Origin of the sequence: Antrihabitans stalagmiti (assembly GCF_016482825.1) — a bacterium.
Classification (GTDB): Bacteria; Actinomycetota; Actinomycetes; order Mycobacteriales; family Mycobacteriaceae; genus Antrihabitans; species Antrihabitans stalagmiti.
Map to the genome: position 1 here is coordinate 734921 of NZ_JAEMNV010000003.1, position 113828 is coordinate 848748.

Here is a 113828-nt window from a genome sequence, read left to right on the forward strand (position 1 = left end):
ATTGCGCGAACATACGCCCCACACGGGCACTCGAGGAATGATCGTGATCATGACCTCTCTCAGCGACAAGGCAACGTCATTCCTCCAACTGCACAAGCCGGGCGATCCGGTGATCCTGCCGACCGTGTGGGACGCCTGGTCGGCCAACCTGGCTGCCGCAGCAGGATTTGCCGGTCTCACGGTCGGCAGTCATCCCGTTGCGGACTCGATCGGCCGGGCCGACAACGAGGGCATGACCTTCGCCGAGCTGCTCACCCGCGTCCGGCAGATCACCGACGCCGTCTCGCTGCCCGTCTCGGTCGACATCGAATCGGGCTACGGTCTGGAGCCGACGCAACTGATCGAGGGACTCCTCGACGTGGGAGCGGTCGGGTTCAACATCGAAGACACGGTCCACAGCGAAGGCGGTCGGTTGCGTGACCCCCAAGAGCATGCCGACCTCGTCGGCAAGCTGCGTGACGTCACAGGCGCTGCGGGCGTCCACGTTGTCATCAACGCACGGACCGACTACATCATCAAGAAGCACGGCGACGAGTCGACCCGAGTCGATCAGGCGATCGCCCGCCTGAAGTTGTGCGCAGAAGCAGGTGCGGACGTTCTCTATCCGGTCGGGCTGCACGACGACGCTTCACAGCGCAGGCTGACTTCCGAACTGCCGTTGCCGGTGAACATGATCGGCGTACCAGGCAAGAGTGTCAAAGCTGAGCTGGCCGATCAGGGTGTCGCGCGAGTAAGTTTCGGCCCGCTGCTGCAGATGGCCCTTGCGGAACAGGCGAACACACTGTTCGAGCGCTGGAAGTGATTCAGCCGGAACGGTTTTCGGCGTAGGTAGCGAGGGCGGCTACCTGCACCGGATCGAGCGATGGCCGGACAGCTTTGCGTGCTGCGGCGACATCGGCTGCCGTCACATCGGCGGCGTCGATGCTTCGCCGCATCGCGGCAAGTGCTGATTCTCGCAGCAGCGCAGCGCAATCCGCAGCGGAATAGCCGTCGAGATCGTCGGCGAGCGCATCGAGATCGACATCGTCGGCCAGTGGCACCGATCGCCCCGTCGTCCGCAGAATGTCGCGCCGCGCCTCGGCGTTCGGCGGAGGCACAAAGACCAGTCGTTCCAACCGGCCTGGACGCAACAATGCGGGATCGATGAGCTCCGGCCGGTTGGTGGCGCCGAGGACAACGACGTCGCGGAGCGGCTCGATGCCGTCGAGTTCGGTCAGCAGGGCGGCGACGACACGATCGCCGACGCCGGAATCCGAGCTCTGTCCGCGACGCGGCGCAAGAGCGTCGACCTCGTCGAGGAATACCAGCGAGGGTGCCGAATCCCTTGCACGCTGGAACAATTCACGTACGGCCTTCTCCGATGCGCCGACCCACTTGTCCATCAGTTCGGCACCTTTGACTGCGTGCACGCTCAACTGACCGCTGCTCGCGAGTGCTCTGACGAGGAAGGTCTTACCGCAACCGGGCGGACCGTAGAGCAGGACCCCGCGCGGCGGATCGACACCGAGTCGCGCGAACGAATCGGGGTGGCGTAGCGGCCACAGCACGGCTTCGGTGAGCGCCTGTTTGGTCTCGACCATGTCGCCGACGTCGTCGAGGGTGAGGCTGCCGATCGCGAGTTCCTCTGTGCCGGAACGCGACAGCGGGCGGATGACCTCGAGAGCACCGAGCAGGTCGGCCTGCTCGAGTACGGGTTCCTCGTGTGCCTTACTGGCGCGGGAGGCGGCGCGCAACGCGGCCTCGCGACAGAGTGCCGTGAGATCTGCGATAACGAAACCGGGTGTCCGTGACGCGATCTCGTCGAGCTTCAATTCTCCGGTCGGAACCTTGCGAAGCAGCAACTCCAGCAGAGCTTTTCGGACCGAGCCATCCGGAAGGCTCAGCGCCAGTTCACGATCGCACAGGTCGGGTCCGCGGAGCCTTTCGTCGACTGCGTCCGGATGTGCGGTGGTCGCCACGAACGCGACACCAGGCGTGCGGAGCGCTGCGCGAATCTGGTCGAGTATCAGCGTCGCAACCGGCTCGGGTTCGTTCGGCAGCAATGCGTCGATGTCGGTGATCAGCAAAACTCCGCCCGTCGCCACCGCGGCGACCCCTTCGCTGACTTCCCGCAATCGCGAGCCGATGTCGGTCGCGCCGACGGTCGGACCGTCGAGCTCTACGACGTTGCGTGCAGCGAGCACCGACCGGGCGAGCGTCGCTTTGCCGACCCCGGCCGGACCGGTGATGAGCACGCCGAGATGTGGGGACGCGCGCAGCGTGCGTAGCAACTCTGGTTCGTCGAGGGCGAGTCCGAGCCATTCGGTGAGCTTTGCAGCCTGGACCTGCGCACCGACAAGATCCTCCACTGCCACGGTGGGCATGGCGGGAGCCGACGCAGGGGTGATCGAGGTACCGCTCGCACCGACGGCCGTTCTGATCTCACCCGATCCCCAGACCACCGCCGTGTTGGGTTGCACGCTGACCGGACCCGTCGACGGATCGAGTGCGGTGACGGTCAGCAGTTCCGAGGTCCATGCGACGCCGAAGGTACGCGAAAGTGCTTGTGTGGCAGCGGCGGTGCTCGTGCCGGGACCGAGATCGCGGGGCAACAGCGACACGGTGTCGCCGACGGTGACGACCTTGCCGAGCAGCGCCTGTCGCAATGTGGCAGCCGAGATCGAGTGGGTCGCCAACGCGGACCCGCTCACCGAAACTCGCTTGGCGCCGAAGACCGTCGCGGGCGCGATGACGACGGACGCATCTTCCTTGATGCCCGCGTTGGACAGGGTTACGTCGTCGAGGAGGGCGGTTCCGGTGGGCGTACCTGCCGGTGCGATCCCGGCGACCGCGGCGGTGCGGCGGGACCCGACAAGCGAGATCCCGTCCCATTCCCTCAGGCCGAGTGCGGTGAGCACTTCGGGATGAAGGCGTACGACGCCGCGGCGGGTGTCGGCGGCCGAGTTGTTGAGGCGGGCGGTCAGCGCGAGTTCGGGCACGTGCCGCTACTCGCCGCTCGGCCTGCGAAGCCGCAGTCGTGCGGACGATCGACGGATCTGACCAGGCGAGGACCGTCGGATCGCGCGGCGCTCGGCGCGTCGTTCTGCAGGTTTGCGATCCCAGGTCTCGGGTCGTGCTGCGACCCAGCGCTGCGACCTGACCGCAAACGGTATGTGCACGAGGTAGATGCCGACAAGCGCCATCAGCAGGATCAGGGGATAGACGACGAGTGCTGCCGCAGCGATGGCGACGAAAACCAGAAGCACGGCCGCGAGTTGAGGCGGCACCGACACCGATTTCATTGCCAGCGTTGGGATTCGGCTCACGATCAAGGCGGCGGAGAAGATCGTCCAGATCGCGACCAGGTAGAAGTTGGCCCACCAGCCGTCGCCGAACTCGGCGAACATGGCAATCGGCAACAGCGCGATCAAGGCACCCGCCGGAGCGGGCACTCCGACGAAGTATTCCCTCGCGTAACTCGGTCGGGTGTCGTCGTCGTTGAGGGTGTTGAAACGCGCGAGTCGTAGCACGATACTGACGGCGAAGATCAACGCAATGATCCAGCCGCCGTTGGCGTTCCGTTCCAGCAGTGCGGTGTAGAGGATGAGTGCGGGTGCGACGCCGAAGGACACAGCGTCCGACAGCGAGTCGAGTTCGGCGCCCATCTTGGAAGTGGCGTCGAGCAGGCGGGCGATACGTCCATCGAGGGTGTCGAGCACGGCAGCGGCACCGATCATCGCCAGCGCAATGCGGAGATCGTGGTCGAGTGCGAACTTCACCGCGGAGAGCCCAGCGCACAGCGCCATGACGGTGATGACGCTCGGCAGCAGTCGCACCGGTCTTATCTGGCGCGCTCGACCCTTGATGGACTTTGCGCTCATGGGAGCTCGGCCAGCACCGTCTCGGCGCCGATGGCACGTTGACCGCGCTCGACCTGCAGGCGCGTCCCCACGGGAAAGTAGGTATCGACGCGCGACCCGAAGCGGATGAGTCCGTACGTCTCGCCGAGGGCAAGGGTGTCACCGACGTTGGCGTTGCAGACGATCCGGCGGGCGATCAAACCGGCGATTTGGACGACGGCGATCTCGTGTCCGTCGACCGTCTCGAGCAGCATGCTGTTGCGCTCGTTCACTTCGCTGGCTTCGGCGAGGTCCGCGGACAGGAATTGACCGCTCTGGTGCGTGATCGATTTGACGGTGCCTGCAACAGGGGTCCGTTGCACGTGGACGTCGAGCACGGAAAGGAAGATGCTCACCCGCGGACGCGGAGTGTCGCCGAGATTCAGTTCTGCAGGCGGAACTGCGGTGTCCACGAGTGCGACCTCGCCGTCGGCCGGAGCAACGGCAATGCCGGGACGGCTCGGCGGGACGCGGCTCGGGTGGCGGAAGAATGCGGCGCATGCGCCTGCTGTTACGAGACCTGCATTGCGAACCCACCTGTGCTTGCGACCGAGGCCGGCGACCGCGAGGGGTCCGACGACAAAGGGCAGGCCAGCGGGGTGCAGCGGAGGAATTGTCGAGCGAATCAGTTCGACGAAGTGGTTGATCCCCGTTTCCGGGGGAGTGCCGATCGGCGTTGGGCGGCGGGCCACGGGCTCCTCTAACGTCGTTGAACAAGGGTTGCCGTGTTGTCGAAGGAACAAGGTGCAATCCAAACAACACAGGCCGCCCACACTTTACGTGAGCGGCCCGGTCGGTGGTGCAGGTGCGCAGAGTGCGAAGCAGACTCAGACGCGCCTGCTGCCCTTACTCGCTACGAAACGCTCGTAGCCCACGATCAGTACCGCGGCGACGATCACGCCGAGGATCAGGGCGATCCAGTCGATGCCCTTCGTGTCGTCCTTGCCGCTGATCGCGCTGAAGATGAACGATCCGGCGAATGCCCCGACTACGCCGAGCCCGATCGTGATCGGGATCGAGATGTTCTGCTTACCCGGCAGCACCAGGCGAGCGAGAACTCCGATAATTGCGCCCAAGATGATGGCGCCGATAATTGTTCCAATCATGGAAAACCCAACCCCTTCCGAACATGCGATGGGCGTCATTGCCCAACTGAGATAACGATATTCGACGGCCGAGCCGACTGCACGCATTCTCCACTTGTGAGCATGGCCGTGTCCGACGAGTCCGCATACCCCAGGCAAACGATGCGCAAACTCTCCACGGCAATCGATCCTCGGATGGTGCTCTTCCCTACCGCCGGGTAGAATGTGAGGGAGCCTCACTTTTTGCTGGGAGAACCTGCTAGGAGAACCAATGCCGGCCTCAATCGCTGCCATCTCGGGTGCCAAGCACACCGCGATCCTCGGACTTGGCGTGTATCGACCCTCTCGAATCGTCACCAACGACGAGGTCGCTGGACCGATCGACTCGAGCGACGAATGGATTCGGACGCGGTCGGGGATCAAGACCCGGCGGTTCTGCGGCCCCGATGAAACGGTGGTCTCGATGAGTGTCGACGCTTCGCGCATCGCCATCGAATCGGCAGGCATTGCTCCCGATCAGGTCGACTGCGTCGTCGTTGCCACCTCGACCTGGATGTTGCTGACGCCGGCTGCCGGCCCGCAGATCGCAACGGAACTGGGTATGAACACAACGGCCGCGTTCGACGTCTCCGCGGGTTGCGCGGGTTTCTGTCACGGTCTCAGCCTCGCTGCCGACATGGTCAAGTCGGGCACCGCTCGCCACGTACTCGTTGTCGGTGTCGAAAAGCTCAGCGACACAATCGATATGACTGATCGCACGACGGCGTTCCTCTTCGGTGATGGCGCCGGAGCGGTCGTCGTCGGACCGTCGGAGGTCAACGGCATCGGCCCGACCGTGTGGGGATCGGAGGGCGACAAGTCCGACGCCATCCGACAGACCAAGGATTGGGTCGAGTTCTTCAAAGAGATCGAAGACCTCGGCCTCGACGCGCGTCGGCCCTACCTGACGATGGAAGGCACCACCGTCTTCCGCTGGGCGGCGCACTCGCTGGAGAAGGTCTGCCGGGAATCGTTGGATCGAGCAGGGGTAGCGGTCGAGCAACTCGACGCGCTCATCCCGCATCAGGCCAACGGCCGAATCACCGAAGTGATGGCACGGATCCTGAAGCTGCCCGACAACTGCGCCGTCGCGAACGACATCGAAGAAATGGGCAACACCTCGGCAGCCTCGATCCCGTTGGCGATGGACACGATGCTGCGCAAAGGCGAAGCCAAGCCAGGTGACACCGCGCTACTCATCGCATTCGGCGCCGGACTCTCCTACGCGTCACAGGTCGTCTCTCTGCCCGGTGTGCCTGTCTGACCTGCTCAGCTCGCGCGCGGCGTAACTCGCAACACCTTGTCGTCCGAACCGTTGTCGGTCGTCAGCAGCAACGACCCGTCCGGCTGCGCGGCGACAGACCTGATTCTGCCGACCGTGCCGTCCAATTCGGTGGGCGAGACCTCGTCGGCGACGCTGTTGCCATCGTCGGACAGTCGAAGCAGCAGTAGTTCCTGGCCTTTCAGCACACCGACCGCCAAGGCACCGTTCCAGTCGCCCCAGGCGTCGCCGTCGACGAAGGTGCCGCCTGCTGTCGCGATGGTCGACGGACCCGACGACCACACCGCACCGATCGCGCCCGGCACCCGTTCGGGGTCGGTCATAGGAACGGACTCGTCGTACCGGTCGGGATTTCGGTCGGGCTTCCATCCGTAGTTGCCGCCGCTGCGCAGCAGATTCACCTCGTCGTCGCGCGAGCTGCCCTGCTCGACCGCGAAGATGCTCTCGGTGCCCGGACGTAGGGCCAACCCCTGCACGTTGCGGTGCCCGAGGGTGAAAATCGGACTGTCGGGGAACGGATTGCCTGCCGCCGGGCGTCCGGTGTTCGCGTCGATCCGCAGCACTTTGCCGCCGAGCGAGCCGAGATCCTGCGGCACCGTCGGTCGTGCGGAATCGCCGACACCGATGTACATGGTGCCGTCGTCCATCGTTAGCAGACGACAACCGCCATGCCGACCGGAGTTGATCGGGAAGCCGTCGATCAGCGTGCCCGTTCGAGTGAGGTTGGTCCACGCGTCGTCGACGGTCCAGGTCTGCACTCGGACGTCCTTGGTGTCGCCCGACTGAAAACCCTGACAGGTGAACAGCTTTCGTGAGCTGTCGAAGTCGTTCGCCAGGGCGATCGACATCAGGCCGGTCTCGCCCGACGCGAACAGATCGGTCTGATCGGCGGCGACGTCGGTCGGCTGCCCGCCGGGCCGCAACGCGACGAACCGCCCGCTGCGTTCGCCGGTGAGCAGTGTCCCGTCCGGTGCGGTCACCACATCCCACGGATGATCGAGTCCCGCCATGACGGTTTCCACGTCGAGAGCAGGGAACGACGACGGCGGGGCGGCCGACGCCCTCACGGGCTGATCGGTGCCGCACGCAGTGGCACAGGCGAGCGCGAAAATTCCGGTCAGTGCCAACTGCGGTGCACGCATGAAATCCAATCTAGTCGAGTGACCATTTGACGGTGACCTGGAAGCTCACCGTCTGCTGCCCCGGTTCGAGCGCGAAAGAGGCGCTGCCTTCGAGGGTGTCGCGTTGTACTTGCGGTTGTGGGATCGCAGTATCGCCGCGAACCTCGGTGATCGTGATGACGTCACCGAGCGATTCACCGGAGAGCTCGGCATATTGCTCGGCTCGGGCCTTCGCGTCGTTGAAAGCACGCTCGCGCGCGTCCGCGAGCAGTTGGGTGTTGTCGTCGATGTCGAACGAGACGCCGTCGAGGCGGGCGTTGTCGCCACCAGCCTTGACCGCCTTGTCCAGCACTTCCGAGGCCTTCGAGAGGTCCCGCACGACTATGCGCACCGAGTTCGTGACGCGATAGCCGGTGATGGTGTTGGTGCCGCCTGTCGGAAGGTTGTTGTACTCCGGCGAGACCGACAGTTGATTGGTCTGGATATCTTCCTTCGCGACGCCGCTGCCCGAGAGCGCGTCGATCATGGCGTTCGCCCGCTCGTTCGCGGTCGAGACGGCTCCGGCGACGTCGGGGGCGCTGACCTCGATCCCGACCGTCGCATTGAGGATGTCCGGCGTACCGCGGACCTCACCGTTGCCGACGACGGTGACGTCCCCGCCATCGCCCGAGTCGGAGTTTGTGCAACCACTCAATCCGAGCACCGCGACAGCGGCCGCCGCCACCCCGATTGCGGCCTTCGTTCTACGAGTGTGTGTCGTGCGAGTTTTCATTACGCCTGCCCCTCATTCCGTCGAAGCCGCGATTCGGCCGTCGTCCCGGACCCGACCTCGAGTGTAGAGAAATCGTGTGCCGGATTTGTGAGGGTGCAGCACAGGCGAAATGCTCGAACGGGCCACCAGTGCTCGTTTCAGCGTCGAGTTGCGACACTGATGGCCCGTTCGCGATGGCGGATCAGACGTTGTTGCCGCGGTGCACGTCGGTACCGGTCTGAGTTGTGTAGGTCGGAGCATCGGTGCGGTTGTGGACAGTCATAAATTCTCCTGAGTGAATAGGGCGGATGATGACCGTGCTTCGGGCATCACCCTGTGTTTTGCCGACTCGATCGAGGCGGCAAGAATGTGGGAGTCCCGATCGGCGCTACGAGATGCTGATGGCGTCCTTGGCGATCGTGGCGAAGTGCGTCTGGGCTGCCGAAACGACGGCGGACCGGTTCTTGTTGGTCTCCTCGAAAGACACCACTGCGCGAATGGCAGCCGGGTCTTCGAGTGTGCGAATTGCGGCGACTGCGTCTGGGGCGGTCAAGTCTTCGTAACCGTCGATCGCTAGTTCCTCTACGTCGACGACCTTCGAATCGCTCGGTCGGACCAGTTCGCGTACGCGAGCCGGCAACTGCTTCGCCGCAGCGGCAAGGTTGTCGCCCGCTCGCGCAATCCAGCTACCTGGCGACCATCAGCCGTTCGGCGAGATCGGTCACTTCGGGATGATTCTTCTGTGTGGCGAGCGCCTTGAGATACGTTGCGCGACGTAGTAATTGGTATTCGAGCAGGAGATCGCCCAGTACGGCCTCATCGAGTGGTTGGGGCTGCTCGATCATCGTCTTGACCAAGGCTGCGCCACGACCGAGCGCCGGACCGCGACGGCGGGAAGATCTCGGTGTTGGTCAGCCTTGCGAGCGCTCGCAGCTGCGTGAGTATCGCGTTCTTGGGCGTAGTTGTTGGCACTGTGTTTGTCCTGACGTTGGCAGAATTGCCGAGATCGACTCGGTAGCAGAAGAATTGGAATAAATCCGGAACGACGCCAGCGGGCTCGAGCGTCTCTGCATGGACTACCCGAGTGAGGTCCTGTCAAACGCAGGGCAACGCGACATCTCCCACACCGGGTCGATGTTCAGTGGACGACTTTCTCGCACTACTACTTTTGTAGTGTTTCCACTACTATTGTAGTGACGACGACGCTCCGCAGCCGCCACAACTGGGGTCGCCACGGATGCGACGTTGCCTGGGATTCGCAAATGCTGTGCCAAGGGTGACGAATGTTGCCCGCTCACGATCGGAGCCGTCATGGACATCGCAGCCGGACTCGAGCTGGTCGCATCGGCCGTTTCAGCGCCGCTGCTGCTCGCCGTCATCGCCGCGATTCTTGTCGTGGAATCGGGATCCGTTGTGGGAGTGCTGCTTCCAGGTTCCAGTATCGTGCTCAGTCTGGGCGTGCTCGTCGGAACCGGAACGGTGCCGATGCTTCCGGCAGTATGTGTCGTCGCGATCGCAACGACGGTCGGCACTCAGTATTCGTTCCTGAGGGCGCGCGAACAGGTGGCCACCTTCGAAGTCTCGCGAGGGCTCGACGAATTGACCGGAGGCAGACTTTCTCGTGCGGTCGCTGCGACACAGCGGATGTCGGACCGATCCCCGCGCGCGGTGTCCTTCGGGGCGCCGCTGTTCGGCGGTATCCGCACATTGGCACCGAGATTTCTTGCACAGTCGCCGATCCGCTACCAACAATTCGCTGGATTGAGTGCGCTGTCGGCATGGGTCTGGTCCGTAGTTCTCGTATCCGTCGGAGCTGTTGCAGGTGCCGGCGACCGGATCGGCACTGTGATCGGACTCGTCGGAATCCCTGCGTTTGCGACCTTCGTCGTCATTCGGAGGTGGCGGCGTCGGTGTGACCCGCGTCGCTTCTCAGCAGCAATATCGAATCGGTGAGCGAGGTGTGACCTCCTGTTCAACGTTTCGGAAACCTTGTGGAAACGTCAGCGCGTCACGATGGCCGGTGTGACCATCGACGACATCGAACGGACGAGGACCGCGTGCTCGTACTGCGGCGTCGGCTGTGGCATCGTCGTCGACACTCAGAAGGACCCGAAGAGCGGCGCCAAGTTCATCGCTAAGGTGTCCGGCGACAAGCTGCATCCGACGAACTTCGGGCGACTGTGCACCAAAGGTGCGACGCATGCCGACATGATGCGGGCAACCGGTCGGATGGAAACCGCCCTCGTGCGAGGCACGCGTGGTGGTGAACCGGAGGCCGTCGACGTCGACGACGCGATCCGTGACGCCGCCGAGCGCTTACGGCGAATCGTCGACGAGCACGGACCCGATGCTGTCGCGCTGTACGTGTCCGGGCAGATGTCGATCGAGGCGCAGTATCTCGCCAACAAGCTGGCCAAAGGTTTCCTGCGCACCGTTCATATCGAATCTAATTCACGATTGTGCATGGCGAGCGCCGGTACGGGCTACAAACAGTCGCTCGGCGCGGACGGCCCACCGGGTTCATACACCGACTTCGAATCGAGCGACCTCTTCTTCGTCATCGGTGCCAACATGGCCGACTGCCATCCAATTCTCTTCCTGCGGATGTCGGAGCGGCTGAAAGAGGGCGCGAAGCTGATCGTCGTTGATCCGCGCCGCACGACCACTGCGGACAGGGCTGACCTGTTCTTGCAGATCGCGCCGGGCACAGACTTGGCGCTGCTCAACGGGATACTGCATCTGCTTGTCGAAAACGGTTGGATAGACGAAGATTTCATCGCCGCACACACCGATGGCTGGGCAGGTATGCCGGAGTTTCTCGCCGACTACACACCGGAGCGCGTCGCCGACATCACCGGTCTTTCCGTCGAAGACATCCGCACCGCCGCCGAGCTGATCGGCGCGGCAGGGGAGTGGATGACCTGCTGGACAATGGGTTTGAACCAGAGCACCCATGGCACGTGGAACACCAACGCGATCTGCAACCTGCACTTGGCAACCGGCGCCATCTGCCGACCAGGCAGCGGACCGCTGTCGCTCACCGGTCAGCCCAATGCGATGGGCGGTCGCGAAATGGGTTACATGGGGCCTGGTCTGCCGGGCCAGCGGTCGTCGGTAGCGGCGGACGACCGTGCATTCGTCGAAGATAAGTGGGGTCTCGAGCCCGGGACGATCCGAACGGACATCGGGCCGGGCACGATCGACATGTTCACCCAACTGGCTGCGGACAAGATCAAGGCCTGCTGGATCATCTGCACGAATCCCGTTGCAACGGTGGCAAACCGAAAGACGGTGATCGCAGGCCTCGAGACGGCCGAGTTGGTGATCACCCAGGACGCGTACGTCGATACGGCGACCAATGCGTATGCCGACATCATCCTGCCGGCGACGCTGTGGGCGGAATCGGACGCGGTGATGGTGAACTCCGAGCGCAATATGACGTTGCTGCCGAAGTCGATCGAGGCGACCGGCGACGCCCGACCCGACTGGCAACTCATCGCACAGGTCGCCGCCGCGATGGGATTCGAGAAGGACTTCACCTACGCGAGTAGCGAAGAGATCTTCGACGAAATCAAGCTCTTCTCGAATCCGAAGACTGGCTACGACCTTCGCGGCGTCAGCTACGAACGTCTGCGGACGACACCGCTGCAGTGGCCGTGTCCACCCGACGACGACAACGATCGCCACCCGATTCGTTACCTCAACGACGGCGTCAGTCAGACCCTGTTCGTCGACGCTGACGGAACACAACCTCGACTCGCCTTTGCGACGCCGACCCGACGTGCCAACTTCTTTGCGCGACCACACATGCCTGCCAAGGAGATGCCGGACGACGAGTATCCGTGGGTCCTCAATACCGGCCGCCTGCAACATCAGTGGCACACGATGACCAAAACCGGCAGGGTCGCCAAGTTGAACAAGTTGAACCCGGGACCGTTCGTCGAGATCCACCCGATCGACGCGGAAGCGCTCGGTATAGAACCGAAAGACCAGGTGGAGATCGCGTCCCGCCGCGGTCGCGCCGTCCTTCCCGCCGTGGTGAGCGATCGCGTCCGGCAGGGCAATTGTTTTGCGCCCTTTCACTGGAACGACGAACACGGCGAGTACCTCACGATCAACGCCGTCACCAACGACGCAGTCGACGCCGACTCTTTGCAGCCCGAATTCAAGGCCTGCGCAGTGACGTTGCGTCGAGTGACCCCTGTTGCCGTTCCTGCAGCCACCGAGCCGCAGGTCGTGGTTGCCGACAACCCGATCGCGACCGCGCTCGGAATCGGCAGTATCGCACCGCCCGCGCTGTCGGAGTCCGAGAAGCTCTACCTCGCAGGCTTTCTCAACGGACTTCAGGCTGCGCCGCCGACTTCGGTACCGGTACTTCCGAGCGGTGCACCGATTTCCGAGCCGATCAGGCTGTGGGTCGACGGCATGTTGGCGGGCACCTATTCGCGGACCGCCGCGGCGGGCGCTGCATCGCCAGCCGTGGCACCGACTGATGTGCCCAGATCCGTTGTGGTGCTGTGGGCATCCCAAACAGGTAATGCCGAAGAGTGTGCGACCCAATGCGCGGATCGTCTCGAGTCGTTGGGTCTCTCGGCGCGACTTGTCGACATGGATACCTGCGAGCTCAGCGAACTGGCCCGTGTGCAAGACCTTTTCGTCATCACGAGCACGTTCGGCGACGGCGGCCCGCCCGACAATGGTGCCGACTTCTGGAGCAGGCTCAGTGCCGACGACGCCCCAGCTATGAAAGGTGTTCGGTACGCGGTCTTTGCGATGGGCGACTCGTCCTACGACGACTTCTGTGGCCACGGTCGAGCCGTCGACACCAGGCTGAGTGCGCTCGGCGCGATACCGCTGCTGCCGCGCGTCGATTCCGAACCCGACTACGAAGAACCATTCCGGCAATGGTTGGCCAAGGTTGTGACGGCTTTGGCTGCTGGCGCTACCGAAACGACCCCCGACGCACCTGCGCACTCGATCTCACCGGCGCGAGCGGTAGTGCCGAGAGGTGGCGTGATCACCCGCCCCCGGATCCGGCCGGCCGTCGGCGCGCCGAAGCCGTTCTTCACCAGGTCCGAACCGATTTATGCGCCACTCGTACGCAATTCGCGGCTCACCGTCGAGTCGTCCGGAAAAGAGGTGCGCCAGTTCGGTTTCGACATCTCCGAGTTCGATGTCACCTACGACGCGGGCGACGCGCTCGGGATCTTCCCGGTCAACGACGAAGCAGTGGTGGCAAGTTGGCTGCAGGTGACCGGTGTCGACGGCGACCGCGTTATGGAGATCGACGGTGACCAGACTCCGTTGCGCACTGCGCTCCAGTCGAGTTTGGACATCTGCAAGGTCACCCCGGATTTGCTTCGGTTCATTGGGGAGCGCAACCCGGACCCCAAGCTTGCGAAGCTGCTTCGACGCGACAACAAAAACGAGCTCGACAAGTTTCTGTGGAGTCGCCATGCCGTCGACGTCATCCGAGCGTTCCCGGTCGCCGCGTCAGCGAGCGACTGGTTGTCGGTACTGAAACCGATTCAGCCGCGCCAGTATTCGATCTCGTCGAGTCCGCTGGTGAGTCCGAAGGAAATTCAGTTGACGACGTCGGTGGTGCGCTTCGGGCGCGAGGACGACCCGCGTCGCGGTGGCGTCTGCTCGACGTTCCTTGCCGATCGAGCGGAGAACACGAAGGTCCCGATCTTTCTGCAGCGGTCACCCAACTTCCGGCCACCGACGGAACCTGCAACGCCGATGATCATGATCGGCCCCGGCACCGGTATAGCGCCGTTCCGTGGGTTCCTGCAGGAGCGCAGGGCACTTGGCTGCTCTGGTAAGAACTGGTTGTTCTTCGGCGATCAGCACAAGGCGACCAATTTCTACTATCGGTCCGAGTTGGAAGAGCTGTTCCGCGCGGGCTTCCTGAACAGACTCGACCTGGCCTTCTCACGTGATCAGCGTGAACGGATCTACGTGCAGGACCGCATGATCGAGCACGGTGCCGAGCTGTGGCGGTGGGTGGAGGCCGGTGCCCACATCTACGTATGCGGCGACGCGACGCGGATGGCGAAAGACGTCGACGACGCGCTGCTGCGCATCGCTCAGATCCACGGCAACCTGTCCGACGAGGGCGCCCTGTCGCTGAAGAAGAAGCTGGTCGCCGACAAGCGTTATGTGCGAGACGTGTACTGATCGCAGACAGTCACACGGCGAGGTACACCCAAGCCCGCGTGCCGGAGTCGAGCACAACCTCGACGCGGGTGTAGTCGTCGACTTCGTAGGTGTCGGCGCTGTGCAATTCGTCGGGCGTGATCTCGAATACCGTCCCGTACACACAGTCGGCTGGATCGTCGCTTGCAACGACGATCGGATGTTCGGCAGCGCCACTGAGTGCGAGGACGTCGGGGTCGGTGATGGTCAGCATGCGAGTTGCGTAGCCGGCCAGTCGATCGTTCGTTCCGGTCAGCAGCCTGCCGAACGTCTCGACCTGAACGGTCGGATCCTGCAGCGTCCCATAGGAGAACAGCCGGACCGTCGTCGGTGACGACGCGGACCAATCCGATTCGATGCGGTTGTCGACCATCGGTAGACGATATCGCTAGGGCGCGTTCTCGCTGACGATTGGTTCGCCGACGGACTTCGGACCGACGTAGGTGTAGGTGGCAGCGCCGACTGCCAGTGTGAGCGCGACGAAAAGTGGTGCTGCCCAGAGCATCCACCAACCACCTGTCCCGCTCGGGTCGTAGATCTCCGGTCGCGGCCACGCGAGGTTGACGACCATTGCGCCACCCCAGACGACGGCGAGCAGGTTGATCGGGAGTCCGAATTTGCCTAGTGAGAACAACTTTTCGCCGTCGGCGGATTCCTCTGCGGGCCAACCGGTCAGGCGCCGACGGAGCAGCGGGACGGTCACCAGCAGGTAGGCGAGGTACAGCGTGGTGATGCAGACACTGGCGAGGGTCGTGAAGATTGCGGCGTTGCCAAGGTTGACTGCGAGCAGACCGATGCCGAGAGCGCCGATCACGATGGAAGGCAGCATCGGTGTCCCGAAGCGCGGGTGAACTGTCGAAAGTGCCTTCGCGAAAGGAAGTTTCCCGTCGCGCGCCATCGAGAACATCAAGCGCGATCCGGCGGTCTGAATCGCGAGGGTGCACACCGTGATCGCAACAGCGACGACGCAGAGCAGAAGTGTGCCGGCGGGACTGCTCAGCTTGGAGGTGATCACGTATGCCAAACCACCACTGGCGAGTTCGCCGTCGTCGAGGCTCGGTGCTGCCATCAGCGCGCCGATAAGCATAAGTCCGCCGCCGATGGCGGAGACGGTCAATGCAGTGAGAATGGTCCGAGGTGCCACCCGACGCGGGTTCTTGGTTTCCTCGGAAAGCTCACCTGCGGAATCGAATCCGACCATCACGTACGCGGCCATCAGACCGGAGACGAGAAAGGCTGCCAGGTAGCCGCCGGGTGCTGCCTGGTCCGTCTCGAATACGACGTCGGGGCCACGTTCGGCGCCTGTGAGGAAGATGGCGACAACTGCGGCGACACCGACGATTTCGAGCGTGACACCGATCGAATTGATCCGCGACATCAGGTCGATGCCGATGCAGTTGATCGTCGTCGTCACGATCAGCAGGATCGAGCCGAGCACGACGGCGTTGGCTGCGCCCGACGTCGAGGTGAGTGATGTGTCGTCGCCGATCATCTGGAAGCCGCCCCAGATCGTCGGCAGGACCACCTGCAGCGCAATCGCGGCAGCGGCGGCGGTGACGATTTGCGCGATGATCATGAACCAGCCGGCGAACCAACCGACCGCATCGCCTGCGAGGCGTCGCGACCACTGATAGATGCAGCCCGAGATCGGGTAGCGCGCTGCGAGTTCCGCGAAGTTGAGAGCAACCAGCAGTTGGCCCGCGAACACAAGCGGCCACGTCCAGAAGAAGGCTGCGCCGCCGAACGAGTAGCCGAAACCGAAGAACTGAAAGATCGTCGTCAGGATGGAAACGAACGAGAATCCGGCTGCGAACGACGCGTAGCGGCCGAGCTTGCGGTGAAGCTGCTGCTCGTATCCGAACTGTTCGAGATCTGCGTCGTCCGTAGTGGTCGGGAGAGCCAACGGTGGTGCGCTCACGATGGATCCTTTGTTCCGAGAACCTTTACCTATCAGATGGCAGTTTTGCCTACGCGCGCTCCCGACCGGTGACGGCTACGTAACGACTTTGTTGCCCGTGTACCGGATCTGCGGGAACGTGCGCTCGCTGGGTGCCTGCTGACAGGTAGTGCCAGAATGGGGCACGTGGTGAACCCTGGTCCCGGCCGTCCGCGACTCGAGCAGCGTCGGCGTCCAGGCGGCACCCCCCGCGCGGAAATACTCGACGCAGCCGCGGAGTTGTTCACCAACCGCGGTTACGCCAACACCTCGACCAGGCGGATCGCCGATGCTGTCGGCATACGGCAGGCGTCGCTCTATCACCACTTCGGCACCAAGGACGACATTCTCGACGCGCTACTCGAAAAGACCATCGCCGAACCGCTTGCGCTCGCAGCGCAGTTGATCGCCGAACCGGGTGATCCCGCGCCGAAGCTCTACGCCCTCGCGCTGTACGACACACGGCAGCTGTGCGCAAACCGGTGGAACCTGGGTTCGCTGTATCTGCTGCCGGAACTGCGCACCGAGCGTTTCGAGTCGTTTCGAGTGCGGCGGGACGAATTGCGGAAGCTGTACGCGGTCGTGTCCCGTCAGGTGATCGCCGACACTCGCCCCGCCGCGAATGGAACAGACACGTTGAACGGTGTCGAGTACCTACCGTTCCGACTTGTGGAGACGGTGATCAACATGCGGTCCGACGACGGCGTCTCGCCCGAGCACGCGCCCGCCCTGATACCGGAGGCGGCGGTGCGCGTGCTCGGCTGGACCGGTGATTCGCTGCGCCTTCGCGAAACTGCGGAGGCGCTGCTCGATCGTGCGATCAGCCCTGTTCAACCGCCTGCTTGATCTTCGCCAGCGTCGAATTCATACCGTCGACGAGCTCGTCCTCGAAACTGTCGTTACCGCCGAGCACCTTGTCGACACCGAGCTGCGAAATCTTGGAGGTGCCGTTCGGTACGTCGCGACGTTGGGTGAGCTTTGTACCGCCTGCGGTCGGTTCGAGTTCGAACGACCAGATCGTGCGATTCTCGACGATGCGGAAAGCTACTTCTTTGTTCGGCTCGAAACGGACAACTTTGGCGGTCGTCGGCCAGAACTTCCAGCCTTGCCGATTGACGTTGATCGTTCGAGTGCCTTCGCGGACCGTGCCGAGCGGCTGCATGACGCGGCACTGCGGGCTCCACTCGGGCATCCGCTTGAGGTCGGCCACGACCGTCCACACCTGCTCGGGTGTGGCGGCTACGTCGATCGAGGATTGCAGGTTCTTCGGCACGCGATGACTCCGTTGTCTCGTTGTACAGATGCGTTGCATCAGGGGTGAACCTGATACTCGCAGTAACATACTCCCAACCCGTCGACTTCGGATATGGGCGGGACGCCGACATCTCCCACGCGGTTCGCAATGCACTTGCCGCGCGATCGGCGACTCGAGCAGCTATGGCCGGAGTTGCTGGATCATGATCGACGTAGGCTCGGCAGCCACCAGTTCCGATGCCCGAACAGTCGCATGAACGCAGGCACGAGCATCATTCGAACGATGATCGCATCGATCGCGACCGCGACCGCAAGCGCCAGCCCGAGTTGCTTGAGTTCCAGCACGCTCGCGGTCACGAAGCTGCCGAATACGACGACCATGATGGCGGCGGCCGCGGTGATCGGGCGGCCGGTGATGGCAAGCCCTTCGGCGACAGCAACGCGATTTCCCTCGTCGGACTTGTCGGCGTTTGCGTCCCAACGTTCCTTCATTCGACGAATCAGGAAGACCTCGTAGTCCATAGATAGGCCGAACAACACGACGAAGACGATGGTCGGCAGGAAGACCTGGAGAAATCCGACGCTGTGGAAGCCGAGCACCGATTCCCCGTACCCCCATTGGAAGATCGCCACGGTGAGTCCGAGGGCTGCTCCGGTGGCCAGCAGATTCATGAGGATCGCCTTCACCGGCAACAGAATGCTGCGGAACACGACGACGAGGAACGCGAACGAAACGATAAGCACGAATCCGATGACCGCAGGAAGTTTGGCGTTGATCTCGTCGGAGAGGTCGAGAAATTCTGCGGCGGGCCCGCCGACGGCGTAGTCGGAGCCGGCCTGGCGGCGTAGTTGTGCGACGAGTTCGGACGTTTCGGGACTGTCGGTGGCGGTCTCGGAAATGACGACGATCAGAGCTTGCCCGTCTGCACGTTGGACGAAGGAACTCGCAACCCTGTCGTCTCGAGCGATCTGTGCCGCGAGTTGGTCGACGTTTCGGGCGCCGTCGGTCGAGACGACGGTCAGCGGCGCGAGCGCGCCCGGGGCAAACTTGGTCGACACCGTCTGCGCAGCGGCACCCGACGGCGTCTTGTCGAGGTACGCCATTCCCATGTCGATACCGAGCGACATCGACGTGAGCGGCGCAGCGCCGACCAACAGCACGAGCGTCGCACCCACACCGAACAGCACCGGCCGAGCCATGACCAGATGAGCCCACCGCGCCCACCTGCTGGTTTCCGTCGTGTTGGTGACTTCGGCAGGCCGGAAGCGTGCGGGTAGCGCCCAACGATTCACCTTCGGCCCGAGGACGGCGAGCAGTGCGGGCAGGAAGGTCAGTGCGACAAGCATGGTCGACACGATCGAGATCCCGACGCCGAGGGCGATACCGCGAAAGATCGGCGCGTCGATGACGACGAGCGAGCCGAGCGCGATGGTCACGATGAGCCCGGACGCGACGACGGTCTTGCCTGTCGTACTCATCGCGATGCCGATTGCTTCGGTCACCCCCTTGCCGCGTGCGAGTTCCTCACGGAACCTGCTCACGATGAACATCGCGTAATCGATCCCGATCCCGATGCCGATCATCGATGCGATCGACACTGTCAGCACGTTGATCGAGGTGACTCCGGAGAGCAGGAACAGGAGTCCCGTCGTCAGCGCGAGACCCGCAAGGCCGACCCCGATCGGAAGCGCTGCTGCGACGACGGCGCCGAGCGCGAACACGAGGATGAGCAGGGCGACGGGGATGCCGATCGCCTCGGCCTTGGTGATGTCGCCGATTTCGATGTCGACGAGATCGTTCTGCAGCGCGGCGATTCCGGTGAGTCCAACCGTCATATCCGGGTGGTTCGTGGCGGTCAGTTCGTCTTGCAACTTTCGCGCGGTGATTGCGCGCTCCGACGGGGTACCAGTCAGAGCAACGACGGCCAACGCTGCATGCCGGTCGTCGGAAATCTGTCCGCCGAGTGCGTCGAATGGCCCGACGACGTTGCCAACGCCTTGGGTGGAGCGGGCTTGTTCGACGGCGTCGGTGACCGCCGAACGGAACTCCGGTGAGTCTGCCGACAACGTCGGCGAGTCGAAGACGATGACACCCTGGCCGTCGCCCAACTGGGGAAAGTGCTTGGTGGTGAGCTCGCTCGCCCGAGCCGAGTCGGCATTGTGCACGGTGAAGTCGGGGGATTGGAGTGCCGAGTTGAGCAGTGGCGTGGACAGCCCGCCGAGCACGATGAGGACGATCCAGGCGCCGAGCACGGCCCAGCGGCGTCGTGCGACGAATCCGCCCCATCGGTAGCCGATAGCGGGCCGCTCTTCGAGTTGGAGCGTCATCGAATTCCCCAATTCTGAAAGTGACTGTCTGGTACGGACTCTAGGGTCAGTTCGCCCAACCTGCAAGTGACTGTCAGAAATTGGCGTAGGCTAGGAGCATGGCCGGACCGTCTGCCTGGGAGCGCAGGAAGCTCCAGGCAATGCGCGACATCCAGACCGCGGCCTTGGCGTTGTTCGACGAACATGGCTACACGGCCGTTACCGTGGAACGCGTCGCCGGGGCGGCCGCGGTGTCTGCGAGTTCGATCTACAGGTATTTCGGCACCAAGGAAATGTTGGTGCTCTGGGATGAGTACGACCCGCAGATTTTCGAGGTCGTTCGGATGGCTGGTGGCGAGCGGCGAATTACTGTAGGCGACCTGTGCGACACCGTCGTCACGGCGGCGCCGTTGCTGATCGGTGAGATTTTCGCGGACCCGGCCGAGGTCGAGCGGATCAGACGGCGGATGAGTTACGTCGTCAGCGAACCCGACGTCCGGATGGGACAACTACGGCTTCTGGTCGACATCGAGCAGCAGGTGTGCGACATCCTCCGCGACCGTCTCGAAGACGTCGGCGAGCTACAGGTCAAGATTATTGCTGCCCAGTCGGTGTGGGGCGTCCATGCGGCAATTCGGCACTGGATCGCCTCGGACGAGCAGCCCATCCAGGTCATCCTGAATCGTGCTGTCAGCCAGATTGCCGAGGGCGTGCGGGCTATCCGAGGATGACGAACCAGACCGCGGTGTATTGGCACAAAGCCAGCGCCGCACTGACTGCAAACTGCATTCGCAAAAGTGGAATTGATTAACATTCTTCCCGCGTGTCTCACGCGTAACACGTAATACCCGGAGCAATATCAGCGATGGATATGTGAATGCACCAACCAGTTACACATCTTTGAACCGCACATCGCCAAACCCGCTACATATGGAGTATCGGTCGTGAAAATACATTCGATTCTGCGCCGCCACGAAGTCCAATCCATACCGCTGCTGGAGTCCGCTCGCATGCAGGGCAGTCCCAAGAAGTGGCCGAGCGAAAAGCTCGAGCGTCTGCTGACCGCTCGCGAACTCGATCAGGTCCTGCACCACCGCGTCTGAGCTGCAGGTTCGGTAGCGACGTATTGTTCGATTCCGCTGTGAGCATGACAACTAGCTGCGACGTGCGCTGGTCGGCATACTCGTAGGGTGACGGCACCTCGCGACCGTAATGATTCACCTGCAGCAGTCAAACCAGCAATCTTGAGCGTCGACGACGATCCGGGAGTCTCCCGTGCGGTCGTGCGCGACCTCCGCCGCCGCTACGGCGAAAAATATCGCATTGTCCGTGCGCAATCGGGCCCCGACGCCTTGGATGCGCTTCGAGAAATGAAGCTGCGCGGGCAACCCGTCGCAATCCTGGTTGCCGACTATCGCATGCCGGGAATGGACGGTATCCAGTTTCTCGAGCAGGCCATGGATCTCCATCCATACGCTCGGCGGGTCCTGCTGACGGCCTACGCCGATACCGACGCCGCCATCGACGCGATCAACGTGGTCGACCTCGATCACTACTTGCTCAAGCCGTGGGATCCGCCGGAGGAGAAGCTCTATCCGGTCATCGATGCTCAGCTGGAAGCGTGGCTGTGCACAGAGCATCGACCGATCACCGAGACCAAGATCGTCGGGCATCGATGGTCTGCCCGATCGTCGGAGGTCAGAGAATTTCTCGCCCGCAATCAGCTGCCCTACCGCTGGTACATGTCGGACGAACCGGAGGGTGCGCGCTTACTCGAAGCCGCAGGCACCGACGCCGATCACTGTCCCGTCGTGATCACTGCCGAGGGCGAGGCGCTGATCGAACCGACCGACGCCGAGCTCGCGGCGCGAGTCGGCTTGAACACAACTCCGTCCAAGGACTTCTACGACCTCATCGTCATCGGCGGCGGACCCGCTGGTCTCGGAGCGGCCGTCTACGGCGCGTCGGAGGGCTTGCGGACGGTCCTCGTCGAGCGGACCGCAACCGGCGGTCAGGCCGGACAGAGTTCGCGTATCGAGAATTACCTCGGCTTCCCCGATGGGGTGTCCGGTTCCCAGCTGGCCGACCGTGCCCGCAGGCAGGCGTCGAAGTTCGGTGCCGAAGTCATCACGACCCGAGACGTCGTCGGGCTCGAAGTCCGCGGGGCCGCACGGACGGTCCGGTTCGCAGACGGCGACTCCCTCGATGCCCACACGGTGATCGTTGCGACCGGCGTGATGTACCGGCGGCACCCGGCGCCTGGCATCGACGACTACACGGGTCGGGGTGTGTATTACGGGTCCGCCATGACCGAGGCCGCGCGCTGCGCCAACGAAGACGTCTACATCGTCGGCGGGGCGAACTCGGCAGGCCAAGCGGCTGTGTACCTTGCGCGAACGTCGCGATCGGTGACGATCGTCGTCCGCGCACCGTCGCTCGAAAAGTCGATGTCGCACTACCTGATTCAACAGATCGAGAACATCGAGAACATCACGGTTCGATCGTGCTCGGAAGTGACGAGCGTCGCGGGCGACGATCACCTCGAACGAATCACGCTGCGAAACAACGCAACCGATACCGAGGAGACGGTCGACGCGCAGTGGCTGTTTCTGTTCATCGGTGCTGCGCCGGGGACCGAATGGCTCGACGGTGTGGTCGTCCGCGACGACCGCGGCTATGTCGTCGCCGGTCCCGATCTCGCCATCGACGGTGGTAGACCACGCGGTTGGCCGCTGGAACGACCGCCACATCATTTGGAGACAAGTGTTCCCGGCGTCTTCGTCGCCGGAGATGTTCATGCCGATTCGGCGAAGCGCGTCGCGTCGGCCGTCGGAGAAGGAGCCATGGCAGTGATGCTCGTACACAGATACCTGGCGAAACCATGAGTACCGAAACCGTATGTGATCCAGAGGAACTGCGGACACTGTTTCTCTTCGAGAAGCTCGACGACGAGCAACTGGCCTGGTTGTGCCGTGACGGTCACATCGAGGTCATCGAACCGGGGCCGGTGTATCGCGAAGGCGATCCCGCGACCTGCTTCTACGTGATGATCAGCGGCGAGATCGCGTTGACGAAGCTGTCCGGTGGCCAAGAGATCGAGACCGTGCGCTCCGACCACGCGGGCGCCTACGCCGGTGCTTGGGGTGCCTACCTCGGCGATCGGGTCGAGCAGACCTACGGCGGTTCGATGTACGTGCGGAAGACAGCGCGCTTCTTCGTGCTCGACGCAGGCACGTTCGCGCGGATGATGCAGGAATGGTTTCCGATGGCCGTGCACCTACTGGAGGGTGTGTTCCTCGGAAACCGCAACTCGCGCATGATCATCGATCAGCGGGAACGGTTGTTGGCCCTCGGTTCACTGTCGGCCGGCTTGACGCACGAACTGAACAACCCCGCGGCGGCCGCGGTGCGGGCGACCTCGTTGCTACGCGAGCGGGTGGCGGGCATGCGGCACAAACTCGGAATGATCGCGAAGGGCAAGTTCTCGCCCGCGACGATGGAAGCGTTGATCACGCTGCAGGAGCAGGCGGCCGAGCAGGTCGCAAAGGCGCCGATTCTCACGCCGATGGAAGAGTCCGACCGCGAGGACGCCCTCGGTGAGTGGTTCGAGGAGCACAACATCAGCGGCGGTTGGGATCTTGCGCCGACCTTCGTGCAGGCCGGCATCGACACCGATTGGCTGGATCGGGTCGAGGCGACGCTAGCCGATACGCAGGACTTCGTGTTCGAGGGTTCTATCCGCTGGCTGAACTACACGATCGAAACCGAATTGCTGATGAACGAAATCGGCGATTCGACCACTCGCATCACGTCGCTGGTCAATGCCGCCAAGCAGTATTCGCAGATGGATCGGGCGCCGTTCCAGGTGGTCGACGTGCACGAGTTGCTCGACAGCACGCTGGTGATGCTTGCCAGAAAGATCGGCGATTCGATAGAGGTCGTCAAGGATTACGACCGCAGTCTGCCTCCCGTCCCCTGTTACGCAGCGGAATTGAATCAGGTGTGGACCAATTTGATCGACAACGCGGTCGGTGCGATGGCGGACACAGACGGTGGCACCTTGACGATTCGCACGTACCTCGAAAACGACTGCGCAGCAATCGAGATCGGTGATACTGGAACCGGAGTTCCGGACGAGATCAAGAGTCGAATCTTCGAGCCGTTCTTCACCACGAAACCCGTCGGTGAGGGCACCGGCCTCGGCCTTGATATCTCGTTTCGAATAGTCGTCAACAAACATCACGGCGACATCCGAGTCGAGTCGGAGCCGGGCAACACACGGTTCATCGTTCGGCTGCCGTTGACCGCACCAGAAAGAGAGCGTGACGATGACGAAGGGAATTGATCCCGCCGTGCCGCCGAGCGGCCCAGGGTGTGTCGAATGCGGTGCTGGTGGTGGCTGGTGGTTCCACCTGCGTCGATGTGCGCAGTGCGGGCACATCGGTTGCTGTGACTCCTCGCCCGCTCAGCACGCGACGAAGCACGCAGGCGAGACCGGTCATCCCTTTATGCAGAGCTTCGAGCCCGGCGAGGACTGGTACTGGAACTTCGAGACCAAGCAGTCCTACGACGGTCCGGAGTTGGCCGGACCGACGCACCATCCGCTCGATCAGCCTGCCCCCGGACCCGAAGGTCGAGTTCCTGCGAATTGGCAACGCCTACTGCACTGAACGACGGGTAACGCGTCAGGCGCGCAGGAGGCCGAGCGTGTTGCGCCACAGTCCGTCCAGCATGGCTGGATCGTTGCTGAGTTTTGCGAACATGACGAGGCCTTCGAGTTGCGCGACCACCCCGCGCGCGGTCTCGACGGTTGCGTTCGACTCGGGAATGGTGCCCTGTGCGGCGGCTTCGGCGAGTACGGCAGCGACGAGAGCGATCTGATCGGCAAATACTTCTTGCAACTTCGTTGCAACGCTGCCGTCCTGATTACTGAGTTCGAGTGCCAGGTTGCCGAGGAGGCAGCCGTCGATGTGGCCGTCTGTGTCGTGTGCGGTTCGTTGGGCTGCAATCTGCAGTCGCAGCAGGGATTCCAGACGCTGTAGCGGCTCGTCGTCGGTGCTGAGCGTTGCGATCCACGTGGCGCGCTGTTGCTGCCAGTGCAGGTCTACGACCTCGAGCGTCAGAGCTTGTTTCGACTCGAAGTAGTGGTAGAAGCTGCCTTTCCGCACGTCGGCCTTCGTGCAGATTTCGGCGACACCGATCCCGACGTAGCCGCGGGTGTGGATGAGGGTGCACGCGGCATCGAGTATCCGCTCGCGCGCATCACTTGTCCGTCCCATGAGGCGAGTATACGACCGGTCAACTATTCTTGCAAAATAGTTGACCGGTCGTCTACTATCGCAAACGTCGGATCGAACAGTCGAAGAAAGGGGCAGCAATGTCCGAGCCAGTGAGTGAGCACAACCGAACATCGATCTCGGTCGTCGTCGCCTACCACAGCGGTTACGGCCACACGGCAAGGCAGGCCCGTGCGGTCGCCGACGGCGTCGCATCGGTTGCAGGAGCCCGAGTCGAACTGCGAAACGTCGCGGAACTTACCGAATCGCTATGGGATGCACTCGATTCCGCGGACGCGATCGTCTTCGGCTCACCGACCTACATGGGGAGCCAGTCGTCGACGTTCCAAGCATTCGCCGAAGCGAGCGCGGGCGTGTGGGCCAAGCAGGGCTGGCGAGACAAGCTTGCCGCTGGTTTCACCACGTCGGCAGGCGCGAACGGCGACAAACTGCACACCCTCTCGTCGATGGTTCTGTTCGCCGCTCAACACGGCATGACCTGGGTGAACCTCGACCTTGCGCCGGGCTGGATCTACACCTCGACGGGCACAGCCGACAGCCTGAACCGGCTCGGCGGATTCGTCGGAGCCATGGCGCAGGCACCATCCGACGCGCCACCGGACGTCGCGCCACCGTCCGCCGACCTTCGCACCGCAGAACATCTCGGGCGACGGGTTGCATTGCTCGCGCGGCAGTTCGCGATCGGCAAACGCTCGATCGACGGCAACATACCCGCCGTTGCGGTGTCGGCATGACCGGGACGTGGGCGGGGCGACTCGGCGACGTGCTCGGCCTCGAACACCCGATCGTCCAGGGGCCTTTCGGTGGCGGTCTCTCGAGTGTGGAACTGCTTGCTGCCGTGTCGAACGCAGGCGGACTCGGGTCCTTCGGCGCACACATCTTCTCGCCGGGCGAAATCGGTGACATCGTCGCGTCGGCGAGGGCTGTCACCGACAAACCGTTCGCAATCAACCTGTGGGTCCCACACGTCGACGATGCGCCACGGCCGACCATCGACGAACTCGCGCAACATATCGACAGGCTGCGTCCGTACTACGAACAATTCGGCGTCGATCCGCCCGACCCCGACACCATGTCGTTGGGTCAAAACTACCCAGAGCAGATCGAGGCGCTACTCGAATTCGAGCCGCCCGCAATAAGTTTCGTGATGGGTATCCCCGATGCACACGTGGTTGCCGAGGCGCGCCGCCGCGGCATCGTCACGATCGCGACAGCAACGACCGTCGCCGAAGCCGTAGCTGTCGAAACCGCTGGTATCGACGTGGTCGTCGCCTCCGGTAGTGATGCGGGCGGGCATCGCGGCGCGTTCCTTAGCCCGCTTCGCGAATCGTTGGTCGGGACCTTCTCGTTGGTCCCCGCAGTCGCCGATGCCGTCGGGATTCCGGTTGTTGCTGCCGGCGGAATCGCGGATGGTCGTGGTGTCGCAGCCGCGCTGACCCTCGGTGCCGACGCCGTGCAGATCGGTACGGGCTTTCTCACGACCACCGAATCGGGCACACACCCCGTGCACAAGGCTGCACTACTCGGCCCCGACGCCGGGACAACCGTCCTGACACGGCTGTTTTCCGGACGGCACGCGCGAGGAATTCCGAACGGATTCGTCCGTGACCTTGCGGCGCTGGAGGACGAGGTGCCTGCATATCCGATCCAGAACGCACTGATGCAACCGATCCGCAAAGAGGCAGGCCGCCAGGGCAATCCGGACTTCGTCAATCTATGGGCGGGGCAGGCGGCAACCCTCTCGCGCGGCGGCTCCGCGGCGGCGTACGTCGATCGATTGGTCACGACGGCGCAGGCAGTCCTCGGCCGCTGATGGTTCGGCCGCTGATGGTTCGGCCGTTATTGGTTCGGCGCTGCGTGACCCGGGCACGCCGGATACCCTTCCGGCGTGCCCGTCTATGCATCCGCGATTGCCTTCGCACTCGTCGCCGCGCTGTGCATCGCCGTCGGCGCGGTCGTGCGCCAACGCGCTGCCGCGCAGATCCCCGACGACCAACTCGGCGCGCTCGGCGCCGTCGGATCGCTGACCAAGACACCGATCTGGTGGATCGGCACCATCGTGGGAGCGGGTGGCTATGTCTTCCAGGCCGCAGCGCTCGGCAAGGGTTCGATTCTGCTCGTCCAGCCGCTACTGGTGACGTCGTTGCTCTTCGCTCTTCCGCTCGGTGCGTTCTTCGCGTCACGTTCGATCAAACCGAGCGAATGGGCGTGGGCGTTTCTGCTGACGATTGCGGTAGCAGTGCTCATCGTTATCGGCGATCCCCGCCCGGGCAGTCCGCACGCTGAGGGCAAACACTGGGCCGTCATTGCGGCTATCGGACTACCCGTTCTCGCACTGTGTCTCGTCGGTGCCCGTCGTTCTCCTGGACCGCGACGCGCACTGTTGCTCGGCATAGCTGCGGGCGCCATGTTCGGAATCGCTGCCGTACTCACCAAAGGTGTTGTCGCACATGCAGGTGATGGGATAGGCGCACTGCTGAGCGCGCCCGAGACCTATGTGCTCGTCGTGGTCGGGCTGACCGCGACGATCCTGCAGCAGAACGCCTATCAGGCGGGGGCGCTGCAAGCCTCGCTGCCCGCATCGACCGTCTGCGAACCCGTCGTCGCCACCGCACTCGGATTTCTTGTACTCGGCGAGTACCTCGATACCGATCGTGAGATGTCGGCGATCCTCGCGATCGCTCTGATCGTCATGGTTACCTCGACGATCGCTCTCGCCCGCGATACGCCGGAAGCAGTTCCGGCTCGCGCATAGGCTTTCTCGGGTGAGCGCACACCCAGAGATCCGGCCGTATCGAATCGAGATCGCACAAGCCGAACTCGACGACCTCGCCGCCCGCCTCGATGCAACCCGCTGGCCCGAGGATCCCGTCGGCGCCGATTGGAGTTACGGCATTCCGGTCGGCTACCTGCGCGAGCTGGCTGGATACTGGCGCCACGTTTACGACTGGCGTGCAGCGGAAGCCAAGCTGAACTCGGTACCGCAATTTCTCACCGAGATCGACGGCTTCGATGTGCATTTCATTCACGTGCGCTCGCCCGAACCGGAGGCGTTGCCGTTGGTCCTCACCCACGGCTGGCCGGGCTCGATAGTCGAATTCCTCGACCTCATCGGGCCACTCACCGATCCGCGTGCGCACGGTGGCGATCCCACCGAGGCATTTCACGTCGTCGTTCCGACGATTCCTGGATTCGGGTTTCCCGGTCCGACGGCGACCGTCGGATGGTCGGTGCCACGGGTCGCCGCGGTGTGGGCGGAGTTGATGCACCGACTCGGCTACGCCCGTTACGCGGCGCACGGCGGTGACTACGGCTCGGCAATCTCGCGTTGGCTCGGCCTGATCGATCAGGAACATCTTGTCGCGCTGCACCTCACCGCGGTTTTCTCTGCCAGTGCCCGGCCCAAGTCCGCCGATCCGACCGATCCGGAACAGCTCCGCAGCCTCGAAGCGGGCGCACGCTATCGCAACGAACTACGCGGCTACTCGATGCTGCAGAGCACCAGACCCCAATCGATTGCCTATGGTCTGACGGATTCACCGGTGGGTCAGTTGGCCTGGATCGCAGAACGTTTCAAGGACTGGACAGATTCGACCGACACGCCTGACGACGCAGTCGACCGCGACGAGTTGCTGACAAACGTGATGATCTATTGGCTCAACCGCACCGCGGGTTCATCGGCGCGGTTCTACAAGGAATCCTGGACGACGTTGCGCGCGCTCGAATACTCGCCTGTCCCGACCGCGGTCGCAGTGTTCCCTCGTGACATCGCGCTACCGGTACGAGCGTTGGCCGAACAATCACACAACATCGTGCGATGGACGTCCTACGACCGTGGTGGCCATTTCGCCGGGCTGGAGGTACCGGACCTGCTCCTGAAAGATTTGCGCGAATCGCTACGCGACTTTCGCCGACACGCAGCCGAGAATGACGCCTAAGCTACGGGTTGCCGGGGTAGCAGGTGGTCCGCCCGTCGATCGCAGGCGCCTAGACGGGTCGTGAAGTGTGTAGTGACTGGACAAAGGATCTCGCGAGTGACCGGCATGACGAGCGATCGATCGATGCGACGACGCCGCATCTGGTCGTGGGGCACCGCAGGTGCAGGTGTTGTCGTCGTCCCGGTACTTGCCGCATTGCAACACATCGGAAGTGTCGACGGCATGCTGGCGGTCGTCGGAACGGTTGCCCTCGGGTCGGTGGTCGTCATGACCGTCGGGATCGCCGTGAACAAGCCGGCAGATGGGCGACCGTGGCGTCTCGTCGTTGCATCCAACGCTGTCAGCTGTGTCGTCGTGGCCCTGTGGTCGACCGACATCGAACTCCTTCGCACGGTCGTGGCGCCGGCACTGGGTTTCGTCCCGATGATCCTGACGTCGTGGGCCGCGCTGCACTGGCTGCGACGGGAGACCGGTTCGAAGGCCCTTCGGGTGTCACTCGACGCGCTGCTCGTTGCTTTCGGTACCGCGATGTCGGTGTGGGTCGCTTTCGTCACCACGGTCATCGAGCGAACGGGTGATCCCTTCGACGCGTCGTTGTTGCGAGTGCTGTGTCTCGTCGTCGACGCGGCTGTGCTCACCGTGCTCGTGCATCTGTGCATTGCGCGCGGCCGCGCGAACCGCGCCTATCCATTGCTGACGATCGGCATGGCCTGCGTCACCGTCGCGCATGCCCTGATCGCAATCCAACCCGCGTACCCAGGTCTGACGCCGACGACAGCGTGTCTGTATCCGCTGACGATCGGGTTCGGGTTCATGATCGCGGCCACACTGCACCCCACGATGGCGGACAAGCCCCCTCGGCGGCCACGACGAGGCGACAACTTTCGGCAGCGCTTCGTCGTCGTCCTTGCGGTGCTGACCGTGTCGGTGGTGATGACGGTCCTCTACCCGCCGGTCGGGCAGACGGACCGACTGGTGCGGCTCGCCCTGTTCGCGTTGCTCTTCTGCGCTGTGCTGATTCGAAGCGAGATCGCCGTCGGGCAGAGTGAGAAAGAGGAGGATCGGGCGCGGCATCGCGCGACGCACGACGATCTGACCAATCTGCCGAACCGATCCGCGCTGTACGACGACCTTGCCGCGGGCGGTCCACAGGCGAACATGGGCTGCTGCCTGCACTTCATGGACCTCAACGACTTCAAACTCGTCAACGACAGCTTCGGCCACAGAATCGGTGACGAGCTGATTTCACTCGTCGCAACGCGCGTCGTCGCTGCCGTCGGCGATCTCGGCGTTGTCTACCGCTACGGCGGCGACGAATTCGTCGTTGCTTCTTGGAGTTTCGACGATTGTCCCTGCGTCGCAGCGAAGGAGCAGCGCACCGAGACACCGGCGGCAGATCCAACGATCGCCGACCGCATCCTCGCAGCGATGCGGCAGCCTTTCGAATTGAGTGTCGGCAGGGTGTTCGTCTCGACGTCGATCGGGGTGTCCTTCTCGGCCCCGAGCGCCGGCCCACTGAATGCCGACGACCTCATCCGGGAAGCGGACTCGGCGATGTACCACGTGAAGGCCACCAAGCCGAGTGGTGCCGCAATATTCGACGACCGGTTGCGCTCGATCGCGTTATCGGAACTCGAGCTGACCAACGCGATGCGTGAGGCCGTCGGCAGAGACCAGTTCGAGCTGTACTACCAGCCGATCGTCGAACTGCACACCAACGAGGTGATTGCCTACGAGGCATTGTTGCGCTGGCATCTGCAGGGCAGGATGGTCAGTCCTGCCGAGTTCATCGGCCTTGCCGAATCGACCGACCTGATCGTCGAGATCGGGGAATGGGTCCTCGATTCGGCGTGCGCGCAACTTGCCCGGTGGCGTCGGCAGCAGTCGACGTTGCGGATAGCGGTCAACGTCTCCGGTAGACAGTTGCGCGGCGGTGGGTTGCTCGACACGGTGAAGGCGGCACTGGAGCGCAACGATCTGCCGGGATCGGCGTTGTGGCTCGAACTCACCGAGACTGCCCTTATCGAAGACCATCTTTCCGCGCGCGAGGTGTTGCGCGAATTGGTTGCACTGGGCGTGACGATCTGTATCGACGACTTCGGGACCGGCTATTCGGCGCTCGGCAATTTTCAGAAGTTTCCGATCGAAATCGTCAAGATCGACAAGTCGTTCATCGACGCAATCGATCGCGACGCGCACAAGGTCGTCTTGACCTCGGCGATCGAGGCACTGTCGCGGGCACTCGGATTGGCGACCGTAGCCGAGGGTGTCGAGACCACCGAACAGGAAGCTCAGGTGCGTGCGATCGGGTGCCGGTACGCGCAGGGTTGGTACTTCGGCCGGCCGGTGCCCGCAGCTGCAGTCGTCGGCGGCCTTGCACTCGCCACCCCCGAGTGCTAAAAAGGCAGTTGGCACTCGCGAACCGTGAGTGCCAGGTCGGGACGGTGAGACCGGAACCCAATTGACACTCCGGTCGTCCGTCGCGGGCACCGAGCCTGGCCAGCAGCGTTGGATGAGACGACCCAAGTGGTCGTCCACATGTGTCAGCCTCAATATCCCGGAGGATCACTTCGCAATGGCCAAGATCATCGCGTTCGACGAAGAGGCCCGCCGCGGCCTCGAGCGGGGCCTGAACGCCCTCGCCGACGCAGTCAAGGTGACGTTGGGCCCCAAGGGTCGCAACGTCGTTCTGGAAAAGAAGTGGGGCGCTCCCACGATCACCAACGATGGTGTTTCCATCGCCAAGGAGATCGAGCTGGACGACCCTTACGAGAAGATCGGCGCCGAGCTGGTCAAGGAAGTTGCCAAGAAGACGGACGACGTCGCTGGCGACGGCACCACCACCGCAACCGTGCTCGCTCAGGCACTCGTTCGTGAAGGCCTGCGGAACGTCGCAGCCGGCGCGAACCCGCTCGGCCTCAAGCGTGGCATCGAGAAGGCCGTCGAGGCCGTCACGAAGCGCCTCCTCGAGAACGCCAAGGAGGTCGAGACCAAGGAGCAGATCGCTGCCACCGCTGGTATCTCGGCCGGCGACCCGTCCATCGGCGAGCTCATCGCCGAAGCCATGGACAAGGTCGGCAAAGAGGGCGTCATCACGGTCGAAGAGTCCAACACCTTCGGCCTGCAGCTCGAGCTCACCGAAGGCATGCGCTTCGACAAGGGCTACATCTCGGGCTACTTCGCGACCGACGCCGAGCGTCAGGAAGCGGTCCTCGAGGACGCGTACGTCCTGCTGGTCAGCTCCAAGATCTCGACCGTGAAGGACCTGCTGCCGCTGCTGGAGAAGGTTATCCAGTCCGGCAAGCCGCTCGCGATCATCGCCGAGGACGTCGAGGGCGAAGCCCTTTCCACCCTCGTCGTGAACAAGATCCGTGGCACCTTCAAGTCGGTTGCCATCAAGGCCCCCGGCTTCGGTGACCGTCGCAAGGCACAGCTCGCCGACATCGCCATCCTCACCGGTGGCGAGGTCATCAGCGAAGAGGTCGGCCTCTCCCTGGAGACCGCAGGCCTCGAGCTGCTCGGCCGCGCACGCAAGGTCGTCGTGACCAAGGACGAGACCACCATCGTCGAAGGTGCCGGCGACGCCGATGCCATCGCCGGTCGCGTGAGCCAGATCCGCGCGGAGATCGAGAACAGCGACTCCGACTACGACCGCGAGAAGCTGCAGGAGCGCCTGGCCAAGCTGGCCGGTGGCGTTGCAGTCATCAAGGCCGGAGCTGCGACCGAGGTCGAGCTCAAGGAGCGCAAGCACCGCATCGAAGATGCCGTGCGCAACGCAAAGGCAGCTGTCGAAGAGGGCATCGTCGCCGGTGGTGGCGTTGCACTTCTGCAGGCATCCCCGGTTCTCGACGACCTCAAGCTCGAGGGCGACGAGGCCACCGGCGCGAACATCGTGCGCGTTGCGCTCGAAGCTCCGCTGAAGCAGATCGCCTTCAACGCAGGCCTCGAGCCCGGCGTTGTGGCCGAGAAGGTCCGCAACCTGCCCGACGGCAGTGGCCTCAACGCCGAGACCGGCGTCTACGAGGACCTGCTCGCGGCCGGCATCAACGACCCGGTCAAGGTCACCCGCTCGGCACTGCAGAACGCAGCGTCCATCGCGGCTCTGTTCCTGACGACCGAAGCCGTTGTCGCCGACAAGCCGGAGAAGGCCGGAGCGCCCGCGGGCGATCCGACCGGCGGCATGGGTGGCATGGACTTCTAGAGTCTGTTCTTTCCAAGTACGGCAAAAGGCCGGCTCACCTTCGGGTGGGCCGGCCTTTCGGTTTGCAGCTATTGCTGCGGTGGTGGCGGGTTGTAAGGACCTGGCTGCTGCGGCGGCTGGGGTGGATAGCCGCCTGGCTGTTGCGGGTTGTATCCGCCCGGCTGCTGCGGGAACGGGGTCGGGTTGTAACCGCCGTAACCGGCGGAGCCGGGAGGCGCCTGGGTGTATCCACCAGCTGGTGGGGGACCGTAGCCGCTCTGCGGCGGGTTCTTCGACTTGTTGCGCTTCTTGAGCAACAACACGAGCGCGAGAAGAACCAGAAGGACGCCGGCGACGATCGCTGCGACGAGGATGACGATCTTGGTGATGTTGGCGTCGCTACCGCTTTCGATTGCACTCGCGGTTGCCTGAATGTCGGCTTTGCCCTCGTCGTTGGGTGTGAACGTGACAGTCCGGTCGTTGTTGCTCTTCACACCCGTCGTAGATTCGACCTTTCCTGGAAAGGTGAATTTGAATTCGACTTCGGCGTCTTTCAGCGCTTCGGAGAAGTCGGGTTCGCTCGGATCGACCGGCGCGCCACCCGATGCCTCTTCGGTCAGGTCGAGGGTGCCTTTCAGGATGAATTTGTCGCCTTCCCGCGTGAGTGTGAGGTCTTCGGTATCGGAACCTTCCTCACCGCTCATACCGTTGAAATCGGCAAGCGGGACTTTGTCGAAGGTGCATTTGACGCCGGTGAAGCCAGCCTCTTCGTAGGGTTCTACTTCAGCACCGGGGATGTCGCAGCCATCGGCGGAGATTTCCTTTCGAAACTCCTCCGAGCCGCCGGGAAGGATCGAGATGTACTCGTCCTTGAGGGCGAACTCGACCGTTCCCGAGACGGTGTCGTCGCTCGACACCGTTGCATCGATGGTCGCGTGGATGCAACCGGACAAGACGAATGCCATGGCGAGGAAGGAAAGCAATAGGGGCAGTCGCCGTGCCCTAGACCTGACGTGATTCATCGCAAGATTTTCGCACCTGCTTGCCCCCGAACTGGGCAGATTGGACATGCGGCGCACCGGCCGACCTGCCGTCCGGCACGCCTCGCTGAATGCGTATCCGGTAACGGGCCACAAAACCGACTGACAGCCTGTTTAAGAGTGGACTTTTGTCACATAGATACCTCTAGTCACACTAGTAACAGCGATGGTCAGCTGTTGAGGCTGGTTAGCCGGTCGTTCGTGAGGTAAGGCAAAGGCAGCAGGCGGCCTTCGGCTGTTAGCTGGGACCCAGCTGGAGGGCGTGCCGGTTATGGCAGCTACTACCGACCGCCACGGTCGAAACGATGCACAAATGTGGCACGGGTCACGTTCTTTCGGACAGTAAAAGTCTCGAAGAATATTGGATATCTATAGCTTTCGTGACCGCTGATTAATAGCGTTGGGCACGCGGCAATTGCCGTTCGAAAGAAAAGTATCGACACCCCTCGAAGAATGGAGCCCAACTGTGGGTAGCATCGAAGACCTTGACGTCCTCACCACTCTCCTCGAATTCTTGCAGGCGCTCGGCGGCTCGGGATCTGCTTCCTCGTAACGGAATACGAATTCCCTCCAGAGTCACGCACCGATAGCAGTTTCGGGGTCGGGGCACAATGTGTGCTCGCCGAATTGCTGTATGAACGAGGAGTGAACATTTAGTTCAGGCCGTGCATTCGGATATTTCGTTTTGTAGCGTCTAGGCGTCCGCAAACGGCGGATCGTGGTCTCGGGACTCGTTCCGCGACTCGGACGAAACGGAGATATTCGGATGGATTTCGGCTTCCTTACCACCCTGCTCAGCCTGCTTGCGTCGGGCTCGGCGGCATAGGGTCCGCGTTCTGCTGGAGGATCTCTGGCGAACTTCGACAGGCCGATCACCTACTGGTGATCGGCCTGTTGCATGTTCGGACCAGGACTAGCGTTCGGCCGGGAACGTGCTACGAGTTCGGTATGGCGTTGGTAACCCGACGTTCGGTATCATCTCGAGGCAATGTCACAGGAAACAGTGGGCCGGACTTACCGCGGCCAAGCCATCGAAGACCGGCAGCGCGAGCGGCGCGCCCGCTTCGTGAACTCCGGTCTGACCTTGTTTGCTCGTGATGGCTACGCCAACAGCTCTGTAGGTGCCATCTGCAAGGACGCCGGTTTGTCGTCCCGCCAGTTCTACGAAGAGTTCTCCAGCCGAGAAGCGCTGCTGATGGAACTGTTCGACGACATAGAAGGGGCATCACGGGACGCGGTCGCCTGCGCCCTCGCAGCTACGCTCGACGCCGGCGTCGCCCAGATGATCGAAGCTGCAGTCCGCGCGTACATCGAATCCGTTGGTGCTGATCCGCGTCGCGCGAAGGTTGCAATCGTCGAGTCCGTCGGCGCAAGCCCTCGGATGGAGCAATACCGGCTACAGCAGCGCAAGGTGTGGGGCACGATGCTTGCCGGCGTCGCGGAAGAGGCCGCGACACACGGCGAGATCCCGGCCGGTGACTACGCGATGCGGGTGAGCGCCTTGCTCGGAGCAGTCAACTACGTCATCTACGACTGGAGTATCTCCGAGCCCCGGCCCGCCCTCGACGACGTGATCAGAGTTCTCACGCGGACCCTGACGGGCGCAATCGGGGCTGCCGGAGTCGGTTCCTAGCTGTCGATCAGGCCTGTGGCATCAGCATCCACGCGGCGATGTAGACAAGTGCGACGGTGCCGAACGAAATGAGCGCACCGACGACGGTGAGTGCGCGGACCAGGTTGACGTCGAGGTTGGAGTACTCGGCGACGCCGGCGCACACGCCGGCAACCATCTTGTTCTCACTCGAGCGGACGAAGGGGCGGGTGGGCTGGGATTCGAATGTCATGACACCGAGTTTGCGGGACAGGCCAGCTCAGCCACATCGGGACTTCCCCCGATTTCGACCCTGAACTCACCCCGCTGCGAGTGGGAAACCGAAGTCCACCGTTCACCGGCTCGTCACCGATCGGTCGTGTGCAAACGCTAACTTCTTCAACCGTGACCGCCCTCGATGGACCTGATCAACTGTCCGAACGTCGCTATGTGAGCGCGGTCGGGGATCTGCGTACAGCCGTCGATCTGTCGAACACCAGTGGGTTCGTGGTCAACGACGATGACGACGACGATCCGATCCTCCTCACGCACCCGGAAGGCGCGATCGTCGACACGTGGCGCGAGGACTACCCGTACGACGAGCGGATGTCGCGCCAGGAGTACGAGATGACGAAGCGGTTGCTGCAGATCGAGTTGCTCAAGTTGCAGAACTGGACGAAGGCAACCGGTCGGCGTCTGGTGTTCGTGTTCGAAGGACGTGACGCGGCCGGCAAGGGCGGCACGATCAAGCGCTTCATGGAACATCTCAACCCTCGCGGAGCACAGGTCGTCGCATTGGAGAAGCCGTCGGCGCGCGAGTCGTCGCAGTGGTACTTCCAGCGGTATGTCGATCACCTTCCCGCGGCAGGGGAGATGGTCTTCTTCGATCGGTCTTGGTACAACCGCGCCGGTGTCGAACGGGTGATGGGCTTCTGCACCGACGAACAGCACGCACGTTTCGTCCGACAGACGCCACTGTTCGAGCAGATGCTCGTCGACGACGGCATAGATCTAGTGAAGTTCTGGTTCTCGGTGTCGCAACTGGAGCAGCGCACCCGTTTCGCGATCCGTCAGGTCGACCCCGTTCGGCAGTGGAAACTGTCGCCGATGGACCTTGCGTCACTCGACAAGTGGGAGCAATACACGGCGGCCAAGGAAGAGAGCTTCCGCTACACCGACACCGATTTCGCACCATGGACCGTGGTGAAGAGCAACGACAAGAAGCGCGCGCGGGTCAATGCGATGCGGCACGTACTCGGCAAGTTCGACTACGAGAACAAGGACGAAGAGGTCGTCGGAACGGCCGATCCGCTGATCGTCGGTCGTGCGAAGGACGTTCTCGGGGAGTAGGCGGCTCCGCCGCTCGTGCGTCTTCTCGGTGGACGGGCCCTGGCGAAAAGACGCACGAGGCGCGCAGCGCCCTAGGCTTGCCGACGTGGAGACAGTTCCGATTCAGATGCCCGATGGCAGCACATCGCCGGTGTGGTTGTTTCCCGCGGACGAGAGTCGTAGCCGTCGACCGTCGCCGGATTCGCCGCGACCGGTCGTCGTTCTGATTCCCGGACTAGGCATTCCCGGTGGGTACTACGACGTATTCGCCAAGGAGTTGGCTGCCCGCGGTTTCGATGCCGCGGTCGGAGAGCTACGCGGGCAAGGTGACAGCCGACCGAAGCCGAGCAGCGCCAGTCGGTACGGCTACCACGAACTTGTGTCGGTCGACTTCCCTGCGATGTTCGAAGTCGTTCGTGACCGATTCCCGGACGGCACGCCGTACCTGTTGGGGCACAGCTTCGGTGGCCAGCTCGGCGTGCTGTACGCGGCACGTATCAGGGGACGGCTCGGCGGACTGATCCTGGTTGCATCGGGGACGCCCTACTACCGGTCCTTCCGAGGCACGATGTCGCCGGGAGTACTGCTCGGCTCGTCGGCAATGTCGTTGACCGCCAACCTCGCCGGTTTCTGGCCGGGAGATCGGCTCGGTTTCGGAGGCTTCGGTCGGCAATCGAAAGTGCTGATCTCGGACTGGTCGCGCCTCGCTCGCACCGGCAAGTTTCTACCGGCCGACGCCGACATCGACTACGAGGAACGGATTTCTCGCCTGAAATTGCCGGTGCTGTCGATCTCCATCGAGGACGACGACGTCGCGCCTGCATCCTCGGCCGAGCACCTGTACGGAAAGCTGCCCGGCGCCGACGTGACGACGTGGCACCAACCGGAACCGTTGGGGCACAACGGTTGGATCCGCAACCCGACCACCACGGTCGACCGAATCGAGACGTGGTTGCACGACAGAGCCTGAGCCGCAGGCTTTATCGGTTGAGTTGCGTCCAGAGGAACTCGTAGATCAGAGCTCCCTGGAACGCCGCCTGCGCGTTGTCGGAAGCGCCGCCGTGACCACCTTCGATGTTTTCGTAGTACCAGACGTTGTGACCGTATTCTTCCAAGCGAGCGGCCATCTTTCGGGCATGTCCGGGATGAACACGGTCGTCACGCGTCGACGTGGTGAGCAGAATCGGTGGGTAGGAAGCCGATTTCGACACATTCTGGTACGGCGAGTACTCCTTGATGAAGGCCCATTCGTCCGGGTCGTCGGGGTCGCCGTACTCGGCTACCCACGACGCGCCTGCCAGCAGTTTGTGATAGCGCGACATGTCCAAGAGCGGTACCTGGCAGACCAAGGCGCCGAACAACTCCGGGTATTTGGTGAGCATGATCCCCATCAACAGGCCACCGTTGCTGCCGCCGACGGCGCCGAGTTGTGCCGGCGTCGTGATGCCGCGGGTGACGAGATCCTTGGCGACGGCGGCGAAGTCCTCGCCGACCTTGTGCCGGCCGGACTTCTGGGCCTGGGTATGCCACTGCGGACCGTATTCGCCCCCGCCTCGGATGTTGGCCGTCACCGAGATGCCGCCGCTCGACAGCCAGCCAATTCCGTTGCCCGCGTTGTATCCAGGTGTTCTCGATACTTCGAACCCGCCGTAGCCGCCGAGGAGCGTCGGGCCGGATGCGCCGGGTTTCCTGACGACGAAGTAGGGCACCTGCGTTCCGTCGAGCGAGGTGGCGAAGAACTGCTCGACGATCAGACCGTCGGCATCGAAGTGGCTCGGCTCCTGCTTGAGCAGCTCCAGCTCGCCGCCTAGGGTTCCGGCGAGAAGCGTTGTCGGAAAGGTGAATCCGCTCGTCGTCATCATGTAGTCGTCGCCGCTCTCCAGCGGATCGAGATTTGCGACGGTTGTCGTTGCCATCGGTGGTGCTTCGCTGAGTTCGGAACGCGCCCAGCCGTCGGGTCCCGGCGTCAGTACTGCCAACTTGGTCTGCACGTCGGAGAGTGTGACGAGGATCAGATGATGCTCGGTCCAGCCGTACTGGTACAGCGAGGTGTGGGCGTCCGGTTCGAACAGCACCTCGAAATGCCGTTCACCAGAAAGGAACTCGTCGAAGTTCGTCGCAAGCAGAGTTCCGGACGGGTAGGTATCCTCGCCTACCTGCCACGAGGACTTGGTGCGAACGAGCAGCCAGTTCTTGTACCAGGATTCGGATGCGTCCGACGGCGTCTCGATGGGTTGCAGGTGGCCGTCGGGATGCAGGAGAGCGCTCTCGTGGTTGAAGAAATCGGTCGACCGGGATACGTAGTGCCGCTCGTACCCCGGTGTCCTGTCGTAACCTGCGCCGACCGAGATGTCGGCAGGATCGCCTTCGAAGACCGTCTCCGCTGCGTCGAGCGTGGTGCCGCGTCGCCAACGTTTCGCAATCCGCGGATAGCCCGATTCGGTCAGCGATCCAGGGCCGAAATCTGTTCCGACGTAGACGGTGTCGATATCGATCCAGCCGATGCTCGACTTGGCCTCCGGTAGGTAGAAGCCATGGTCCGGTGCGTCGGGGGCAAGGAATGCTCTTGCTGTCATGTCGAATTCACGCACGACACTCGCATCGGCGCCACCGCGAGACAGGCTGACGAGTGCGCGCTCCTGGCTTGGTCGAAAGACGGTCGCGCCGCCCCACACCCAGTTTTCGTCCTCTGCTTCGGCAAGCGCGTCGACGTCGATGATGACGTCCCAATTCGGCTCGCTCTTGCGGTATTCAGCCATCGAGGTCCGCCGCCAGATGCCCCGAACATGCTCGGCGTCGCGCCAGAAGTTGTACAGATACTGCCCACGTCGGCCGGGCGCAGGGATGCGGTCGTCGGTGTCCAGCATCGCCCGCAGACTGGACTGGAGTGCCTGGAAGCGCTCGGGTGTCGCGAACTCCTCCTTGGTGCGCGCGTTGCGCTCCCGCACCCAATCCAAGGCTTGTTCGTCGAGTACTACCTCCAGCCAGAGGTAGGGGTCGTCGATAGGTACTTTGCCCGCAGGATCGTTCACGCTGCTGTCCACATCACCGGTCACCGCACCATTCTGTCGGACGAGGCGCCGACTCCGCTGGTCCAATCTCGATTCCGGGTCTCGGCACGGCCGGTAGCATGCGGTGATGGCTCTCGATGACGGGTTCCTCCAGGACATGGCGCAACAGTTGTGCGAGGTCTCGGGTGTCGTCGGTGTCGTACTTGGCGGCAGCAGGGCCCGGGGTGTCCACACTCCCGAATCCGACTACGACATCGGGATCTATTACAGACGGCCACTGGACATCTCGGCGCTCGGCGACGTGGCGCGCACTCTTGCAGGCCCCCGCGCGGCTGTCACCGACATCGGGGTGTGGGGTCCGTGGGTGGACGGCGGAGCATGGCTCACCATCGCCGACAACGCGGTCGATTGGCTCTATCGCGACCTCGACCGTGTGCAGCGAATTTGGACCGGAGTGCAGGAGGGCGCCTACGGGTTCCCCGCTCAAGTGGGTCATCCGTTCGGTTTTGCCGACTTCGCGTATGTCGGCGAACTTGCGTTGTCGATCGTCCTGGACGACCCGACGGGCGAGCTCACGGCGCTGCGCGCGGCGGCGCAGGAGTACCCGACTGCATTGAGCGAGAACCTCGTTCGCCGATTGTGGGAGAGTTCGTTCGACGTCTACATCGCCCGAAAAGCGGTCGGGCGCGGCGATGCGACGTTCGTCGCAGGCTGTCTGTTTCGGGCGATCGAGGTCTGCGCGCACGCACTGCACGCGCGGGCGGGTAGGTGGCTCATCAACGAGAAAGGTGCGGTCGCCGCTGCCGGGCGATTGTCGATTGCCCCCGAAAACTTCACCTATCGTGCGCAATCCATCATCGGAACACTGGGGACGACACCTGCCGAGTTGGTCCGTGCACTCGATGCTGCCGACGAATTGGTTCGCGACACGGTGCTGGCGTGCGACATCCGTCCGTCGGCGGTGGTGGTCACGGAGCCCGCTCCGGCAGGTCCCGAGCCGGAGGCGGCGTCGAGGACGACTCCTGCGGCGCCCAAAATGGTTCTGTGGGAACAGCATTGCTGCCTTCCGCTGCAGGAGAATGCCGATGTCACCGAACTGGCGCGATATCCCGCGGGTTCGTTCCTTTCGGTCAATATCGGCTACTCGCCGCAGTCCAAGGCCCAAGCGAGCGCACTCGGCCATGCGTTTCGCAGAAATGCACTGTGGGACGGTCGCTTTCGTCCGGTCCAGGTTCTCGACGATCTCACCGCGGCGGCCGAGGACGGCATGATCGCGTTGGCCTTCGATCTCGAAGATTCGGGTCCGCTCGAAGGTGAGGTCGACAATGTCAGGCACTTCTACGATCTCGGGGTCCGCACCATGCTGCCGACCTACAACTATGCGAATGCCGCGGGGTGTGGCTGTCTCGATGCGGAGGACACAGGACTGTCGGCGTACGGGCGCGACCTGGTTCGTGAAATGAACGCTGTCGGAATGACTGTCGACGGATCCCACTGCTCGATCCGAACCGGACTCGAACTCGCGGAGGCATCGGAGCGTCCGATGATCTACAGCCACGCCAACTTCAAGTCGCTGTGGAGTCACCCCCGCAACATCACCGACGACCAGGCGCGTGCCTGTGCAGCGACGGGTGGCGTGATCGGCATCAACGGTGTCGGAATTTTTCTCGGGGTCAACGGACCCGAGCAGCATCGCGACCGTGTACGCGCGATCGCTGATCACATCGCCTATGGCGTCGACCTGGTCGGAGTTGCACACATCGGAGTTGGCAGCGACTACTCGTTCGACAGCGCAGATTTCAACCTGGAGCTCGCGACCAATCCACAGGCGTTCTCCGAGGCGTACACCGCATGGGGACCTCTGCAGTGGGTGCCGCCGGAAGACCTGCTGACCGTGCCCGCCGAGTTGATGCGACGAGGCTTCGACGACGCCTCGATCGCGGCGATCTTCGGTGGAAACTTCGCCCGTGTCGCCGCGCAGGTGTGGAGCTAGCGGCCCTAGTTGACCGGACCGAGGACAGCGAGTTTGCATCGGACTACGCTTGGCGACCGTGACCACACACTATGACGTCGTTGTACTCGGTGCCGGTCCCGGCGGATATGTGGCCGCGATTCGCGCGGCGCAGCTGGGCCTGAGCACCGCCATTATCGAGAAGCAGTACTGGGGCGGTGTCTGTCTCAATGTCGGCTGCATCCCTTCGAAGGCGCTGCTGAGAAATGCAGAGCTGGCGCACCTGTTCACCAAGGAAGCCAAGACGTTCGGCATCTCGGGGGAGGCCAAGTTCGATTTCGGCGCCGCCTTCGATCGAAGCCGGAAGGTCGCAGACGGCCGCGTCAAGGGCGTTCACTTCCTGATGAAGAAGAACAAGATCACCGAGTACGACGGCCTCGGTTCGTTCACCGATCCGAACACGATCTCGGTCGAGCTGTCGAAGGGTGGCACCGAGACCATCACCTTCGACAACGCGATCATCGCGACCGGAACGGTGACGAAACTCCTCCCGGGCACGGAGCTGAGCAAGAACGTCGTCACGTACGAAGAGCAGATTCTCACGAAGGAACTGCCCGGCTCGATCCTGATCGTCGGCGCAGGCGCAATCGGTATGGAGTTCGCGTATGTGCTCGCGAACTACGGCGTCGACGTCCGCATCGTAGAGTTCCTCGATCGCGCACTACCGAACGAAGACGCCGACATCTCCAAGGAGATCGCGAAGGCGTACAAGAAGCTCGGAGTGAAGATCTCCACCGGTGCGGCTGTGCAGTCGATCGACGACGACGGCTCGAAGGTCACTGTTGCGATCAAGGACAACAAGAGCGGCGAGATCGAGACGGTCACCGTCGACAAGGTGATGCAGGCCGTCGGCTTCGCTCCCCGGCTGGAGGGCTACGGCCTCGAGAACACGGGCGTCGAACTGTCGGATCGGCCGAAGGCGATCGCGATCGACAACGTCATGCGCACCAACGTCGACCACATCTACGCGATCGGCGACGTGACCGCGAAGTTGCAGTTGGCGCACGTGGCAGAGGCGCAGGGTGTCGTCGCGGCCGAAACGATTGCAGGCGCGGAGACGCTGCCGATCGACGACTATCGGATGATGCCTCGTGCGACGTTCTGCCAGCCGCAGGTCGCGAGTTTCGGTCTGACCGAACAGCAGGCGCGCGACGAAGGGCACGACATCAAGGTCGCGTCGTTCCCGTTCACGGCCAACGGCAAGGCACACGGACTGGGCGATCCGACAGGCTTCGTGAAGCTGATCTCGGACACGAAGTACGGCGAGCTTCTCGGTGGCCACCTGATCGGTCCCGATGTGTCCGAACTTCTACCCGAATTGACGCTCGCGCAGAAGTGGGACCTGACGGTGAACGAGCTCACCCGCAATGTGCACACTCATCCGACGCTCAGTGAAGCTCTGCAGGAAGCGTTGCACGGCCTCGCTGGCCACATGATCAACTTCTAGAGGCGGCTACGCCGCTCGTGAGTCCTTTTGGTGCTTGGGTTCATGCGGTCGACGCAACATCGCTGATCATTGAGGGGTGTTGACGAAGATGCTTGGTGTTGGACGGTGGCCGTGGATCGAGAGTGCGGTTCGGTATCGATTCTGGGATTTGCGGGGTTCGGGGGTGTCGGTACCCGACGCTGCCAGTTCCGTCGGTGTCGGTGTCACGACCGCGCAGAAATGGGTACGGGAGCACGGTGGTGTGCGTCCACGACCACCGAGCCCACCCTCGGGGCGCTATCTCAGCGTCGCAGAGCGTGAAGTGATCTATGAGATGCGGATCGCCGGTGCGACGATGCGGGCCATCGCTGCGGTGTTGGGCCGGGCGCCGTCGACGGTCAGTCGCGAGCTCAAACGCAACAGCGACTACCTGGCGAAGTATCGTCCGCATGCTGCGGAGCGGGCAGCGCGGTTGCGGGCTCGCCGCCCCAAGCCGGCCAAACTGGCCGTCAACGCTGCACTGCGCGAACAGGTGCAGAAACTGTTGACAGACAAGTTGTCCCCGGAGCAGATCTCGGCCACTCTGAAGCAGACCTATCCGGACTGCTCGGAGATGCACGTGTCCTACGAAACGATCTACCAGTCGCTGTATGTGCAGGCCCGGGGTGGCCTCAAACGTGAACTGGTGCAGCATCTTCGGACCGGGCGTGCGCTGCGCAAGGTGCAGCGTCGCAGCGATGAGCGGCGCGGGCGGATTCCGGACATGGTCAACATTTCCCAGCGGCCGGCCGAGGTCGCTGATCGCGCGGTGCCCGGGCATTGGGAGGGTGACCTGATCATCGGCAAGAACAACGGGTCCGCGATCGGGACGCTGGTGGAACGGACAACGCGGTTCGTCATGCTGTTGCCGTTGCAGGACGGGTTCGACGCGATCGCGGTGCGTGATGCGATGATCGCCGCCGTCGCAGAGTTGCCTGCGGCGTTGAAGAAGTCCGTGACCTGGGATCCAGGACGGGAAATGTCGCGTCACGCCGAGATCACCATGGCCACAGCGATGCAGGTGTACTTCTGCGATCCGCACAGCCCGTGGCAGCGGGGCACCAACGAAAACACCAACGGATTGCTGCGTCAGTACTTCCCGAAAGGCACAACGCTGTCCGTGCACTCGGTCGAGCGCTTGCGTGAGGTGGCTCTCCAACTCAACCAACGCCCACGCAAGACACTCGACTGGCAGACTCCACAGGAAAGACTCAACAAATTGCTAGATGTTGCGTCCACCGCGTGAATTCGCCGTGGTTCTGCCCTCCGAAAGGACTCACGAGCGTGAAGCGCCTATCGAGTCGTATTTCGCGCGGGCCGTGAGTACTTCCGGCATCCGCGATTCGACCATCTCGATCAATCCCGACAGTTGTGCGGCCACCGCTGCGCCGAGGTCGGTGAGACTGTATTCCACTTTCGGTGGAATCGATTCCAACACTTCGCGATTCACCAACCCGTCGCGTTCGAGGATCTGCAGAGTCTGTGCCAGCATCCGTTCGCTGACGCCGTCGACGCGACGCCGCAGCGCGTTGAAACGGTAGGGTCCGTCGCTCAACGCGACCAGCGAGAGCGCACCCCATCGGCCGGTGATGTCGTGGAGCGCTCCGCGGGACGGACATGCCCGCGCGAAGACGTCGACCTCGAACGAGTCGGTGTTCGGGTTGTCGGCCGCCGGTTTTGCCATAGCGAAAGTGTACTACCTCTCAATAGTGCGCATGCGTTTGCAGAAGTGCTTACTAATAGTTAGTGTATGTAGAAGAGGAAGTTACTCGACCACATCAAGAGGGGCAGCAATGACAATCGCAGTTACCGGAGCAACAGGAAATCTCGGACGGCTGACCGTCGAAGCACTACTGGAACGAGGAGTTGCGCCGTCCGATATCGTCGCGCTGGTTCGCACTCCCGCCAAGGCCGCCGACCTGGCGGAGCGTGGCGTGCAGGTACGAGCCGCCGACTACGACGACAAGCAGTCCTACGTCGACGCTCTCGCCGGCGTCGACCGTCTCGTCCTCGTCTCGAGCAGTACGGTCGGGCAGCGACTTGCCCAGCACACCAACGTGATCGAGGCTGCCAAGCAGGCCGGCGTCGGGAACATCGCCTACACGAGCATTCTCGATGCCCAGGACAGCCCGCTCGCCCTCGCGGCTGAGCACAAAGCCACCGAATCGGTGCTGATCGAGTCGGGAATCCCGTTCACCCTGCTGCGCAACGGTTGGTACTGGGAAAACTACACAGAGGGTCTCGAGCAGACGATCGAGCACGGTGTACTCATAGGCGCATCGAACGACGGCAAGATCGCCGCTGCAGCACGCGTCGATTTCGCGGAGGCAGCTGCCGTAGTTGCCTCGACCGAGGGCCACGAAGGCCGGATCTACGAGCTGGGCGGCGACGAACGGATCACGAAAGCGCAGCTCGCCGAAGCAATCTCGGCGGTCGGAGGAAAGCCCGTCGTCTATCGGAATCTGTCGGAAGCGGACTTCGCCGCAGCGCTTGTCGAAGTCGGGCTGCCGGAGGGTTTCGCCAAGATTCTGGCCGACTCCGACGCAGGAGTGGGCAAGGGCGGCCTCGATACCGACAGCGGCGACCTGCAGAAACTCATCGGTCGACCGTCGACGCCGGTAGCCACTGTCCTAGCCGCAGCGCTCTGAGAACTGCATGCGGGTCGTGAGTCCTTTCGGAGCGCCTGACCTCCGAAAAGACTCACGAGCGGCGTAGCCGCCTACTCGAAATCGCGGTCGATTTGCAGGACCCCGATGGTTGTCGCGAGACCGTCGTACTGACTGACCAGCAGGCAGATTTCGATCAGCCTGCGATCGTCGAAATACTTCGACAACTCCGACCACGTCGCATCGTCGAGGGCCTTCGTCTGGACCAGCGAATCGACCGCGCTGAGCAGGGCACGATCCTTCGCCGCCAAGCCTTCGGCCGTCGGGCCTTCCAGTACCTGCTCGAGGATCTCGGCGGTCACACCGGCTCGTCGGCCGAGGCGGACATGGTGATCCATCTCGTAGCCGCACTCCCGCAGGTGCGCGATGCGGATTATCACCAGTTCGCTCTCGAAGCGAGTCAGCTTGCCACCCGGCATCAGTTTGCCGCTGTAGTGCAGCCAGCCGCGGAACAGTCCGCCCGTCCGGCCGAGTGTGCTGAACAGGTGGGCGTCCGACGCGCCCGCGCCCTTGGAGATCACCCGCCACAGCACCCAGTTGATCGGACCGAGTTCTTTGAACCGGCCTGGCTGTATCCGCGGCGACGACATGACCGACACGCTACCTTCGCTGCCGGAGGGGGGAGCGGTCAGCCGCGCACGGCAAGGCCGAGCTTCGCCATCGACAACGCGCGTTCGGCACGTTCGAGCACAACCGACTGCGAATTCTCGATGTGGTCGAGCAACTGTCGGAACGCGTCTTCGAGCCGTCCGGCCAGGACGGACTCCGCGATCCGAATATGCTCGACGACCATCGTTGCCACGCGATCCTCCGTGAGTGCGTCCAATGCCCTGACGGGCCGCATTCGTGAGTTCACACCTGCCAAAGCCTCTGCCAGAGCTGGATTTCCAGACGCCGCAAGCAGTGTGGTGTGGAAATGTTCGTCCGCCCCGACCAATTCGGGTCCTGGATCGGGTGGTGAGTCCCGAAAGCGTTGCCACACCTCGAGTTCACCGACGACGGCGGCACGGTCGTGTGTCAGTGAAGGATCGTCGAGGACCCGCCGAATTCCACGTGCCTCCAAGGTCGAGCGCAGTTCGTACAACCCGTCGAGGTCGTCGAGCCGCGGTCGGTACGGGTAGAGGCCGTGTTCGTCACGCTCGATCAATCCGTCGGCAAGCAACCGGGCAAGCGCTTCACGGACAGGTGTTCGCGAGACGCCGTACAACTCGGCGAGCCGCTCCTCACCGAGGCGTTCGTTCGGCGCGATCGATCCGGATGTCAGGTCCCCACGCAGTGATTCGTAAACCTGTTCGCGTAGCGAGCTCGGACGCAAGCTCCCCCGACGAGCCATGGTCAGACGGCCATCTCAGATTGCCATCGCTGCACGTACGGTCGATTCCGAACCGGCACCACCGTCGCCTTCCGACGTGACGCGACCGGATTCCAGCACGTAGTACCGCTGCGCTGCCTGCAACGCGAACCCGATGTGCTGCTCGACGAGCAGGACACTCAGCCCGCCGCGTGCGGTCAGATCGACGATGGTGCGTTCGATCTCTGCGACGACGGACGGCTGGATACCTTCGGTCGGCTCGTCGAGGATCATCAAGCGCGGCTCGGTGATCAGTGCACGAGCGATCGCCAACTGCTGACGCTGGCCACCGGACAGCAAGCCCGCCCGCCGGGTCAGCAGCCCGCGCAGCGCGGGGAAGAGGTCGAGCGACTCGTCGATCAATGCCTTGCCGCGCTTACGACCGTCCGCGACGACCTGCAGATTCTCGGCCGTCGTCAGCTGACCGAACGACTGCTGACCCTGCGGCACGTAGGCGAGACCACGTTTGACGCGGGCACTGGGCCGCATCTTGCCGATGTCCTCGCCGTCGAGCAGGACCTTGCCCGACTTCACGGGCAACAGCCCGACCGCAGCTCGCAGCAGTGTCGTCTTACCTGCACCGTTGTGGCCCATCACGGCGGCCACACCGTCCGTCGGAACCGTAACGGACACACCGTGTATCACTTCGGCCCGACCGTAACCGCAACGGACGTCGACGAGTTCAAGCATGCGAGTTCTCCTCCGTTGTGTGCGCTGTAGACGCGGCAACCGCTGCCAACTCTTCGCCGCCCGCGGCTGTGCCGAGGTAGACCTCCTGCACCTTCGGGTCGGCCTGGACCTCTTCGACGGTGCCCTCGCTGAGCACTTTCCCGCCTGCGAGGACGGTCACCGAGGTCGCGAAGGCTCGCATGAAGTCCATGTCGTGCTCGACGACTACGACGGTTCGTTCGCCACCGATGCGGCGCAACAGGTTTCCCGTCTCTTCACGTTCGTCGGAGCTCATGCCTGCGACCGGTTCGTCGAGCAGGAGGACCGAAGCGTCCTGCACGAGCAGCATGCCGATCTCGAGCCACTGCTTCTGTCCGTGTGCGAGCACTCCGGCGGGTTTGTCGGTCAGGTCGCCGAGACCGGTGATCTCCAGTGCCTCCTGGATCTTGGGCAAGACCGCTTTTCGGCGTCGCAACAACGTCAATGCCGAACGACCAGCCCCCGCAGCAATGTCGAGGTTCTGCAATACGGTCAACTGCTCGAAGACGCTTGCGGTCTGGAAGGTACGCCCGACACCGAGCCGAGCGATCTGGTGCACCTTCTTGCCGAGCAGTTCGACACCGGACTTGGTGACGGAGCCGGTTGCTGGGACGAGTCCGGTGATGGCGTCGATGAGCGTCGTCTTACCGGCGCCGTTCGGGCCGATGAGAAACCGAAGATCGCCTTGCAGCAAGGTCATGTTCACGTCGGTATTGGCCTTGAAGCCGTCGAAACTGACTGTGAGGTTGCGGATTTCGAGATAGTCGCTCGACATGCCCGCGTTGCCGCCGAAAGCGGGTTCGTGCTTGGTCTCTGTGCTTGTCATCGCACGGGCTCCTTCACGAGATCGAGCGGTTCGACGTCGGGATCGGCAACGGACGCCGCGACCGGAGGGGGATCGTCGGAGTCGAGTTTTCGCTTGCGTCGCAATCGGATTGCGGCGAGGCCTGCGATGCCTGCCGGGAAGAACCCGACGACGACGATGAACAGGCCGCCCTGGATATAGGTCCAACCGGACGGAAATTCTTCCGACAGTGCGCTCTGCGCCCAGCCGACACCGATCGCTCCGAGCACCGGACCGAGCAGTGTCGTCCGGCCGCCGATGGCAACACCGATGAGGAACGCGATGGACGGTGCGATACCGATATCGGCGGGAGTGATGAAGCCGACGATGGGCACGACGAGGGCACCGGCGATACCTGCGAAGAATGCGGCGATCGTATACGCGACGATCTTGATGTTGGCGGGGTCGTAGCCGAGGAACCGAACGCGTTCTTCCTGATCACGGACAGCGACGAGCAGTTCGCCGTAACGGCTGTGCATGACCTGCCGAGTGACGGCGAGGACGACGAGCAGGGTCGCTGCGGCGACGAAGAAGAGCATCTTCTTGTTGACGGGGTCGTAGAGGTTGAGACCGAAGAACGTCTGGAAACCGTTGAGTCCGTTGGACCCACCGATGCTGCGCTGGCCGACGAGGAGGATCGCGAGCGCAGCAGCCAAGGCCTGGCTGAGGATGGCGAAGTACGCACCTTTGACACGACGTTTGAACACGCCGTACCCGAGTAGCAGCGCCGTGAGTGCGGGCAGCACGGCGATGGCAACGATGGCGACGAACGGTGATGCGAAAGGTTGCCAGTACGAGGGTAATTCGCGAATCCCCGCAGTCTGCATGAAGTCGGGGACATCGGCGTCCACGAACTCGGCATCGGCGATCTTCATGTGCATCGCCATGATGTAGGCGCCGATGCCGAAGAAGACGCCCTGGCCGAGCGTGAGCATTCCGCCACGGCCCCATGCCAATCCGATGCCGACCGCGACGATGGCGAAGCACAGCAGTTTGGCGAGCAGGTTGAGTCGGAAGTCGCTGAGGACGGCCGGTGCGATACCGAACAGCAGGACCGCACCGAGTGCGAATCCGATCGCCGCGCCTCGTCCGCCGCGGAGGATGGAACTCAGGCCGGTCATGCCAAACTCCTTGTCTTGACGGTGAACAGACCCTGCGGTCGCACCTGAAGGAAGAACACGATGACGACGAACACGATGACCTTCGCGATGGATGCGGTGGTCGAGTATTCGATGTAGGAGTTGAGAATGCCGAGCGAGAAGGCCGCGAGTACGGCTCCCTTGATCTGGCCGAGACCGCCGATGACGACTACCAGGAAGGCATCGATGAGGTAGGCCTGGCCGGTGGTCGAGCTGGTGGCTCCGATCAAGGTCAACGCAACACCGGCGACACCGGCGAGGCCGGAACCGATGAAGAACGTGCTGATGTCGGTTGTCCGACTAGAGATTCCGCTCGTCTCGGCAAGGTCCCTGTTCTGTACGACCGCGCGGATTCGACGGCCGAGCGGGGACATCTTGAGGACGAGCGCAAGTACTGCCACACACACGATCGCCAGCACCATGATGAAGATGCGGGCCTTCGGTACGACGGCGCCGAGGATCTCGACGCCGCCGCGAAGCCATTCTGGACTGACGACATTCACGGCAGGTGCGCCGAAGATGTCGCGGGCGACCTGCTGCAGGACCAGCCCGACGCCGAACGTCACCAACAACGTGTCGAGCGGTCGGTGGTACATGCGGCGAATGAGCGTCACCTCCAGCAGCACGCCCATCAGGCCGCCGACCAGGAAGCCGACGAACAGCGAGACGAAAAGGGAGACACCGGCGCTGGTGATGACCTGCTGCACGACATAAGCCGTGTAGCACCCCGCCATGATGAACTCGCCGTGGGCCATGTTGATCACGCCCATCTGACCGAAGGTCAGTGACAGGCCGAGTGCTGCCAGTAGCAGGATCGACCCAAGGCTGAGTCCTGTGAATAACTGTCCTACAACGACATCCATAGGATTTGTTCGCCTCTCGTTGCTCGCGTGTTCGTCGGCGTCAGTTGCCTGCGTGCCGGCTGTCGTTCATCCCGGCGGGACTATTTGCCGCCAAGTCCCTTCGCCCATTCGTAGGACGTGAGGTAGGGGTCGGGCTTGATCGGCGAAGGCGACTGCCACACGGTGTAGATCAGGCCGTCGGGCTTGATCTCGCCGATCAGGGCTGTCTTGGTGATGTGGTGGTTGCTGCCGTCGATGGTGACGAGACCCTCGGGTGCGGCGAAGGTGACGCCGTCGGCGTTGTCCTGAATGTCCTTGACGGCGAACGACTTCGCCTTTTCAACCGTGTTCTTCCACAGGTACACCGAAACGTAGGCCGCTTCCATCGGGTCCGACGTCGGCTTGTCGGCGCCGAACTTGGCCTTGTATGCGTCGACGAACGCCTTGTTCTCGGGCGAATCGACGGTCTGGTAGTAGTTCCATGCCGTGAGCTGGCCCGCGATCACGTTCGCGCCGATGGCCTTGACCTCTTCTTCGGCGATCGACACGGAGACGACGGGCATCTCTGCAGCCTTGAGGCCCGCGTTGTTGTATTCGTTGAAGAACGCGACGTTCGAGTCACCGTTCAGGGTGTTGAACACCGCACCGGCACCCGACGTCCGAACCTTGTTGACGATGGTGGAGAAGTCCGTCGAGCCGAGCGGAGCGTAATCCTCGCCCTTGATCTCGATACCGTTCGCGCTCGCGTACGCCTTGATTTCGTCGTTCGCGGTCTGCGGGAAGACGTAGTCGCTACCGACCAGGTAGAGGGACTTGACGCCCTTCTCCTTCAGGTAGTCGAGTGCGGGGATGATCTGCTGGTTGGTGGTGGCACCTGTGTAGAAGATGTTCTTGGAATCTTCGAGGCCCTCGTACTGGACGGGGTAGTAGAGCAGGGAGTTCTTGCCTTCGAAGACAGGCTTCATCGCCTTGCGGCTCGACGAGGTCCAGCCACCGAAGACGGCTGCGACGCAATCGCTGCTGATCAGCTTGTCGGCTTTCTCCGCGAAGATCTTCGGCTCGGACGCGCCGTCTTCCTTCACGGGCTCGATCTGCTTGCCGAGGACACCGCCGGATGCGTTGATCTGGTCGATCGCGAGCTGGATCGAGTCACGAACCGTGACCTCGGAGATCGCCATCGTGCCCGACAGCGAGTTCAGCATTCCAACCTTGATCGTGTCCTTGGACGTATCGACGCAGGAAGCGACCGAGGTGTCGTCGCCGGCCTTCGAACCGCAGCCTGTGAGGACGAGGCCTGCGACGGCGAGTGCGGTCGGTGCGGCCATGATCCGGAGGTAACGCTTCGATCGTTGGCGATGAGAACCACAAGAATCTGGCATGAGGCGGGCCTTTCGATCTTCGGGGGATGGAGTCGCGGCCCGCACAACGCTGCACGTGCCGCACCCGACTACGACCGCTGTATCCGGCGTGCGTATACAGCGGTCGTATTCGTGAAGGCAGACAGTAAAGGGAAAGTATTGCGTTGGAATGACTCTCGATGACATGTTTGTGTCCCGCATTACCGTGGCGTGAACGATCCCTCGTCGAACCCCATTTCCCGCTGTGAGCGGTCCGGAAGTTTCCGCTCGCGATTCCGGCGCGGAATCTAGGGTTGAGTGCGATCGTCGCCCAAGCCGCACCTCTGGAGGACACACAAGTGGGTCACTACAAAAGCAACGTTCGAGACCTCGAGTTCAACCTGTTCGAGGTGTTCGGTATCGGCACGTTGCTGGACGCGGGAAACTACGGCGATCTCGACACCGACACCGTGCGAAACATCTTGTCCGAGGTAGCCCGGCTGGCCGAGGGCCCTGTTGCCGATTCGTTCGCCGACGGTGATCGCAACCCGCCAGTCTTCGACCCCGATACCCACGCGGTGACGATCTCGGATCTGCTTCGCAAGACGGTAACCGCAGTGCGCGAAGCAGATTGGGCGCGGATCGGCCTACCGGAGGGGATGGGTGGAGTCCCCGCACCGTCGGTCCTCGTGTGGGCGGTGAACGAAATGATGATCTGTGCGAACCCGGCAGCACTCTTCTTCAACATGGGTCCGCTGATGGGCAGCGTCCTCTACGGAATCGGAACCGAGGAGCAGAAACACTGGGCGAAGGCCGGCTACGAACGCGGTTGGGCCGCAACGATGGTGCTCACCGAGCCCGACGCGGGGTCCGACGTCGGTGCGGGCCGGTCGAAAGCGATTCCGCAGGACGACGGCACCTGGCACATCGAAGGTGTGAAGCGGTTCATCTCGGGCGGCGACGTCAGCGATACGGCGGAGAATGTCTTCCATCTCGTGCTGGCCCGTCCGGAAGGTGCCGGTCCAGGCACGAAGGGGCTGAGTCTGTTCTACGTCCCCAACTTCCTTTTCGACTCGGAGACATTGGAACTCGGCGCCCGCAACGGTGTGTACGTGACCAACGTCGAGCACAAGATGGGCCTCAAGTCGTCGCCGACCTGCGAGTTGACCTTCGGTGCCACCGATGTTCCTGCAGTCGGTTGGCTCGTCGGCGATGTGCACAACGGCATTGCGCAGATGTTCCACGTCATCGAGAACGCGCGGATGACGGTCGGCGTGAAGTCGAGTGGCACTCTGTCCACCGGCTATCTCAACGCGCTGGATTACGCGAAGCAGCGAGTACAGGGTGCGGACCTGACCCAGATGACGGACAAGGCCGCACCCCGCGTCACGATCACTCACCATCCCGATGTCCGTCGCAGTCTCATCATGCAGAAGGCGTATGCGGAAGGTTTGCGCGCGGTCTACCTCTACACCGCCGCGCACCAGAATGCCGATGTCGCGCAGCTTGTTTCAGGAGCTGACGAGGACACGGCACTACGGGTCGACGACTTTCTTCTTCCCGTCGTCAAGGGAGTCGGTTCGGAGAAGGCGTACGAACTGCTCACCGAATCGCTGCAGACATTCGGCGGCTCCGGCTATCTCCAGGACTATCCGATCGAGCAGTACATCCGCGACGCGAAAATCGACACGCTCTACGAAGGTACGACGGCAATTCAGGCGCAGGACTTCTTCTTTCGCAAGATCGCCCGTGATCGTGGTGTCGCGTTCAGCCATGTCGGCGCGCGAATCAAGGAGTTCGTCGACAACGGCGAACGGTTGACGGACGAACGTGCCTTGCTAGCAACGGCTTTCGACGACGTGCAAGCCATGACCGCTACGCTCACCGGATATCTGATGGCAGCGCAGCAGTCGCCGACCGAGATCTACAAGATCGGACTCGGGTCCGTGCGTTACCTGTACGCGGTCGGCGACCTGTTGATCGGCTGGCGCCTGCTCGTGCAAGCCGATGTCGCACTCGCCGCCCTCGAAGGGTCGCCGAAGGCGAAAGACGTTGCTTTCTATCAGGGTAAGGTCGCCGTCGCTTCGTTCTTCGCCAAGAACATCCTTCCGCTGTTGTCCGCGACCAAGGCGGTCATCGAAGCCATCGACAACGACATCATGGATCTCGACGAAGCTGCATTTTAGGGCTGCGTTCAGGGCAGTTCTAGATCCCCGGCTCCGGCCCGAGGACATACGGCGACACCGAACTCTGGTGCTCGCTGATGTCGAGTACCTTGCCGAGCGGCGGGAACGCGCGCTGCGGACAATCCGAGCGCTCGCACACACGACACCCCGCACCGATCGGTGTCGCCTTGGCGTCGTCGAGGTCGAGTCCGTCGGCGTAGACGACCCGACCCGCGTGGCGTAGTTCGCAACCGAGCCCGATGGCAAATGTCTTGCCTGGCTGGCCGTATCGTGCCGCACGGCGCTCGACAGTGCGGGCGATCCACAGATACTTGCGTCCGTCGGGCATCTGCGCGATCTGAGTCATGATCTTGCCTGGATAGGCGAACGTCTCGTAGACGTTCCACAGCGGGCAGGTTCCGCCGCTGGACGAGAAGTGAAAACCTGTGGCGGACTGCCGTTTCGACATGTTCCCGGCGCGGTCGACGCGCACGAACGACCACGGCACGCCGCGTTGTTTCGGGCGTTGCAGCGTCGATAGGCGATGACTGATCGTCTCGTAGCTCTGCGAGAAGAAGGCAGACAGCCGCTCGACGTCGTATCTGAAATCCTCTGCCGCTTCGTGGAATTGGCCGTAGGGGAGGACTGTCGCCGCGGCGAAGTAGTTCGCGAACCCGAGGAGAGCCAGTTTGCGCGACGACTCGGACGAGAAGTTGCCTTCTTCGACGAACCGGTCGAGCAAGGTACCGCATTCGAGGTAGGCCAACTCGGCTGCGAATTTGAAGATCTTCTGGCCGCCCGATAGGTGCGGCGAGATTTCGAGTACGCGGTTGTCGGGATCGAAGCGGTGCAGCACGTTCTCCCCGAGGTCGATGCGTTCCACGATTTGCACGTCGTGCAACCGCGTGAGTCGCCGACCGATCTCGCCTGCGACATCGCCGCGGTGGAAACGCATCCGCGCGGTGAGATCTTCTGCGGCCGTATCCAATTCGTGCAGGTAATTCTGTCGCTGATAGAAGTAGTCACGAACTTCCTCGTGGGGCTTGCTGATCGAACCACTACCGCTGCCGTCGGCGAACCGTTCCTCGGTCGCGGCTGCGAGCTGGGCCGAGGTGTTTCGGTATCGCCGATGCATGTTGACCATCGCGCGCGCCATGCTCGGATGCGAGGAGACCATGTCCGCGATCTCCTGCGAGTCCGCGCTGATCCCCATCTCCTGATCCAGTGCCACTTCGCGCAGTTCGGCGATCAGTCGGGTGTCGTCCTGCGAGGAGAAGAACGTTGTGTCGACGCCGAACACCTCGCTGATGCGCAGCAGCACCGCGACGGTGAGTGGCCGTACGTCGTGCTCGATCTGATTCAGATAGCTTGCCGAAATCTCCAGTGTCTGTGCCAGCGCGACCTGACTCATGCCGCGTTCGGTACGTAGCTGGCGTAGCCGCGTACCGACGTACGTCTTGGACATCATCCCAGCGTACGGACGTAATGCCGGCTTGCAAATGTGGCGTTCGCAAATTTAGCGGGGTGCGGCATTGGCAATCGCGGCCGATCTCCGCCGATTCGGGCCGCCGCGGCGTCCGGCTGAACCTATGCTGATCTCGACGTCGGTCGGGAGAGAGTTGGTCGGCATGCGGGCGTTGAGTGGACGGATATTGCTGATCGCATTGGCTGCGGCGGTCTCGGTGAGCCTTGCTGTGCCGAGCGTCGCGACGTCGGATCCGGTGCAGGAAATCATCGAACCGACCCGAGATCCGGCGCTGCTGTACCCCACGCCGCTACCCGATGCGTGGTTCGTTCCCCCGCCAGGATTCGAGAACACTGCGCCGGGCACGGTTCTGCACACACGTCCCACGACGGTCGGCCCGCTTCTGACACCGGTGTTCGCGACACAACTACTGGTGCGATCCACCGACTCGAAGGATCGGCCGATACCCGTGGTGACGACGGTGATCGTGCCGCAGGCGCCGTGGACCGGGCCGGGAGCGAGACCGCTCGTCGCGTACAACACGGCTATCGATTCGCTCGGGCTGACCTGCGTGCCGTCGTGGACGTTGCCGCGTGGCAGTGAGATCGAACTCGCCGCAATCCAGCTGCTCTTGGCCAAGAACTACGCAGTGATCGTCACCGACCACCAAGGCCCGCGGCAGGCATATGCGGCAGGCCGGATATCGGGTCACGCAGTGCTCGACTCGCTACGCGCGACGGTCAACACACCATGGCTGGGACTGTCGCCCGATTCCCCGATTGCCGTCAGCGGCTACTCGGGTGGAGCGATCGCGTCGGGTTGGACTGCGGAACTCGCGCCTACCTATGCACCGGAACTCCGCATCGTCGGCGTCGCGATCGGCGGCGCACCGGTCGATTACCGACTCCTACTCGGCTCGATGAACGGTAGAAATCTCGCATCGTCGGTCTTTCTGGCAGCGACGATGGGTGTCGCACGCGAATATCCGGAACTGTTCGAATTGATGAACACAAACGGCTGGCGACTGGGAATGATCGCACGAGACTGGTGCCTCGCCGCGCTTGCGCCGGTCGGTGTCGTCGCTCCGATCCCCGTCGAAGCATTGTCGGACGTGCCCAATGTGGTCGCCACACCCATTGCGCAACGCGTACTCGACGCGACACGGCTTGGTGGGCAGGCACCGACAGCGCCGGTCTACATCTACCAGGGCCAGCAGGAAATCTGGATCCCGAGGGAAGGCGCCGAACGTCTCTACGACGAATGGTGCGCGAAGGGTGCACGGGTGCGGCTCGACGAGTTCGTCGGTGAGCACCTCGTCGTCGCGCTGTCGGGTATTCCCGCGGCGAACAGTTGGATCGACGACCGACTGACGGGCAAGCCGATGGCCGAAGGATGTAGTGCCTTCGGCCGCTGACTACTTCGGTTCGAGGAACGCCGGCGGAATAGCGGCGTCGGGACCGTTCGCCCACAACTGGTCGGTCAGGTCGTAGAACGTCACCAGGGCGAGTGGGTCGTCTTGGCGTAGCAGCACCGACGTGCTGACGATCGTTCGGACGAGAGATCCGTCGCTGTGCACGAGGTCGACAAGGTGGCCTGCGGATTCGCGAAGTGCGGTGTAAAGAGGGCTGCGGTCGGCGCTTTCGGTGGTCGCAAGGGCGGGCAACTTTTCGAACGTCTCCGCATCGAGCTCGCTGCGGTCCCAACCGACCAGTTGCTCGAACGCTGGATTTGCGTATACGAGAGTGCCGTCGACGTGCACCGCGACCATGGGTGACGGGAGCCGATCCAGCAGTATCATCGCCGGAAGTTGCCACAGGTAGCCCAACGACGTGTCCGGTGCTGGACGTCGTCGCTCGACAACCATGCGTATCGATTCCCTTCGGGAGTAGCCGAATTGGCGGCTATCGGACTAGGTGATACCACAACAGGACAACCGATGAAAATCCTAACAGCGAGCACCCGACGGCGTCACGTCGCTCTACGTCCGAACAGATCGGCCGAGTCGGCCGAACCGTCGACGACCGAGCGGGCCAGGTCGGTGAGCCGAGTGTTGTTGTCACGCGCAGCTTTTCGGAGCATGGCGAAAGCTTGATCCATGTCGAGGCCACTTCGTTCGGCGAGCACGCCTTTCGCTTGCTCGATGATCACCCGCGTATCCAGCGCTCCCTGCAGCTGATGGGTGACCGTCTCGTTGCGCGCCAGTACCCGCTCCTGCAGGATGCCGATCGTGGCGATATCGGCCAACGCGCGAGCGACCGCCAGATCGGCATTCGACAGGTGCCCCGTCGCGGTCCGGAACAGGTTGATGGCGCCGATTCGCTCGCCGCGGAGCCGCATCGGCAGCGCGAAAACGGCGAGGTAGCCCTCACTTACGGCACGGTCGGCAAAGGCTTGCCACTGAGCGGAGTCCAGTTGCAGGTCGTCGACGAGAGCCTCTCTGCCGGTGCGGTACGCCTGCAGGCAGGGGCCGCCGTCTACTTCGACCTGAAACAGTTCGAGAAGACGTGTCTGTTCGCTGGTCGACGCGAGTACATGGAGACGACCGCCTGGGTCGCCGAGCATGATGCCGGCGGCATCGACTGCCAGGAGGTGGACGCAGTGGTCGACCAGGCGCTGCGCAAGCTCGATCACGTCGTAATCTGCGACGAGCGTGTCCGCCAAGTCGACAAAGGCTCGCACCAGCGGCCCTTCACGATCCACCATCGTTACCTCTTCTTCGACAAGTTTCGTTCGTCGGACGTTCGCGGTCAACCAACACCCGCTGCTCGGTGCGCGTCATATTTCGCGGCTCTCGAAAGGGTTCGTAGACAACTGGTTTCGGAAGGCGACTCGACAGCTCGCCTGGTATCGGTGGTATTGCCGCATGCGCGCACGGGCCTCGGCCGCGCGGCGCTCTGCGAGGTGTGCGCGTTCTCGCTCGAATTCGACCCGTATTGCTGCGTTACCTCTGCGCAGTTCGTCGGCACGGCTGCGGGCGTCGCCGTCATCGAGCACGGCGGCGGCGAGTTCGTCGAGACGGATGCTTACGTCGTTGAAGGTCAACCGAAACGAGGTTCCCGGCTCGAGGTGGCGGACTGCGGCTTCGTCCAGAAGCCGCAACGCACGGGCAGCCGTCTCGAAGTTGAAACGCAGCACGGGCGTAGATGCGGTGCGTAGCCAGCCGAACCGGCCGGAAATGCGGTTGTCGCTGGTTTCGGTAGCAGGTTGACTCACACTCTTCCCCGGTTGTCCATGTCGACAGATGTGCGCACTTCGGCCACCACTGAGAGTGATGGCGCGGGCGGAGCACCGGGGTCTTGGGAGCGTCCTGCCCCACAAAGTAGTCAATGTGGCGGAGGTCGCACAAATCGAGTTGAGGGGCAGGTCGAGAGCCGTCACCGACCTCAGTGAATGTCATTGCTGCACTGGATTTTTACGAGATGCTGCGCTCCCCGTCGAGCGCCGATGGTCCATGGACCACGCGCCGTCTCCGTTGGTCGGCCGCAGCGACCAGGATCACGGCAGCCAGGAACCGCGACGCATCACCCGCTGCAACGTGAACGTCGAATCGACGACGACCAGATCCGCGTCGTAACCGACCTCGACGGCACCGCGCTGCTCGGCGATTCCGACGACGGTTGCCGGCGTCGCGCTGGCCGCCAGGACCGCGTCCACTAACGGCACGCGGGCGTCGACGACCGTCCGACGCAACACCTCCAGCAGGGTCGCTGTGCCGCCCGCGATCGAACCGGACGCGACACGAGCGACGCCGTCGGTTACGCGGACCCGCTGCGGACCGAGGTCGTAGTCACCGTCCGGCATTCCCGCGGCCGCCATGGCGTCGGTGATCAGTGCGACGCTTCCGCGAGCGGCCGCAAACACGAGCGCGACGAAACCCGCATCGGTGTGCACACCGTCGCCGATCACCTCGACGACTGCTTCATGGCGGGCCGCTGCGACCAACGCCGCTGCGACCGGACCCGACGATCGGTGGTGCAGCGCGGCCATCCCGTTTGCGAGGTGAGTCACCAGGCTCGCGTCGTTGCCGAGGGCTGCAGCGAATTCGGTGTAGCTCGCATCGCTGTGACCCAAGGCCACCACAACCTCGTTGGCACGCAGTAGCTGGGCGACTCGAGTGAAGCCGGGTAGTTCCGGGGCGAGGGTCATCGCGCGAACGGTTCCACCGCCGGCTGCGAGTAGGCGTTCGGTCAGGTCGACGTCCGGCTCGATCAGATACCGAGGATCTTGTGCGCCGCACCGTTGCGTCGAGAGAAAGGGACCTTCCAGATGGATGCCGTCGATCGTGCCGTCCTCGACGAGCGGTCGGAGCGTGGCGAGTTGGTCGAGCAGTACCTCCGGCGGTGCGCTGACCAGACTTGCAAGCAATGTTGTGGTGCCGTTTCGATGGTGATGTGCTGCTGCTTTGGCTACCGCGGTCCGATCGGTTGTTGTGAAGGTGCCTCCGCCGCCACCGTGGCAGTGGATGTCGACCAAGCCGGGCAGCACGGTTCCTACGGCATCGGGAAGGGCGCTGTCAGGGTTCGCGGCCGCCCAGTCGGCAGCGGTGCGCACGCTCGTGATCTTGGTGCCCTCGATGCCGACCACGCCGTCGTCCACGACGATATCCGGGGTGACGACGCGGCCCCTGATCGCGTAATTGTCGTCGGTCGAACCCGCGCCGGAGCCTGCTGTGTGCACAGTGCGATTTTGCCGCACGCAGGCTTTCGCGTCGTGCGTCCTTTCGGAGGGCAGGCGCACCGGAAAGACTCACGAGCGCGAAGCGCCCCGCTGAAAGTTGACGCGTCCAGCTGTCCGGTTCGGGCGAAAGCATGCGCAGCCGAACAGTTTTCGTGGCACCGACCACTGGTTACGAGTATCGTGAGCCGTGTTGATCCGGACCCTGGCGATTACCGTGTCGGTCGCGTCTGCCACAGAAAGTTTGGGCTATGCCTGCCTCGTTTTCACACGATCTGCATCGCATCCGCAGTCCAAATCTGTGCGCTCCTCGATCGATAGCGCGAACGCAATTCGTCTGAACGCAGGGCTTCGGCTCGGCACTCCGAGGTTTGTGACACTGGGCCTCGCTGCAGTACGCATCATTGGAAAGCATTCAAGACAGGGGTGGATCAACCATGCTCGAAGCGACACAGGGGACCGACGGGTGTCGCGCCTGGGCGCTGCATTGCGACAGCTGCGACCGGTGGGTGTACAGCGCTGCTGGCATGGCGTCGACGGTCCTCTACTCCGCGCGAGTGGAGGGTTGGGTCATCGGCGAGCAGATCCGGTGCCCGAGTTGTGCCGCAGGGGCAGTGATCCGGTAGCGGCTCGAGTCTGTTCGGGGATCAGGACGCTTCTGTTCGGGTCGGTGTGCGCCGAGCAGGCGGCACACCGACCCGAACTCATGCATGCCGATCCGCTGCCCCTCGATGGGCTGCTGCCTGCACTGTGACTGTCGCCACAGTCGCCCCCTCGGTCACTCGGATCCACGCCGCGGTGGACCCTCTCGTAACCAGTACGTCCGTCCGGTTAGCGCGGTGCGAATGCCGTGGGTAACCGGCTTTTTTGCGTTACCCGTCGGTATCCGATCGGTCGCGTTTCGCCAGCGGTGATTTGCAAACTTAGCAAACCGCTTTGAAAAGCTAGCGAAGATTGGCATTAGCAACAGGTGGACGGCACTTTTTCGCTGTGCCATATTTAAACAGTACGCACGTTATGCCTCGCAAGGCTGCGAATGATCGCCGATCCGCGGTGATCGAAGAATCAAAGAGATGTGGAGCAGGAATGTCACGCACCGGCACCCCGAAGACCGCCGCTGAAATTCAGCAGGATTGGGATACCAACCCGCGCTGGAAGGGTCTGACTCGCAACTACACGGCCGAGCAGGTCGCAAAGCTGCAGGGCACCGTCGTAGAAGAAGCCACCCTCGCCCGTCGTGGCTCGGAGATCCTCTGGGATCTCGTGAACAACGAGGACTACATCAACTCGCTCGGCGCCCTCACCGGCAACCAGGCCGTGCAGCAGGTCCGCGCCGGCCTCAAGGCCATCTACCTCTCGGGTTGGCAGGTCGCCGGTGACGCGAACCTGTCCGGCCACACCTACCCGGACCAGAGCCTCTACCCGGCCAACTCGGTCCCCTCCGTCGTGCGTCGCATCAACAACGCGCTGCTTCGCGCCGACGAAATCGCCAATGTCGAAGGCGACACCTCGGTCAGCAACTGGCTTGCCCCGATCGTTGCCGACGCCGAAGCAGGCTTCGGTGGCGCACTGAACGCCTACGAACTGCAGAAGGCCATGATCGCCGCCGGTGCCGCAGGTGTGCACTGGGAAGATCAGCTCGCCTCGGAGAAGAAGTGTGGCCACCTCGGTGGCAAGGTGCTCATCCCGACCCAGCAGCACATCCGCACCCTGACCTCCGCGCGTCTCGCGTCCGACGTTGCCGACGTTCCGTCGGTCATCATCGCCCGCACCGACGCCGAGGCCGCGACCCTGCTCACCACCGATGTGGACGAGCGCGACCGTGAATTCCTCGACGGCACCCGCACCGCAGAAGGCTTCTTCGGCGTCAAGAACGGTATCGAGCCCTGCATCGCGCGTGCAAAGGCCTACGCCCCGTACGCCGATCTCATCTGGATGGAAACCGGCGTGCCGGACCTCGAAGTTGCCAAGCGCTTCGCCGAGGCCGTTCGCAGCGAATTCCCGGACCAGCTGTTGGCCTACAACTGCTCGCCTTCGTTCAACTGGAAGGCACACCTGGACGACGCGACCATCGCGAAGTTCCAGCGTGAGCTCGGCGCGATGGGCTTCAAGTTCCAGTTCATCACCCTCGCCGGCTTCCACTCGCTCAACTACGGCATGTTCGACCTGGCCTACGGTTACGCCCGCGAAGGCATGACCTCGTTCGTCGACCTGCAGGAACGCGAGTTCAAGGCAGCCGAAGAGCGTGGCTTCACCGCCATCAAGCACCAGCGTGAAGTTGGCGCAGGCTACTTCGACCTGATCGCAACCACCGTGGACCCGAACACCTCCACGGCAGCGCTCAAGGGCAGCACCGAAGAGGGCCAGTTCCACTGATCCGCCTCCCCGGGACTTTGGCGCACTAGTCGGTGGCCCGCAATTCGCGTTGCGGGCCGCCGGTGCGTGAGTGGTCATGCTTTGGGCGTGCCCGGCGAGTTACCCATGTGCTCGCCAAATCTGTTGTCACCGATCAACATTTTCGTCACCGATGCACAGGCAAGTTGAGGAGCTATCCCCATGTCCACCGAAAAAATTCAGCGGGTCGGTGTTATCGGTGCCGGACAGATGGGCGCCGGCATTGCCGAGGTCTGCGCACGCGCGCACATCGACGTGCTGGTGTTCGAGCAGACCCGCGAGCTCGCTGCCGCCGGGCGTTCGCGCATTCTGCGCTCGCTCGATCGTGGTGTGAGCAGCGGCAAGATCACCGAACGTGAGCGTGAGCAAGCCGCATGGCGACTGCGCTTCACCTCCGACCTCGCCGACTTCGCCGACCGCCAGCTTGTGGTCGAAGCCGTACTCGAGGACGAGAAGATCAAAACCGCGATCTTCCGCGAACTCGACGAAGTGGTCACCGACCCCAACGCGGTGTTGGCGTCCAACACCTCCTCGATCCCGATCATGAAGATCGGCATCGCAACGAAGAACCCCGAGCGCGTGCTCGGGCTGCACTTCTTCAACCCCGTTCCAGTGCTGCCATTGGTCGAACTCGTCACGACGCTGAAGACGAGCACCGAGGTTGCACAGCGCGCGGAGGCCTTCGCCAGCGACGTCCTCGGCAAGCAGGTCGTCCGGTCCGCTGACCGCTCCGGGTTCGTCGTCAACGCCTTGCTCGTCCCGTACCTGCTTTCGGCAATTCGGATGGTCGAATCCGGATTCGCCACGAAGGAAGACATCGACAAGGCGACCGTCCTCGGTCTCGCACACCCGATGGGTCCGCTCGCGCTGACCGACCTGGTTGGGCTCGATACTGTCAAGTCGATCGCAGACTCGATGTACGAAGAGTTCAAGGAGCCGCTGTACTCGGCGCCTCCGCTGCTCATGCGTATGGTCGAAGCAGGGCTGGTCGGCAAGAAGTCGGGTGCTGGGTTCTACCAGTACACAGACAAGAACGGCCGCGTCGCGAAATAGACACTTGACGCAGGTGAGCGCACGGCGGCCGATAGGGTCACAAGTGCGCTCACCTGCGTTTCGCGTTTTCGGAGAAAGGTCGACATTTCCATGGCCAGCAGCGGGGACGGTTACGGGTCCAGCGTTCTCGGATATCCGCGAATCGGTCCACATCGAGAACTCAAACGAGCGCTCGAGGGCTACTGGCACGGCAGCGTCAGTCGCGAGGAACTGCTGACCGTCGGCCGTGATCTGCAAGAGTCCGCGATCAGCGAGCTAGCCGCCACGGGCATCACCCAGGTCCCCGGCAATACCTTTTCCTTCTACGATCACGTCCTCGACAACGCGTTGCTTTTCGGTGCCGTCCCCACCCGATACAAGCCGTTCCAGGATTCGATGGATCCGCTGGACTTCTACTTCACCATGGCTCGCGGCGGCCCGGATTATCCGCCGCTGGAGCTGGTGAAATATTTCGGGACGAACTACCACTACCGTCAGCCGGAACTCGATGCGACGACCGAATTCTCGCTGCACGCGGAAGCTTTGCTCGACGAACTCGATCGCGCCCGAGCGCGCGGTATCGAACTGCGACCGGTTGTGCTCGGCCCGGTCTCGCTGTTGCTGCTCTCGAAGGTAGCTCCGTGCGAAACGGATCCCGAGTTCACGACACTGAGCCTGCTCGACACACTGCTGCCGCAGTACGAGGCGCTGTTCACCGAACTCGCCAGACGTAACGCGACCTGTGTGCAACTCGACGAGCCGTCCTTCACCAGTGACCGGACGTCTGAGGAACTTGCCGCGTTCGAGAAGACCTACCAACGCTTGTCGACGTCGGGGCTGCGGCCGCGCATGCTCGTCACCGGCCCCTACGGCGACTTCGGTGAAGCGCTCACCATTCTCGCCGCGTCGAAGGTCGAGGCGATCGGTCTGGATCTGGCGTCGCATCGAGTCAAGCCCGACGACCTCGCCGCGATCCCGGGGATCAAACGCAAGCGGCTGTACGCGGGCGTGATCAGCGGCCGAAACGTCTGGCGCGCAGACCGTTTCGTCACCCTGACCTACCTGAACGAGCTTGCGAAGGTCTGCCCCGATCTAGTCGTGTCGACCGGCTGCACGCTGTTGCACGTGCCGTACGACGTGCTCGTCGAGTACGAGATCGACGGCAATGTCGCCGACCGTCTCGCGTTCGCGAAGCAGAAGACCACCGAAGTCGTCTCCCTTGCCAAGGCGCTCACGGACGGTCCGTCGGAGAAGTGGCGTAAGCGACCGACCTCGGTGCATTTCAAGCAGAAGCACGCTGTCCGCCAGCGGGTCTATGCGGTCACCGACGAGATGCGGCAGCGCGAGCCGTACGAGGTCCGCAAAGTCGCGCAGCAGGAAAAGTTGAAGCTGCCCGTGGTTCCAGCGACGACGTTGGGATCGTTTCCGCACAGCGACCAGATCAAACAAGCGCGCTACGAACTCGGTCAGGGCCGCCTGGAGTGGGACGAGTACCGCACGCGCGTCCAAGCCGAAATCGAAGCCACGATACGTCTGCAGGAAGACATCGGACTCGATGTTCTTGTGCACGGCGAGCACGAGCGCAACGACATGATTCAGTACTTCGCCGAACTGCTCGAAGGCTTTTCGTTCACGCACAACGGTTGGGTGCAGGTCTACGGTTCGCGCTGTGTGCGTCCGCCGATCCTCTACGGCGACGTGTCTCGGCCTGCACCGATGAGCGTCGAGTGGTCGACCTACGCGCAGTCGCTGACGGACAGGCCGGTCAAAGGCATCGTCACGGGTCCGGTCACGATGCTCGCTCGTTCGTTCGTCCGACAGGACCAACCGCTGTACGAGACGGCCGATCAGGTCGCCCTAGCGATCCGCGACGAGGTCGTCGACCTGGAAAAGGCCGGCATCGGCATCATCCAGGTCGACGAACCCGCAATCCGCGAATTGCTGCCGCTACGAGAAAAAGGCCGCGCGGAGTACCTGCGATGGTCGGTAGCTGCGTTCCGCCTGGCGACCTCCGGCGTGCGCCCCGAGACTCAGATCCACACCCACATCGGGTATTCGGGTCTGCAGATCGTCGTCGACGCCATCGAAGAACTCGATGCCGACGTGACGGCGATCGTTGCAACGCGATCGATCGAGTGGGTGCTCGAAGCGCTGCAGGGCGACGTGTCCGAAGGTGCAGGCCTGACGCGGGGCGTCGGTCCAGGTGTGTACGAGAGCAGGTCCGCGCGCATCCCTGACATCGACGAACTCGACGAGTTGCTCACGAAAGCGTCCGATGCGGTCGACATCGACCGGTTGTGGGCGAACCCTGACGGCGGTTTGAAGACGAGGCACCACTGGCAACTCGATCCGTCGCTGCGCAACCTCGTCGCTGCGGCCAGGCGCCTGAGGCGGCGAAGCCGCTCGTGAGTCCTTTCGGAGGGCGGAACCTCCTAAAGGACGCACGAGCCGCGTAGCGGCCTACGGCTTTTTTCGGCTGGGCCGCAGCGGCGGAACGACTATTCCCGCGAGTCCACGTAGCCCGGCGAAAGCCAGATTGCCGAAGTCGAAGTAGTCGTGCATCCGGACGATCTCGCCGCTGTGCACTTCGAAGCGGCCGAACGCCCAGATCACCATTTCCAGCGGGCCGACCTTGACGAATTCTCGACGGGCGGTGAGGACGACTTCGCCGTTGCCCGCGATCTCGAGGCCGACCAGGTCGAAGTTGCTCAGCAGGCTCGCTGCCAGACCGAACACGTGACGGAAAGCTGCACGGCCGCGGACGGACGGTAGCCCGGACTGCGTCAGTACGAACGTCTCCGACAGCAGCCCTGCGGCGGCGTCTGGATCGAGAGCTTGCAGTGAACGAAGGAATGCCCGGACCACTTCGACTTCGAGCGTCTCACCCATACGGATGTGTGGATCGAGTTTCGAGACCTGACCGTCTTCCATGTGGCACTCCCGTTCCGCAGCGATGTCGCGGGGCGACACTGCACCGAAAACACCTTAACCCGGTTGCCGCACGCGCGAACATATGTCGTGAGCCACGCTTTCGAATTGCCAGCGGCATGGATGCAGGGGTAGTGATGTATGCATGGTCACCGCCGCCGCATATGCCGTTTCAGCTCCCGATGCCACGTTCGAGAAGGTGACGATCGATCGTCGCGAACTCGGTCCCACCGACGTAGCGATCGATATCAAGTTCGCCGGAATCTGTCATTCCGACATTCATACGGCTCGCAACGAATGGAAGGGCACGCAGTATCCGTGCGTTCCGGGCCACGAGATCGTCGGCCTCGTATCCGACGTCGGGTCGGAGGTCACCAAATTCAAGCGCGGTGACCGCGTCGGCGTCGGCTGCTTCGTCGATTCGTGCGGCGTCTGCGAGTCGTGTGTTGCAGGCGAAGAGCAGTACTGCATAAAAGGTGTTGTGGCGACGTACAATTCGCCGTTGCCGGACGGTTCGCCCACGTTGGGCGGTTACTCGACCCACGTCGTCGTCACCGAAGGGTTTGTGTTGTCGATACCCGACGGACTCGACCTCGACGTCGCAGCGCCGCTGCTGTGCGCAGGCATCACGCTGTACTCACCGCTCAAGCATTGGGGCGCAGGCCCCGGCAAGCAGGTCGCGATCATCGGCATGGGCGGCCTCGGCCACGTCGGTGTGAAGATTGCCAACGCCCTCGGCGCCGAGGTGACCGTACTGAGCCAGTCGTTGAGCAAAGAGGAAGACGGCAAACGTCTCGGCGCGCATCACTACTACGCCACGAGTGATCGAAATACGTTCAAGGAGTTGAAGAATCGGTTCGACCTGATCCTCAACACCGTGTCCGTGAACTTGAACATCGACTCCTATCTGCGTCTGCTCGCCGTGAACGGAACACTCGTCGAACTCGGTCTGCCCGAGAATCCGATCGAGGTGCGCGCGTCGTTCCTCGCCGCCAATCGGCGCAGTCTCGCTGGCTCGATGGTCGGTGGCATCGCACAGACGCAGGAGATGCTCGACTTCTGTGCCGAGCACGGTATCGGCGCGGAAATCGAAGTGATCGCCGCGGACAAGATCGACGAGGCATACGAGCGGGTCCTTGCCAGCAACGTGCGCTATCGCTTCGTCATCGACGCCGCGACCATGTGACGGTCTGACTACACAGGATCCAGGATCCGCTGCAGGAACTGGCGGGTTCTTGCTTGTGTCGGGTCGACGAGGACCTTGCCCGGCGGACCGGACTCGACCACGAGACCGCCTTCGATGAACAGCACCTGATCGGCGACCTGCTGCGCGAAGCGAATCTCGTGGGTGACGATCACCATCGTCCAGCCTTGGCTCGCAAGGTCTTTGATGACGCGGAGCACCTCGCCGACCAGTTCCGGATCGAGCGCCGATGTTGGCTCGTCGAACAGCATCAGTTTCGGTTTCATCGCAAGCGCACGAGCGATGCCGACGCGTTGTTGCTGTCCGCCCGACAGTTGGTACGGATACTGATCGGCCTTGGCGCCGAGCCCGACACTCTCGAGCAGTTCGAGGGCGTCGGACTTCGCTTCCGCTTTCGACCGTTTCTGGACGATGACGGGACCTTCGATGACGTTCTGCAGCACCGTCTTGTGTGGGAAGAGGTTGTGACTCTGGAACACCATGCCGCTCTGGGCACGGAATCGGGCCAGCTGCGCGCGCTCGACCTTCTTGCCGAAGTCGACGGAAACGTCGGCGATCGTGATGACGCCTGCATCGGCCTGATCGAGCGCATTGAGCGCCCGCAGGACCGTCGTCTTGCCGGATCCGGACGGACCGATGACGACGGTCACCGAACCGGACGCGGCGGTGAACGAGATGTCCTTCAAGACCTCGTGATCGCCGAACGCTTTACGTATTCCGGCGACTTCGAGCAACGGTTCGGTCATTTCGCCACGTACCTGTCCAGTCGAGTTTCGAGCCTGCCCTGCGCGAACGAGAGCACCAAGCAGATAACCCAGTAGTACACCGCAGCGACGCCGTAGAGGGCGAAGAAGTCGAACGTAGGCGCCGCCGCCAACTGCGCAACCCGCAGCAACTCCGTCACAAGGACGGTCGATGCGAGCGAGGTGTCCTTCACCAGCGAGATCAGCGTGTTCGACAGCGGCGGGACCGCGGTCCGGGCGGCCTGCGGCAGAACGATCCGTCGCAGCGTCGTCGGATACCGCATGCCGATCGTCTGCGCAGCCTCCCACTGTCCCTTCGGGATACTGAGAATCGCGGCCCGAATCACCTCGGCCGCATAACCTCCGACGTTGAGGCTGAATGCGATGACTGCCGCGGGAAACGGATCGATGACGATATCGAACTGCGGCAATGCGTAGAACACGATGAACAACTGCACGAGCAACGGTGTGCCGCGAATGATCGAGATGTAGAACCGCGCCGCTGCCGACAGCGGCAGGATTTTCGAGATCCGCGCGAGTGCGACGAACAGCGCGATCACAAGACCGAGTGCAAAGCTGATGATCGTCAGCGGAATCGTCTTGGTGACGGTGGCCTCTAACATCGGCCCGAGGTTGTTCCAGATCAGCTCACGGGTGTTGGCATCCATGTGTGTTGTCGCCGGCTACTGCTGGCTGACGTCCTGGCCGAAATACTTGTCGGAGATCTTGGCAAGCGTTCCGTCGGCCCGCAGTTCGTCGAGCGCCTTGTTCACGTCGGCGATCAAACCGCTGTCCTTGCGTGCAGCGAACACCTGCAGGCTGGTGTCGTCGGTTGTGCCCGCGATCTTGATGTCGGAATCGTTCTTCTGCTTCTGGTAGTCGGCGACGGCGAGGTTGTCGTTGACCGTGGCGTCGACGCGTCCGTCCTTGAGCAGTTGGATCGCCTGCACGAAGCCTTCGACCGACTCGACCTTCGCGCCTGCGTCGGTGGCTACCTTCGCCCAGTTGCTCGTCGCGGACTGCGCGGTGGTCTTGCCCTGCAGGTCTGCGAGCGTCGTGATGTCGTTGTTGTCGGCGCGGGTGACGATGACACCTTCGGACACCGTGTACGGCTCGGAGAGGTCGTACTTGCCCTTGCGGTCGTCGTTGAGGGTGACCTGATTGGCGACGAGGTCGAATCGCTTCGATTCGAGGCCGGCGAAGATCGAGTCCCATGGAATCTGGACGAACTCGACACGCACGCCGAGCTTCTCGCCGACAGCCTCGATGACCTCGATGTCGTAGCCGGCGAGCTCGCCGTTCTCCTGGAAGCTGAACGGCGGATAGGTGCCCTCCGTACCGACTTTGAGCACCCCGTCTTCTTTGACCTTGTCGATCACGGGACCGTCGGAGTCACCGCCGCAGCCGGTGAAACTCACCGCGGCAATGGCAGCGAACGCGATGGCGATCATTTTGCGGCGCACAGGAACTCCTTCGGGGCTGGCACACGTCGAGACGCAACCATAGGTGAAGTCGGTACAACTGCAGCAGGCTTGCGATCAGCGTGCGCGAAACAGTTGCTCCGACCCTAACCAGTTCCGTCCATCCACGGTGGGATTCCCACCCAGCAGGCTGCGTCGACGCGGTCAGCTGCCGATCGGCTTGCCGAACAAGCCTGCGACCAGGTCTCCGACGACCGACTGCCACACCGGCCAGGTGCGTTCGTCCAGTGCCATCGAACCGACGTCCGTTGTGGTGCACCCAGCGGCGACGGGAACTCCGGCGAAGCGGTCGCGAATCCACAGCAGCGCACTCGGCACGGCCGCGATCTCCAGGGTGATGTGTTCGCTGAAGTGGTCGCGGGTGTACTGCACCTTGGCATTCGGGTCTTTGCAGTAGGTGTCGACGAGGGTGTTCACGGGTCCGACCGGGACGATCCAGTCGGGGTTCGCCTGATACATGTACATCGGGAACTGTGGGACGGATTTGCCCATCTTGATCTTGTCGAGGACGCTCTTCGCAATCGGGTCGTCGAGCGGATCGCCGGGTGTGTCGAACATCCCCTTCAGGTTGCCGAAGGGGAGCAGTGCGGCCTGGTAGGCGACGCACAGCGGGTTCTTCGCGGCGACGAGTGCTTGGCCGAGTGGGTCGAGCTTGGCGTTCATCAACGCGGCAAGCTCAGGATATTCACGGCTGACGCCGATCATGCCCCCCATGATCAGACCCGACGCGGCGTTGTTGTCGGCGAGGTTGAGCATGGCGGTGATGTCGGCTGGAATGCCACCTTCGGCGGCTCCGACGATGTTCAGTTCTGGTGCATATGACTCGTGCAGTTCGGCTGCATGGCCTGTTGCGATGGCACCGCCCGAGTAGCCGAGCATGGCGACCTGCGTGTCGCGACCGGCGAGGCCGAGTAGATCGAAGTTCTCGGCTGCGCGGATCCCGTCGAGGGTGATCCGGCCGGCAAGTGGTCCTGCGGCGTATGCGGAATCGGGTCCCTGATGGTCGGGCACCACGACCGCCCAACCCTGCGCAACCGCGGCCTGTATCTCGAGGAATTGGGCTGTGAGGACCTGCTGACCCGTGATCAGGCCGGGTAGCGATCCCTGCTGCAGGGCGTAGGAGGCGGTGCAGTAGTGACCGAGCGAGTCTTCTGCAGGCTGAAAAGACAGCAGATTGCGGGCGCCCGTGCCGTTGCCACGTGGCTTGATGACAGTCGCGACGGACGGGATCGCCTCGCCCCGAGTGTTGTTGGAGCGGAACGACAATTGCCACGCGTCCACGTTCACGGGGATGAGGGAGAGGTTCGCGAGGGTGACCTGGCGGGCTGCGATGAGCTCGCCCGGCGCCTTCGATGCCACGACGTCGGCGGGCGGATCGTAGAAGCCCGGATCGAGCTCGGGTGGCAGCGGGAAGTGCGGAAAGGGGAGCGCCGGTTGCACCGGGACGGACGGTTCGGCGCTGGCCGGTGCGCTGACTGCGATGTGGCCGGCGATTGCGATGCCGGCGGCGAGAGTCAGTGCGCGACGGGTGATCGACGATGATCCAGCCATATTGCTCCCTCGTGAAAGCGCTGAGGTGAGACGAGTGCGTCTCACTCTGTAGGCAGAGACGATAGGGGAGTGTGACGTGAATCGCAAAATCTACCCACCCGCCGCGAGCGGACATCGCGTCAGGCGACCGGATCGGGTCCTTTCACAAGGCCGAGCAGCACCCTGCTCAACACCTCGACCAAATCGGCGATGGGTGCCTTCGGCTCGACGATCGTCCACTGATGAACGAGACCGTTGACAGCTCCGATGAACGCGATTGCCGACATTGCTGAACCCCCGCGTGGTGGATTCTCGATACCGCCGAACACGGCATGGGTTGCGGCCTCGTACAACTGAATCCAGTTGGCGCGACGTTCGAACCGATGCTGCTCGACGCGTTCGCTGACGCCGACTATCTCGACGAAGGCGATCTTCGCTCGGCGCGCGTCGCCACCGACCGACTCCACATACGCCGTCATCACCGCGGTTGCCAGTTCGCTCGGGTCCGTCGACGTCGACCCCTCCAGTGCTGCGACCAACGCTGCCCGTGCGTCGTCCTGGATCTTGTCGTAGACGGCAATCAGAAGGTCCTCACGACTGCCGAACTCCTCGTAGAACTGGCGGCGGGACAGTTCGACACTCGCGCAGATGTCGGTGATCGAACTCTTCGCGTAGCCCTTGTCGGAGAACACGGTCACGGCACCGTCGATGAAGCGCGCACGTCGCTCCGCGCGCCGATCGGCCACCGACCGACCGCCATAACTTCGTTCGGTGTCCGGCAGTGTCACAGCAAAAGTCTAGTCGCGTCGCAAGAGGTGGAGCGGGTCAGTCGAGGCCGCGCTTGGTGATGCTCTCCGCGATGTCGCGTGCCTTCGTGTTGGACTGTTGCGAGAGTCGGACCAACAGATCGAAGGCTTGTTCGGAATCGATCGAATAGCGCTGCATCAGCATGCCCTTCGCCTGTCCGATCACGTCTCGGCTGTCCAGTGCATCGCGCAACTGCTGCTCGCGACGCGCAGCCGCAATCGCGACCGAGGCGTGCGTCGCGAGAGGGAGCCCTATGTCCGCCGAACCGTCGTCGAAGGCGTCGGTCTTGCTGGAGTACATGTTGAGCGCGCCGATGTGCTCTTTCTCGACCCACAGCTGGAAGCTCAGCATGCTTCCGACTCCGGCAGAAGCGGCGGTCTCACTGAACCCGCCCCACCGCTCCTCTTTCGACATGTCGGTGACCAGGACTACCTGCTCGTCATGTGCTGCATCGATGCATGGGCCGCGCCGGATCTCTTCCTGCATCTTGTCGATGAGTGCGGGAAGTTCGCCGGTTGCGCCACGGGAGTCGAGCTTGCCGTTTTCGGTGATCAGCGTGATGCCTGCGTGCTCGGACCCGGGGATCGCAGTCCGCGCGGCTTCGCAGACTTCGCTCAGCACCGAGTCGAAATCGTCGTGCTCGCGATGAAATTTGCGCGCGAGTTCGGCAAGGATCGCGCTGAGCTGGATTTCCGGGTCGCAAGGACCGAGTTCGTCGTCTGTGGACTGCGTATCCGCAGGTTCGACCAACTTTTCTATCACCGATTCCGACATCGCTTCGCTCCAACTGCCCAGCACCGAATGAGTCGGTGCATCGTTTCTGCATCGTACTCGTCGTTACTCGAGTCCTTCACGCAACTGCGCAAGAGTTCGCGACAGCAGCCGCGACACGTGCATCTGCGATATTCCGAGTTTATCGGCAATCTGAGATTGAGTCATGTTGCCGAAAAACCTGTAGAGCAGCACCATACGCTCGCGCTCGGGCAGTGCCTCCAGAAGCGGACGCAAAGCTTCGTGATTCTCGACGTTTTCCAACGCCGCGTCGAAGTCGCCGATCGTCTCCAGCAGCGGCAGTTCGTCCGATCGATTACCGACCGTGCTGTCGACGGACACCGTTTGATAGGCATTGCCTGCAACGAGTCCCTGGGCGACCTCCTCCGGATCGAGGTCGAGTTCGGCGGACAGCTCTTTGACCGTCGGTGTTCGGCCGAGTCGCTGCGCGAGATCACTTGTCGCCTTGCTCAGCGACAGATGCAGTTCTTTCATACGGCGAGGTACCCGCACGGCCCATCCGGTGTCACGGAAATGACGCCGTACCTCACCCATGATCGTCGGCACCGCGAACGAGACGAAGTCGGACCCACGCGTTACGTCGAAACGCTTGACGGCGTTGACAAGACCGAGCCGCGCAACCTGGACCAGGTCGTCGTGTGCCTCGCCGCGACCGTCGAAACGGCGAGCGATGTGCTCGGCGAGGGGTAGGCAACGGACGACGAGTTCGTCACGCAGCTTCTGCCGCTGCGGATCGTTCTCGTCGAGCTTTTCGATCTCTTCGAATGCGCCGGCCACGTCTTCGTAGTCGTCCCCCTTGCGGGGAGTGCGGCCCGCGTTACCGCGAGGCGTCACGCGTCGCTGCCCTGCTTGTTCTTTGTGAATGTGAGAACGGTGATCTCCCCGCTCGGATTGTCGGGATCGACATCGCGCGTCAGTTCGATGGAGTCGGTCAAGGCATTCAGCACGTGCCAGCCGAAGGAACGCTGACTCGGGGCTTCTCCAGGTGAGGTCGGTGCACTGATCGAGACGTTCAAGTCCGTCTCCGACGGTTGGAACCGGCAGACCAACGACGCGCCGTCGACAGCGCGAAGAATGAGGTGGCTGCACGCTTCGTCGATGGCGAGGCGAACGTCGGCGATCGAATCGAGATCGAAATCCTCCTGGCCCGCTATGGCTGCCGCAACCGCACGAATGATCGACAATTGCGTCGCCGCCGCTCGGACGCGAAGCTCGACCACCGAACGCGACGTAGCGGCATTGCGATCCACTGCCTCTATGTTCGGCACGAGACCTCCGACCGTGCGTTCGAAATGTGCTGCAGTATTGGCATCGAACTCCAACCTCTCTCGGCTATTCGACGAGGGTACTCAGTCGCACAGCAACCGCGTCGAACTGCGTATGTAGGAGACCATCAACGGCTCGATAGATAGCTACCCGCCCTGCTGGATTCGAACCATCGGAGCTGCGTAGGTAAGGGGTGACTCCCTTGCTGGTTGCCGTTACGTCGCGTACCGTTCGAGAAGCAGGTTGAGCACACAGCCGCTCGGGGAAGCCACATAACTTTCGAGTCGGCTTACGAGCTCCTACGCGGCATCTGACCTTTCGGTCGTGCAGCTTCCCCTCACCATCACAACGAATGGGAGGGCTATGACAATCTTGCCTAGCGACACCAGTATGCCGAATATTGTTGTCCAACAACGAATCAGCGTTCAATCCGCTATCGCCTCGATCGCTCCGACTGCGCGTGCTCGCGCACCCCGTCCCGCCGTGGACGGCATCGAATTTCGTTCCGAGCGAATCAGTTCCAGTTTGGTGATCGTCTACGTCCGTGGCGACGTCGACCTGAGCACGATGCCCGCCTTGCGCGAGCATGTTCGGAGCCAGATCGCAGGGAACCGCAAGCTCGTTCTGGACTTGTCGGAGCTCGATTTCATCGGCACGGACGGCTTGGCGGTGCTTGCCGATCTCGACGCACGAGACGGAGCGGCAGGCTGGGCGCTCGTCGGCGGCCGTGCAGTGAACCGACTCCTGCGGGCAGCGGATCTGAGCACCCGCTACCGCGCATTCGACTCACTCGACAGTGCCCTGTGCTCCTTGCGGGCGATCGCGGGCTAGTCGCGATTGCCGGCAGAGTAGCGCCGAAGAACCAATCGATCCAGCCCATCGCATATCGTGTAGCTGGATCGATTGGGGCACGCGATGGACGAGTCGAGGCACGAGCACAATCGCGCTGAACCACGCCACTACATCGCGAAAACTGTCACCGTCTTTGCGTTGGTGGCAGCCTTGCTCGGGTTCGGAATCGTCGCAGATTTCTGGGAGATCGACTGGCCGGGCAAGACGACGCGACCGCACACGGCGGCCCAAGCGGTTCAGACATCGACCCGGGCACCACTTCCACCATTGGACGTCGATGCTGTTGCAGGCACGGTCAATCCGTCACTGGTCAACATCAACGTCAGCGTCGGTCCGCTCGAATTGCAGGGCGCAGGAAGCGGAATCGTTCTCACCGGCGACGGTCAAGTACTGACGAGCCACCACGTCATCAAGGGCGCGGTGGATATTTCTGTCACCGACGTGACGACCGGACTGATCTACGACGCAACGACACTCGGCTACGACAGCACACACGACATCGCGCTGCTGCAACTGCAGAATGCCGCCGATCTGCGCGGCGCGCGGCTCGGCAACTCCGACGACGTCGCGGTCGGCGACGAAATCGTCGCTATGGGCAATGCAGGTGGTCGCGGCGGAATGCCGACCACCTCGCCGGGCAAGACGACAGCACTCGACGCCACCATCGTCGCGCGCAACGAATCGGATTTCTCCCGCGAATATTTGACCGACCTCATCGAGGTCGAAGCCGCGGTGGCGCCGGGACAATCCGGCGGCGCGCTCGCCGACACCACCGGGGCTGTCATCGGAATGGTCACCGCCGCAACGATTCCAGCAGATTCCGACACCGACGCAGAACTGCCCGCGGAGCCGCCCGCTGTCGTGCCCGCGCCGACCGAGCCCGATCCCGATCCGCCCCTTCCGACGATGGGCTATGCGATCCCCATCAACCAGGTGCTCGACGTCGTCGAGCAGATCAACTCGGGTCGGCGCTCAGATGAGGTACACATCGGCCCGACCGCGACACTCGGCGTCCTCGTGACCACCGTCGACGACACCCGTCCCGACGGCACCCCAGTTGTAGGCGCACGTGTCGAGATCGCGATGTACGGATCGCCAGCCTACGAAGCCGGTCTGGTCAGAGGAGATCTGATCTCGGCCATCGACGGAATACCCGTCGAGTCGTCGAAAACCTTGCGAGAAGCCATCTCCGCGCGCCTGCCAGGGGTTGTGATCACCCTCGACATCACCGACGAAACAGGAAGTACGCGCAAGGTCGATGTCGTCCTTGCCGATGGTCCGCCCAACTGACTCGCGGGGCAGGTTTGGCGCGATCCGGCCCGGGTAATCAACGCCTTGCATACGTTCCCGATCTGGAGGTAGTCAGCGTGACCGACGACAAGAGTGGCCCCATCGAAGGCATCAAAGGTGCGGTCGAAGGCGTTAAGGGCAAGGTCAAGGAAGTAGCTGGCGCGGTGCTCGGTCAGGACGGCCTGCAGCGAGAGGGCGCGGCTCAGCAAGACAAAGCGGAGAGTCAGCTGGAGGCGGCCAAGCACGAAGCGGAGGCAGAGAAGGCACGAGCCGAAGCCAAGATCGATGAGCAACGGCAGCGCGCCGAACAAGATCGGTAAATCATCCCGACGCCTCGACAGCGTGCCGACGGTCGGCGTGGAGGAGGAATTGCTCCTCGTCGACCCCGGCTCCGGTCACCCCGTGCCCAAAGGAGCCGATGTCGTGCGGGTGGCAAAGGCAGCCGGTCTCGAGTTTTCGATGGAACTGACGCAGTGCCAAGTCGAGACCGTGTCACCCGTCTGCACAACGGCTGCACAATTGCGAAACAGCCTCGTCGAGCATCGTAGGGGAGCTGCAACAGCAGCGTCGAGCGTCGGCGCAACAGTTCTTGCAGTAGCGGTGCCGCCTGTTGTGCCGCATGAGTTTCCGATCACCGATACCCCGCGCTACCGGAAGATCGGCGAGCGATTCGGGGCGATTGCGCACGAGCAAGGGATATGCGGCGCCCACGTGCACGTCGAAGTCCCGGATCGAGAAACGGGTGTAGCGGTCAGCAATCACCTGCGCCCATGGTTGCCTATGCTGTTGGCACTGACCGCGAACTCAGCGATTTATCGCGGTGTCGATACCGGGCACGCCAGTTGGCGATCGGTATTGTGGTCGAGATGGCCGAGTGCTGGGCCGCCACCGTATTTCGAATCCGCCTCCCACTACGACCGCATCGTCGCGATGATGTGCGAGAGCGGCGTGATGGTCGATGTCGGGCAGGTGTATTGGGACGTCAGACTCTCCGAAAACTTTCCGACAGTCGAAATCCGTTGCAGCGATGTGCCTTCGACTGTCGACGAAACCGTTCTCCATGCGACTCTCGTTCGAGCGGCGGTGATGACCGCGCTGGCGGAGATCGAAAAGGGCGACGTCGCAAAACAGCTCGCACCTGAGATCGTTCGCGCGGCGTACTGGAAGGCTGCACACGACGGCCTGTCCGGGGACGGCATAGACATGGCTACCGGCGACACCGTCTCCGCGATCGTCCTACTTCGCCGATTGGTCGAACGAATTCGTCCTGCGCTCGAAAAACTTGGCGAATACGAGCAGGTGGTCACGGCGCTCCGCGACGTGCACGCGCATGGTAACGGGGCAACGACTCAGATCCGAACGTTGCGGCGACGCAACAAGATCGCCGATGTACTGGCCGAAGTCGCACGTAGGACCGTGTCATGACCGACGAACGTGTGGACAAGTCGAACAATGGAGGTGGCGCACGTGGTCGAAACTGCACGCGAACGTGAGGACAAGTACGACGTCGACCTGGAGTTCGTTCTACCGTCCTTCGACGGCGTCCTCCCGCACCGTGGAGCTGCAGAAGACCGCGTCGTACGACTCAGGAGCGTCTACTACGACACAGCCACGCTCGCGTTGCTCGACCGTGGAATCACGTTGCGGCGCAGAGAGGGCGACGTCGACAACGGTTGGCAACTCAAAGTGCCCGGCATCGACGACCGGACGGAGATCTCTGTTCCGCTGACAGAATCCGACACAGTGCCAGCAGAACTCGCAGAGTTGGTAAGCGGCATCGCTCGAGGGCTTACGCTGACCCCCGTCGTCGACATGCGAACACAACGCAGGGTGTTGAGAACGGTCGACGACGCAGGCGCGCTTGTCGTCGAAGTCGCAGACGACATGGTCGATTCCACTCGCTTGGGCACAACGAAGCGGAGCGAAAGATCTTGGCGTGAAGTGGAAGTCGAGCTCGGTACTGCAACCGAGGACGACGCGAGCGGGATCGGTGAGTGCCTGATCGCTGCAGGTGCTAAACCTGCAGGCCGAGTAACCAAACTGGAACGAGCACTGAACCTGGCGCCGATGCGGGAGAACACGCATCGAGGAAAGCGGACTGCGAAAGAGATAATCGCCGAATATGTTGCTGCGCAGGCCGATGCGATTTTCGCAGGCGACGTCGCGTTACGCCGGGGGCTGGCCCCGATACACGATACCCGGGTGGCAACGCGGCGGCTGCGCAGCATCCTGCGTACCTTCGATCCACTGTTCGACGGCGCTCAGGCGGGTCGCCTCGCCGACGAATTGCGTTGGTATGCAGCAATGTTGGGTGAAGTACGAGACCGGCAGGTGCAGCGCAGCCGACAACTCGATGCCGTCCGCGCGTTGCCCGACGAACTTGTGCTCGGTCCGGTGATCGCTCGGATCGACCATCATCTGGCCGGTGAAGAGGCCGAACATCTTCGGGTGTTGCGGGAGGAAATGGCCGGCGAGCGCTATCTGAATCTGCTCGAGACTCTTGCGTTGTGGGAACACCTACCGGAGTTTGCGTCCGACTTCGACGATGGCGAGCGGAAGGTCGTCCGCCACTGTGCCGAGCGCGCGTCACGCAAGGCCCGCAAGCGACTCCGCCGCGCGGTCGCCGGTAAGTCGGATGCTGTCGCGCTACACCGTGCTCGCAAAGCGGCCAAACGCGCGCGTTACGCAGCCGAAGCCGCGACACCGGTACTCGGCGAGCGGGCAGCGGCCGCACTGATCCAGAGACACAAGAGGGTGCAACGAATCTTGGGCGAACATCAAGACACCGTCGTCTCGCGCACCTTGATCAGAAGGCTTGCGAGCATTGCCGGAACCGCTACCGGAGAAAACGGCTTCACTTACGGATTGTTGTACGAGCGTGAACAATTCGCAGCGCAGCGGGCCGAACGCAAGATTGTCCGGCGCCTGAAATAGTCCGGTGGTTGCAGCGGCCCGCCGCAGGACTCAGGTGAGGTCGGTCGAGTCGACGGCGTCGCCGTCGGGGTCCTTGGCCCCGTCCTGAGTGTCCCCGCCCCGAGTGTCCCCGTCCTGAGTGTCCTCGTCCCGAGTGTCCCCGTCCCGAGTGTCCTCGGGGTCGGGAGAAATGAAATCGGCCGACGTAACGTCGTCGGGTCCGTCAGTGGTCGACATGCGCTGCCCTCTCGTGTGATGGCCCCAGGCCTGCAGTCGTGGGACCTTCGAGCACCGTACCGTTCGCTGCGAACCGTGAACCGTGCAACGGACAGTCCCAGGATTTCTCGGCACTGTTCCACGCGACGATGCCGTACAGGTGCGGGCAGATCGCAGACACTTCGGTTGTCACCCCGTCGACAGTGGAGCGCGCAACAGGCTTGACACCCTTGCGAACCACCGTGCCTTCGCCCTCGGCGGGCAGTTCCCCTGCGCTGTGCAGCGCCGACGTCACCCATCCTCCGGTCAGGTAGGCAGCGACGAGACTGTTCATCCGGGCGGCCTTGGGCAACCCGACAACTTCACTGGTACGCCAGGTTTCGAACACATCGGCCCACGGCATGCCGCCGCCGAATATCCGGGCCGACAGTGCAAGCGCAGCCGCGACACCGTTCGTCATGCCCCACTTCGAGAAGCCGGATGCGACCAGAATGCGGTTGTCGCCGGGCAGTAATGGCCCGACATAAGGCAGTTCGTCGATCGCTGAATAGTCCTGCGCCGACCACGTGTGGGTGGGTTGTGCACCGGGGAAGTAGGTACGCGTCCAGTCGATCAAGTCAACGACGAGGTCGTGGGCGTTGCGTTCACGACCGACGGGGTGACCGTTCCCTCCCACCAGCAGCAGGTCGCCTCGGTCGCTCGGGGCAAACCGTAGCGACCTACTCGGCTGGTCGGCCGAGAGAAACATGTCGCGCGGAAAGTCGCCAGGAACGTCGAACGCTGCCGCGTAGGAGCGCTGTGGTTCCAGTCGTGCGAAGAAGCCACCGCGGTCGAGAATCGGTGTGCCAGTTGCCAAGACGACGTTGTCCGCCGTTACGATACGGTCGCCGATCGTCAGGTGCACCCCCGCAGAGCGCTCCCGTGCACCGGTTACGCGCGCGTTTTCGAAGACTTCGCCACCGTGGCGCCGGATATCGGCCGTCATGGACTCCAGCACGGGCAGCGGATCGAGCTGGGCCTGCTCGGCGAGGCGCACAGCGGCCAGGGCGGGGAACGGCACGTCCGGATTCTCGACCCACTCGGCGTCCAGACCGGCGGTAACGGCGGCGTCCATTTCTGCACGCACCGTGGGGATTCCATCTGGGGTTTGCGCGTAGGTGTGTTCGACAGCGACCTGCGTGGCAACGCCGTTCTCCGCGCAGTACCGCAGCAGCCACTGCTGACCTTCACGGTTGGCCTCGACATACTTTCGCAGCTTCTTCGTAGAGTGCCGTTTCGCAATCGTCGAGAGTCGAGTTCCCTGCAGGAGGGCAACTTTCCCGGTTGTGTTGCCGGTTGCGCAGGCGCCCACCTCGCGGGCCTCGACCACCGCGACGCGCCGGCCTCCCCTGGCGAGAAGCAATGCCGTTGTCAGCCCTGTCAATCCTGCGCCAACGACAACAACCTCGTAATTGGTTGCCATTCCCGAGATTGGATCTGTCGAAATCGGGGAACGGTCCAACCAGAGCGAAGTCATAGGCGAAAGATGCCCGTTCGATCGGGCGCACAAACCTTGTGCGTCGGCTCGGACCGGACGCCTGCGCTTGCCCGTAGCTCCTACGTGGATCCGCGCGTGGTGACCGCATGGGAGAACGGCTCGACCATCCAGGCGGCACTACGTCGCGCAAACCGGCTGATCGACGACGAATGCCAGAGCGCCGTCGAACGGGCCACGATCCGGTTGCTGCGACGCTTGAAATAGGCGATTGGCCGGTCTCAGTGTCGGGTAACCCTCTCGAAAGTTCGACGAAGGAGCGAAGACGTATGGCGAAGACAGCGAAGAGCGGCAAGGCGAAGAAGTCCGAGTTACCTGGCACTCTGCGACGGTCGAGTGACAAAGCACAGCGAACTTTTACCAAGACTCACGATTCCGCTGTGAAGGAATACGGCGAGGGTGAACAAGCGCATCGCGTCGCTTTCGCCGCGCTGAAACACACCTACGAGAAGATCGGCGACCACTGGGAAAAGAAGGCGAAACGTGGTCCGTCCGATGAGCGCGCCGAGAGCGGTGGTCCGAACGCGAAAGGCGAGACGGCCGAAGGCGTCGACGCGAATGCGACCAAAGAGCACCTGCGCGGCGTTGCGAAACGTCTTGATATCAAGGGTCGTTCGACAATGAAGAAAGCCGAACTTGTCACAGCTATCAAACAGGCCAACCGGCGCGCGAGTGCAAAGAAGTGAAGTGGCTACGCCGCTCGTGAGTCTTTTCGGAGGGTGGAACCTCCGAAAAGACTCACGAACCGCCTGGGGACTCAGGCACGGCGTCGCACCGGCACTATCCACCACACGTACACGAACAGCACGGCAGCCAGGCCTGCCGCGACGCCGGCGGCAACACCGTTGAGCACCATGTAGAACACCAGCGCAACAACCCCGGTGAGGGCAAGGCCGAGCAACACGATTCCCGCTAGCGCGAAACGGTGCGATGCAGCCACGAGATCGGTCAACTGATGCCGCCGAAACAGCAGACGGTGCATCCCGACGGGCGCGACAAGCAACACCGTCGAGCCGATCGAGCAGACGACCGTCGCGAGGTACACACCTTGCATCACGCCGTCCAACGTCGAGAATCGATCCTGGAACGGCAGGGTCAACAGAAAGCCGGTCAGCACCTGAACACCGGTCTGCACAACGCGCAGTTCCTGCAGGAGGCTCGCCCAGTTGCGGTCGAGGCGCTGAGTTTCTGTTTCGTCGCGCTCGTTCTCTCGATCGTCGTCGTTACCGAGCGGCACGGTTCAGGCCCTCGCCAGGCGTTGCTTCTCGTGCTCGATATCGAAATCGGGTGGCGGCCAATCGAGTTGGAGCCGTTCCAGGGCGTCGATCAATAATTCGGTGATGGCGAGTCGGCTGAACCACTTTCGGTCGGCCGGGATGACGTGCCACGGGGCATGCTCCGTCGAGGTTTTGTCGAGCACCGCTTGGTAGGCCTCCTGATAGGCAGGCCAGAGCAACCGCTCGTCGATGTCGTTCGGGTTGAACTTCCAGTACTTGTCCGGCCGCTCCAGACGCTCGGTCAAGCGGGCCTTCTGCTCGTCCAGCGACACGAACATCGCACACTTGACGATGGTGGTCCCGCTGTCGGCAAGTTCTTTCTCGAAGGCATTGATCTCGTCGTACCGCGTCGACCACACCTCGGCGGGCACGAGGTTGTGCACGCGGACGACGAGCACCTCCTCGTAGTGCGAGCGATCGAAAACGCCCATCTGCCCGCCTTTGGGCAGCGCGTTCTTGATGCGCCACAGGTAGTGATGGGCCTTCTCCTCGGCCGTCGGGACGCCGAACGAGGCGTGGTCGACGCCCTGCGGGTCGACCTGGCCGATCACGTGCCGGACGATGCCGCCCTTTCCCGAGGTGTCCATGCCCTGCAGCACGAGCAACACCGAACGGGTGTCACCCGAGCGACCGTTGGCGTACAGCTTCTCCTGCAGCGCGCTGAGCACTGCGCCACGTTCGACGAGGAGTAGCTCACCGGCCTTCTTGTCACCGGTAAATCCTGGCGTCGAGCGTGTATCCAGAGCCGCGACAGTCGTTTCCGGCGTCACCCGCAGTGCGTCGGGCGCCGGCGTCGTCCACAGGCTCACGTCTTGTCCCATGCCTGGACTTTGCCACAACCGACCAGGAGCGGGCGAGCGAAGCGACGGATATCGTGTCAGCGCAGCGGCTTGGTTGCGCTCACGAATTGCGCGACACCGTGGACCTCTCGCTCGATCTCCGTCAATCCTGCTGCCTGGAAGACCGTCGTGAATTCGTTGCGATCGAACGTTCGCACACCGAACCGATCCGACGCGACGGTCTGCACCTTGCTGAGAAATGCCGGGCCACGTGCACAGCTCGTCATGATCGCGATCCGACCACCCGGCCTGAGAACCCGAATGAGCTCGTCGACGATCGTGAACGGCTCGGGAACGAGGTAGAGAGCGGCGTAGCAGCAGACGGCATCGAACGTGCCGTCCTCGAAGGGAAGTCGGCGCCCGTCGCCTCTGACATACGCCGCATGCGAACTGCGGTTGTCGCGTGCCGCCTGCACCAGCATCGGTCGCGAGATGTCGAATCCGACTGCGATGCCGTCACCGTCGAGTCGCGACCCGAGGAACTTCGTGAAATTTCCAGGGCCGCAGGCAACGTCGAGCACCCGCTGATTGCCGCCGAGACGCAGGTCGGTGGCTGCCTTGGTGTGCTCGTCGGTTTTCCACAGGCCGAGGGCCGCGACTCCGACCGGGCGCCAGAGCCTTTCGTAGATTGCGGCGACGACACTGCTGTTCATCGCGCGCTGCGCGATGGTCGGCTGTGGTGCCTCCCGCGAACCGATCAGATCGACGAAACCCTCGTCGAGCACGGCGGCGTCACGAAGTTTCGGAGGCGAAATGAGTTGCAGCGCACGGTGGTTTGCGCCGTCGAGGGCGTTGGTCATCGTTTCGACTTCGATTTCGGTTCGAGCAAGCCGTAGGTCGCGCCGGTGAGTTCGACCGACTTCGCCCAGAAATCGGCAGCCAGCTTGCGGTCCCGCGCCAACTTCGACCGCGGGGACCGACGTACGGGTCCGCGCATCCCGCGCAGTTGCGTGGGTCCGAGATAGTCGTCGTTGTTGGCATCCGGCATCGTGGCCGCATACAGCTGGCTCAATGCGCCTTCTTTTTCGCTGTTTCCGACGACACGGAGGCCGAGATGGGTCATCGTGACGGCGCCGGGAATCGGCGGCACCATGGAATCGAACAGGTTGGTCGCAGCTACGCCCGGATGAGCAGCGATCGACGTGATCGATGTTCCCGCCGCCTCCGAACGCCTGGCCAGCTCACCCGAGAAGAGGAGGTTCGCCAACTTGGACTGCTGGTACGCGCCCATCTTCGTGTAGCGACGGCGTTCGAAGTTGAGGTCGTCGAGCTTGATCTTGGCAGGCCAGTGCGCGATGCTCGCCAAGCTCACAACACGTGCGGCCGGTGCTGCCAACAGTGCGGGCAGCAACTCGTCGGTCAGGACGAAATGGCCGAGATGATTTGTGCCGATCTGCATTTCGAAACCATCGACGGTCTTCGCGAACGGAATCGCCATCAGCCCTGCGTTGTTGATCAACACGTCGATCCGGGGGACCGCTGCGAGTGCTTCGGCTGCGGCCGCGCGGACCGAGGCGAGGTCGGACAGATCGATGCGGACCAGATGATGCTCGGCGTTCGGCGCGGCGGCACGCACCTGTGCCAGAGCGGCCTTGCCGGTGTTCTGGTTGCGGCACGCGAGCACGATGGCTGCGCCTGCTCCAGCGAGAACCGTCGCGGCCTGCAGGCCGAGACCGTTGTTGGCCCCCGTGATCAGGATGGTCTTGCCGGTTTGATCCGGGACGTCGGTCGATCGGAACCGACTGATCTGCAAAGGTTCAGGTTTCGGCATTGTGGGTTTCTCCATTCTCGGCGGTGACTCGGGTGTGTGCTGCGGCGGTGCCGTTGTACATCGGTGCTTGCCGCTCTACTCGGCCGTCGTCGACATGGCGGCTGAAAAGGCAAGGTAGAGAGGTTGATCGAAGTCGATCGTGATGTCGGCCAGTGCTGCGGCCGAATCGATGACGCCGCGTGAGATCGCGCTCAGATACTTGGCGAACTCGTCGATCGGCAAAGGTTGGCTGTCGGCTGCGTTCGGACCGATCCACCAGTCCGTCGCCGAGACGACCGCACCGAAAATCGAGAAGGACACCAACTCTGCGTTTTCGACACTGATGTTGGAGTCGCGCAATGCGATCGTCAGCAGGCTGACCGAGCGCCGCGCCGAATCGTGTGCCGCGGCAACCGTGCGCTCCGGTTCCCCGGACGCTCGCGTGTAGTGACCGTGCACGAGGAACCGGAAGACGTTCGGGTGCTCGGTGACGAATTCGGCGTATTCGCGTGAACTGCTGGCGATCAACTGACGTGTCGTGTCGGTCAGCAGATTCGCCTTGGTCGCGATTCGGCTCGTCAGTTCGTGCTGAATGTGCGCGACGACGGCGGTGTAGAGGTCGAGTTTGTCCTCGAAATGCCGGTACAGCTTGGGCTTTGCCGCACCGGCTTCCTTCGCGATGTCGTCCATGCTGACCTCGGGTCCGCAGCGGTCCAGCGCACGGACGGCTGCTTCGACGAACTCTTGCCTGACCTTCACTCGATGGTCGCGCCACCGCTCGCTGCGCGCGTCGGACCGCAGGGGCGGTGGAGAGTCCGACGCACCCTTGGTCGAAACCTTGGCAGAGACCTTTGCTGCTCGCTGCTTGGCGCTGTGGGTGAGCCGTGGCATGTCGGCCACGGTACCCGATACTAGCGGTACTGGCTACTGTCGGTAGCGGACCGCGCGAAACTCAGCGGCGTTCGACCTTGACGACCATTCCGGCCGCGCGGTAGCGGTCCGCCAGGATGTCGCCCATAACTGTTGCGGGAGTGACGATTCCGGCCAGAGGTGACAACAGCTCGTCGTCGAAGGCAAGCGCGAGTCCACATTCGCCGAGCAGTACTGCGGTCGCCGCATAACCCGGATCACCCTGCGCGGAGAAGGTGGCGAGGTACTTCGCACCCGACGTCGTCCGGGCGAACGTCTTCGTCGTGAAGTAGCCGCTGTTGCGGGTTTCTTCGCTCGGTCCGGTGCCTGGCTTCGGGAGGATCCGGTCGAGTACCGACTTTCCGACCCCCTTCGACAGCAGCGGTCCGACTGCCTCGTAAGCGGCCAACGCACCTGCGACACCCGCCGCAACCACAGGCGCTGCAACAGACTTTCCGGCGCTCATCACTTCGCTGTAGCGGAAGTTCTTGCCGTAGGCCCAGCCGAGCAGCGCGTTGCTTCGACGAACGATCTTCGTGTTGTGCGGCGCCATGATGAACGACGTGACCCACCCGTCCAAGCTCGGATCGATCGTGTTGGCCCGCCGCAACGCCTGGTTGGACTGCTTGCCGACGTCGGGCTCCAGCGAGTCGTCCGGGCTGAGGGCGTACGGGTTGTCGAGCAGCGTGCGGAGCGAGCCGTCGGCCGCGACGGATTCCATCTGCCCACGGCCCGATGCGATGGTGCCGCCGCTCATGCCACCCTTCATGCTCGCGACGAGCGTCGTCTCCTCCAACTCGCCGGTGTTGTCCTCCAGCGACTTCTTGTAGATGAGGTACACGCTCAAATCCGACGGTACCGAATCGAATCCGCACGAATTGACGATCTTGGCGCCCGATTCGACGGCAGCGTCCTGGTAGGAGTCGATGCACTCGCGGATGAACAGCGGTTCGCCTGTGAGGTCGGCGTAGTGCGTGCCTGCCGCCGCACACGCCTGCACGAGCGGAAGTCCGTACTTCGCGTACGGACCGACCGTCGTGACGACGACCTTGGTCCGTTCGGCCATCGCATCGAGAGCTGCCTGATCCGCAGAGTCCGCCGCGATCAACGTCCACTGCGCTGCGGCGTCACCGAGTTCGCTGCGGACTGCCGCCAACTTGTCCAACGACCGTCCGGCCAAACCGATCTTCGCCTCGGGCGGAGCCGCCTTGACGAGGTATTCGGCTGTCAGCTTGCCGACGAAGCCGGTCGCTCCGAACAGGACCAGATCGAGCTCGCGTTGTGATGCCATGGTGTTTCCGCTTTCGTGTGCAGTGGCGCCAAGTGCCGCCACGGTTACGTTTGTTGCTCGACCCATACCTGGTTGGCGCGGCCGAGCTCGGTCGCCGGTTCCTCGCCGTAGATCCATTCCCGCGCAATCCGGTGCCAATTGCCATTGGCTGCAAGCTGGCCGAGAACACCGAACGTCAAGAAGTCTGCCCGACGCGAAAAAAGATGCTCGGGCGGCAGGCTGTTCGACTTGATCCCCGCGAACTCCGACGCGCGCGGATCGACGGCGAGCAGGAAAGCGCCACTGGCAAGCTCCGGCGTGATCAACAGGTCTTGGTCGTTGAGGCACCAGCCCGATGCCGAATAGACGTAATCGATGCACTCGTCGGCGGTCACCTTCGCGTCGCGCTTGATGACACCGCGGTCGACCATCATTCGATACAGATCGTCGCCGCGCTCCTCGGCGGCCGCACGCAGGCACGCCAACTCGAACTCGACGTGATCGGCATCCATCCGGTTGAAGAGGCCGAAGTCGAGAAACGCGACGCGGCCGTCCGGTGCGAGCAGAAAGTTGCCGGGATGCGGATCGCCGCAGAACTCGTTGTAGGTGAACATGTTGCCGACGTAGAAGCGATAGATGATCTCGCCGATGCGATCCCGTTCTTCCTGCGGCAAGGTGCGCAGTTCCTCGAATCCGAGGCCGTCGACGTACTCGGTGACCAATACCCGGCGACCGCTCAGCTCGGGGACGCTCGCAGGGATCACGAAGAACGGATGGCCGGCGAACTGCTCCGCGACCTTCTGCTGGGTTGTGGCCTCGGCGAAGTAGTCGAGCTCGGCTTCCAGATTCCTGGCAAGTTCGTCGATCAGCGCGGGTGATACCCACGGCAGGATCGTCTGCCAGAATTTGGCGAACATGGACAGGTTCTTCAGGTCGGCGCGGACAGCGGCCTCGATGCCCGGGTACTGCACCTTCACGGCCACTGTTCGGCCGTCGTGCAGGGTGGCTCGATACACCTGACCGATCGATGCCGCAGCGATCGGCTCGCGCGAGAAGTCCACGAAGGCTTCCGAAAGCGGCTTGCCGAGTTCTTTCTCGACGACGGCTCGCATGTCGTCGAAGGACACGGTCGGTGCGCTGTCGCGCAGCGCGGCGAGCCGCTGCTGAAACGATTCGCGGTGATGCGGTGGGACCAGGTCGAGGTCGAGGATCGACAACATCTGGCCCAGCTTCATCGCTACGCCCTTCATGCCGCCGAGGACGGTGACGAGCTGCTCGGCGGCGCGGATGGTCGACTCTTCGGCCATCCGGGCACGGACCTCGTCGGACCGTCCGAGCATCGCCATCCTGGTCTGCTGACTCCGCAAGATGGAACTTGCGGCGACCGCTCCGAGCTTGGAACCCCGGGCCAACCGCGATGTCGGAACCCGTCTGGTCATGCGCGAACCTCCGCTTTGTCATTGCCGTGCTGGTAGCCCGAACTGCGTAAATATCGAGAACGAACGCTCGAGGCACCGAGCATGACCCGTCCATTCTTACCCGACGGCGGTAAACGTCAACCAGGGGTGCACCGATTGTGTCCGCAATTATCCAGCAACCCTCGAACTTTTCGTTCGACCTGCGCGGTCAGATCGCGATGCTGGGTTACGGTCGGATCATGACTCGACAGCGATCGTCGCTGTGACCCTCGATTCGAGCTCCCGTGGGCTTTCTCGAAAACGGGACGCGCCCTACATCAGCGTCTTCGCAGGCCCGAGTCGTCGCAGTCGCGCGTTGCGGTTCGCACTCCAGTTGACGGTCCGACCGGTACTGCAGCTGTGGGGAGCGGTTCCGAATCTGCCGTGGCCGTACGGCCTGATCGACGTCGCGGCGACGCCACTGCGTCCGATCCGGGGAACCAAGTCCGGTCCCGTCGACCTGCCCGATTGCTCGGCGGAATGGATCGCGGGTCCGGGTGCCGCCGACGACCGCGCGCTGCTGTATCTGCACGGCGGCGCGTTCATCTGCTGCGGCCTGCGAACGCATCGCCGCATGGTGTCCGGAATATCGCGTGCGTGCGCGGCGCCCGCCCTGAGCGTCGGGTATCGCATGCTGCCCGAAACGCCGGCGAGCACCGGCCTCGAAGACTGCGTGGCCGGTTACGAGTGGCTGCTCGCGCAGGGCTACGCCGGCGATCGGATCGCGATCGTCGGGGACTCGGCAGGCGGCTGGTTCGCGCTGATGACCGCTCTTGCCGCGCGTGCGCGTGGGCTAGGCGACCCCGGTGCGATCGTGCTGATCTCGCCGCTGGTCGACACCGACCCCGGACGCAAGCTGGTCCGCCTCGGCGACGTGACAGATCCGCTGTTCCCCGCGAATGCGCTGGTCTCGATGATGGCGATGCTCGCCGACGTCGAAGGAGAGCGTGGCCAGCTCGACGAATACGGTCGCGTCCCGTCGCCACTGCACGTCGACCTCACCGGTCTGCCGCCGGTTCTCGTCCAGGCGGGTGCCGACGAACTGCTTGTCGTCGACGCCGAGCAGATTGCCGCCGAACTGTCCGCAGCCGGCGTGGTGTGTCGCCTGCAGTTGTTCGAAGGTCAGTTCCACGTGTTCCAGGCTGCGGCCGACCTGCTGCCGGAAGCCGCGAAGGCAGTCGTCGAGATCGGCGAGTTCGTCCGATCGACGATCATCGACTGACTGCACTCATACTTGGTGGTTCGGCTCCGGCAGGACGTGCTTCTGGCTCTTGAATTCTGCCGCCGAACCGCGGTTCTTGGCGATCGACTCGATCGCGCCCCAGATCATCATCGTGAGGTAGTCGATCAGATCGTCGGACGTCATCGACTTGTTCGAAATCCACCAGTGGGTCGCCAACTGAATGCCGCCGACGATGCTGTACGCCCACGGCGTCGCGCCGCCCGAGTCGTATCCGAGCGCCCGTGCCCGCTGACCGACGACAACCGCAACGAGCTCGGCGATCATTCGCTCCGAATCGGCGACCGCATCCTGATGAGGTCCGGCGCCGTTGCTCATCACGTACAGGTAGATCTCGGTGTCGCTCGCGATCGTCTCCACGTAAGCGGTGATCGCAGAGTGCACGAGGTCGTACTCCTCGAGCTGTTCGCCGATCGCCTGGTACAGCCGAGGCGCGAGAATCGTTTCGACGAATCGCGACATCGCCGCGTTGGTCAGGTCGTTCTTGTCGGTGAAGTACCGGTACAGCACCGTCTTGGAGACGCCGATCTCTGCCGCGATCTGATCCATACCGATCGTCGCGCCGAGTTTCCGAATTGCCGCCAGAGTGCCGTCGACGAGTTCTTCACGTCTCGCGACCTTGTGTTCGCGCCAGCGGCGTTTGCGGCCGTCCGGCTTCTGCGCTCTGGCGTCTTTCGTAGTCAGGGTGGCCCCCTCGGGGATTGGGTGCACGGTGAAACCAGGTCCGTTCTATCGGTATCGACAGTAGGTGTCGGGCTCGTACGTCGATTCCGACCAGCTTAAGCCCGAGGTGATGAGCCGACCTGCGCGACGCAGCAGAAGATGGGCATTGAGCCGGTATCGGGTCGGGATTGGGCAGAATGTGCAGTGTGTCCATCGAACGCGCACAGCGCGGTGCGGAAGATCGTGCAGAACTCGCTCTCGAACCGCCGAAACCTGCGCGACGAGTTCCCTCGGGTGGTCTTGCTATGGCCGACGACGACGCCAAACGTCGCGACCTGCGGCGGATGAAGGCGATCGCGACGGGATTTCTGTTGTTCGCGTCCGTCGTCTACCTGTTCTGCCGGTGGCAGGAATCGCGCGGCGCAGGCGGTTGGGTCGGGTACGTCAGAGCGGCGTCCGAGGCAGGCATGGTCGGTGCACTGGCCGACTGGTTCGCGGTGACGGCGTTGTTCCGTCATCCGCTGGGGCTGCCGATCCCGCACACTGCGATCATTCGGAAGAAGAAGGATCAGCTGGGGGAGAGCCTCGGCAGTTTCGTCGGAACCAATTTCCTCGCGCCCGACGTCGTATCGGAGAAGGTTGCGTCCGCGCAGATTCCGCTGCGCATCGGCACCTGGATGGCGCAGAAGAAGAACGCGGCACGTGTCGCGCAGGAAACGTCGACGATTCTGCGAGCCGTTGTCGTCGTACTGCGCGACGAGGACGTCCAGCAGGTCATCGACCACACCATCGTGCGTAGAATCGCCGAACCGCTGTGGGGTCCGCCGATCGGCAAGGTGCTTGCGGAATTGCTCAAAGAAAACAAGCAATTGCCGTTGATCGACATGTTGACCGAACGCGCGCATCAGTGGGCGCTGGCGAGTCAGGAGACGATCGACAGAATTGTGCTGCGCGATTCGCCGCAATGGTCGCCCAAGTTCGTCGACATCCTGCTGTCGGAAAAGATCTATCGGGAATTGGTCGAGTTCACCTGGAAAGTTCGGACCACACCCGATCACGAAGTGCGCCAAGCCGCCAATCGCTTTCTCCTCGAATTCGCCAACGACCTGCAATTCGACGAGGCGACCGTCAAGAAGGCCGAGTCGATCAAGGCCGAGATCATGGGTCGGGAAGAAATCACCGGTCTTGCCGAAGCCACGTGGCGCGTTGCGAAGCGCTTGATTCTCGAGTCGGTCGACGATCCGAACAGCACATTGCGCCGCAAGGTCGGCGAGAACGTCGAGCAATTGGGGCAGCGGCTACGCGACGACGACGAGATGCGCGCGAAGGTCGATCGATGGCTGCTTGCCGGTGCGCGATATGTCGCTGCCAATTATGCGAACGAGATCACGACGATCATCACCGATACCGTGGCAAGGTGGGACGCCGAGGAAGCAAGCAAGAAGATCGAGTTGCAAGTGGGCCGTGATCTGCAGTTCATTCGCATCAACGGCACAGTTGTCGGTTCGCTCGCCGGATTGTCGATATATACCGTTTCTCATCTTATGTTCGGTAGTTGAATGGACCGGGTATCGCTTATGTGAGTCCGAGCCGATGTGACCCATACCTCGTCGACTGTTAGCTGTGGTGCTTGCAAGAGTTAGCACCTTCGCTTAGGGTTGATATCGCAACACCAACCAGGAGAGTGAATACACATGCCGGATTACCCCGAAGTTCCCGCAGAGGGGGCGACCGATCCGGCTGACGAGGTCGGAGCGGGCGAGCTGGCTGCACGTGTCGTCAAGGTCAAAGATGCCGCGCAAGACATCGGCAGCTTCATCAGATCTCAGCGTGAAGCGGCCCAGGTGTCCCTGCGGCAACTTGCTCTGCTGGCGGGTGTCAGTAACCCCTACCTCAGCCAGATCGAGCGTGGGTTACGCAATCCCTCTGCCGAAGTACTCGGTCAGATCGCGAAAGGTCTCCGGGTTTCCTCGGAGGCGCTGTACGTACGAGCGGGCTATCTCGAACAGCGTCCTTACAGCCCGGTCCGGGATGCGCTACTCGCCGATGTCGCAATAACAGAGCGGCAGAAGCAGGTGCTCCTGGAGATATACGAATCGTTCTGTCGTGAAAACGATTCGTCGAACGACGAGCTTGCGCCAGTCGAAAAGGCCGAGCCGTCCGCAGAAACCAAGCCATTGGAACAGGAGAGCGAAGATGAGTGAGTCCACCGACAAGGGTCTCGAGACCGTGAAGAAGCCGCTGTACGCCACCGTCGGCGCAGGCGACGCAGTTGTCCAGGCAGTTGCCGATGTCGTCGCTCAGGTGCGCGAGCGCGCCGAGAACACCAGCACCGACGTGTCCGGCCGGGTCGAAGAAGCGCGTGAGCGTTTCGCCTCGCTGCCGTCCGACGTGCAGGAGCAGATCGAGAGCCTCCGCGAGCGTCTCGCGAGCCTGCCGTCCGAGCTGCCGGAAGAGCTTGCCGAACTGCGTGAGAAGTTCACCGTCGACGAGCTTCGCAAGGTTGCCGAAGAATACTTGAAGGTCGCAGTCGACCTGTACGCGTCGCTCGCTGAGCGTGGCGAAGAGACCGTCGAACGCCTGCGTGGCAACACCGGCGTCGAAGAGCGTCTCGGCCGCGTCGAAGGCCTCGTCAGCGACGCCCGCACCCGCACCGAGGATGCCCTCGGCAAGGTCACCGAAGCCACCAAGGACGTCCGCGAGCAGGCCACCAAGCTCGCAGGCAAGGTGACGGGCCGCGCAGAAGACGCCGCCGAAGAGGCTGCAGAGAAGGTCGAAGAGACCGTCGCCGCAGTCAAGAAGGCCGCCACCAAGGCGACCGCTCCGGCCAAGAAGGCCGCGCCCGCCAAGAAGGCGACGCCTGCCAAGGCTCCCGCGAAGGCTGCGCCTGCCAAGGCTGCTGCCCCCGCAAAGGCCGCTCCGGCCAAGAAGGCGCCGGCAAAGCGTGCGCCGGCCAAGAAGACCGCGCAGTAATTTCTTTCCTGCTGCACACGCTCGAAATCGAACCGCCCTCGCACAGATCATGTGCGGGGGCGGTTCCTTCTATGATGGTGTTGTGTTCGCCTCTGTCACCGGGTTGACCGGTTGGATCATGTTCGGTCTGCAGCTCGCCTCGATCGGAGGCGCGCTGTTCGCACTTGTGCACGCAGTCCGACAGCGGACCGATGCGTTTCCCGCAGTAGACAAGCTCACCAAGCCCGTGTGGATCGGCATCCTCGCTGCATCGCTTGCGGTTCTGTTGCTTGTGCCGGTGATGTTCCTTTGGATCATCGCGGTCGTTGCGATCTGCGTGTATCTCGTCGATGTCAGGCCTCGAGTCGAGGAAGTTCAGCGCGGTCCGCGCTGGTAGGCGGCTCCGCCGCTCGTGCGTCTTTTCGGTGGTCAGGGCCTCCGAAAGGACTCACGAGCCGCTTGCGGCCCGTGCCCAAACCTTGACAATGAGCATTGTGACAATGGTATCGTTAGGTAAGTCTTAACGAGATCCGCTGAGCACCGATGACGTTGCGAGGAGCAGATATGACCATCATGGAAACCAGAACCGACGACGAATGGGCCGCACGGCTCGTCAAGGCGCGGGAACGGGACGACACGGGTAATCGCCTCCTCGCTTCGTCGGCGAAGATGTCCTACGACCCGCTGGTCGAGGTCGATTGGGACGCCCCGATCCCCGCTGACCTCTACGGCATGACTCCGGAATGGTGCAGCCTGTACGGCACCGATCTGTGGGACCGGATGACCGAAGAGCAGCGGATCACGCTCACCATCCACGAGGCAGCGAGTATCGCGGGCACCGGGCTCTGGTTCGAGATGATCCTTATGCAGATGCTGCTCCGCGACGTCTACGACCACGATCCGTCCACCGCGCACGTGCAGTTCGCTCTCACCGAGATCGCGGACGAGTGCAGACACTCGACGATGTTCGCCAAATCCGCGACGAAGTTCGGAGTGCCGTCCTACCGGCCGAAGTGGTGGATTCACCAGGCTGCGCGAGCCTTCAAGACCGTGGCAAGTGGTTCGCTCGCTTACGGCGGCACATTGTTCGCCGAAGAAGTCCTCGACATGATGCAGCGCGACTTCATGCGAGACGACCGCGTTCAGCCGATCACTCGGACGGTCAGCAAGATTCACGTGACCGAGGAAGCTCGACATATTCGGTTCGCTCGTGAAGAGACCGTCCGCAGGCTGGAGGACTCGAACCCGATCGGCCGCGCAGGAGTGCAGTTGGTGCTCGGCGTCACGGCGTACTTCATCCTGACGAGCCTCGTCAACGACAAGTGCTACGAGGCCGCCGGACTCGACGTCCGCGAGGCGAAGAAGGCCCGCAGCGAGAACGAGCACTACCATCGCAAGCTGCGTGAAGGCTGCTCCAAGACGGTCGAGTTTCTCGACGCGGTCGGTCTCATCGGCGGACCGGCGAAGTTCCTGCTTCGACGCGCCCACGCAATCTAGAGGCCGGTTCACCCAGGCCAGAACACGGAGCTGATACGAGATGGCGAACTTCATCGCTGCGGAGTCCGCTCGGATGCTTCGCGGCATCGCGGGCGTGCTTTCGCCCGCCTCCGTAGCAACCGAGACGTCCCCCACTCCGTCGTCGGAGTATCGGATCGACGACCTCGCTCGCGTCGCCGGTGTCAGCGTCCGCAATGTACGCGTGTATCAGGACCGTGGACTGCTTCCGCCGCCACGCCGCGAGGGCCGCACCGGGTGGTACAACGAGGCGCACCTGTCACGACTCAAGGTCATCAACCGAATGTTGGACCGCGGGTACACGTTCGCGACGATCAGTGAGCTGCTGACAGCAGCACAGTTCGGTATGCGCGTCGAAGAGATTCTCGATACCGACCGCGTTGAGGTCCGCCCGTCCGGGACCGTCGAATCGGGTCGGCTGGGTGCCGACGAGCTGCGTGAGCTGATCGGCACCGAGGACTACGACGCCAATCTCGATCGTGCGCTGGCCAGCGGGCTGCTCAAGCGTGAGGGTCAGTCGTTCCGGATCGCCAATCCACGCTTGGTCGAAGCCACCGAGCTGTTGCTGAACGCCGGAGTTCCGTTGCCCGACATTCTCGACAACGCGGCCGTCGTACGGCTCGACTTGCGCGACGTCGCGAACCGTTTTGTGAACTTGGTCACAGACCAATATCTAGCTCCCGACGGTCCGGCTTTCGAACTCGACGCTACCGCAATCGCAAGCCTGTCCGAGCTGATCAACAAGGGCCGAGCATTGGTGCACGACGTCGTGCATTCGCTGCTGGTCGACGTGATGGACGAGGCGATAGTCGCCGCGCTCGAATCGGTCGCTGAAACGATGTCCGGCTCCGAGACGACAGAGAACACAACTGCCGCAGGCTGATTTGCATCAGTGCTAGCGGTAGCAAGCAGCGCGCAAGCACGCTAATGTGGGCTGCAACACAAAGGAGTGTGAAGTGACCGTTACTCGACGGAAGTATGCGCGTAACTTGGCGATGCCCGGCATTCGTGCCGATGCAGTCGAAGCATTACGAGGGCTGACCACACGGCGCGACCCCACCGATCGTGAGTGGGACAACGAACTGTTGCGGAACCCGAGCATCGAACCCGAGATCGTCACGCTCGTCACCGAAGACGGCGCCAAGCTCCGCGTTCACGCATACGGCCCCGCCAATGCCGAGCCGATCGTTCTGATCCACGGCTGGACCTGCCGCATCGAGTACTGGAACCCGCAGATCAACGCGTTGGCAGGCAAGTATCGCGTCATTGCCTACGATCACCGCGGGCACGGCCACAGCACGCTCGGAAAGCGCAAGCTCGACGTGGACGTACTCGCAGACGATCTTGCTGCTGTCCTCGCGGCCACGGTTTCCCCTCGCAAGAAGGCCCTCCTCGTCGGGCACAGCATGGGTGGCATGAGCATCATGGCCTGGGCAGGCCGGCATCCGAAGCAGGTCACGCAGTACGCGAGCGGCGTCATGCTCACCAGCACCGGTGCTGATCGCCTCGTCGCGAACACCACCGTCGTCCCCCTCCCCGCAGCCATCACGAAGGTCCCCGATCTGCTCGGGCGCGCGGTTCTCGGCGCTCCTGTCCCGCTCGCGCCACTCGCCACGGTCGCTCGTCCGGTATTCCGCGCGCGCATCATGTCGGCGTCCTCGACCAAGGAACAGGTCGAGTTCTGCCAGCGCATCGTGTTCGCATGCAAGGGTCGCGCTCGCGGCAAGTGGGGCCTCGCCCTCGCATCGCTCGACGTCTCGGCCGCGCTGAGCAATTTGACCGTCCCGACCACCGTCATCGGTGGCGAGTTCGACAACCTCACCCCGCCGAGCCACTCCCGCAAACTTGCCGACGCGCTCACGATGCACGGCGCGCTCGATCGGCTGGTCATCCTGCCGAACGTCGGGCACATGAGCAACATCGAGGCAATCGAGGAATTCAACGCCGAAATCGTGCGGATGCGTTCGCTGTCGAAGCGCCGCAAATCGCGTCGGTCGGTTACCGCGGTCGCGGGCTGACGCTCTACTTTCTCGCTCGGACGGTCGTCTTCACTCCAGTCAGCTGAAGACGACCGTTTTTCCGCCGTGCACGAGTACGCGGTCCTCGAGATGCCAGCGCAGGCCGCGTGCCAACACCAGCTTTTCGATGTCACGGCCCTGCCGGACGAAGTCGCGGACCTCGTCGGCATGGTCTACGCGAATCACGTCCTGCTCGAGGATGGGTCCGGCGTCGAGTTCGGCCGTCACGTAGTGGCAGGTTGCGCCGATCAACTTCACCCCGCGCGCGAATGCTTGGTGGTACGGCCGGGCGCCGACGAACGACGGCAGGAAGCTGTGGTGAATGTTGATAGCTTTGCCGGTCCAGTGCTCACACAACTCCGCGGGTAGCACCTGCATGAAACGGGCTAGGACGACGGCGTCGGGATTGTGAGCGTCGACGAGTTCGCGTACTTCGTCGAATGCGGGACCACGCTCGGCGGGGTCGCGGGCGAACGGGACGTGGTGAAACCGCACGCCGTGAGCTTCGACGACACGCTGTAGGTCAGTGTGGTTGCCGATCACGGCTTCGATCGTCGCCGGCAACTCCCCGCCTGCCGCTCTGCCGAGCAGGTCGTGCAGGCAGTGTCCCTCCTTGCTCACAAGCAGCACAACACGTTTCGGGGTGCCGGAATCGTGGACCGACCAATCCGTCTCCGGACCGAACTCGGCTGCGACGCCCGCGAACTTGGCACGAAACGCGTCGACGCCGTCTGCGACCGACGATGCACGAATCGCTTGGCGAGTGAAAAACCACCCCGTTGCCGCGTCGGCGTGATACCCGGCTTCGACGATCGATCCACCGTTTTCGGCGATGAATCCAGTGATGCGGGCGACGATGCCGACACTGTCGGGACAGCCGAGGGTCAGGACGATACGACGGTCGTCGTGAAGTGCGGGCACGCTCATGGGCGACAGTCTCTCAGGTGGTCGAATCACCTGGTGACGACGGCCGTTGCGATCAACGTGCCCGCGTCGATCGTGTGAATGCCACGGTCGGTGACCAGCTCGAAGAAATCCGAACGGATCTGCTCGATCGCCACGTCGTCCAATTTGGCAAGTGGCGCGCGGAACCCGCTGCCCAGCACCAGGTTCCAACAAAACTCCTCCGTTGCGGGGAGCAGATTCGACAGCTCGGTGACCTGGATCGATTCGGTGCCGAACCCGCCGAGCCACGCCGCGAGTTTGTCGGCGGTATCGAGCCGCGCACCTGCTTCGCGAGCGGTTTCGATGCCGCGCGTGCGTGGCGCTGCCTGTCCCTGCGCGAGTTCGGGATGGCGGCGTCCGAGTACCTCGAAATACGTGGCGGCGATCTCGGCGAATGCCTTCTCACGCCACACCGCGAGCCCGACCCGGCCACCGGTCCGGACGAGGCGAAGCAACCTGGCGAAAGCGGAATCCATATGGGGGAGGAAGAACACTCCGTACGAACTGGAGAGCGCGTCGTAGCCCGCCGCGGGAACGCCGCTCGGTGGTTCCCAGGTAGTTGCGTCAGCGGCCACGAAATCGACGTTCTGAAACGCCCATGCCGATGCCGTCAGGCGACCTTCCTCGAGCAGATCCTCGGCAAGGTCGATCCCGTGTACCCGTCCGGTCGGACCCACCGCAGCCGCCGCAGGCAGCGCGGACGTGCCGGTTCCGCAGCAGACGTCGAGGACGACGTCGCCTGGTCGATGACGCATCGCGAAAGCGAGGGACTGCCCGGCCGGACCCCACAGCAGCGGTGTGATCTTGGTGAAATCCGAACGGGTCGAATTGAACAGAGTCCGGTACTCGGCGCTGGTCATACGCCCGAATCTACAGTTCTAGGAAAGGTGCGGCGTAGCGAAATTCGCCCGTGATCGCCGGGTCGTAGCGAGCAAGTGTGCGGACCTGGAAATGCGACGACCACTCGGGGTCCGGCGGTGTGATTCCGACGTCGGCTGCAGGCACGAAACCGAAGCGCGGGTAGTAGTCGAGGTGGCCGAGCAGACCGACGAGCGGAACGTCGAGAGCATCTGCTGCGCCGAGCACCGCGTGCATCAGCGCGGCACCGATTCCTGCGCCCTGCACGTCGCTTGCTACGCCGATCGGACCGAGCGCTGCGACCCTGTGGTTGCCGACGGTGGCGTGGGTGAGAAGAACGTGGCCGACGACGTCGCCGTCGACATCGGCGACCATCGACAGTTCGGGAATCCAGCTCGGGTCGGCACGGAGTTGCGTGACGAGAGTGGCTTCGGCTGGTTCTCCGCCGTCGGGAGTGACGAAAGCACTGCGATGAACGGCGGCTATGGCGTCGGTGTCGGCGAAGGTTTCGCGGCGAATCAGCACACCGCGCAGTCTGCTCGTTGTCGGCAGGTCCAGGCAACTCGAAAGGACCGCGCACAGTATGTGACAGGCTCATCGGCATGTCCGATGCAAAGTCCGGCGGAATCGCCGGTGCACTGACCCGCGCGAGCGTTGCCGCCATGATCGATCACACCCTGCTCAAGCCCGAAGCGACGACGGTCGACGTTGCAGCACTTGTCGCCGAGGCTCAGGAGCTGGGTGTCCTTGCGGTGTGTGTGTCGCCGTCGATGCTGCCGATCAAGGCAGAGAGCTTGCTCGTCGCCGCGGTCGCAGGCTTTCCGTCCGGCAAACATCACTCCCTTGTGAAGGCTGCCGAGGCGCGTCTTGCGGTCGAACTCGGAGCGGTCGAGATCGACATGGTGATCGATGTCGGCGCTGCTGTTGCCGGCGATTTCGGCGCTGTACTCACCGATGTGCTCACCGTTCGCGAAGCCGTCGAACCGAGCACGGTACTCAAGGTGATCATCGAATCAGCCGCATTGACCGACCAGGCGATCGTCGGATCATGCAGGGCCGCAGTGCGAGCGGGAGCGAACTTCGTCAAGACCTCCACCGGTTTTCATCCCGCGGGCGGGGCAAGCGTTCACGCCGTGCGGCTGATGGCAGAGACCGTTGGCACGCACGCAGGTGTCAAAGCGAGCGGTGGCATTCGGACGGCCGAGGCTGCCCGTCAGCTGATCGAAGCCGGCGCGACGAGGCTCGGTCTGTCGGCCTCGCGCGCCGTGCTCGATGGTTTTCCCGCCTAGCGCAGCGGTCTCCCGATCAGCTCAGCGGTCTCCCGTTCAGCTCAGTACGCCGCAGCTGTCGGCACCCGACTGCGGCGGTGGCATCACGAACTTCTCGCCGGCTAGGGACATGTGGATACCCTCGTCGGTGACCTCCAGCGACTTCGGCTTCATGCCGAGCGGGTAGGCCTGCAGGCTGTCGGAGATCACTTTGACCACACCGTCGACGAGATCGGTCGGCAGTCCGATCCCGAGGACCTGCGCCTGCATGGTGTCCACCTGAACCACGTCGCCGACGATGCGGGGCTTGACGGTCAGGGTCGCGAGTCCACCTGGTCCGACCGCGAAGAGCAGCGTGCCGTCGCTTTCGCTCGAGCGGACACCGGAGATCAGACCACCCATCAACTGCTCGGACATGGTCGTCTGGATTCCCGCCGTCGGCCATTCGATGTCGGCGGACGAACTGCCGATCGTTCCGCTGCTCTGCGCCGATTCGGAGACGACCACGTCGTTCACCCGGGCGTGGACCTCCATGTCCTTCGCAGGTCCGAAGGCGGAATCGTCGCTGTCGACGGTCACGTAGGGGACCTTCTTGTCGATCAGTTGCAGCAGCATCGGTTTGACGCTGAGCCCGATGTCCACCTGCGTGCCGAGTTGGCTTTCGAACTGTTGGGACATGCATTTCTTCGCGGTGTGCCGCGCGATGACCTCACCTGCGATCAGTGCGGCAACCAACGCGGCGACTACCAACGTCGATATCAGTACGGCCTTGTTTCGCATCAGCCGATTCTCCACGAACTTTCTTACCCAACTCTGTGAAGACTGTGTGCTGGGTTTGTGACGGGCGACACAAGCTGGGCGATCGCCGCAGTTGTCGCGCATTCGTGGCAGGGTTGCGCACATGATGAGCAAGGCCGAGGAACCGCGCACCGGCATTGCGCTCCCATCGACATTCCGCGGTCGAAGTTCGACGGAGTTTGCGCGGGCCGTGCTCGCCGACGCCGTTCGTTCCTACGACGCGGATCTGGCGCAGGCCATCGAGTCCTCCCGGCAATGGCGGTCGCAGTACCCGGGTGCGTTCCGGGCGTTGACGGCGTTGAGTGCATCGTCGCCGACCTGTGCGGTCGGCATAGCCGGTGCGGGTCTGCGCCGAGCCAACGCCCTCGCCCGGTATCTAGCGGGCGACGGCACGGACACTGTGCTCGCCGACGACGCGTGGCGAGCCGAAACCACGACGTTCACCTCGCAGGTCGTTCGCGGGTCAGCCGAGCCGGTCACCGAATTGCGGGTCCCGTTCGGCGATACCGTCCTCAGCGGCGCAGCGTTGCGCGCGAAACTGGTCGACTGGCGTAACCGTGGAATCGTCGAGCCGAGCTTCGTCGCGGCGCTCGAACGCGTCGTCGACAATCCGAAGTGGCTCGCGTTGCCCGGGCATCAGGTCGTCGTTGTGGGTGCGGACTCCGAAATGGGTCCGTACTCGATGCTCACGCAGTGGGGTGCAGACGTGCTTGCCGTCGATCTACCGGACGCTGCACGGTGGAACTCGATCACTGCGCGGGCAGAGGCCGGTGCGGGATCGGTGACGTATCCGTTCGGTCCAGCAGGCGCGGGTGCGGATGTGCGTCGAGACTTCGGCGGGTTGCTCGAGTGGATCTACGCCAACACCAGCAAGCGCAAGAAGCTGGTCTTCGGCATGTACGCCTACGCGGACGGTCGGGCACATGTCGAGGTGACACTGGCGACCGACCTCATCGCGGCCGACCTGCTCGCCAACCGAAGCAACGTGACGCTCGCGTATCTGGCGACCCCGACCGACTGCTACGCGGTCAAGGCCGACGTGATGGCCGAGGCGCGGCGTCGCTGGGCGAGCAGAGGTGCGAAAGGTCCGCTGGAGGATGTTCTTCGCTTCACGTCGCGGTCGGCGTTGTTTCGGCCGAACTATCTCGACGAGGTCGTCGACTTCGAAGGTAATCACTGGGGCCTCGCGGATACGCAGATCCGCATTCAAGGGCCGAATTATGCTCTGGCAAAACGACTTCAACGGTGGCGAGGCATCGTGACGCGCGCCTCGGGCGCGAACGTGTCGTTCAACGTTGCGCCCGCATCGTGGACGGAATCGGTCACCAAGAATCAATTCCTCGCGAGCGCCTATCACGGTGCGAAGAGGTTCGGGGTCGAGATCTTCGAGCCGCAGACTGCGTCGGCGCTGCTCGCAGCGAAGCTGGTGCACGACGTGTTCGTCCCCGCTGCGGTCGATGCGAAGGACAACCCTGTCGAACTGTTCTACGAAGGTGCCGCTCACGGCGGTCTATGGCGCCTGCCGTTCGAGCCGGGGTCGGCGTTGGGCCTTGCGACGGCGGTCGGCGCCTTGAGCAATCGGCCGCGATTTCTGGAGAGGCGGCTCCGCCGCTCGTGAGTCCTTTTGGTGGTCAGGCCCTCCTTGGGTTCATGCGGTCGACGCAACATCGCTGATCATTGAGGGGTGTTGACGAAGATGCTTGGTGTTGGACGGTGGCCGTGGATCGAGAGTGCGGTTCGGTATCGATTCTGGGATTTGCGGGGTTCGGGGGTGTCGGTACCCGACGCTGCCAGTTCCGTCGGTGTCGGTGTCACGACCGCGCAGAAATGGGTACGGGAGCACGGTGGTGTGCGTCCACGACCACCGAGCCCACCCTCGGGGCGCTATCTCAGCGTCGCAGAGCGTGAAGTGATCTATGAGATGCGGATCGCCGGTGCGACGATGCGGGCCATCGCTGCGGTGTTGGGCCGGGCGCCGTCGACGGTCAGTCGCGAGCTCAAACGCAACAGCGACTACCTGGCGAAGTATCGTCCGCATGCTGCGGAGCGGGCAGCGCGGTTGCGGGCTCGCCGCCCCAAGCCGGCCAAACTGGCCGTCAACGCTGCACTGCGCGAACAGGTGCAGAAACTGTTGACAGACAAGTTGTCCCCGGAGCAGATCTCGGCCACTCTGAAGCAGACCTATCCGGACTGCTCGGAGATGCACGTGTCCTACGAAACGATCTACCAGTCGCTGTATGTGCAGGCCCGGGGTGGCCTCAAACGTGAACTGGTGCAGCATCTTCGGACCGGGCGTGCGCTGCGCAAGGTGCAGCGTCGCAGCGATGAGCGGCGCGGGCGGATTCCGGACATGGTCAACATTTCCCAGCGGCCGGCCGAGGTCGCTGATCGCGCGGTGCCCGGGCATTGGGAGGGTGACCTGATCATCGGCAAGAACAACGGGTCCGCGATCGGGACGCTGGTGGAACGGACAACGCGGTTCGTCATGCTGTTGCCGTTGCAGGACGGGTTCGACGCGATCGCGGTGCGTGATGCGATGATCGCCGCCGTCGCAGAGTTGCCTGCGGCGTTGAAGAAGTCCGTGACCTGGGATCCAGGACGGGAAATGTCGCGTCACGCCGAGATCACCATGGCCACAGCGATGCAGGTGTACTTCTGCGATCCGCACAGCCCGTGGCAGCGGGGCACCAACGAAAACACCAACGGATTGCTGCGTCAGTACTTCCCGAAAGGCACAACGCTGTCCGTGCACTCGGTCGAGCGCTTGCGTGAGGTGGCTCTCCAACTCAACCAACGCCCACGCAAGACACTCGACTGGCAGACTCCACAGGAAAGACTCAACAAATTGCTAGATGTTGCGTCCACCGCGTGAATTCGCCCTCCGAAAAGACGCACGAGCGGCGAAGCCGCCTAGGTTCCGCCCGGCGTGACGATGCCGCGATCGAATGCGTAGACAATCGCTGCCGCTCTGTCTCTGAGACCGAGTTTCAGAAAGATATGGCCCACGTGGCTTTTCACCGTTACTCCGGAAATGCCTAATTCCCAAGCTATTTCGGCGTTGCTGCGACCACGGCCGATGAGGGTGAGTACGTCGCGCTCGCGGGCGGTCAGCTCGTTGGCGCCGTCGGCCCGATACGTGGCCGCTGGCGCCGATGCTCGGTATGCCGTCAGAACTCGCGACGTCACTGCCGGGTCGAGATAGGAATCCCCGCTCGCGACCGAGCGAACGGCGCGAATCAGATCCTCGGCAGCGGAATCCTTGAGAACGAATCCGGCTGCGCCGGCGCGAAGTGCACCGGACAGGAGTCTGTCGTCGTCGAAGGTGGTCAGCACCAAGACGGGTGGGGGTTTGTCCTCGGTCTGCAACTGACGCGTTGCTTCGATGCCGTCGACCTTTTTCATCCGAAGGTCCATAACCACTACGTCGGGGGCGAAGGTTCGCACTGCGTGGGGAACATCCTCGCCGTCAACGCATTCGGCGACGATGACAAACCCGTCCTTGCGGCGAAGGATGCGGCGCAGCCCGGACCGCACCAGTTCCTGGTCGTCGACGAGGAGCACCTTGATATCGGTTTCGCTCACTGCCGCCCCACGAGCCCGATCGGACAGTGAGCGTCGCTGACCATAAGCGGCAGTACCGCGTGTACAGCCCATTTGGTTCCGTCCGGGCCTGCGGTCAGTGTCCCTCCGAGCAGTTCGGCTCGCCGACGCATGCCGTCGATACCGGACCCGCCTGTGGATTCGACTGTTGCACAGCGGGTGTTGACGATCGACAACTCGACCGTCTCCTGTTCGATCCTCAGTTCGACACCGGTACGCGAACCGGGGGAATGTTTGGCGACATTGGCAAGCGACTCCTGCGCGATGCGGTAGACGCCGAGACCTGTCGCCGCAGTGACGAGTTCGAAATTTCCGCAGCGTTCGTATCCGACAGGCAGTCCCGCTCGCCGAAAATCGGCGATCAAGTCGTCGATATCGTCGAGGTCGGGCTCCGGTGCGGTGGTGGACGGTCCCATGTCGAGCAGCCCGACGGTCCGCCGGATATCGGTCATGGCCTGCCGGCCGATCCGCTCCGCGTCGGTGAGCGCCTCGATTGCGTCGTCGATGTCGCGGTCCTGCTGCAACGCTCGTCGCGCGCCTGTTACGTGCAGAAGTGTGATGCTCAACGAGTGGGCGACGACGTCATGCACCTCGCGGGCGATGCGCCTGCGCTCGTCACCTGCGGCTTCGGCTGCACGGCTGGCGTGCGTCGCGCGTTCTTGGTGAAGGAGGCGGAGTTGGGTAAGCATCATGCAGCCGACCAGCCAGGCGAACAGCACCCCGGCGATGTAGAGGCGCTCGACCTGGGAGCTGAGATCGGACAATATGAGCGTCACGACGGCGGCCGCGGTAGCGGGAAGGCTGACCCGCCAACTCGACGTCGCTGCCACCGCAATGGTCATCGTGATGAGAACGATCGGCGTGAAGTCCACCTCGACCGAATGGCGCATAAGCAAGTACGACGCAACAACATTGACGGTCACGAAAACAAGATGCGAGTTCCAGCCGAGGACCACCGACAGTACACATTCGGTGACGATGGCCAACCCCGCCAAGACGACGATATGGAACGGAAGTAAGGCATGGCGCTGGCCTACCGCGCAGATGGCGGCGCCGCACAAAGTCAGCGGCACCAGCCACACGTATTGGCGCGGATAGTCGTAGCCGCGGGCGGAGAGAGTTGCCGACAGTCGATCTGTCACGCGCATTGGTCCAGCGTAGAGGGCCACCCCCGTCTTTCGCATCGTGCCAGGAGTGGTCGTGACGTCCTACCTGGGTAGGAGGGAAAGTCCCGACTCGGGCACGGCGAGGCGACGGTGATTTCTCCGTAGCGTTTCAAGCATCGGTTCCGAAACGGGAAGGTGGGGACGATGACTTGGTCGGATGTGCACGCACGCACGTTCATTATCGAAACGGTGTTGGAGCGCGCTCGGCGCAATCCTGAGCACGGCTTGCAACTCGACGGACTCCTCGAGGTGGAACGGTTGTTCGGCGGCGCGGGCGGAGTATTGCTTGCGCTGCAACACCGTTGGAACACACACCTTGCGGTGAAACTCGACTTTGCGATCGAGAAAGGCGCTCCGACGCAGTCGGGGTGGGACGAATTGGCAGCCGAACAGCCGACACTGCGCGCGCTGCTCGACGCCTACTCGAGGCGGTCGCTTGCACTGCGCAGCGCCCGGCGCAGTGAGCAACTGATGATCGCCGAACATGCGACGGGCCGCCGGCCTGATGGCAATCCGGTACTGCGTCTCACAAAAACCATTGCCTGACAGGGAGATTGAAATGAGTAGTTCGATCGAGACCCCCGCACACGACGACGTCGCGGACGCGGACCGCGACAAGTACACGAAGCTGCTGGCTCGGCTCAGCGGCCTGTCTGTTACCCATCACTTCGATGCCTACGGCGATATCGATTGGGATGCTGCAGATTTCGCGATCGATCGTGCCGACCCACGCTGGGAACTGCCGGCCTACAACCCGATCACAGAGACGGACTGGTATCGCGCGCTGCCAGCACGAACCAAGGCAAGCTTCGGACTGGACTCCATCGCGTCGGCAATGAAGCTCGGGTTGGAGTTCGAACGGGTGCTCAAGCAGGGACTGCTGGAGTTCGCCGGCGCACTGCCCAACGGGGCACCGGAGTTCCGGTACGCATATCACGAGGTCATCGAGGAAGCACAGCACTCGCTGATGTTCCAGGAGTTCGTCAACCGGAGTGGCTTCGATGCAGCCGGGCTGACGCCGTCGGACCGTTTCGGAGCACGATTCATCAAAGAACTCGGCCGGGTGTTTCCGCCGATGTTGTTCATTTTCGTTCTAGGTGGAGAAGAACCCGTCGACTACCTGCAGCGCAAAGTACTGCGCAGCGGACGCGAGCTACATCCGCTGTTCGAGAGGGTCATGCGCATTCATGTGACGGAGGAAGCGCGTCATGTGTCGTTTGCGAACAGCTACCTGCGGACCAGCGTGGCCAACCTGAGTTGGTTCGGGCGACTTCCGCTTGCAGTCGGCGCGCCGATCATCCTTGCGGTCATGGCGCAGAAGATGATGAAGCCCTCGCCGCAGCTCATCAAGAATTACGACATCCCTCGCTCGGTCATCCTGGAGGCGTACGACAAGAACCCCACTCATCGAGCGGAAACGATTGCTTCGATTCGCCGCGTTCGCAGGCTCTGCGACGACATGGGCCTTGTGACGCCGCGTTATCGCTGGTTGTGGCGGCGTGTGGGCCTCGACTCGTGAGTCCTTTCGGAGGTAGGGCCCTCCGGAAGGACGCACGAGCGGCGAAGCCGCCTGAGTAAATTCAGGCGACAACCGAGCGGGTCAGGCGTACGGTTCGGAACCGAAACATGCTGCGCCGGTGCGTAGGCGGGGGTTACTTCCCACTGTTGATGGTTCAGTCGGTTCGACTCCGGCCGGGTCCGCATCGGACCCGAATTACCTCCACCGATTCGATCTCGGCGCAACATGTTTCGCCTACTTGCCACGAGAGGAGGAACAGATATGAGCAAGTTCAACGTCAAGGGTCTGCGCAGCAAAGTTGTTCGCAGCATGATCCGTTCGGAGCCGACGCCGTCCACGCTCACGAGCGAGGGCGCACCCGGCTACCTGCGCGACGCCAAGAGCGAGCTGTTCCTACTCGCAGTGACGAACATGGTCGGCGAGTCGACGTTCTACGAGGCTGGGGCCGAACGGGATTCGCGATACGTCGCGCTCGTTCGCGAACTCGCCGTCAGCGACCCCGAGTGGACCGCCCGACTGATCGCTTGGCTGCGAAACGGTGCGCAACTTCGGTCCGCCGCGCTCGTCGCCGCCGCCGAATTCGTGGCGGGCCGACTGCAGGCGGGCCTTCATGGCGGTAACCGCGAGGTTGTGGCGGCAGTGCTGCAGCGGGCGGATGAGCCGGGCGAGCTTCTCGGCTATTGGCTTGGTACACATGGCCGTTCGGTGCCGAAGCCCGTCAAGCGCGGCATCGGTGACGGTGTTCGGCGCCTGTACACGGAGCGTGCACTGCTCAAGTGGGATTCCGCAGCACGGGATATCCGCTTCGGCGACGTCATCGAACTGACCCACCCTGCTCCGACAACGGACCGTCAAGGTGATCTGTTCGCCTACGCAATCGGTCGGCGCCACGGTCGTGGCGAGCTTCCCGCGTCGCTGTCGGTGCTGCAGGCCCGGCAGTCGGTGGCAGTGCTCCCGAATCATGCTGCGGTACTGCAGAATCCGGAGCTGCTCGCGGCGAGCGGTATGACCTGGGAGGCGTTGTCGAGCTCGGTCGGCCCGATGGACGCACAGGCGTGGGAGGCGATCATCCCGTCGATGGGGTACATGGCTCTGCTACGGAATCTGCGCAACTTCGACGACGCCGGTGTGGCGGATTCTGTTGCGGCGCACGTCGCTGCACGACTGGCCGATCCGGACGAGGTTGCGCGTTCGCGGCAGCTGCCCATGAGATATCTGGCGGCGTACCGCGCGGCTCCGTCGCTGCGCTGGGCCCATGCGCTGGAAACCGCTCTGGGCCATTCGCTTTCGCGGGTGCCGGTCCTGCCGGGTCGGACACTTGTGCTGGTCGATCGCTCGGGTTCGATGTTCTGGAGCCCGCTTTCGCAGCGGTCGACCGTGACGAGGGCAGACGGTGCCGCGGTGTTCGGTGCGGCACTGGCCGTTCGAGCCGAACGTGCCGACCTGGTCGAGTTCGGTTCGACGAGTTCGAGGGTCGACTTCCGTCGTGGCGAGTCGGTTCTTCGCATCGTCGATCGGTTCGGCGACCTCGGTGGTACGGCGACCGCTCACGCGCTGCGCAAGCACTACAGGGGTCACGACCGCGTCGTGCTCGTGACCGATGAGCAGGCGTGGGAGGACAGGGCAGGTCAGGTGAACGATGCCGTGCCGCACACAGTTCCGATGTACACCTGGAACGTCGCAGGCTGTCGCGCCGGACACGCACCGTCGGGTGCGGCGAATCGGCACACGTTCGGCGGCCTGACCGATGCTGGTTTCGAGCTGATCGAACTGATCGAGCGTGGCCGCAACGGCAACTGGCCCTTTTGAGGCGCTCCGCGCCTCGTGAGTCTTTTCGGCGGGCCCGACCGCCGAAAAGACTCACAAGCAGCGAAGCTGCCTACCACTGGCAGGGGTAGGCACAACTGGGCGTGGTTACTCCGTCGAGGTTCTTCCAAGCTGAACTCGGGCCCCAGATCGGGGCTGACGTCGAGAGGAAGCACCATGACAACTGCAACCAACGACCTGGCGGTCGAGAATCTGACCCGCCTGGTCGACGACTACTTGAGCGGCTGGAACGAGGTGGACTCGGTCGAGCGCGAGGAGATCCTCGTGCGCTGCTGGGCGCCCGACGCGGCACTCGTCGACCCGCCGCTCGACGGCAGAGGGCACGCCGGGATCGATGCTCTGATCCAGGCGCTGCAGGAGCACTACCCCGATCACCGCTTCGTGCGGTCGGGGGAGATCGACGCCCACCACGATGCGTTTCGCTTTCCGTGGCGCCTGGTCGGGCCGAACGGCGAAGCAGCGCTGACCGGCGTCGACTACGGGTTGGTCGGCGACGACGGTCGGCTGACCCGCGTCACCGGATTCTTCGATCCGGCGGCCGGAGCAGGCCAGTGACAAGCGTCGCGGATCGTTCCGATTCCCGCATCGACCTGGGATCGATCCGCTTCTGGCTCGCTGCCGATGCTGCGATCACCGGTGCCAACGCCCTGATCTACCTGGCCGCCGCACCTGTGATCGTGGACCTGATGGGCTCGCAGACCTCGGATGTGCGGGCTATCGGCGGTTTCCTCCTGGCGTTCGCTGCGTTGGTTGCGCTGCTGGCGGCGCGCACGGCAAGCTCACGCTTCGGTGTACGGGTGATCATCGCTGTCAACGCAGTGTGGGTGCTCGCCTCTCTCGCCGTCGCCGTCGGTGGTGGCCTCGGGCTCACCACACTCGGCACGGTCTGGGTGGTGGCGCAAGCCGGTGTCGTCGGAGTGCTCGCGGTGCAGCAGTACCGCACGGGAGAACGACCCCGCTGATGTGTGTCCCCACGGCTCCCATGCCTTCTGGCACTTCCCAGACGGTGGGGGAGCCGTGGCACAGTGGCGCGATGGGGTCATCTGCAGGCGACATCGCGCTCGGAGAATTCCTCCGATCGCGGCGCAACCTGCGCCAACCCGACGACGTCGACGTACCGACCTACGGCAGGCGGCGGGTGCCGGGACTGCGCCGTGAGGAGGTCGCGTTCCTGGCTGGCGTCAGCGCGTCGTATTACACGCGGATCGAGCAGGGCACCGCAGGAGCCGTGTCGGGTGCGATTCTGCGCTCGGTCGCCGCGGCACTCGGGCTGACCGACGAGGAGCAGGCCCAGATCTACCGACTTGCGCAGGTCAGCCCGGACCACCCGCAGCCGGGCCGACCGGAGGAATTGCTCCCGAGTCTGGCCGCGGTGATACGACACCTCGACGGCGTCCCGGTCGGCGTGCTCGGGCGGAGCATGCGTGTGCTTGCCTGGAACCGGCTGGCGCACAGGGTGTTCGCCCCGCACCGCGCCTTCGAGGAGCCGTGGTCCTCCGTCGGCCTGAACTGGGCGCGGGTCCTGCTACTCGACGACGAGAGCCGCGCGCTCTACGCCGACTGGCCGCTTGTCACCGAGGACATCGTGGGGCGGCTACGTGCGGCGGCCTCCCGCAGGCCGACCGATCCCGAGATCACGGCGGTCGTCGCGGACCTCACCCGGCAGAGTCCCCGCTTCGCCGAGCTCTGGTCGAGCCACCCGACGCGCGAGCGTCCGCTGGGTGGGACCACTTTGAACCATCCGACGCTGGGCAGGCTCGACCTGTGCGACACCGTCCTTCGCTCCGTCGAGGACGAGGACCAGGTCATGATCGTGTTTCACTGCACACCGGGCAGCGCCACCGAAAGCGCTCTGCGTCAGGCGTCCCGACCTGACTGAGGTGCGGGACGCCTGACGCAGTTGGATCGGTCAGTCGACGAACTGGTCGGCGAAGTCGCCGACCGGCGGGATGGGCGTGATCACGTCGACGAGGACCCCGTCCGGCCCGGCCACGATGAAGTGACGCTGACCGAAGTCCTCGTCGCGCAAGCTGAGCACGATCTCGATGCCCGGCCGTCCTGCGAGTTCGAAGTGAACCTCATCGACGTCGTCGACCTCGAGATTGAGCAGCACTCCGGCTGCGGTCCGTCCGCGATACGCCTCGGGAATCGTGGGGTGGTCGGGGTCGAGTAGCGCGAGTTCGTGCTGACCCCGGGCGAGGCTGACGTACCAGTCGGCCTCGAATGTCGTTTCGTAGCCGAAGTTTTCGCGGTAGAAGCGTGCCGCCGCTGCGACGTCCGCTGTCATCAAGACCGCGTAGCTGCTCACGAGCTTGCTCATCGGATCACCTCACGGCCGTCGGAGGAAAGGGCGAATGCCCCGACCTCTGGCTCGCCGCGGCGTACCACCTCGGCCTCCAACGCGACGATGCCGCCGGGAAGTGTCTCCGCTGCCGTGATCTCGAGACCGGCGGCGGCACCCGGCTGGGTGAACAGGCGTTTGCCCTGCCCGACGACCACCGGGAACTGCAGCATCCGATAGGTGTCGACCAAGCCGGCTTCGTGCAGCGATCGGATCAGGGTTGCACTGCCGTGGACCTGCAGTTCGCCGCCGGACTGCTCCTTGAGCCGTCCGACCTCCGTGACCAGGTCGCCGGACAGGACCGTCGACCCTGCCCAACCGGGATCGGTCAACGTGCTGCTGAGAACGTACTTGGGGTGTGTGCGGTAGACGGCTGCCACCGCGTCGTCCGGGTCGGTCACATCCGGCCAGTAGCTGCGCATCAGCTCGAAGGTCTTGCGGCCCAACAGAAACGCGTCGAGACGGGCAAACCACGAGTCGACGACCCTGCCCCAGTGTTCCGGATCGAACGGCACCAACCAGCCGCCTCGGGTGAAGCCGTCGCTCGGATCCTCTTCGGGGGCACCAGGTCCCTGGATGACGCCATCCAGGCTGACGAAGGTGTGGACGGTGAGTTTCATGTGTGCTCCTTGCGTGTCGGTTCTCCAGGACGCTAGGCGCGCGGGTGTGGTCGGCGTACGTGCCTGCGGTCACTGCTGCAGTCCGTTACTTCCGGCACCCGCGGCGATTCGGGTGGATTTCTATGATCGAACGATGAGGGAACCGAAGGCCGGGCGCCGCACGGCGTACGCCCTGCTGGCCTGCACCTTGGTGGCGGGCATCGTCGTGCTGCTGGAGGCGGTACTGACCGACCTGCCCGGGCCGGCCCTACCGGTGTGGTGGTGGGTGTCCTACGCCGTCCTGCTCGTCGTGCAATTGATCGCGACGGGACTCGTTCAGCCGCCTGCTCGGCTGCCGTCGGCCGTCTGGCTCACGGCCCTTGTCGCGCTCGCGCTCGGTACGTTCCTGCTCTACCCGGACCACGGACTGACCGCGGCGCTTCTCGTGGTCTCGGCGGCGACCGTTGCTCGGCATGCCTCGACTCGCGCCGTGGTCGGGGTGATCCTGCTGCAGTCCGTTGCGGCCGTCGTCGCCATCGCCATGATCGGCTGGCCGATCGTGGACGTGGTCGCAGGGGCATTCGTCTATCCCGGCTTTCAGGCCTTCGGCGCTCTCGTCGTCCACGCTGCCCGCCGCGAGACCGAGGCGCGGCACGAGTTGGCCGAGACACACGCCGAATTGCGGTCGACCATGGCGTTGTTGGAGACCGCGAGCCGGGATGCCGAGCGGATGCGTATCGCGCGCGATCTCCACGACGTCGTCGGGCATCAGTTGACGGCGCTGGCGCTCGAGCTGGAGGTTGCCTCGCATCTCGTCGAGGACCGCGCGAGCGAGCACGTCGTCCGCGGGCGCTCGATCGCGAAGCAACTTCTCGAGGACGTTCGGGCGGCGGTCGCGCAGATGCGCCAGGGACCCGAGGACCTGCGGCCGATGTTGGCCGAACTTTCGCAGAACGTTCCTGGGCTCGACGTGTCGGTGCAGGTCGACGCGTCCGTGCAGGTGGAGGGTGAGTACGCGCAGGCCATCGTGCGGTGTACGCAGGAGGCGATCACCAACACCCTGCGTCATGGTGGCGCGACCCGCCTCGATGTCACGGTCGGCTCCGACGAGAAGGGCACGTTCGTGCACGC

Annotated in this window: 111 protein-coding genes and 1 pseudogene (2 of these 112 running past the window's edge); 55 read left to right on the top strand and 57 right to left on the bottom strand. The window is 63.2% G+C overall.

What is annotated here, in order from left to right; all coding sequences use genetic code 11:
- On the bottom strand, positions 1-2 hold a 2-nt sliver of the coding sequence (locus JGU71_RS12185) for a hypothetical protein (protein WP_199704371.1). The gene continues 1231 nt to the left of window position 1, outside the view; only 2 of the gene's 1233 nt are visible here; the start codon is cut by the window's left edge — 2 of its three bases fall inside, at positions 1-2; its stop codon lies off the left edge, out of view.
- 47 nt (positions 3-49) lie between these two features.
- Here JGU71_RS12185 and JGU71_RS12190 point away from each other — a divergent pair, with 47 nt between their 5' ends.
- Entirely contained in the window at positions 50-802 is a 753-nt protein-coding gene (locus JGU71_RS12190; RefSeq protein WP_199704372.1) for an isocitrate lyase/PEP mutase family protein, read from the top strand.
- A 1-nt stretch (position 803) separates the two neighbouring features.
- Here the strand turns inward: JGU71_RS12190 and JGU71_RS12195 are convergent, their stop codons facing one another.
- From JGU71_RS12195 to JGU71_RS12210, 4 genes are all read right to left on the bottom strand, one after another.
- Complete coding sequence (locus tag JGU71_RS12195; RefSeq protein ID WP_199704373.1) at positions 804-2978, bottom strand: AAA family ATPase; 2175 nt, start codon at positions 2976-2978, stop codon at positions 804-806.
- Between the two features lie 6 nt (positions 2979-2984).
- Entirely contained in the window at positions 2985-3860 is an 876-nt protein-coding gene (gene pssA / locus JGU71_RS12200) for a CDP-diacylglycerol--serine O-phosphatidyltransferase (RefSeq protein WP_199704374.1), read from the bottom strand.
- Positions 3857-4570 carry a phosphatidylserine decarboxylase gene (locus tag JGU71_RS12205; RefSeq protein WP_199704375.1) on the bottom strand — a complete coding sequence of 238 codons (714 nt, stop codon included), beginning with the start codon at positions 4568-4570 and terminating at the stop codon, positions 3857-3859. The genes pssA and JGU71_RS12205 overlap by 4 nt, the downstream gene beginning before the upstream one ends.
- Positions 4571-4705: 135 nt before the next feature.
- On the bottom strand, positions 4706-4984 hold the full coding sequence (locus JGU71_RS12210) for a GlsB/YeaQ/YmgE family stress response membrane protein (RefSeq protein WP_233529033.1): 279 nt from the start codon (positions 4982-4984) through the stop codon (positions 4706-4708).
- 250 nt (positions 4985-5234) lie between these two features.
- Here JGU71_RS12210 and JGU71_RS12215 point away from each other — a divergent pair, with 250 nt between their 5' ends.
- Entirely contained in the window at positions 5235-6266 is a 1032-nt protein-coding gene (locus JGU71_RS12215) for a beta-ketoacyl-ACP synthase III (RefSeq protein ID WP_199704376.1), read from the top strand.
- Between the two features lie 5 nt (positions 6267-6271).
- Here the strand turns inward: JGU71_RS12215 and JGU71_RS12220 are convergent, their stop codons facing one another.
- From JGU71_RS12220 to JGU71_RS29820, 4 genes are all read right to left on the bottom strand, one after another.
- Positions 6272-7426, bottom strand: coding sequence for a PQQ-dependent sugar dehydrogenase (locus JGU71_RS12220; RefSeq protein ID WP_199704377.1), 1155 nt, complete (start codon positions 7424-7426; stop codon positions 6272-6274).
- Between the two features lie 10 nt (positions 7427-7436).
- A complete protein-coding gene (locus JGU71_RS12225; RefSeq protein WP_199704378.1) occupies positions 7437-8177 on the bottom strand; it encodes an SIMPL domain-containing protein in 741 nt (246 codons plus the stop codon).
- Between the two features lie 367 nt (positions 8178-8544).
- Positions 8545-8796 carry a hypothetical protein gene (locus JGU71_RS29815; protein WP_233529034.1) on the bottom strand — a complete coding sequence of 84 codons (252 nt, stop codon included), beginning with the start codon at positions 8794-8796 and terminating at the stop codon, positions 8545-8547.
- Positions 8797-8842: 46 nt separating this feature from the next.
- Positions 8843-9001, bottom strand: coding sequence for a hypothetical protein (locus JGU71_RS29820; RefSeq protein WP_233529035.1), 159 nt, complete (start codon positions 8999-9001; stop codon positions 8843-8845).
- 466 nt (positions 9002-9467) lie between these two features.
- Between JGU71_RS29820 and JGU71_RS12235 the strand changes: the two genes are divergently transcribed.
- Positions 9468-10109 carry an SNARE-associated domain-containing protein gene (locus tag JGU71_RS12235; protein WP_199704379.1) on the top strand — a complete coding sequence of 214 codons (642 nt, stop codon included), beginning with the start codon at positions 9468-9470 and terminating at the stop codon, positions 10107-10109.
- Between the two features lie 60 nt (positions 10110-10169).
- Positions 10170-14336, top strand: a complete 4167-nt coding sequence (locus JGU71_RS12240; RefSeq protein ID WP_199704380.1) for a bifunctional nitrate reductase/sulfite reductase flavoprotein subunit alpha — start codon at positions 10170-10172, stop codon at positions 14334-14336.
- 10 nt (positions 14337-14346) lie between these two features.
- Here the strand turns inward: JGU71_RS12240 and JGU71_RS12245 are convergent, their stop codons facing one another.
- Both JGU71_RS12245 and JGU71_RS12250 read right to left on the bottom strand, forming a co-directional pair.
- Positions 14347-14727, bottom strand: coding sequence for a gamma-glutamylcyclotransferase family protein (locus JGU71_RS12245; RefSeq protein WP_199704381.1), 381 nt, complete (start codon positions 14725-14727; stop codon positions 14347-14349).
- A 15-nt stretch (positions 14728-14742) separates the two neighbouring features.
- Positions 14743-16272 carry an amino acid permease gene (locus tag JGU71_RS12250; protein ID WP_199704382.1) on the bottom strand — a complete coding sequence of 510 codons (1530 nt, stop codon included), beginning with the start codon at positions 16270-16272 and terminating at the stop codon, positions 14743-14745.
- A gap of 165 nt (positions 16273-16437) precedes the next feature.
- Between JGU71_RS12250 and JGU71_RS12255 the strand changes: the two genes are divergently transcribed.
- Positions 16438-17136 carry a TetR/AcrR family transcriptional regulator gene (locus JGU71_RS12255; protein ID WP_307829607.1) on the top strand — a complete coding sequence of 233 codons (699 nt, stop codon included), beginning with the start codon at positions 16438-16440 and terminating at the stop codon, positions 17134-17136.
- On the opposite strand, the gene JGU71_RS12260 is transcribed toward JGU71_RS12255, so the two are convergent.
- A complete protein-coding gene (locus tag JGU71_RS12260; protein ID WP_233529036.1) occupies positions 17111-17602 on the bottom strand; it encodes an SRPBCC family protein in 492 nt (163 codons plus the stop codon). The two genes, JGU71_RS12255 and JGU71_RS12260, sit on opposite strands and share 26 nt — an antisense overlap.
- 143 nt (positions 17603-17745) lie before the next feature.
- Positions 17746-19872, bottom strand: a complete 2127-nt coding sequence (locus JGU71_RS12265; RefSeq protein WP_199704385.1) for an MMPL family transporter — start codon at positions 19870-19872, stop codon at positions 17746-17748.
- Between the two features lie 98 nt (positions 19873-19970).
- Here JGU71_RS12265 and JGU71_RS12270 point away from each other — a divergent pair, with 98 nt between their 5' ends.
- The 5 genes from JGU71_RS12270 to JGU71_RS12290 all read left to right on the top strand — a co-directional run bounded on the left by JGU71_RS12270 (position 19971) and on the right by JGU71_RS12290 (position 24521).
- Positions 19971-20582 carry a TetR/AcrR family transcriptional regulator gene (locus JGU71_RS12270; RefSeq protein WP_199704386.1) on the top strand — a complete coding sequence of 204 codons (612 nt, stop codon included), beginning with the start codon at positions 19971-19973 and terminating at the stop codon, positions 20580-20582.
- Positions 20583-20795: 213 nt separating this feature from the next.
- Complete coding sequence (locus JGU71_RS12275) at positions 20796-20954, top strand: hypothetical protein (RefSeq protein ID WP_199704606.1); 159 nt, start codon at positions 20796-20798, stop codon at positions 20952-20954.
- A gap of 87 nt (positions 20955-21041) precedes the next feature.
- Positions 21042-22736 (top strand): NAD(P)/FAD-dependent oxidoreductase, encoded by a 1695-nt coding sequence (locus JGU71_RS12280; protein WP_199704387.1) that lies wholly within the window; start codon positions 21042-21044, stop codon positions 22734-22736.
- A complete protein-coding gene (locus JGU71_RS12285; protein ID WP_199704388.1) occupies positions 22733-24196 on the top strand; it encodes an ATP-binding protein in 1464 nt (487 codons plus the stop codon). The genes JGU71_RS12280 and JGU71_RS12285 overlap by 4 nt, the downstream gene beginning before the upstream one ends.
- Complete coding sequence (locus JGU71_RS12290) at positions 24180-24521, top strand: UBP-type zinc finger domain-containing protein (protein WP_199704389.1); 342 nt, start codon at positions 24180-24182, stop codon at positions 24519-24521. The genes JGU71_RS12285 and JGU71_RS12290 overlap by 17 nt, the downstream gene beginning before the upstream one ends.
- 15 nt (positions 24522-24536) lie before the next feature.
- Here the strand turns inward: JGU71_RS12290 and JGU71_RS12295 are convergent, their stop codons facing one another.
- Positions 24537-25130, bottom strand: coding sequence for a TetR/AcrR family transcriptional regulator (locus tag JGU71_RS12295; protein WP_199704390.1), 594 nt, complete (start codon positions 25128-25130; stop codon positions 24537-24539).
- Positions 25131-25228: 98 nt separating this feature from the next.
- On the opposite strand from JGU71_RS12295, the gene JGU71_RS12300 reads away from it, so the two are divergent.
- The 6 genes from JGU71_RS12300 (at position 25229) to groL (ending at position 33287) form a co-directional block, all read left to right on the top strand.
- On the top strand, positions 25229-25882 hold the full coding sequence (locus JGU71_RS12300; protein ID WP_199704391.1) for a flavodoxin family protein: 654 nt from the start codon (positions 25229-25231) through the stop codon (positions 25880-25882).
- Complete coding sequence (locus JGU71_RS12305) at positions 25879-26961, top strand: NAD(P)H-dependent flavin oxidoreductase (RefSeq protein ID WP_199704392.1); 1083 nt, start codon at positions 25879-25881, stop codon at positions 26959-26961. Before JGU71_RS12300 ends, JGU71_RS12305 begins: the two co-directional genes overlap by 4 nt.
- Before the next feature lie 75 nt (positions 26962-27036).
- Positions 27037-27903, top strand: coding sequence for a DMT family transporter (locus JGU71_RS12310; protein ID WP_199704393.1), 867 nt, complete (start codon positions 27037-27039; stop codon positions 27901-27903).
- Positions 27904-27913: 10 nt separating this feature from the next.
- Positions 27914-29086, top strand: coding sequence for an epoxide hydrolase family protein (locus tag JGU71_RS12315; protein WP_307829608.1), 1173 nt, complete (start codon positions 27914-27916; stop codon positions 29084-29086).
- Positions 29087-29191: 105 nt separating this feature from the next.
- Positions 29192-31486, top strand: coding sequence for a putative bifunctional diguanylate cyclase/phosphodiesterase (locus JGU71_RS12320; protein WP_233529165.1), 2295 nt, complete (start codon positions 29192-29194; stop codon positions 31484-31486).
- Positions 31487-31661: 175 nt separating this feature from the next.
- Positions 31662-33287, top strand: a complete 1626-nt coding sequence (groL, locus tag JGU71_RS12325) for a chaperonin GroEL (RefSeq protein ID WP_199704395.1) — start codon at positions 31662-31664, stop codon at positions 33285-33287.
- Positions 33288-33355: 68 nt separating this feature from the next.
- Here groL and JGU71_RS12330 read toward each other — a convergent pair whose 3' ends face one another.
- Positions 33356-34231, bottom strand: a complete 876-nt coding sequence (locus JGU71_RS12330; protein ID WP_199704396.1) for an LppM family (lipo)protein — start codon at positions 34229-34231, stop codon at positions 33356-33358.
- A 1063-nt stretch (positions 34232-35294) separates the two neighbouring features.
- Here JGU71_RS12330 and JGU71_RS12335 point away from each other — a divergent pair.
- Positions 35295-35939 (top strand): TetR/AcrR family transcriptional regulator, encoded by a 645-nt coding sequence (locus JGU71_RS12335; RefSeq protein ID WP_199704397.1) that lies wholly within the window; start codon positions 35295-35297, stop codon positions 35937-35939.
- 7 nt (positions 35940-35946) lie between these two features.
- On the opposite strand, the gene JGU71_RS12340 is transcribed toward JGU71_RS12335, so the two are convergent.
- Positions 35947-36150 carry a PspC domain-containing protein gene (locus tag JGU71_RS12340; RefSeq protein WP_199704398.1) on the bottom strand — a complete coding sequence of 68 codons (204 nt, stop codon included), beginning with the start codon at positions 36148-36150 and terminating at the stop codon, positions 35947-35949.
- Between the two features lie 179 nt (positions 36151-36329).
- Between JGU71_RS12340 and ppk2 the strand changes: the two genes are divergently transcribed.
- The gene (gene ppk2 / locus JGU71_RS12345; RefSeq protein ID WP_233529166.1) at positions 36330-37247 is read left to right on the top strand and encodes a polyphosphate kinase 2; all 918 of its coding nucleotides are present in this window, start codon (positions 36330-36332) and stop codon (positions 37245-37247) included.
- Between the two features lie 85 nt (positions 37248-37332).
- The gene (locus JGU71_RS12350) at positions 37333-38196 is read left to right on the top strand and encodes an alpha/beta hydrolase family protein (RefSeq protein ID WP_199704400.1); all 864 of its coding nucleotides are present in this window, start codon (positions 37333-37335) and stop codon (positions 38194-38196) included.
- A 10-nt stretch (positions 38197-38206) separates the two neighbouring features.
- Here JGU71_RS12350 and JGU71_RS12355 read toward each other — a convergent pair whose 3' ends face one another.
- Positions 38207-40396: a prolyl oligopeptidase family serine peptidase gene (locus JGU71_RS12355; protein ID WP_199704401.1), complete on the bottom strand. Its 2190-nt coding sequence runs from the start codon at positions 40394-40396 to the stop codon at positions 38207-38209.
- Here JGU71_RS12355 and JGU71_RS30220 point away from each other — a divergent pair.
- The 4 genes and pseudogenes from JGU71_RS30220 to JGU71_RS12375 form a co-directional block, all read left to right on the top strand.
- A pseudogene (locus tag JGU71_RS30220) lies at positions 40395-40508 on the top strand (nucleotidyltransferase domain-containing protein); the annotation flags it as partial. The gene JGU71_RS12355 and the pseudogene JGU71_RS30220 overlap by 2 nt on opposite strands.
- Before the next feature lie 765 nt (positions 40509-41273).
- Positions 41274-42230 (top strand): dipeptidase, encoded by a 957-nt coding sequence (locus JGU71_RS12365; protein ID WP_199704587.1) that lies wholly within the window; start codon positions 41274-41276, stop codon positions 42228-42230.
- A 58-nt stretch (positions 42231-42288) separates the two neighbouring features.
- On the top strand, positions 42289-43695 hold the full coding sequence (lpdA, locus tag JGU71_RS12370; protein WP_199704402.1) for a dihydrolipoyl dehydrogenase: 1407 nt from the start codon (positions 42289-42291) through the stop codon (positions 43693-43695).
- An 88-nt stretch (positions 43696-43783) separates the two neighbouring features.
- The gene (locus JGU71_RS12375; RefSeq protein ID WP_233529169.1) at positions 43784-44959 is read left to right on the top strand and encodes an IS30 family transposase; all 1176 of its coding nucleotides are present in this window, start codon (positions 43784-43786) and stop codon (positions 44957-44959) included.
- A gap of 30 nt (positions 44960-44989) precedes the next feature.
- Here the strand turns inward: JGU71_RS12375 and JGU71_RS12380 are convergent, their stop codons facing one another.
- Entirely contained in the window at positions 44990-45397 is a 408-nt protein-coding gene (locus JGU71_RS12380; protein ID WP_199704403.1) for a winged helix-turn-helix transcriptional regulator, read from the bottom strand.
- Positions 45398-45506: 109 nt separating this feature from the next.
- Here JGU71_RS12380 and JGU71_RS12385 point away from each other — a divergent pair, with 109 nt between their 5' ends.
- Positions 45507-46361, top strand: a complete 855-nt coding sequence (locus JGU71_RS12385) for an SDR family oxidoreductase (protein WP_199704404.1) — start codon at positions 45507-45509, stop codon at positions 46359-46361.
- A 71-nt stretch (positions 46362-46432) separates the two neighbouring features.
- Here the strand turns inward: JGU71_RS12385 and JGU71_RS12390 are convergent, their stop codons facing one another.
- The 7 genes from JGU71_RS12390 to urtA all read right to left on the bottom strand — a co-directional run bounded on the left by JGU71_RS12390 (position 46433) and on the right by urtA (position 52642).
- Positions 46433-46969 carry a carboxymuconolactone decarboxylase family protein gene (locus JGU71_RS12390; RefSeq protein WP_199704405.1) on the bottom strand — a complete coding sequence of 179 codons (537 nt, stop codon included), beginning with the start codon at positions 46967-46969 and terminating at the stop codon, positions 46433-46435.
- A 38-nt stretch (positions 46970-47007) separates the two neighbouring features.
- Positions 47008-47712, bottom strand: a complete 705-nt coding sequence (locus tag JGU71_RS12395; protein ID WP_199704406.1) for a GntR family transcriptional regulator — start codon at positions 47710-47712, stop codon at positions 47008-47010.
- Between the two features lie 15 nt (positions 47713-47727).
- On the bottom strand, positions 47728-48420 hold the full coding sequence (gene urtE, locus JGU71_RS12400) for an urea ABC transporter ATP-binding subunit UrtE (RefSeq protein WP_199704407.1): 693 nt from the start codon (positions 48418-48420) through the stop codon (positions 47728-47730).
- On the bottom strand, positions 48413-49264 hold the full coding sequence (gene urtD, locus JGU71_RS12405; protein WP_199704408.1) for an urea ABC transporter ATP-binding protein UrtD: 852 nt from the start codon (positions 49262-49264) through the stop codon (positions 48413-48415). Before urtD ends, urtE begins: the two co-directional genes overlap by 8 nt.
- Complete coding sequence (gene urtC, locus JGU71_RS12410) at positions 49261-50403, bottom strand: urea ABC transporter permease subunit UrtC (RefSeq protein WP_199704409.1); 1143 nt, start codon at positions 50401-50403, stop codon at positions 49261-49263. The genes urtD and urtC overlap by 4 nt, the downstream gene beginning before the upstream one ends.
- Positions 50400-51284, bottom strand: coding sequence for an urea ABC transporter permease subunit UrtB (gene urtB, locus JGU71_RS12415; protein ID WP_199704410.1), 885 nt, complete (start codon positions 51282-51284; stop codon positions 50400-50402). The genes urtC and urtB overlap by 4 nt, the downstream gene beginning before the upstream one ends.
- A gap of 80 nt (positions 51285-51364) precedes the next feature.
- A complete protein-coding gene (gene urtA / locus JGU71_RS12420; protein ID WP_199704411.1) occupies positions 51365-52642 on the bottom strand; it encodes an urea ABC transporter substrate-binding protein in 1278 nt (425 codons plus the stop codon).
- 317 nt (positions 52643-52959) lie between these two features.
- On the opposite strand from urtA, the gene JGU71_RS12425 reads away from it, so the two are divergent.
- Positions 52960-54786 (top strand): acyl-CoA dehydrogenase, encoded by a 1827-nt coding sequence (locus JGU71_RS12425; RefSeq protein WP_199704412.1) that lies wholly within the window; start codon positions 52960-52962, stop codon positions 54784-54786.
- Positions 54787-54805: 19 nt separating this feature from the next.
- On the opposite strand, the gene ramB is transcribed toward JGU71_RS12425, so the two are convergent.
- Positions 54806-56230, bottom strand: a complete 1425-nt coding sequence (ramB, locus tag JGU71_RS12430; RefSeq protein ID WP_199704413.1) for an acetate metabolism transcriptional regulator RamB — start codon at positions 56228-56230, stop codon at positions 54806-54808.
- A 124-nt stretch (positions 56231-56354) separates the two neighbouring features.
- Between ramB and JGU71_RS12435 the strand changes: the two genes are divergently transcribed.
- Entirely contained in the window at positions 56355-57644 is a 1290-nt protein-coding gene (locus tag JGU71_RS12435) for a lipase family protein (protein WP_233529038.1), read from the top strand.
- On the opposite strand, the gene JGU71_RS12440 is transcribed toward JGU71_RS12435, so the two are convergent.
- The 4 genes from JGU71_RS12440 to nagA all read right to left on the bottom strand — a co-directional run bounded on the left by JGU71_RS12440 (position 57645) and on the right by nagA (position 60907).
- Positions 57645-58094 (bottom strand): PAS domain S-box protein, encoded by a 450-nt coding sequence (locus JGU71_RS12440; RefSeq protein ID WP_199704414.1) that lies wholly within the window; start codon positions 58092-58094, stop codon positions 57645-57647.
- 104 nt (positions 58095-58198) lie between these two features.
- Positions 58199-58933 carry a GAF and ANTAR domain-containing protein gene (locus JGU71_RS12445; RefSeq protein WP_199704415.1) on the bottom strand — a complete coding sequence of 245 codons (735 nt, stop codon included), beginning with the start codon at positions 58931-58933 and terminating at the stop codon, positions 58199-58201.
- A 72-nt stretch (positions 58934-59005) separates the two neighbouring features.
- Positions 59006-59443, bottom strand: coding sequence for a hypothetical protein (locus tag JGU71_RS12450; protein WP_199704416.1), 438 nt, complete (start codon positions 59441-59443; stop codon positions 59006-59008).
- Positions 59444-59725: 282 nt separating this feature from the next.
- Positions 59726-60907, bottom strand: coding sequence for an N-acetylglucosamine-6-phosphate deacetylase (nagA, locus tag JGU71_RS12455; protein WP_199704417.1), 1182 nt, complete (start codon positions 60905-60907; stop codon positions 59726-59728).
- A 1083-nt stretch (positions 60908-61990) separates the two neighbouring features.
- Here nagA and aceA point away from each other — a divergent pair.
- The 3 genes from aceA (at position 61991) to metE (ending at position 66739) form a co-directional block, all read left to right on the top strand.
- Positions 61991-63280 (top strand): isocitrate lyase, encoded by a 1290-nt coding sequence (gene aceA / locus JGU71_RS12460; RefSeq protein ID WP_199704418.1) that lies wholly within the window; start codon positions 61991-61993, stop codon positions 63278-63280.
- Between the two features lie 180 nt (positions 63281-63460).
- Positions 63461-64351, top strand: a complete 891-nt coding sequence (locus tag JGU71_RS12465) for a 3-hydroxybutyryl-CoA dehydrogenase (RefSeq protein ID WP_199704419.1) — start codon at positions 63461-63463, stop codon at positions 64349-64351.
- Between the two features lie 90 nt (positions 64352-64441).
- Positions 64442-66739 (top strand): 5-methyltetrahydropteroyltriglutamate--homocysteine S-methyltransferase, encoded by a 2298-nt coding sequence (gene metE, locus JGU71_RS12470; RefSeq protein ID WP_199704420.1) that lies wholly within the window; start codon positions 64442-64444, stop codon positions 66737-66739.
- A 51-nt stretch (positions 66740-66790) separates the two neighbouring features.
- On the opposite strand, the gene JGU71_RS12475 is transcribed toward metE, so the two are convergent.
- On the bottom strand, positions 66791-67300 hold the full coding sequence (locus JGU71_RS12475; protein WP_199704421.1) for a limonene-1,2-epoxide hydrolase family protein: 510 nt from the start codon (positions 67298-67300) through the stop codon (positions 66791-66793).
- A 103-nt stretch (positions 67301-67403) separates the two neighbouring features.
- On the opposite strand from JGU71_RS12475, the gene JGU71_RS12480 reads away from it, so the two are divergent.
- The gene (locus tag JGU71_RS12480) at positions 67404-68444 is read left to right on the top strand and encodes an NAD(P)-dependent alcohol dehydrogenase (RefSeq protein ID WP_199704422.1); all 1041 of its coding nucleotides are present in this window, start codon (positions 67404-67406) and stop codon (positions 68442-68444) included.
- 8 nt (positions 68445-68452) lie between these two features.
- Here the strand turns inward: JGU71_RS12480 and JGU71_RS12485 are convergent, their stop codons facing one another.
- The 8 genes from JGU71_RS12485 to JGU71_RS12515 all read right to left on the bottom strand — a co-directional run bounded on the left by JGU71_RS12485 (position 68453) and on the right by JGU71_RS12515 (position 75083).
- On the bottom strand, positions 68453-69208 hold the full coding sequence (locus JGU71_RS12485; RefSeq protein ID WP_307829610.1) for an amino acid ABC transporter ATP-binding protein: 756 nt from the start codon (positions 69206-69208) through the stop codon (positions 68453-68455).
- Entirely contained in the window at positions 69205-69873 is a 669-nt protein-coding gene (locus JGU71_RS29835) for an amino acid ABC transporter permease (protein ID WP_307829611.1), read from the bottom strand. Before JGU71_RS29835 ends, JGU71_RS12485 begins: the two co-directional genes overlap by 4 nt.
- Positions 69874-69888: 15 nt before the next feature.
- On the bottom strand, positions 69889-70656 hold the full coding sequence (locus tag JGU71_RS29840) for an amino acid ABC transporter substrate-binding protein (RefSeq protein WP_233529174.1): 768 nt from the start codon (positions 70654-70656) through the stop codon (positions 69889-69891).
- Between the two features lie 174 nt (positions 70657-70830).
- Positions 70831-72237, bottom strand: a complete 1407-nt coding sequence (locus JGU71_RS12495) for a lipase family protein (protein WP_199704423.1) — start codon at positions 72235-72237, stop codon at positions 70831-70833.
- Positions 72238-72356: 119 nt separating this feature from the next.
- The gene (locus JGU71_RS12500) at positions 72357-73004 is read right to left on the bottom strand and encodes a TetR/AcrR family transcriptional regulator (protein ID WP_199704424.1); all 648 of its coding nucleotides are present in this window, start codon (positions 73002-73004) and stop codon (positions 72357-72359) included.
- A 37-nt stretch (positions 73005-73041) separates the two neighbouring features.
- Positions 73042-73797, bottom strand: a complete 756-nt coding sequence (locus JGU71_RS12505; RefSeq protein WP_199704425.1) for a GAF and ANTAR domain-containing protein — start codon at positions 73795-73797, stop codon at positions 73042-73044.
- Positions 73798-73860: 63 nt separating this feature from the next.
- Positions 73861-74649, bottom strand: a complete 789-nt coding sequence (locus tag JGU71_RS12510) for a SigB/SigF/SigG family RNA polymerase sigma factor (protein ID WP_199704426.1) — start codon at positions 74647-74649, stop codon at positions 73861-73863.
- Positions 74646-75083 carry an ATP-binding protein gene (locus tag JGU71_RS12515; RefSeq protein ID WP_199704427.1) on the bottom strand — a complete coding sequence of 146 codons (438 nt, stop codon included), beginning with the start codon at positions 75081-75083 and terminating at the stop codon, positions 74646-74648. Before JGU71_RS12515 ends, JGU71_RS12510 begins: the two co-directional genes overlap by 4 nt.
- A gap of 388 nt (positions 75084-75471) precedes the next feature.
- On the opposite strand from JGU71_RS12515, the gene JGU71_RS12520 reads away from it, so the two are divergent.
- From JGU71_RS12520 to JGU71_RS12540, 5 genes are all read left to right on the top strand, one after another.
- Positions 75472-75912: an STAS domain-containing protein gene (locus JGU71_RS12520; protein ID WP_199704428.1), complete on the top strand. Its 441-nt coding sequence runs from the start codon at positions 75472-75474 to the stop codon at positions 75910-75912.
- 84 nt (positions 75913-75996) lie between these two features.
- On the top strand, positions 75997-77223 hold the full coding sequence (locus tag JGU71_RS12525; protein ID WP_199704429.1) for a S1C family serine protease: 1227 nt from the start codon (positions 75997-75999) through the stop codon (positions 77221-77223).
- A gap of 77 nt (positions 77224-77300) precedes the next feature.
- Positions 77301-77543: a microaggregate-binding protein 1 gene (gene mbp1, locus JGU71_RS12530; protein ID WP_199704430.1), complete on the top strand. Its 243-nt coding sequence runs from the start codon at positions 77301-77303 to the stop codon at positions 77541-77543.
- On the top strand, positions 77509-78648 hold the full coding sequence (locus JGU71_RS12535; protein WP_199704431.1) for a glutamate--cysteine ligase 2: 1140 nt from the start codon (positions 77509-77511) through the stop codon (positions 78646-78648). The genes mbp1 and JGU71_RS12535 overlap by 35 nt, the downstream gene beginning before the upstream one ends.
- A 42-nt stretch (positions 78649-78690) precedes the next feature.
- A complete protein-coding gene (locus JGU71_RS12540) occupies positions 78691-80157 on the top strand; it encodes a CYTH and CHAD domain-containing protein (protein WP_307829613.1) in 1467 nt (488 codons plus the stop codon).
- Between the two features lie 30 nt (positions 80158-80187).
- On the opposite strand, the gene JGU71_RS12545 is transcribed toward JGU71_RS12540, so the two are convergent.
- On the bottom strand, positions 80188-80373 hold the full coding sequence (locus JGU71_RS12545) for a hypothetical protein (RefSeq protein WP_199704433.1): 186 nt from the start codon (positions 80371-80373) through the stop codon (positions 80188-80190).
- Positions 80360-81814, bottom strand: coding sequence for an FAD-dependent oxidoreductase (locus tag JGU71_RS12550; protein ID WP_233529039.1), 1455 nt, complete (start codon positions 81812-81814; stop codon positions 80360-80362). The genes JGU71_RS12545 and JGU71_RS12550 overlap by 14 nt, the downstream gene beginning before the upstream one ends.
- 63 nt (positions 81815-81877) lie before the next feature.
- Here JGU71_RS12550 and JGU71_RS12555 point away from each other — a divergent pair, with 63 nt between their 5' ends.
- Both JGU71_RS12555 and JGU71_RS12560 read left to right on the top strand, forming a co-directional pair.
- Positions 81878-82093, top strand: a complete 216-nt coding sequence (locus tag JGU71_RS12555) for a hypothetical protein (RefSeq protein ID WP_199704435.1) — start codon at positions 81878-81880, stop codon at positions 82091-82093.
- A gap of 62 nt (positions 82094-82155) precedes the next feature.
- Positions 82156-82572, top strand: coding sequence for a ChaB family protein (locus tag JGU71_RS12560; RefSeq protein ID WP_199704436.1), 417 nt, complete (start codon positions 82156-82158; stop codon positions 82570-82572).
- A gap of 71 nt (positions 82573-82643) precedes the next feature.
- Here JGU71_RS12560 and JGU71_RS12565 read toward each other — a convergent pair whose 3' ends face one another.
- The 7 genes from JGU71_RS12565 to JGU71_RS12595 form a co-directional block, all read right to left on the bottom strand.
- Complete coding sequence (locus tag JGU71_RS12565; protein WP_199704437.1) at positions 82644-83123, bottom strand: DUF6328 family protein; 480 nt, start codon at positions 83121-83123, stop codon at positions 82644-82646.
- A 3-nt stretch (positions 83124-83126) separates the two neighbouring features.
- Positions 83127-83984, bottom strand: a complete 858-nt coding sequence (locus JGU71_RS12570; protein WP_199704438.1) for a polyphosphate kinase 2 family protein — start codon at positions 83982-83984, stop codon at positions 83127-83129.
- A gap of 56 nt (positions 83985-84040) precedes the next feature.
- On the bottom strand, positions 84041-84802 hold the full coding sequence (locus JGU71_RS12575) for a class I SAM-dependent methyltransferase (protein ID WP_199704439.1): 762 nt from the start codon (positions 84800-84802) through the stop codon (positions 84041-84043).
- On the bottom strand, positions 84799-85773 hold the full coding sequence (locus JGU71_RS12580) for an oxidoreductase (RefSeq protein WP_199704440.1): 975 nt from the start codon (positions 85771-85773) through the stop codon (positions 84799-84801). The genes JGU71_RS12575 and JGU71_RS12580 overlap by 4 nt, the downstream gene beginning before the upstream one ends.
- A 75-nt stretch (positions 85774-85848) precedes the next feature.
- Positions 85849-86643: a TetR/AcrR family transcriptional regulator gene (locus JGU71_RS12585; RefSeq protein ID WP_199704441.1), complete on the bottom strand. Its 795-nt coding sequence runs from the start codon at positions 86641-86643 to the stop codon at positions 85849-85851.
- A gap of 61 nt (positions 86644-86704) precedes the next feature.
- Positions 86705-87952, bottom strand: coding sequence for a saccharopine dehydrogenase family protein (locus tag JGU71_RS12590; RefSeq protein WP_199704442.1), 1248 nt, complete (start codon positions 87950-87952; stop codon positions 86705-86707).
- Between the two features lie 44 nt (positions 87953-87996).
- Positions 87997-89370, bottom strand: coding sequence for an ABC1 kinase family protein (locus tag JGU71_RS12595; protein ID WP_199704443.1), 1374 nt, complete (start codon positions 89368-89370; stop codon positions 87997-87999).
- Positions 89371-89611: 241 nt separating this feature from the next.
- Between JGU71_RS12595 and JGU71_RS12600 the strand changes: the two genes are divergently transcribed.
- The gene (locus JGU71_RS12600) at positions 89612-90610 is read left to right on the top strand and encodes an alpha/beta hydrolase (protein WP_307829614.1); all 999 of its coding nucleotides are present in this window, start codon (positions 89612-89614) and stop codon (positions 90608-90610) included.
- Positions 90611-90616: 6 nt separating this feature from the next.
- Here the strand turns inward: JGU71_RS12600 and JGU71_RS12605 are convergent, their stop codons facing one another.
- A complete protein-coding gene (locus tag JGU71_RS12605; RefSeq protein WP_199704444.1) occupies positions 90617-91339 on the bottom strand; it encodes a TetR/AcrR family transcriptional regulator in 723 nt (240 codons plus the stop codon).
- A 257-nt stretch (positions 91340-91596) separates the two neighbouring features.
- Between JGU71_RS12605 and JGU71_RS12610 the strand changes: the two genes are divergently transcribed.
- The 7 genes from JGU71_RS12610 to JGU71_RS12640 all read left to right on the top strand — a co-directional run bounded on the left by JGU71_RS12610 (position 91597) and on the right by JGU71_RS12640 (position 97776).
- On the top strand, positions 91597-92850 hold the full coding sequence (locus JGU71_RS12610; RefSeq protein WP_199704592.1) for a DUF445 domain-containing protein: 1254 nt from the start codon (positions 91597-91599) through the stop codon (positions 92848-92850).
- A 135-nt stretch (positions 92851-92985) separates the two neighbouring features.
- The gene (locus JGU71_RS12615) at positions 92986-93495 is read left to right on the top strand and encodes a helix-turn-helix domain-containing protein (protein WP_199704445.1); all 510 of its coding nucleotides are present in this window, start codon (positions 92986-92988) and stop codon (positions 93493-93495) included.
- The gene (locus JGU71_RS12620) at positions 93488-94264 is read left to right on the top strand and encodes a heparin-binding hemagglutinin (RefSeq protein ID WP_199704446.1); all 777 of its coding nucleotides are present in this window, start codon (positions 93488-93490) and stop codon (positions 94262-94264) included. The genes JGU71_RS12615 and JGU71_RS12620 overlap by 8 nt, the downstream gene beginning before the upstream one ends.
- Positions 94265-94313: 49 nt before the next feature.
- Positions 94314-94640: a DUF2516 family protein gene (locus JGU71_RS12625; protein ID WP_199704447.1), complete on the top strand. Its 327-nt coding sequence runs from the start codon at positions 94314-94316 to the stop codon at positions 94638-94640.
- Between the two features lie 176 nt (positions 94641-94816).
- Entirely contained in the window at positions 94817-95740 is a 924-nt protein-coding gene (locus tag JGU71_RS12630) for an AurF N-oxygenase family protein (RefSeq protein WP_199704593.1), read from the top strand.
- A 40-nt stretch (positions 95741-95780) separates the two neighbouring features.
- Positions 95781-96641, top strand: a complete 861-nt coding sequence (locus JGU71_RS12635) for a MerR family transcriptional regulator (protein WP_199704448.1) — start codon at positions 95781-95783, stop codon at positions 96639-96641.
- A 73-nt stretch (positions 96642-96714) separates the two neighbouring features.
- A complete protein-coding gene (locus tag JGU71_RS12640) occupies positions 96715-97776 on the top strand; it encodes an alpha/beta fold hydrolase (RefSeq protein WP_307829616.1) in 1062 nt (353 codons plus the stop codon).
- 39 nt (positions 97777-97815) lie between these two features.
- Here the strand turns inward: JGU71_RS12640 and purU are convergent, their stop codons facing one another.
- Genes purU through JGU71_RS12655 form a run of 3 tightly spaced genes read right to left on the bottom strand, consistent with a single transcriptional unit; the run spans position 97816 to position 100104 of the window.
- Positions 97816-98703 carry a formyltetrahydrofolate deformylase gene (gene purU / locus JGU71_RS12645; RefSeq protein ID WP_199704449.1) on the bottom strand — a complete coding sequence of 296 codons (888 nt, stop codon included), beginning with the start codon at positions 98701-98703 and terminating at the stop codon, positions 97816-97818.
- 26 nt (positions 98704-98729) lie between these two features.
- Positions 98730-99581 (bottom strand): class I SAM-dependent methyltransferase, encoded by an 852-nt coding sequence (locus JGU71_RS12650; RefSeq protein WP_199704450.1) that lies wholly within the window; start codon positions 99579-99581, stop codon positions 98730-98732.
- Between the two features lie 10 nt (positions 99582-99591).
- Positions 99592-100104 carry a GNAT family N-acetyltransferase gene (locus JGU71_RS12655; protein WP_199704451.1) on the bottom strand — a complete coding sequence of 171 codons (513 nt, stop codon included), beginning with the start codon at positions 100102-100104 and terminating at the stop codon, positions 99592-99594.
- 77 nt (positions 100105-100181) lie between these two features.
- Here JGU71_RS12655 and deoC point away from each other — a divergent pair, with 77 nt between their 5' ends.
- A complete protein-coding gene (gene deoC, locus JGU71_RS12660) occupies positions 100182-100868 on the top strand; it encodes a deoxyribose-phosphate aldolase (RefSeq protein WP_199704452.1) in 687 nt (228 codons plus the stop codon).
- Between the two features lie 36 nt (positions 100869-100904).
- On the opposite strand, the gene JGU71_RS12665 is transcribed toward deoC, so the two are convergent.
- A complete protein-coding gene (locus tag JGU71_RS12665) occupies positions 100905-101627 on the bottom strand; it encodes an LmeA family phospholipid-binding protein (RefSeq protein ID WP_199704453.1) in 723 nt (240 codons plus the stop codon).
- A 121-nt stretch (positions 101628-101748) separates the two neighbouring features.
- Between JGU71_RS12665 and JGU71_RS12670 the strand changes: the two genes are divergently transcribed.
- Positions 101749-103263, top strand: a complete 1515-nt coding sequence (locus JGU71_RS12670; RefSeq protein ID WP_199704454.1) for a hypothetical protein — start codon at positions 101749-101751, stop codon at positions 103261-103263.
- 78 nt (positions 103264-103341) lie between these two features.
- On the top strand, positions 103342-104517 hold the full coding sequence (locus tag JGU71_RS12675) for an IS30 family transposase (RefSeq protein WP_233529169.1): 1176 nt from the start codon (positions 103342-103344) through the stop codon (positions 104515-104517).
- 38 nt (positions 104518-104555) lie between these two features.
- Here the strand turns inward: JGU71_RS12675 and JGU71_RS12680 are convergent, their stop codons facing one another.
- Together JGU71_RS12680 and JGU71_RS12685 are read right to left on the bottom strand one after the other, a co-directional pair.
- Positions 104556-105206 carry a response regulator gene (locus tag JGU71_RS12680; protein ID WP_372433165.1) on the bottom strand — a complete coding sequence of 217 codons (651 nt, stop codon included), beginning with the start codon at positions 105204-105206 and terminating at the stop codon, positions 104556-104558.
- A 17-nt stretch (positions 105207-105223) separates the two neighbouring features.
- A complete protein-coding gene (locus JGU71_RS12685) occupies positions 105224-106393 on the bottom strand; it encodes a sensor histidine kinase (RefSeq protein WP_199704456.1) in 1170 nt (389 codons plus the stop codon).
- A 162-nt stretch (positions 106394-106555) separates the two neighbouring features.
- Here JGU71_RS12685 and JGU71_RS12690 point away from each other — a divergent pair, with 162 nt between their 5' ends.
- The 6 genes from JGU71_RS12690 (at position 106556) to JGU71_RS12715 (ending at position 111636) form a co-directional block, all read left to right on the top strand.
- Positions 106556-106957 carry a hypothetical protein gene (locus JGU71_RS12690; RefSeq protein WP_199704457.1) on the top strand — a complete coding sequence of 134 codons (402 nt, stop codon included), beginning with the start codon at positions 106556-106558 and terminating at the stop codon, positions 106955-106957.
- Positions 106958-106970: 13 nt separating this feature from the next.
- Positions 106971-107930, top strand: a complete 960-nt coding sequence (locus JGU71_RS12695; RefSeq protein WP_199704458.1) for an AurF N-oxygenase family protein — start codon at positions 106971-106973, stop codon at positions 107928-107930.
- Between the two features lie 261 nt (positions 107931-108191).
- Positions 108192-109739, top strand: a complete 1548-nt coding sequence (locus JGU71_RS12700; RefSeq protein ID WP_199704459.1) for a TROVE domain-containing protein — start codon at positions 108192-108194, stop codon at positions 109737-109739.
- Positions 109740-109913: 174 nt separating this feature from the next.
- Positions 109914-110312, top strand: coding sequence for a nuclear transport factor 2-like protein (locus tag JGU71_RS12705; RefSeq protein ID WP_199704460.1), 399 nt, complete (start codon positions 109914-109916; stop codon positions 110310-110312).
- The gene (locus tag JGU71_RS12710; protein WP_199704461.1) at positions 110309-110719 is read left to right on the top strand and encodes a hypothetical protein; all 411 of its coding nucleotides are present in this window, start codon (positions 110309-110311) and stop codon (positions 110717-110719) included. Before JGU71_RS12705 ends, JGU71_RS12710 begins: the two co-directional genes overlap by 4 nt.
- Before the next feature lie 71 nt (positions 110720-110790).
- Positions 110791-111636: a helix-turn-helix domain-containing protein gene (locus JGU71_RS12715; RefSeq protein ID WP_199704462.1), complete on the top strand. Its 846-nt coding sequence runs from the start codon at positions 110791-110793 to the stop codon at positions 111634-111636.
- A 30-nt stretch (positions 111637-111666) separates the two neighbouring features.
- Here JGU71_RS12715 and JGU71_RS12720 read toward each other — a convergent pair whose 3' ends face one another.
- Positions 111667-112077 carry a VOC family protein gene (locus JGU71_RS12720; RefSeq protein WP_233529040.1) on the bottom strand — a complete coding sequence of 137 codons (411 nt, stop codon included), beginning with the start codon at positions 112075-112077 and terminating at the stop codon, positions 111667-111669.
- Entirely contained in the window at positions 112074-112718 is a 645-nt protein-coding gene (locus JGU71_RS12725; RefSeq protein ID WP_199704463.1) for a dihydrofolate reductase family protein, read from the bottom strand. Before JGU71_RS12725 ends, JGU71_RS12720 begins: the two co-directional genes overlap by 4 nt.
- Before the next feature lie 133 nt (positions 112719-112851).
- Here JGU71_RS12725 and JGU71_RS12730 point away from each other — a divergent pair, with 133 nt between their 5' ends.
- A protein-coding gene (locus JGU71_RS12730; protein ID WP_199704464.1) for a sensor histidine kinase crosses the window boundary here: on the top strand, positions 112852-113828 show its 5' portion. It continues 157 nt past the right edge of the window; 977 of the gene's 1134 nt are visible here — the first part of the coding sequence; it begins with the start codon at positions 112852-112854; its stop codon lies off the right edge, out of view.

What these genes read in the sequence shown, in the direction of transcription:
- JGU71_RS12190 (WP_199704372.1), top strand. Translation starts at nt 50, where the DNA reads ATGACCTCTCTCAGCGACAAGGCAACGTCATTCCTCCAACTGCACAAG.
- pssA (WP_199704374.1), bottom strand. Translation starts at nt 3,860, where the DNA reads ATGAGCGCAAAGTCCATCAAGGGTCGAGCGCGCCAGATAAGACCGGTG.
- JGU71_RS12210 (WP_233529033.1), bottom strand. Translation starts at nt 4,984, where the DNA reads ATGATTGGAACAATTATCGGCGCCATCATCTTGGGCGCAATTATCGGA.
- JGU71_RS12215 (WP_199704376.1), top strand. Translation starts at nt 5,235, where the DNA reads ATGCCGGCCTCAATCGCTGCCATCTCGGGTGCCAAGCACACCGCGATC.
- JGU71_RS12220 (WP_199704377.1), bottom strand. Translation starts at nt 7,426, where the DNA reads ATGCGTGCACCGCAGTTGGCACTGACCGGAATTTTCGCGCTCGCCTGT.
- JGU71_RS12225 (WP_199704378.1), bottom strand. Translation starts at nt 8,177, where the DNA reads ATGAAAACTCGCACGACACACACTCGTAGAACGAAGGCCGCAATCGGG.
- JGU71_RS29820 (WP_233529035.1), bottom strand. Translation starts at nt 9,001, where the DNA reads ATGATCGAGCAGCCCCAACCACTCGATGAGGCCGTACTGGGCGATCTC.
- JGU71_RS12235 (WP_199704379.1), top strand. Translation starts at nt 9,468, where the DNA reads ATGGACATCGCAGCCGGACTCGAGCTGGTCGCATCGGCCGTTTCAGCG.
- JGU71_RS12240 (WP_199704380.1), top strand. Translation starts at nt 10,170, where the DNA reads ATGGCCGGTGTGACCATCGACGACATCGAACGGACGAGGACCGCGTGC.
- JGU71_RS12245 (WP_199704381.1), bottom strand. Translation starts at nt 14,727, where the DNA reads ATGGTCGACAACCGCATCGAATCGGATTGGTCCGCGTCGTCACCGACG.
- JGU71_RS12260 (WP_233529036.1), bottom strand. Translation starts at nt 17,602, where the DNA reads ATGCAACGCATCTGTACAACGAGACAACGGAGTCATCGCGTGCCGAAG.
- JGU71_RS12265 (WP_199704385.1), bottom strand. Translation starts at nt 19,872, where the DNA reads ATGACGCTCCAACTCGAAGAGCGGCCCGCTATCGGCTACCGATGGGGC.
- JGU71_RS12270 (WP_199704386.1), top strand. Translation starts at nt 19,971, where the DNA reads ATGGCCGGACCGTCTGCCTGGGAGCGCAGGAAGCTCCAGGCAATGCGC.
- JGU71_RS12285 (WP_199704388.1), top strand. Translation starts at nt 22,733, where the DNA reads ATGAGTACCGAAACCGTATGTGATCCAGAGGAACTGCGGACACTGTTT.
- JGU71_RS12290 (WP_199704389.1), top strand. Translation starts at nt 24,180, where the DNA reads ATGACGAAGGGAATTGATCCCGCCGTGCCGCCGAGCGGCCCAGGGTGT.
- JGU71_RS12295 (WP_199704390.1), bottom strand. Translation starts at nt 25,130, where the DNA reads ATGGGACGGACAAGTGATGCGCGCGAGCGGATACTCGATGCCGCGTGC.
- JGU71_RS12300 (WP_199704391.1), top strand. Translation starts at nt 25,229, where the DNA reads ATGTCCGAGCCAGTGAGTGAGCACAACCGAACATCGATCTCGGTCGTC.
- JGU71_RS12305 (WP_199704392.1), top strand. Translation starts at nt 25,879, where the DNA reads ATGACCGGGACGTGGGCGGGGCGACTCGGCGACGTGCTCGGCCTCGAA.
- JGU71_RS12320 (WP_233529165.1), top strand. Translation starts at nt 29,192, where the DNA reads ATGACGAGCGATCGATCGATGCGACGACGCCGCATCTGGTCGTGGGGC.
- groL (WP_199704395.1), top strand. Translation starts at nt 31,662, where the DNA reads ATGGCCAAGATCATCGCGTTCGACGAAGAGGCCCGCCGCGGCCTCGAG.
- JGU71_RS12330 (WP_199704396.1), bottom strand. Translation starts at nt 34,231, where the DNA reads ATGGCATTCGTCTTGTCCGGTTGCATCCACGCGACCATCGATGCAACG.
- JGU71_RS12335 (WP_199704397.1), top strand. Translation starts at nt 35,295, where the DNA reads ATGTCACAGGAAACAGTGGGCCGGACTTACCGCGGCCAAGCCATCGAA.
- JGU71_RS12340 (WP_199704398.1), bottom strand. Translation starts at nt 36,150, where the DNA reads ATGACATTCGAATCCCAGCCCACCCGCCCCTTCGTCCGCTCGAGTGAG.
- JGU71_RS12355 (WP_199704401.1), bottom strand. Translation starts at nt 40,396, where the DNA reads ATGTCCTGGAGGAACCCGTCATCGAGAGCCATCACCGCATGCTACCGG.
- JGU71_RS12365 (WP_199704587.1), top strand. Translation starts at nt 41,274, where the DNA reads ATGGTTCTGTGGGAACAGCATTGCTGCCTTCCGCTGCAGGAGAATGCC.
- JGU71_RS12375 (WP_233529169.1), top strand. Translation starts at nt 43,784, where the DNA reads ATGCTTGGTGTTGGACGGTGGCCGTGGATCGAGAGTGCGGTTCGGTAT.
- JGU71_RS12380 (WP_199704403.1), bottom strand. Translation starts at nt 45,397, where the DNA reads ATGGCAAAACCGGCGGCCGACAACCCGAACACCGACTCGTTCGAGGTC.
- JGU71_RS12385 (WP_199704404.1), top strand. Translation starts at nt 45,507, where the DNA reads ATGACAATCGCAGTTACCGGAGCAACAGGAAATCTCGGACGGCTGACC.
- JGU71_RS12390 (WP_199704405.1), bottom strand. Translation starts at nt 46,969, where the DNA reads ATGTCGTCGCCGCGGATACAGCCAGGCCGGTTCAAAGAACTCGGTCCG.
- JGU71_RS12395 (WP_199704406.1), bottom strand. Translation starts at nt 47,712, where the DNA reads ATGGCTCGTCGGGGGAGCTTGCGTCCGAGCTCGCTACGCGAACAGGTT.
- urtE (WP_199704407.1), bottom strand. Translation starts at nt 48,420, where the DNA reads ATGCTTGAACTCGTCGACGTCCGTTGCGGTTACGGTCGGGCCGAAGTG.
- urtD (WP_199704408.1), bottom strand. Translation starts at nt 49,264, where the DNA reads ATGACAAGCACAGAGACCAAGCACGAACCCGCTTTCGGCGGCAACGCG.
- urtC (WP_199704409.1), bottom strand. Translation starts at nt 50,403, where the DNA reads ATGACCGGCCTGAGTTCCATCCTCCGCGGCGGACGAGGCGCGGCGATC.
- urtB (WP_199704410.1), bottom strand. Translation starts at nt 51,284, where the DNA reads ATGGATGTCGTTGTAGGACAGTTATTCACAGGACTCAGCCTTGGGTCG.
- urtA (WP_199704411.1), bottom strand. Translation starts at nt 52,642, where the DNA reads ATGCCAGATTCTTGTGGTTCTCATCGCCAACGATCGAAGCGTTACCTC.
- ramB (WP_199704413.1), bottom strand. Translation starts at nt 56,230, where the DNA reads ATGTCCAAGACGTACGTCGGTACGCGGCTACGCCAGCTACGTACCGAA.
- JGU71_RS12435 (WP_233529038.1), top strand. Translation starts at nt 56,355, where the DNA reads ATGCTGATCTCGACGTCGGTCGGGAGAGAGTTGGTCGGCATGCGGGCG.
- JGU71_RS12440 (WP_199704414.1), bottom strand. Translation starts at nt 58,094, where the DNA reads ATGGTTGTCGAGCGACGACGTCCAGCACCGGACACGTCGTTGGGCTAC.
- JGU71_RS12445 (WP_199704415.1), bottom strand. Translation starts at nt 58,933, where the DNA reads ATGGTGGATCGTGAAGGGCCGCTGGTGCGAGCCTTTGTCGACTTGGCG.
- aceA (WP_199704418.1), top strand. Translation starts at nt 61,991, where the DNA reads ATGTCACGCACCGGCACCCCGAAGACCGCCGCTGAAATTCAGCAGGAT.
- JGU71_RS12465 (WP_199704419.1), top strand. Translation starts at nt 63,461, where the DNA reads ATGTCCACCGAAAAAATTCAGCGGGTCGGTGTTATCGGTGCCGGACAG.
- metE (WP_199704420.1), top strand. Translation starts at nt 64,442, where the DNA reads ATGGCCAGCAGCGGGGACGGTTACGGGTCCAGCGTTCTCGGATATCCG.
- JGU71_RS12480 (WP_199704422.1), top strand. Translation starts at nt 67,404, where the DNA reads ATGGTCACCGCCGCCGCATATGCCGTTTCAGCTCCCGATGCCACGTTC.
- JGU71_RS12485 (WP_307829610.1), bottom strand. Translation starts at nt 69,208, where the DNA reads ATGACCGAACCGTTGCTCGAAGTCGCCGGAATACGTAAAGCGTTCGGC.
- JGU71_RS29835 (WP_307829611.1), bottom strand. Translation starts at nt 69,873, where the DNA reads ATGGATGCCAACACCCGTGAGCTGATCTGGAACAACCTCGGGCCGATG.
- JGU71_RS29840 (WP_233529174.1), bottom strand. Translation starts at nt 70,656, where the DNA reads ATGATCGCCATCGCGTTCGCTGCCATTGCCGCGGTGAGTTTCACCGGC.
- JGU71_RS12495 (WP_199704423.1), bottom strand. Translation starts at nt 72,237, where the DNA reads ATGGCTGGATCATCGTCGATCACCCGTCGCGCACTGACTCTCGCCGCC.
- JGU71_RS12505 (WP_199704425.1), bottom strand. Translation starts at nt 73,797, where the DNA reads ATGTCGGAATCGGTGATAGAAAAGTTGGTCGAACCTGCGGATACGCAG.
- JGU71_RS12520 (WP_199704428.1), top strand. Translation starts at nt 75,472, where the DNA reads ATGCCGAATATTGTTGTCCAACAACGAATCAGCGTTCAATCCGCTATC.
- JGU71_RS12525 (WP_199704429.1), top strand. Translation starts at nt 75,997, where the DNA reads ATGGACGAGTCGAGGCACGAGCACAATCGCGCTGAACCACGCCACTAC.
- JGU71_RS12535 (WP_199704431.1), top strand. Translation starts at nt 77,509, where the DNA reads ATGAGCAACGGCAGCGCGCCGAACAAGATCGGTAAATCATCCCGACGC.
- JGU71_RS12545 (WP_199704433.1), bottom strand. Translation starts at nt 80,373, where the DNA reads ATGTCGACCACTGACGGACCCGACGACGTTACGTCGGCCGATTTCATT.
- JGU71_RS12550 (WP_233529039.1), bottom strand. Translation starts at nt 81,814, where the DNA reads ATGGCAACCAATTACGAGGTTGTTGTCGTTGGCGCAGGATTGACAGGG.
- JGU71_RS12555 (WP_199704435.1), top strand. Translation starts at nt 81,878, where the DNA reads ATGCCCGTTCGATCGGGCGCACAAACCTTGTGCGTCGGCTCGGACCGG.
- JGU71_RS12560 (WP_199704436.1), top strand. Translation starts at nt 82,156, where the DNA reads ATGGCGAAGACAGCGAAGAGCGGCAAGGCGAAGAAGTCCGAGTTACCT.
- JGU71_RS12570 (WP_199704438.1), bottom strand. Translation starts at nt 83,984, where the DNA reads ATGGGACAAGACGTGAGCCTGTGGACGACGCCGGCGCCCGACGCACTG.
- JGU71_RS12575 (WP_199704439.1), bottom strand. Translation starts at nt 84,802, where the DNA reads ATGACCAACGCCCTCGACGGCGCAAACCACCGTGCGCTGCAACTCATT.
- JGU71_RS12580 (WP_199704440.1), bottom strand. Translation starts at nt 85,773, where the DNA reads ATGCCGAAACCTGAACCTTTGCAGATCAGTCGGTTCCGATCGACCGAC.
- JGU71_RS12585 (WP_199704441.1), bottom strand. Translation starts at nt 86,643, where the DNA reads ATGCCACGGCTCACCCACAGCGCCAAGCAGCGAGCAGCAAAGGTCTCT.
- JGU71_RS12590 (WP_199704442.1), bottom strand. Translation starts at nt 87,952, where the DNA reads ATGGCATCACAACGCGAGCTCGATCTGGTCCTGTTCGGAGCGACCGGC.
- JGU71_RS12595 (WP_199704443.1), bottom strand. Translation starts at nt 89,370, where the DNA reads ATGACCAGACGGGTTCCGACATCGCGGTTGGCCCGGGGTTCCAAGCTC.
- JGU71_RS12610 (WP_199704592.1), top strand. Translation starts at nt 91,597, where the DNA reads ATGGCCGACGACGACGCCAAACGTCGCGACCTGCGGCGGATGAAGGCG.
- JGU71_RS12615 (WP_199704445.1), top strand. Translation starts at nt 92,986, where the DNA reads ATGCCGGATTACCCCGAAGTTCCCGCAGAGGGGGCGACCGATCCGGCT.
- JGU71_RS12620 (WP_199704446.1), top strand. Translation starts at nt 93,488, where the DNA reads ATGAGTGAGTCCACCGACAAGGGTCTCGAGACCGTGAAGAAGCCGCTG.
- JGU71_RS12625 (WP_199704447.1), top strand. Translation starts at nt 94,314, where the DNA reads ATGTGCGGGGGCGGTTCCTTCTATGATGGTGTTGTGTTCGCCTCTGTC.
- JGU71_RS12630 (WP_199704593.1), top strand. Translation starts at nt 94,817, where the DNA reads ATGGAAACCAGAACCGACGACGAATGGGCCGCACGGCTCGTCAAGGCG.
- JGU71_RS12635 (WP_199704448.1), top strand. Translation starts at nt 95,781, where the DNA reads ATGGCGAACTTCATCGCTGCGGAGTCCGCTCGGATGCTTCGCGGCATC.
- purU (WP_199704449.1), bottom strand. Translation starts at nt 98,703, where the DNA reads ATGAGCGTGCCCGCACTTCACGACGACCGTCGTATCGTCCTGACCCTC.
- JGU71_RS12650 (WP_199704450.1), bottom strand. Translation starts at nt 99,581, where the DNA reads ATGACCAGCGCCGAGTACCGGACTCTGTTCAATTCGACCCGTTCGGAT.
- deoC (WP_199704452.1), top strand. Translation starts at nt 100,182, where the DNA reads ATGTCCGATGCAAAGTCCGGCGGAATCGCCGGTGCACTGACCCGCGCG.
- JGU71_RS12665 (WP_199704453.1), bottom strand. Translation starts at nt 101,627, where the DNA reads ATGCGAAACAAGGCCGTACTGATATCGACGTTGGTAGTCGCCGCGTTG.
- JGU71_RS12670 (WP_199704454.1), top strand. Translation starts at nt 101,749, where the DNA reads ATGATGAGCAAGGCCGAGGAACCGCGCACCGGCATTGCGCTCCCATCG.
- JGU71_RS12675 (WP_233529169.1), top strand. Translation starts at nt 103,342, where the DNA reads ATGCTTGGTGTTGGACGGTGGCCGTGGATCGAGAGTGCGGTTCGGTAT.
- JGU71_RS12685 (WP_199704456.1), bottom strand. Translation starts at nt 106,393, where the DNA reads ATGCGCGTGACAGATCGACTGTCGGCAACTCTCTCCGCCCGCGGCTAC.
- JGU71_RS12690 (WP_199704457.1), top strand. Translation starts at nt 106,556, where the DNA reads ATGACTTGGTCGGATGTGCACGCACGCACGTTCATTATCGAAACGGTG.
- JGU71_RS12695 (WP_199704458.1), top strand. Translation starts at nt 106,971, where the DNA reads ATGAGTAGTTCGATCGAGACCCCCGCACACGACGACGTCGCGGACGCG.
- JGU71_RS12700 (WP_199704459.1), top strand. Translation starts at nt 108,192, where the DNA reads ATGAGCAAGTTCAACGTCAAGGGTCTGCGCAGCAAAGTTGTTCGCAGC.
- JGU71_RS12705 (WP_199704460.1), top strand. Translation starts at nt 109,914, where the DNA reads ATGACAACTGCAACCAACGACCTGGCGGTCGAGAATCTGACCCGCCTG.
- JGU71_RS12715 (WP_199704462.1), top strand. Translation starts at nt 110,791, where the DNA reads ATGGGGTCATCTGCAGGCGACATCGCGCTCGGAGAATTCCTCCGATCG.
- JGU71_RS12720 (WP_233529040.1), bottom strand. Translation starts at nt 112,077, where the DNA reads ATGAGCAAGCTCGTGAGCAGCTACGCGGTCTTGATGACAGCGGACGTC.
- JGU71_RS12725 (WP_199704463.1), bottom strand. Translation starts at nt 112,718, where the DNA reads ATGAAACTCACCGTCCACACCTTCGTCAGCCTGGATGGCGTCATCCAG.